Annotated in this window: 113 protein-coding genes, 1 other RNA gene, 1 pseudogene and 3 riboswitches (1 of these 118 running past the window's edge); of the genes and pseudogenes, 99 read left to right on the forward strand and 16 right to left on the reverse strand. The window is 28.3% G+C overall.

The window, feature by feature from the left end; translation table 11 throughout:
• The first annotated feature begins 350 nt into the window (after nt 1-350).
• Nucleotides 351-524, forward strand: a riboswitch (cobalamin riboswitch).
• A 148-nt stretch (nt 525-672) separates the two neighbouring features.
• The 22 genes and pseudogenes from nikB to GOQ29_RS13015 all read left to right on the forward strand — a co-directional run bounded on the left by nikB (nt 673) and on the right by GOQ29_RS13015 (nt 20250).
• Nucleotides 673-1620 (forward strand): nickel ABC transporter permease, encoded by a 948-nt coding sequence (nikB, locus tag GOQ29_RS12910; protein ID WP_203373081.1) that lies wholly within the window; start codon nt 673-675, stop codon nt 1618-1620.
• A complete protein-coding gene (gene nikC, locus GOQ29_RS12915) occupies nt 1621-2439 on the forward strand; it encodes a nickel transporter permease (protein ID WP_203373082.1) in 819 nt (272 codons plus the stop codon).
• Nucleotides 2440-2463: 24 nt separating this feature from the next.
• Nucleotides 2464-4026, forward strand: a complete 1563-nt coding sequence (locus GOQ29_RS12920) for an ABC transporter substrate-binding protein (RefSeq protein WP_203373083.1) — start codon at nt 2464-2466, stop codon at nt 4024-4026.
• Between the two features lie 42 nt (nt 4027-4068).
• Nucleotides 4069-4854 (forward strand): ABC transporter ATP-binding protein, encoded by a 786-nt coding sequence (locus GOQ29_RS12925; protein WP_203373084.1) that lies wholly within the window; start codon nt 4069-4071, stop codon nt 4852-4854.
• Between the two features lie 2 nt (nt 4855-4856).
• Nucleotides 4857-5822 carry an ABC transporter ATP-binding protein gene (locus GOQ29_RS12930; RefSeq protein WP_203373085.1) on the forward strand — a complete coding sequence of 322 codons (966 nt, stop codon included), beginning with the start codon at nt 4857-4859 and terminating at the stop codon, nt 5820-5822.
• Between the two features lie 54 nt (nt 5823-5876).
• Nucleotides 5877-6749 (forward strand): ATP-grasp domain-containing protein, encoded by an 873-nt coding sequence (locus tag GOQ29_RS12935; RefSeq protein ID WP_203373086.1) that lies wholly within the window; start codon nt 5877-5879, stop codon nt 6747-6749.
• A 335-nt stretch (nt 6750-7084) separates the two neighbouring features.
• Nucleotides 7085-7555 (forward strand): 2-amino-4-hydroxy-6-hydroxymethyldihydropteridine diphosphokinase, encoded by a 471-nt coding sequence (folK, locus tag GOQ29_RS12940; protein ID WP_203373087.1) that lies wholly within the window; start codon nt 7085-7087, stop codon nt 7553-7555.
• 98 nt (nt 7556-7653) lie between these two features.
• Nucleotides 7654-7995, forward strand: coding sequence for an ABC-2 family transporter protein (locus GOQ29_RS12945; protein WP_286672884.1), 342 nt, complete (start codon nt 7654-7656; stop codon nt 7993-7995).
• 32 nt (nt 7996-8027) lie between these two features.
• Entirely contained in the window at nt 8028-8837 is an 810-nt protein-coding gene (gene folP, locus GOQ29_RS12950) for a dihydropteroate synthase (protein WP_203373089.1), read from the forward strand.
• Between the two features lie 42 nt (nt 8838-8879).
• On the forward strand, nt 8880-9239 hold the full coding sequence (gene queD, locus GOQ29_RS12955; protein ID WP_203373090.1) for a 6-carboxytetrahydropterin synthase QueD: 360 nt from the start codon (nt 8880-8882) through the stop codon (nt 9237-9239).
• Nucleotides 9239-10000 (forward strand): GTP cyclohydrolase FolE2, encoded by a 762-nt coding sequence (gene folE2, locus GOQ29_RS12960; RefSeq protein WP_203373091.1) that lies wholly within the window; start codon nt 9239-9241, stop codon nt 9998-10000. The genes queD and folE2 overlap by 1 nt, the downstream gene beginning before the upstream one ends.
• 321 nt (nt 10001-10321) lie before the next feature.
• Nucleotides 10322-10663 (forward strand): helix-turn-helix domain-containing protein, encoded by a 342-nt coding sequence (locus tag GOQ29_RS12965; RefSeq protein ID WP_203373092.1) that lies wholly within the window; start codon nt 10322-10324, stop codon nt 10661-10663.
• A 115-nt stretch (nt 10664-10778) separates the two neighbouring features.
• Nucleotides 10779-10973: a hypothetical protein gene (locus tag GOQ29_RS12970; protein WP_203373093.1), complete on the forward strand. Its 195-nt coding sequence runs from the start codon at nt 10779-10781 to the stop codon at nt 10971-10973.
• Between the two features lie 301 nt (nt 10974-11274).
• Nucleotides 11275-11493: a hypothetical protein gene (locus GOQ29_RS12975; protein ID WP_203373094.1), complete on the forward strand. Its 219-nt coding sequence runs from the start codon at nt 11275-11277 to the stop codon at nt 11491-11493.
• Nucleotides 11490-11792 (forward strand): spore coat protein, encoded by a 303-nt coding sequence (locus GOQ29_RS12980; protein ID WP_350446028.1) that lies wholly within the window; start codon nt 11490-11492, stop codon nt 11790-11792. Before GOQ29_RS12975 ends, GOQ29_RS12980 begins: the two co-directional genes overlap by 4 nt.
• Nucleotides 11793-12138: 346 nt before the next feature.
• Nucleotides 12139-12618 (forward strand): annotated as a pseudogene (locus GOQ29_RS12985) (transposase); the annotation flags it as partial.
• A 254-nt stretch (nt 12619-12872) separates the two neighbouring features.
• Nucleotides 12873-13940 carry a helix-turn-helix domain-containing protein gene (locus GOQ29_RS12990; RefSeq protein WP_203373095.1) on the forward strand — a complete coding sequence of 356 codons (1068 nt, stop codon included), beginning with the start codon at nt 12873-12875 and terminating at the stop codon, nt 13938-13940.
• On the forward strand, nt 13933-15183 hold the full coding sequence (locus tag GOQ29_RS12995) for an FAD-dependent oxidoreductase (RefSeq protein ID WP_203373096.1): 1251 nt from the start codon (nt 13933-13935) through the stop codon (nt 15181-15183). The genes GOQ29_RS12990 and GOQ29_RS12995 overlap by 8 nt, the downstream gene beginning before the upstream one ends.
• A 318-nt stretch (nt 15184-15501) precedes the next feature.
• Nucleotides 15502-16161: a hydrogenase nickel incorporation protein HypB gene (hypB, locus tag GOQ29_RS13000; RefSeq protein WP_203373097.1), complete on the forward strand. Its 660-nt coding sequence runs from the start codon at nt 15502-15504 to the stop codon at nt 16159-16161.
• Between the two features lie 46 nt (nt 16162-16207).
• The gene (locus GOQ29_RS13005) at nt 16208-18892 is read left to right on the forward strand and encodes an FAD-dependent oxidoreductase (RefSeq protein WP_203373098.1); all 2685 of its coding nucleotides are present in this window, start codon (nt 16208-16210) and stop codon (nt 18890-18892) included.
• Nucleotides 18893-18931: 39 nt separating this feature from the next.
• Entirely contained in the window at nt 18932-19846 is a 915-nt protein-coding gene (locus GOQ29_RS13010) for a DUF5692 family protein (protein WP_203373099.1), read from the forward strand.
• Between the two features lie 62 nt (nt 19847-19908).
• A complete protein-coding gene (locus GOQ29_RS13015) occupies nt 19909-20250 on the forward strand; it encodes a hydrogenase maturation nickel metallochaperone HypA (RefSeq protein WP_203373100.1) in 342 nt (113 codons plus the stop codon).
• A gap of 126 nt (nt 20251-20376) precedes the next feature.
• On the opposite strand, the gene GOQ29_RS13020 is transcribed toward GOQ29_RS13015, so the two are convergent.
• Genes GOQ29_RS13020 through GOQ29_RS13035 form a run of 4 tightly spaced genes read right to left on the reverse strand, consistent with a single transcriptional unit; the run spans nt 20377 to nt 23427 of the window.
• The gene (locus GOQ29_RS13020; RefSeq protein ID WP_203373101.1) at nt 20377-21126 is read right to left on the reverse strand and encodes an ABC transporter permease; all 750 of its coding nucleotides are present in this window, start codon (nt 21124-21126) and stop codon (nt 20377-20379) included.
• On the reverse strand, nt 21123-22082 hold the full coding sequence (locus GOQ29_RS13025; RefSeq protein WP_203373102.1) for an ABC transporter ATP-binding protein: 960 nt from the start codon (nt 22080-22082) through the stop codon (nt 21123-21125). The genes GOQ29_RS13020 and GOQ29_RS13025 overlap by 4 nt, the downstream gene beginning before the upstream one ends.
• A 1-nt stretch (nt 22083) precedes the next feature.
• Entirely contained in the window at nt 22084-22542 is a 459-nt protein-coding gene (locus GOQ29_RS13030) for a GyrI-like domain-containing protein (RefSeq protein ID WP_203373103.1), read from the reverse strand.
• Entirely contained in the window at nt 22543-23427 is an 885-nt protein-coding gene (locus GOQ29_RS13035) for an AraC family transcriptional regulator (RefSeq protein ID WP_203373104.1), read from the reverse strand.
• Between the two features lie 228 nt (nt 23428-23655).
• Between GOQ29_RS13035 and GOQ29_RS13040 the strand changes: the two genes are divergently transcribed.
• From GOQ29_RS13040 to cooS, 5 genes are all read left to right on the forward strand, one after another.
• On the forward strand, nt 23656-24582 hold the full coding sequence (locus tag GOQ29_RS13040; RefSeq protein ID WP_203373105.1) for an AraC family transcriptional regulator: 927 nt from the start codon (nt 23656-23658) through the stop codon (nt 24580-24582).
• Nucleotides 24583-24596: 14 nt separating this feature from the next.
• Nucleotides 24597-27920: a TrmO family methyltransferase domain-containing protein gene (locus GOQ29_RS13045; RefSeq protein ID WP_203373106.1), complete on the forward strand. Its 3324-nt coding sequence runs from the start codon at nt 24597-24599 to the stop codon at nt 27918-27920.
• Between the two features lie 414 nt (nt 27921-28334).
• On the forward strand, nt 28335-28916 hold the full coding sequence (locus tag GOQ29_RS13050) for a hypothetical protein (protein ID WP_203373107.1): 582 nt from the start codon (nt 28335-28337) through the stop codon (nt 28914-28916).
• A gap of 134 nt (nt 28917-29050) precedes the next feature.
• Complete coding sequence (locus GOQ29_RS13055; RefSeq protein ID WP_203373108.1) at nt 29051-29686, forward strand: manganese efflux pump; 636 nt, start codon at nt 29051-29053, stop codon at nt 29684-29686.
• A gap of 111 nt (nt 29687-29797) precedes the next feature.
• Nucleotides 29798-31711: an anaerobic carbon-monoxide dehydrogenase catalytic subunit gene (gene cooS, locus GOQ29_RS13060; protein ID WP_203373109.1), complete on the forward strand. Its 1914-nt coding sequence runs from the start codon at nt 29798-29800 to the stop codon at nt 31709-31711.
• 43 nt (nt 31712-31754) lie between these two features.
• Here cooS and GOQ29_RS13065 read toward each other — a convergent pair whose 3' ends face one another.
• Entirely contained in the window at nt 31755-33563 is a 1809-nt protein-coding gene (locus GOQ29_RS13065; RefSeq protein ID WP_350446029.1) for a DUF2207 family protein, read from the reverse strand.
• 206 nt (nt 33564-33769) lie between these two features.
• Between GOQ29_RS13065 and GOQ29_RS13070 the strand changes: the two genes are divergently transcribed.
• The 4 genes from GOQ29_RS13070 (at nt 33770) to GOQ29_RS13085 (ending at nt 35851) form a co-directional block, all read left to right on the forward strand.
• Nucleotides 33770-34087 (forward strand): hypothetical protein, encoded by a 318-nt coding sequence (locus tag GOQ29_RS13070; protein ID WP_350446030.1) that lies wholly within the window; start codon nt 33770-33772, stop codon nt 34085-34087.
• Nucleotides 34088-34228: 141 nt separating this feature from the next.
• The gene (locus GOQ29_RS13075) at nt 34229-34906 is read left to right on the forward strand and encodes a metal-dependent hydrolase (RefSeq protein WP_203373110.1); all 678 of its coding nucleotides are present in this window, start codon (nt 34229-34231) and stop codon (nt 34904-34906) included.
• A 155-nt stretch (nt 34907-35061) separates the two neighbouring features.
• On the forward strand, nt 35062-35427 hold the full coding sequence (locus tag GOQ29_RS13080; RefSeq protein WP_203373111.1) for a VOC family protein: 366 nt from the start codon (nt 35062-35064) through the stop codon (nt 35425-35427).
• Nucleotides 35428-35458: 31 nt separating this feature from the next.
• Nucleotides 35459-35851 (forward strand): hypothetical protein, encoded by a 393-nt coding sequence (locus GOQ29_RS13085; RefSeq protein WP_203373112.1) that lies wholly within the window; start codon nt 35459-35461, stop codon nt 35849-35851.
• A gap of 29 nt (nt 35852-35880) precedes the next feature.
• On the opposite strand, the gene GOQ29_RS13090 is transcribed toward GOQ29_RS13085, so the two are convergent.
• On the reverse strand, nt 35881-36612 hold the full coding sequence (locus tag GOQ29_RS13090; RefSeq protein WP_203373113.1) for an MBL fold metallo-hydrolase: 732 nt from the start codon (nt 36610-36612) through the stop codon (nt 35881-35883).
• A 278-nt stretch (nt 36613-36890) separates the two neighbouring features.
• Between GOQ29_RS13090 and GOQ29_RS13095 the strand changes: the two genes are divergently transcribed.
• Both GOQ29_RS13095 and GOQ29_RS13100 read left to right on the forward strand, forming a co-directional pair.
• Nucleotides 36891-37727 carry a CvfB family protein gene (locus tag GOQ29_RS13095; protein WP_203373114.1) on the forward strand — a complete coding sequence of 279 codons (837 nt, stop codon included), beginning with the start codon at nt 36891-36893 and terminating at the stop codon, nt 37725-37727.
• A gap of 331 nt (nt 37728-38058) precedes the next feature.
• Entirely contained in the window at nt 38059-39642 is a 1584-nt protein-coding gene (locus tag GOQ29_RS13100; protein WP_203373115.1) for a DEAD/DEAH box helicase, read from the forward strand.
• 112 nt (nt 39643-39754) lie between these two features.
• Here the strand turns inward: GOQ29_RS13100 and GOQ29_RS13105 are convergent, their stop codons facing one another.
• The gene (locus GOQ29_RS13105) at nt 39755-41299 is read right to left on the reverse strand and encodes a methyl-accepting chemotaxis protein (RefSeq protein ID WP_203373116.1); all 1545 of its coding nucleotides are present in this window, start codon (nt 41297-41299) and stop codon (nt 39755-39757) included.
• A gap of 221 nt (nt 41300-41520) precedes the next feature.
• Here GOQ29_RS13105 and GOQ29_RS13110 point away from each other — a divergent pair, with 221 nt between their 5' ends.
• The 12 genes from GOQ29_RS13110 to GOQ29_RS13165 all read left to right on the forward strand — a co-directional run bounded on the left by GOQ29_RS13110 (nt 41521) and on the right by GOQ29_RS13165 (nt 52093).
• Complete coding sequence (locus GOQ29_RS13110) at nt 41521-41700, forward strand: hypothetical protein (protein WP_203373117.1); 180 nt, start codon at nt 41521-41523, stop codon at nt 41698-41700.
• Nucleotides 41701-42055: 355 nt separating this feature from the next.
• The gene (gene codY, locus GOQ29_RS13115; protein ID WP_203373118.1) at nt 42056-42832 is read left to right on the forward strand and encodes a GTP-sensing pleiotropic transcriptional regulator CodY; all 777 of its coding nucleotides are present in this window, start codon (nt 42056-42058) and stop codon (nt 42830-42832) included.
• A gap of 125 nt (nt 42833-42957) precedes the next feature.
• Nucleotides 42958-43428, forward strand: a complete 471-nt coding sequence (locus tag GOQ29_RS13120; protein ID WP_203373119.1) for a QueT transporter family protein — start codon at nt 42958-42960, stop codon at nt 43426-43428.
• A gap of 164 nt (nt 43429-43592) precedes the next feature.
• A riboswitch (glycine riboswitch) is annotated at nt 43593-43685 on the forward strand.
• Between the two features lie 67 nt (nt 43686-43752).
• Nucleotides 43753-44784, forward strand: a complete 1032-nt coding sequence (locus GOQ29_RS13125) for a PTS sugar transporter subunit IIC (protein ID WP_203373120.1) — start codon at nt 43753-43755, stop codon at nt 44782-44784.
• 177 nt (nt 44785-44961) lie between these two features.
• Entirely contained in the window at nt 44962-45459 is a 498-nt protein-coding gene (locus tag GOQ29_RS13130; RefSeq protein ID WP_203373121.1) for a 4Fe-4S binding protein, read from the forward strand.
• A 235-nt stretch (nt 45460-45694) separates the two neighbouring features.
• Entirely contained in the window at nt 45695-46792 is a 1098-nt protein-coding gene (gene mnmA, locus GOQ29_RS13135; RefSeq protein WP_203373122.1) for a tRNA 2-thiouridine(34) synthase MnmA, read from the forward strand.
• An 83-nt stretch (nt 46793-46875) separates the two neighbouring features.
• A complete protein-coding gene (locus GOQ29_RS13140; RefSeq protein WP_203373123.1) occupies nt 46876-48333 on the forward strand; it encodes an aminoacyl-histidine dipeptidase in 1458 nt (485 codons plus the stop codon).
• Between the two features lie 70 nt (nt 48334-48403).
• On the forward strand, nt 48404-48724 hold the full coding sequence (locus GOQ29_RS13145; protein WP_252187634.1) for a DUF1292 domain-containing protein: 321 nt from the start codon (nt 48404-48406) through the stop codon (nt 48722-48724).
• Nucleotides 48725-48741: 17 nt separating this feature from the next.
• Nucleotides 48742-50043 carry a M18 family aminopeptidase gene (locus GOQ29_RS13150; protein WP_203373124.1) on the forward strand — a complete coding sequence of 434 codons (1302 nt, stop codon included), beginning with the start codon at nt 48742-48744 and terminating at the stop codon, nt 50041-50043.
• 8 nt (nt 50044-50051) lie between these two features.
• Nucleotides 50052-50891: a Cof-type HAD-IIB family hydrolase gene (locus GOQ29_RS13155; RefSeq protein WP_203373125.1), complete on the forward strand. Its 840-nt coding sequence runs from the start codon at nt 50052-50054 to the stop codon at nt 50889-50891.
• A 59-nt stretch (nt 50892-50950) separates the two neighbouring features.
• Entirely contained in the window at nt 50951-51136 is a 186-nt protein-coding gene (locus GOQ29_RS13160) for a DUF378 domain-containing protein (RefSeq protein ID WP_203373126.1), read from the forward strand.
• 213 nt (nt 51137-51349) lie between these two features.
• Entirely contained in the window at nt 51350-52093 is a 744-nt protein-coding gene (locus tag GOQ29_RS13165) for a peptidylprolyl isomerase (protein ID WP_203373127.1), read from the forward strand.
• Between the two features lie 29 nt (nt 52094-52122).
• Here the strand turns inward: GOQ29_RS13165 and GOQ29_RS13170 are convergent, their stop codons facing one another.
• On the reverse strand, nt 52123-52314 hold the full coding sequence (locus GOQ29_RS13170) for an asparagine synthase (RefSeq protein ID WP_203373128.1): 192 nt from the start codon (nt 52312-52314) through the stop codon (nt 52123-52125).
• A 164-nt stretch (nt 52315-52478) separates the two neighbouring features.
• Here GOQ29_RS13170 and GOQ29_RS13175 point away from each other — a divergent pair, with 164 nt between their 5' ends.
• From GOQ29_RS13175 to mnmL, 4 genes are all read left to right on the forward strand, one after another.
• On the forward strand, nt 52479-54173 hold the full coding sequence (locus GOQ29_RS13175; RefSeq protein WP_203373129.1) for a sensor histidine kinase: 1695 nt from the start codon (nt 52479-52481) through the stop codon (nt 54171-54173).
• On the forward strand, nt 54170-54946 hold the full coding sequence (locus tag GOQ29_RS13180) for a LytR/AlgR family response regulator transcription factor (RefSeq protein WP_207750719.1): 777 nt from the start codon (nt 54170-54172) through the stop codon (nt 54944-54946). The genes GOQ29_RS13175 and GOQ29_RS13180 overlap by 4 nt, the downstream gene beginning before the upstream one ends.
• 119 nt (nt 54947-55065) lie before the next feature.
• Nucleotides 55066-56496: a carbon starvation CstA family protein gene (locus tag GOQ29_RS13185; protein ID WP_203373130.1), complete on the forward strand. Its 1431-nt coding sequence runs from the start codon at nt 55066-55068 to the stop codon at nt 56494-56496.
• A 103-nt stretch (nt 56497-56599) separates the two neighbouring features.
• The gene (gene mnmL / locus GOQ29_RS13190) at nt 56600-57553 is read left to right on the forward strand and encodes a tRNA modification radical SAM protein MnmL/YtqA (RefSeq protein ID WP_203373131.1); all 954 of its coding nucleotides are present in this window, start codon (nt 56600-56602) and stop codon (nt 57551-57553) included.
• A 35-nt stretch (nt 57554-57588) separates the two neighbouring features.
• On the opposite strand, the gene GOQ29_RS13195 is transcribed toward mnmL, so the two are convergent.
• Entirely contained in the window at nt 57589-57765 is a 177-nt protein-coding gene (locus GOQ29_RS13195; RefSeq protein ID WP_203373132.1) for a DUF1540 domain-containing protein, read from the reverse strand.
• 456 nt (nt 57766-58221) lie between these two features.
• Between GOQ29_RS13195 and GOQ29_RS13200 the strand changes: the two genes are divergently transcribed.
• Nucleotides 58222-58773 carry a DUF6648 family protein gene (locus GOQ29_RS13200; RefSeq protein ID WP_203373133.1) on the forward strand — a complete coding sequence of 184 codons (552 nt, stop codon included), beginning with the start codon at nt 58222-58224 and terminating at the stop codon, nt 58771-58773.
• Nucleotides 58774-58802: 29 nt separating this feature from the next.
• Here the strand turns inward: GOQ29_RS13200 and GOQ29_RS13205 are convergent, their stop codons facing one another.
• Nucleotides 58803-59321: an MltG/YceG/YrrL family protein gene (locus GOQ29_RS13205; protein WP_203373134.1), complete on the reverse strand. Its 519-nt coding sequence runs from the start codon at nt 59319-59321 to the stop codon at nt 58803-58805.
• A gap of 171 nt (nt 59322-59492) precedes the next feature.
• Between GOQ29_RS13205 and GOQ29_RS13210 the strand changes: the two genes are divergently transcribed.
• From GOQ29_RS13210 to GOQ29_RS13235, 6 genes are all read left to right on the forward strand, one after another.
• Nucleotides 59493-60446: an RluA family pseudouridine synthase gene (locus tag GOQ29_RS13210; RefSeq protein WP_203373135.1), complete on the forward strand. Its 954-nt coding sequence runs from the start codon at nt 59493-59495 to the stop codon at nt 60444-60446.
• A 17-nt stretch (nt 60447-60463) separates the two neighbouring features.
• Entirely contained in the window at nt 60464-60934 is a 471-nt protein-coding gene (locus GOQ29_RS13215; protein WP_203373136.1) for a GNAT family N-acetyltransferase, read from the forward strand.
• 54 nt (nt 60935-60988) lie between these two features.
• Entirely contained in the window at nt 60989-61417 is a 429-nt protein-coding gene (locus GOQ29_RS13220; protein WP_203373137.1) for a CBS domain-containing protein, read from the forward strand.
• 73 nt (nt 61418-61490) lie between these two features.
• Nucleotides 61491-63155 (forward strand): nucleoside kinase, encoded by a 1665-nt coding sequence (locus GOQ29_RS13225; RefSeq protein WP_203373138.1) that lies wholly within the window; start codon nt 61491-61493, stop codon nt 63153-63155.
• A 79-nt stretch (nt 63156-63234) separates the two neighbouring features.
• On the forward strand, nt 63235-64152 hold the full coding sequence (gene glsA / locus GOQ29_RS13230; protein WP_203373139.1) for a glutaminase A: 918 nt from the start codon (nt 63235-63237) through the stop codon (nt 64150-64152).
• 71 nt (nt 64153-64223) lie between these two features.
• Nucleotides 64224-64670: an NUDIX domain-containing protein gene (locus GOQ29_RS13235; protein WP_203373140.1), complete on the forward strand. Its 447-nt coding sequence runs from the start codon at nt 64224-64226 to the stop codon at nt 64668-64670.
• Nucleotides 64671-64683: 13 nt separating this feature from the next.
• Here GOQ29_RS13235 and GOQ29_RS13240 read toward each other — a convergent pair whose 3' ends face one another.
• On the reverse strand, nt 64684-64896 hold the full coding sequence (locus GOQ29_RS13240) for a YgaP family membrane protein (RefSeq protein WP_203373141.1): 213 nt from the start codon (nt 64894-64896) through the stop codon (nt 64684-64686).
• An 84-nt stretch (nt 64897-64980) separates the two neighbouring features.
• Nucleotides 64981-66081 (reverse strand): rod shape-determining protein RodA, encoded by a 1101-nt coding sequence (gene rodA, locus GOQ29_RS13245; RefSeq protein ID WP_203373142.1) that lies wholly within the window; start codon nt 66079-66081, stop codon nt 64981-64983.
• Between the two features lie 317 nt (nt 66082-66398).
• On the opposite strand from rodA, the gene GOQ29_RS13250 reads away from it, so the two are divergent.
• Nucleotides 66399-67907: a DUF1846 domain-containing protein gene (locus GOQ29_RS13250; RefSeq protein ID WP_203373143.1), complete on the forward strand. Its 1509-nt coding sequence runs from the start codon at nt 66399-66401 to the stop codon at nt 67905-67907.
• Nucleotides 67908-67956: 49 nt separating this feature from the next.
• Here GOQ29_RS13250 and GOQ29_RS13255 read toward each other — a convergent pair whose 3' ends face one another.
• Entirely contained in the window at nt 67957-69369 is a 1413-nt protein-coding gene (locus GOQ29_RS13255; RefSeq protein WP_203373144.1) for an aminotransferase class V-fold PLP-dependent enzyme, read from the reverse strand.
• Nucleotides 69370-69604: 235 nt separating this feature from the next.
• Between GOQ29_RS13255 and GOQ29_RS13260 the strand changes: the two genes are divergently transcribed.
• The 41 genes from GOQ29_RS13260 to GOQ29_RS13460 all read left to right on the forward strand — a co-directional run bounded on the left by GOQ29_RS13260 (nt 69605) and on the right by GOQ29_RS13460 (nt 113996).
• Entirely contained in the window at nt 69605-70087 is a 483-nt protein-coding gene (locus GOQ29_RS13260) for a DUF456 domain-containing protein (RefSeq protein WP_203373145.1), read from the forward strand.
• 16 nt (nt 70088-70103) lie between these two features.
• Nucleotides 70104-70931 (forward strand): deoxyribonuclease IV, encoded by an 828-nt coding sequence (locus GOQ29_RS13265; protein ID WP_207750720.1) that lies wholly within the window; start codon nt 70104-70106, stop codon nt 70929-70931.
• A gap of 136 nt (nt 70932-71067) precedes the next feature.
• Nucleotides 71068-72246 (forward strand): glycine C-acetyltransferase, encoded by a 1179-nt coding sequence (locus GOQ29_RS13270; RefSeq protein ID WP_203373146.1) that lies wholly within the window; start codon nt 71068-71070, stop codon nt 72244-72246.
• A 276-nt stretch (nt 72247-72522) separates the two neighbouring features.
• The gene (gene nth / locus GOQ29_RS13275) at nt 72523-73173 is read left to right on the forward strand and encodes an endonuclease III (protein ID WP_203373147.1); all 651 of its coding nucleotides are present in this window, start codon (nt 72523-72525) and stop codon (nt 73171-73173) included.
• Nucleotides 73174-73305: 132 nt separating this feature from the next.
• Nucleotides 73306-73524, forward strand: coding sequence for a hypothetical protein (locus tag GOQ29_RS13280; RefSeq protein ID WP_203373148.1), 219 nt, complete (start codon nt 73306-73308; stop codon nt 73522-73524).
• A gap of 91 nt (nt 73525-73615) precedes the next feature.
• On the forward strand, nt 73616-74287 hold the full coding sequence (locus tag GOQ29_RS13285; RefSeq protein ID WP_203373149.1) for a DUF2225 domain-containing protein: 672 nt from the start codon (nt 73616-73618) through the stop codon (nt 74285-74287).
• A 52-nt stretch (nt 74288-74339) separates the two neighbouring features.
• Nucleotides 74340-75623 (forward strand): esterase/lipase family protein, encoded by a 1284-nt coding sequence (locus GOQ29_RS13290; RefSeq protein ID WP_203373150.1) that lies wholly within the window; start codon nt 74340-74342, stop codon nt 75621-75623.
• 260 nt (nt 75624-75883) lie between these two features.
• Nucleotides 75884-76705: a Cof-type HAD-IIB family hydrolase gene (locus GOQ29_RS13295; protein WP_203373151.1), complete on the forward strand. Its 822-nt coding sequence runs from the start codon at nt 75884-75886 to the stop codon at nt 76703-76705.
• A gap of 18 nt (nt 76706-76723) precedes the next feature.
• Entirely contained in the window at nt 76724-77194 is a 471-nt protein-coding gene (trmL, locus tag GOQ29_RS13300) for a tRNA (uridine(34)/cytosine(34)/5-carboxymethylaminomethyluridine(34)-2'-O)-methyltransferase TrmL (protein WP_203373152.1), read from the forward strand.
• Nucleotides 77195-77303: 109 nt separating this feature from the next.
• Nucleotides 77304-78923, forward strand: coding sequence for a Na/Pi cotransporter family protein (locus GOQ29_RS13305; RefSeq protein ID WP_203373153.1), 1620 nt, complete (start codon nt 77304-77306; stop codon nt 78921-78923).
• Between the two features lie 107 nt (nt 78924-79030).
• Complete coding sequence (locus GOQ29_RS13310; protein WP_203373154.1) at nt 79031-80137, forward strand: DUF362 domain-containing protein; 1107 nt, start codon at nt 79031-79033, stop codon at nt 80135-80137.
• A 115-nt stretch (nt 80138-80252) separates the two neighbouring features.
• A riboswitch (glycine riboswitch) is annotated at nt 80253-80352 on the forward strand.
• A 147-nt stretch (nt 80353-80499) separates the two neighbouring features.
• Nucleotides 80500-80865, forward strand: a complete 366-nt coding sequence (locus GOQ29_RS13315) for a GrdX family protein (RefSeq protein ID WP_203373155.1) — start codon at nt 80500-80502, stop codon at nt 80863-80865.
• 78 nt (nt 80866-80943) lie between these two features.
• Nucleotides 80944-81891 carry a thioredoxin-disulfide reductase gene (trxB, locus tag GOQ29_RS13320; protein WP_203373156.1) on the forward strand — a complete coding sequence of 316 codons (948 nt, stop codon included), beginning with the start codon at nt 80944-80946 and terminating at the stop codon, nt 81889-81891.
• A gap of 39 nt (nt 81892-81930) precedes the next feature.
• Nucleotides 81931-82248 (forward strand): thioredoxin TrxA, encoded by a 318-nt coding sequence (gene trxA / locus GOQ29_RS13325; RefSeq protein WP_203373157.1) that lies wholly within the window; start codon nt 81931-81933, stop codon nt 82246-82248.
• A gap of 53 nt (nt 82249-82301) precedes the next feature.
• Nucleotides 82302-83588 carry a glycine/sarcosine/betaine reductase component B subunit gene (locus tag GOQ29_RS13330; protein WP_203373158.1) on the forward strand — a complete coding sequence of 429 codons (1287 nt, stop codon included), beginning with the start codon at nt 82302-82304 and terminating at the stop codon, nt 83586-83588.
• A 31-nt stretch (nt 83589-83619) separates the two neighbouring features.
• Nucleotides 83620-84096 carry a glycine/sarcosine/betaine reductase complex selenoprotein A gene (gene grdA, locus GOQ29_RS13335; RefSeq protein WP_203373159.1) on the forward strand — a complete coding sequence of 159 codons (477 nt, stop codon included), beginning with the start codon at nt 83620-83622 and terminating at the stop codon, nt 84094-84096.
• Between the two features lie 35 nt (nt 84097-84131).
• Entirely contained in the window at nt 84132-85439 is a 1308-nt protein-coding gene (grdB, locus tag GOQ29_RS13340; protein WP_203373160.1) for a glycine reductase complex selenoprotein B, read from the forward strand.
• Between the two features lie 70 nt (nt 85440-85509).
• The gene (gene grdC, locus GOQ29_RS13345; protein WP_203373161.1) at nt 85510-87045 is read left to right on the forward strand and encodes a glycine/sarcosine/betaine reductase complex component C subunit beta; all 1536 of its coding nucleotides are present in this window, start codon (nt 85510-85512) and stop codon (nt 87043-87045) included.
• Between the two features lie 14 nt (nt 87046-87059).
• The gene (gene grdD / locus GOQ29_RS13350; RefSeq protein ID WP_203373162.1) at nt 87060-88244 is read left to right on the forward strand and encodes a glycine/sarcosine/betaine reductase complex component C subunit alpha; all 1185 of its coding nucleotides are present in this window, start codon (nt 87060-87062) and stop codon (nt 88242-88244) included.
• A 180-nt stretch (nt 88245-88424) separates the two neighbouring features.
• Nucleotides 88425-89489, forward strand: coding sequence for a BMP family lipoprotein (locus GOQ29_RS13355; RefSeq protein ID WP_203373163.1), 1065 nt, complete (start codon nt 88425-88427; stop codon nt 89487-89489).
• A gap of 113 nt (nt 89490-89602) precedes the next feature.
• A complete protein-coding gene (locus GOQ29_RS13360; protein WP_203373189.1) occupies nt 89603-91102 on the forward strand; it encodes an ABC transporter ATP-binding protein in 1500 nt (499 codons plus the stop codon).
• Nucleotides 91092-92234 carry an ABC transporter permease gene (locus tag GOQ29_RS13365; RefSeq protein WP_203373164.1) on the forward strand — a complete coding sequence of 381 codons (1143 nt, stop codon included), beginning with the start codon at nt 91092-91094 and terminating at the stop codon, nt 92232-92234. The genes GOQ29_RS13360 and GOQ29_RS13365 overlap by 11 nt, the downstream gene beginning before the upstream one ends.
• Entirely contained in the window at nt 92224-93156 is a 933-nt protein-coding gene (locus tag GOQ29_RS13370; protein ID WP_203373165.1) for an ABC transporter permease, read from the forward strand. Before GOQ29_RS13365 ends, GOQ29_RS13370 begins: the two co-directional genes overlap by 11 nt.
• 138 nt (nt 93157-93294) lie before the next feature.
• Nucleotides 93295-94677 carry an RNA polymerase factor sigma-54 gene (gene rpoN / locus GOQ29_RS13375; protein WP_203373166.1) on the forward strand — a complete coding sequence of 461 codons (1383 nt, stop codon included), beginning with the start codon at nt 93295-93297 and terminating at the stop codon, nt 94675-94677.
• 207 nt (nt 94678-94884) lie between these two features.
• Entirely contained in the window at nt 94885-95910 is a 1026-nt protein-coding gene (locus GOQ29_RS13380) for a sugar-binding transcriptional regulator (protein WP_203373167.1), read from the forward strand.
• A gap of 41 nt (nt 95911-95951) precedes the next feature.
• Nucleotides 95952-96965 (forward strand): type I glyceraldehyde-3-phosphate dehydrogenase, encoded by a 1014-nt coding sequence (gene gap, locus GOQ29_RS13385; RefSeq protein WP_203373168.1) that lies wholly within the window; start codon nt 95952-95954, stop codon nt 96963-96965.
• 83 nt (nt 96966-97048) lie between these two features.
• The gene (locus GOQ29_RS13390) at nt 97049-98242 is read left to right on the forward strand and encodes a phosphoglycerate kinase (protein ID WP_203373169.1); all 1194 of its coding nucleotides are present in this window, start codon (nt 97049-97051) and stop codon (nt 98240-98242) included.
• A gap of 12 nt (nt 98243-98254) precedes the next feature.
• Complete coding sequence (tpiA, locus tag GOQ29_RS13395) at nt 98255-99001, forward strand: triose-phosphate isomerase (RefSeq protein ID WP_203373170.1); 747 nt, start codon at nt 98255-98257, stop codon at nt 98999-99001.
• Between the two features lie 14 nt (nt 99002-99015).
• Nucleotides 99016-100551, forward strand: coding sequence for a 2,3-bisphosphoglycerate-independent phosphoglycerate mutase (gene gpmI / locus GOQ29_RS13400; RefSeq protein ID WP_203373171.1), 1536 nt, complete (start codon nt 99016-99018; stop codon nt 100549-100551).
• Nucleotides 100552-100576: 25 nt separating this feature from the next.
• Nucleotides 100577-101866, forward strand: a complete 1290-nt coding sequence (eno, locus tag GOQ29_RS13405) for a phosphopyruvate hydratase (RefSeq protein WP_203373172.1) — start codon at nt 100577-100579, stop codon at nt 101864-101866.
• A 175-nt stretch (nt 101867-102041) separates the two neighbouring features.
• Nucleotides 102042-102281: a preprotein translocase subunit SecG gene (gene secG / locus GOQ29_RS13410; RefSeq protein WP_350446031.1), complete on the forward strand. Its 240-nt coding sequence runs from the start codon at nt 102042-102044 to the stop codon at nt 102279-102281.
• Nucleotides 102282-102314: 33 nt separating this feature from the next.
• A complete protein-coding gene (locus tag GOQ29_RS13415; protein ID WP_203373173.1) occupies nt 102315-104324 on the forward strand; it encodes a sodium-translocating pyrophosphatase in 2010 nt (669 codons plus the stop codon).
• A gap of 150 nt (nt 104325-104474) precedes the next feature.
• Nucleotides 104475-106595, forward strand: coding sequence for a ribonuclease R (gene rnr / locus GOQ29_RS13420; RefSeq protein ID WP_203373174.1), 2121 nt, complete (start codon nt 104475-104477; stop codon nt 106593-106595).
• A 166-nt stretch (nt 106596-106761) separates the two neighbouring features.
• On the forward strand, nt 106762-107226 hold the full coding sequence (smpB, locus tag GOQ29_RS13425) for an SsrA-binding protein SmpB (protein WP_203373175.1): 465 nt from the start codon (nt 106762-106764) through the stop codon (nt 107224-107226).
• A gap of 3 nt (nt 107227-107229) precedes the next feature.
• Nucleotides 107230-107580: a transfer-messenger RNA gene (gene ssrA, locus GOQ29_RS13430) on the forward strand.
• A 301-nt stretch (nt 107581-107881) separates the two neighbouring features.
• Entirely contained in the window at nt 107882-108379 is a 498-nt protein-coding gene (locus GOQ29_RS13435) for an RNA polymerase sigma factor (protein ID WP_203373191.1), read from the forward strand.
• 1 nt (nt 108380) lies between these two features.
• Entirely contained in the window at nt 108381-109103 is a 723-nt protein-coding gene (locus tag GOQ29_RS13440; RefSeq protein WP_203373176.1) for a hypothetical protein, read from the forward strand.
• Between the two features lie 22 nt (nt 109104-109125).
• Nucleotides 109126-109926, forward strand: coding sequence for an ABC transporter ATP-binding protein (locus GOQ29_RS13445; RefSeq protein ID WP_203373177.1), 801 nt, complete (start codon nt 109126-109128; stop codon nt 109924-109926).
• A gap of 194 nt (nt 109927-110120) precedes the next feature.
• A complete protein-coding gene (locus GOQ29_RS13450; RefSeq protein ID WP_203373178.1) occupies nt 110121-110858 on the forward strand; it encodes a hypothetical protein in 738 nt (245 codons plus the stop codon).
• Between the two features lie 165 nt (nt 110859-111023).
• A complete protein-coding gene (locus tag GOQ29_RS13455; protein WP_203373179.1) occupies nt 111024-111161 on the forward strand; it encodes a hypothetical protein in 138 nt (45 codons plus the stop codon).
• Between the two features lie 969 nt (nt 111162-112130).
• On the forward strand, nt 112131-113996 hold the full coding sequence (locus GOQ29_RS13460; protein WP_203373180.1) for a YcaO-like family protein: 1866 nt from the start codon (nt 112131-112133) through the stop codon (nt 113994-113996).
• Nucleotides 113997-114077: 81 nt separating this feature from the next.
• Here the strand turns inward: GOQ29_RS13460 and GOQ29_RS13465 are convergent, their stop codons facing one another.
• The gene (locus GOQ29_RS13465; RefSeq protein ID WP_203373181.1) at nt 114078-114260 is read right to left on the reverse strand and encodes a hypothetical protein; all 183 of its coding nucleotides are present in this window, start codon (nt 114258-114260) and stop codon (nt 114078-114080) included.
• A 196-nt stretch (nt 114261-114456) separates the two neighbouring features.
• On the opposite strand from GOQ29_RS13465, the gene GOQ29_RS13470 reads away from it, so the two are divergent.
• A complete protein-coding gene (locus tag GOQ29_RS13470; protein WP_203373182.1) occupies nt 114457-114786 on the forward strand; it encodes a YlbF/YmcA family competence regulator in 330 nt (109 codons plus the stop codon).
• 57 nt (nt 114787-114843) lie between these two features.
• On the opposite strand, the gene GOQ29_RS13475 is transcribed toward GOQ29_RS13470, so the two are convergent.
• Nucleotides 114844-115266 (reverse strand): hypothetical protein, encoded by a 423-nt coding sequence (locus GOQ29_RS13475; RefSeq protein WP_203373183.1) that lies wholly within the window; start codon nt 115264-115266, stop codon nt 114844-114846.
• A gap of 41 nt (nt 115267-115307) precedes the next feature.
• On the reverse strand, nt 115308-115343 hold the 3' end of the coding sequence (locus GOQ29_RS13480; protein WP_286672885.1) for a YmaF family protein. The gene runs 369 nt beyond the window's last position; only the last 36 of its 405 coding nucleotides appear in the window; the start codon falls outside the window, past its right edge — the gene reads right to left on this strand; the stop codon is at nt 115308-115310.

Raw genomic sequence — 115343 nt, forward strand, 5'->3', positions numbered from 1 at the left:
AATGAGAATAAGGCGAAGTTTAGTTAATTCGTAATATTTAGTGTTCATTGGGAAAAGTTTGTAGAGCTATATGGATATAAAATTAGAAAAACTGTTGTTATTTTTCTTTAAACCATCAAATTAATGAACTTATCTATATTGTGTATAATATAATCTTAATGATAGCTTAGAAGATGAGATTTCATTTTTTAGGCTGTCTTTATTTTAGCTAGATTTTAAGTCATTAATATTCTATTTTAGGGTATTACTAATATAGTTCATTAGTAAATTAAATTAGAAAAAATAATATTGACAATTTTTTTGCTAACTGATAAAGTATTTAATTAGGTACATAGTTATTTATCAGATAATTAAATAAAGAAGTGAGAGGTGCTCGAAAGAGATAATAGGGAAAAAGGTGTAAGACCTTTGCAGCCCCCGCTACTGTAAGCATGACGAAATTCACAAACCACTGTTTTGACATGGGAAGGGTGAATAGTAGGATGATTGTGAGCCAGGAGACCTGCCTTTAACTTATCTGCATAGAACTTCGGTGGGAGGTTTAATGGTTTTGATTTCTATATGAATGAAGAACACACTCCATCAAGGGTGTGTTTTTTTAATCCATAATTTTAAAACAGGGGAAAATTAATATAGAAAACTTAAATGTAAAATAGGAGGATTAAATGGTGAATGGAGATTAGGAGAAATTATTTATTAAAGAGAATCTTACAATTAATTAGTGTTATGATTTTAACATCCTTTATAACATTTGTTCTTGTGTATATCAGTCCAAGTGATCCTGCTGAGATGATGCTTACGGCTCATGATGTTGTTCCTACTGAAGAATTATTGGAAAGAACAAGGGAAGATATGGGGTTAAATGATTCATTTATAGTTCAGTATGGAAATTGGATTAAAGGTCTATTGAAGGGGGATTTTGGATATTCTTATTCTACTAGGGAACCAGTGCTTGATATTTTACCTCAAAGGATTTTTATGACTATGAGATTAGCTGTTGTTGCATTATTTTTCTTGATATTTTTTTCATTTATATTTGGTGTGTTATCAGCAGTTAAAAAGAATACAATATTAGATTATTTAATTAGAAGTATTTCTATCATAGGAATATCTATTCCTGCTTTTTGGCTAGGTCTTATGCTAATTTATATATTTGCTGTGAAACTTCGTTGGTTTGAAATAACTAATCAAACATCTTTCAAAAGTGTTATTCTTCCGGCTATAACTTTAGCTATACCATTAATGGGAAGATATATAAGACAAATAAGAGAGGCAATATTAGAACAGTATTCTCAAGATTATGTTATAGGAGCTAGAGCTAAGGGTATAAGGGAGAGTTATATAATGATGAAATATATTTTACCTAATGCTCTTTTAGGAATTATTACGCTTTTGGGATTATCTATAGCTTTAATTTTAGGAGGAAGTGTGATAGTAGAAAATATTTTTTCTTGGCCGGGATTAGGCTCTATGGCTTTAGAGGCTATAACTTATAGGGATTATCCTTTATTGCAATCTTATGTTATTCTTATGACTTTAATTTATGTTACTATCAATTTTATTGTAGATATTATAACTCAAATTCTTAATCCTAAAATTAGATTGAAAGGAGAAAAATAAATGGGGAATATAAAAAAGAAAAAAATGATTTTTTTGATAATGCTATTTATAGCTATTTTTATGATTATATTAGCGATTATATCCCCTTTACTAATATCTCATGATCCTTTAGTTACTGATTTTGAGAATGTATTACAAAAGCCTTGTAGCGAATATCCCTTTGGTACTGATCAGGTAGGAAGATGTATATATTCCAGAGTTATTTATGGTGCTAGGGTTTCTTTGGGAACTACTTTTTTACTTTTAAGTATTGTTTTCATCTCAGGCTTAATTATTGGTACTATTGCTGGCATGTCAGGTGGCATTATAGATACTATAATCATGAGAATAGCAGATGCGGTACTATCCTTTCCAGATATAGTTTTTGCTATTGCTATTGTGGGAATATTAGGTCCTGGTATGAAAAATACTTTATTAGCTTTATCTGTTATTTGGTGGACAAAGTATGCTAGGCTAACAAGGGTTTTGGTTATGGCAGTTAAAGATAAAGAGTATATACACGCAGCAACAATGATTGGGGCAAGTAATATAAAGATTATTACTCATTATATTTTTCCTAATATTATATCACCTTTGATTGTCCAGTTGGCGTTAGATATAGGGGGAATGATGTTAGCTCTTGCTGGCCTATCATTTTTAGGTTTAGGTGTACAACCTCCAACACCTGAATGGGGAAATATGTTGAATGAAGGTAGATCTTATATACAAACGGCTCCTTGGTTATTGATATATCCTGGAGCAGCAATATTTATTGTTGTAGCTGTATTCAATACTTTAGGGGATAGTGTAAGAAATTTACTTGACCCTAAGCATATATAAATAAAATATTTAAGGGGTGTAAAAATGAAAAAGATATTAATTAGTATATTAATTTTATTTATGTGTTTTGTATTCATTGCTTGTAGTCAACAAGATCAATCTCAAGAAGCAAAGGATATTAGTGGAGATGCAATCAAAGACGCAAAGAAGACTTTAAATATGGCTTTGTTTTGGTTAGATAGTAATATAGAGCCTACAGAAGGATGGAATGGATGGACATTGACTCGCTGTGGTATAGGTGAAAATCTTGTGCAATTTGATGAGAATATGAAGTTGAAGCCTGTGATTGCGGAATCTTATGAGCAGATTGATGATAAAACTGTAGTTTTTGATATAAGAAAAGGTGTAAAATTTCATAATGGGAAGCCTGTAGATGCTAAGGCTGTTAAAGATTCTATAGAGAGAGTCTTGGAAATATCTGATAGAGATGATGTAAAATTCTCTGTGGAATCAATAAAAGCAGAAGGTCAAAAATTAACTATTAAAACAGAAGTACCATCTCCTACTTTGCTTAATAAGTTAGCAGATCCTGTATATGTTATAGTAGATGCATCTGTAGCAAATGATGAAAACTTTAAATATAAACCTATTGCTACCGGTGCTTTTAAAGTGGCTGAATTTAATCCAGATTTGGGTTTAACTCTTGAAAAGCATGAAGAACATTGGAGTGGTGATATTGGTGTGGATGTTGTTAATGTAAAATATATACAGGATGCTGACACTAGAAGTATGGCATTACAATCTGGTGAAATTGATTTTGCTACTCAAATAGATAGTAAAGATTTAAGCTTATTTCAGGATAATGATGATTTTATAGTACAGAAGGGACCAAATTTGCGAGTATTTCTATTGAGATTTAATATGGATAAACCATATATGAAGAGTTTAGAATTTAGACAGGCTCTTGCTCATGGTATAGATAAAGAGACATATGCTACACAAATAGTAAATGGAGTAGCCGCAAAAGGACCATTTAATGACAAGCTTTCTTTTGGCTATACGGGGAATGATATTTATCCTTATGATCCTGATAAAGCAAATGAGTTGTTGGATAAGGCAGGGTTTATTGATACTAATGGAGATGGTATTAGAGAAATGGATGGTGAAAATATTGTGTTGAAATTTGTTTCTAGAACTAATCATGGAAATGATGCTAAAGATATAGGTGCATCTATGCAGTCTCAATATAAGGAAATAGGCATAGATGTTGAAGTTATTCAGGTTGAGAATTATGCTAATATGGTGGAAGCAGGAGATTTTGATTTATTATGGGAAAGATGGACTTCTGCACCAACATCAGATCCTCAATATTTTCTTGAATCCAGCTATAAAACAGGAAGTTCAGGAAATGATGGGAATTATAGCAATCCAGAACTTGATAAGGTTTGTGATGAATTAAAGAATACTTTTGATAAAGATGGAAGGGATAAATTAGGAATAAAAGGATCAGAAATTCTTATGGAGGATGTAGCTTCTTTATTCTTATACTATCAAGAGGGTACAGTGGTAACCAGAAATAATGTAGATGGAGTACACAGATTTATATCAGAAATATATTATATTGATGACAGGATTAAGATGAAATAATTATTTTTGAAGTTCACGGTTAGAATGGAGGCTGAAAAATTAATGGAAAAATTACTGGAAGTAAAAGATCTCACTATCCAATATGACAATAAAAATTATGCTGTTAAAAATATAGATATGGATATAAATTATAAAGAGATTATTAGTATAGTAGGTGAAAGTGGAAGTGGAAAAACCACGTTAGTAAGAAGTATTATCAATCTACTTTCTCCTGGTGCTAAGATAATCTCTGGAGAAATGATATTTTGTGGTAAAAATATTCAGAAATATCATAAAGAGCAGTGGAGGAAGCTTCGTGGTAATGAAATATCTATGATTTTTCAAAATCCTGGTTCTTATCTAAATCCTATTAGGAAAATAGGTAAGCAATTTATAGAAAATATTAGAAGTCATAGGGATACATCCAAAATTCAAGCAGTAAAAAAAGCTAATAATATTTTAGGAAAAATGGGGTTTGATGATGGGGATAGGATTATGAATTCCTATCCTTATCAGTTAAGTGGTGGAATGAAACAAAGAGTTGCTATTGCTATGGCTATTGCTATGGAGCCAAAACTTATTTTAGCAGATGAACCAACAAGTGCCCTTGATGTAATAACACAGACTCAGATAGCCAACGAATTGATGGATCTTAGGAATACATTTGATACTAGTATTGTAATTGTTACACATAATATAGGTTTTGCTGCATATATGGCAGATAGAATTATGATTATGCATGATGGTGAAGTAGTAGAATACGATAATAAATCGAAAGTAATTTTAGAACCTAAATCTCTATATACCAAAGGGTTATTACAAACAATACCTGAACTGAAAGGATGGTAGTGATGGAGAAAGAGATAATTCTTCAATTGGAAAATATTCAAAAAATTTTTAAAGATAATAGAGGCAAAAATTTTAAAGCTATCAATAATGTTAATATTAATTTAGCAAAGGGAGAATGTATTGGCATTGTTGGAGAAAGTGGTTGTGGTAAAAGTACTCTTGCTAGAATAATAGCTCATTTAACAAGTTCCTCAGAAGGTAGGATAATTTATAAAGGAGAGGATATAACAGATATTTCTAAACAATCTGTTAAAAAGTATTATAGAAATGTACAGATGATACTTCAAGACCCATTGGCTACATTTAGTCCAAGAATGAAAATAGGTAGATATTTAATTGAACCTTTTATTAATTTTAAAATAATGAACAAAAAGAAAGCATATGGATATGCTGAATTATTGTTAAATAAGGTTGGACTTAGTGAAGATTATATAGAAAAGTATCCGAATGAATTAAGTGGTGGTGAACTTCAAAGAGTAGTTATAGCTAGAGCTATTGGTCTCGAACCGAACATTATTATATCCGATGAATGTACATCTGCTCTTGATGTATCAATTCAAAAGCAAATCATAAATCTTTTCTTAGATTTAAAGAAAAAGATAAATTTTTCATATATATTTATAACTCATGATTTAGCTTTAGCAGAAAGTGTATGTGATAAGATATATGTTATGTATTTAGGAGAAATAGTTGAGGTGCTAGAAGGATGGAATCTTGTTAGAGAAGCAAAACATCCATATACTCAGATGCTTTTAGATTCAGTATTTTCTATTAAAAATTTTAATAAAAGAATTGAAGTGAATAAAAGAATAGGGAAAAAGTCTAAAAAAGCAAAGGGATGTGTGTTTGCGGAGCGTTGCCCGAATAGTACAATAGAATGTTTAGAAAAAAAGCCCCAATTAATAAGAATCAATCGATATGCTAGTGTTGCATGCAAAAAATATGAAAAAATCAGAGAAATTTCTTAGGGAGCATAGGTATATATAAATTTAAGATAGTATATTGATATAAGGAGGTTTAATATGATAGATGTCGCCATCTTAGTGAGTGAAAAATATTGTAAACAATCTAATCCTGATGATATTGCATTAAAAAAAGCATTAATGATGTTAGGGCATACATCGCAAATAGTAGCTTGGGATGATGAAAGCATTGATTTTTCTGCTTTTAAAATAGCTATTATAAGATCTTGTTGGGATTATGATCAAAGATTAGATGAATTTTTAAAACGAATGAATTTTATAGAGAGTAAATGTTTATTATTAAATCCTTATAGGACTATAAAGGAAAATAGTAATAAATTTTATCTGAAGGATTTGCAGAAAAGAGGGGTGTCGGTTGTTCCAACCATATTTATCAATTCTGAATCAGATTTTCATAAGCAATCTATAAATTTTGATTCTCAGCAAGTTATTATTAAGCCAGTTGTCAGTGCAAGTGGTAGAGATACATATAGATATAAGAGTGATGATTTTAAAGGAATTCAAGAAACTATTAAGAAAATTGTTGAAAGCAAGTCAGTAATGATACAGCCTTATATAGAATCAATTGAAACTTCAGGGGAACGATCAACTGTTGTTATTGAAGGTGTACCTGTTTTTACTATGCAAAAAAAACCAGCTGAAGGCGGGTTTTTGGTTCATAAGCATTGGGGAGGTACTTATAATGAAATAACTGCTACAGAAAAAGATTTATTATTTTTACAAAAAGTTTATGATGTATTAGAAGAAAAGCCCCTATATATGCGAGTTGATTATGTTTATGATAATAACAATAAGCCTTTGTTGCTTGAATTAGAGTTAATAGAACCAAATCTTTATTTACAGCGAAATGATAGAGGATTAAAAATACTAAGTGAAAAGTTATCTACTATCTTAAAAAAAGAATTTAAATAAAGTTGAAAAATAGATATTGTTCCCTTAAATTCTAAGTTTAAGGGATTTTTATTTAGATAAATTATTTTAAAGTGAGTTTAAAAACATAGAAGTTGTTTAATTGTGTTAATAAAATTATTAATAATTTTATTAAAATATTTAAAAAATTTATGTTATAATGAGTTTGTAATAATTATACAAAATTCTTAAATTTATGTGAATTCACCAATTCTTTTAGAAATGATATGTTTATTTAATTTGTACATTTGTACATAAAAATATAAAAGACATAATGCTATACATTCTTTTATTTTGATTTATTTTAAGTAAAAATGTTTTTAAAAGGGGATTTAGATATGATAGCATATATTGGATTAGGAAGTAATCTAGGGGAAAGAGAAAAGTTTTTAAAGAAGGCACAACAATTTATGAAAGAGGAAGGCATAACTATATTAAAGTGTTCTAAAATTAGAGAAACATTGCCTTATGGTTATGTCAATCAACCACTCTTTTTAAATCAAGTTGTTGAGGTAGAAACTGACTTGTCTCCATTTGAATTATTAGAACGAATGCAAAAGATTGAAAATATGTTGGGAAGAGAACGTGAAGAGCATTGGGGACCACGAACTATAGATTTAGATATTTTGTTTTATGGTGATGAAATTATAGAATCACCATTATTAATTGTACCTCATAAAGAGATACAAAACCGTTTATTTGTATTAGAGCCAATGGTAGAATTAAATGCTAATTGTATTCATCCTGTTTTTAATGTAACTATGATAACACTTTATGAACAACTTTTAGAAAAATTATCTAAGGATTAATTACATATTTTTATATTTTTAATTGAGATTTAATTCAAAAAATAAATTAATATAATAAATCAGGAAAATTGTGGAGGTACATTCTATGATTTTATGCATTGACTATTACCATGGGTATAGTTTTGTTTTTTACTATTTTTTTATTTTTTGCTGGGTGGAGTTTTTGGACTTTAGGAGAGAGCAAGTTGGCAAGTCTTTTTTCTGATAGTGGTAAAGATATTTTTCAATATCCAGCAGATATATTTCATCAAAAATTTCAGTTATTTTTAACCTATATACTACCATTTGCCTTTTTTAATTATTATCCTATGCAGTATCTTTTTGAAAAGGAAAATTCTATATTTTATGCTCTATCTCCTTTGTTAATTATGCTATGGACAGTGGTTTCTTATATGTTATGGGTGAAAGGGTTAAAACAATATAATTCTACTGGGTCTTGATGAATAGGAAAAATTAAAGGGAGGGAATTAATATGATTAATCGTGAAGGAGAGTTTAATATTTCTTCGAACAAGACTCATTTAGTTGGCATTGTAAATATAACAGATGATTCTTATTATGATGGAGGACGCTATAATACTGTTGAAAAAGCATTAAAAAGATGTGAAGAATTGGAGAAATTAGGTGTAGATATTATTGAATTAGGTGCGCAGTCTTTCTTTCCTGGTAGAAAGGAGAAAACAGTAGAAGAACAATGGCAAATTTTAAAGCCTGTGTTAAAAGAGCTAACTAAACATACAAAATTACTTATATCTATTGATACTGATGAAATAGAACTTATGAAACTTTGTGCAGATGAGGGAGCAAAAATAATGAATATTCTTCAACCTAATGAGTTTCACTTTGAAACTATTAAAGCATTAAAAAATTATCCAATTGGTTTTGTTGTTATGGATTATAAAAATCATAATAAACCTATCATACAAGCGTTACAAGAAAGGGAAAAAGAAATATGGAATTGGTGTTTAGATCATGATATAAGTACTAAAAGAATTATATTTGATCCTGGAATAGGATTGCCATATGGTAAGAATACTGAAGAGACATTGGAAATGTTTCAAAGAATTGATGAATTAAATGAAGGTCCTTTTCCTATTCTGTTATCTTATGCAAGAAAAAGTTTTATGCAAGATTTGTATTCATTAAATGTAGAAGAGAGGTTAAGCCCTACTGTTGCTTTATCATTATATTTTTATGAGAAAAAGGTTTCATTTTTAAGAATTCATGATGTTAAAGATATATTGATAGCTTTAGATATTTGGAAAAAAGTCAAAGGAATATAGTGGATAATAAAATATTTTCTTATTTAAAATAGGAGGTACAATATGATATTAGTCAAAGAATTTGAATTTGATGCAGCTCATAATTTGATTAATTATAAGGGTAAATGTGAAAAATTACATGGTCACACATATAAATTAGTAGTTAAATTAAAAGGTAGAAAAGATAATGAGGATATGATTTATGATTTTGTTGATCTTAAGAAATTGGTTAAAGAAAATATATTGGTAGAATTTGATCATGGGTATATTAATGATTTTATTGAACAACCTACCGCTGAAAACATAGCAGAATATATCTGGAATAAACTAGAAAAATTAATTGAGAGAGAAAATGTGAATTTGCATGAAATTGAAGTTTGGGAAACAAAAAATTCAGGGATAATATATAATGGAGAATACTAATGAAAGATGTACAAGAGCAAAAAGATTATAGAAATGTTTATTTAAATGAAGTAGGTATAAAAAAATTAAATTTTTTTATAGATATCAAGAAAAAAGATGGAACATGGGAAACAACAAAGGCTGTAATTGGTATGTCTGTTGATTTAGATGAAAGTCAAAAAGGGACACATATGTCGAGATTTGTTGATGTGATACAAGATAATAATAGATTAGATTTTAATAATATGGATAATACTCTTAAAATTATACGAGATAGATTAGAAGCTAAGAATAGTTATATAAATCTTAAATTTGATTATTTTATTCAAAAAGAAGCTCCAGTATCTAAAAAGATATCATATTTAGATGTGGGAGTAGACTATAAGGCATGGCTTAAAGATGATAATTTTATATCTGAGATGACTGTAAATATTCCAATTACAACACTTTGTCCATGTTCTAAGGAAATTTCAAATTATAGTGCTCATAATCAAAGGGCAAATGTGGCTTTGACTATTAGAACTGATAAATTTATTTGGATTGAAGATTTAGTGAAAATAGCAGAGGAATCCTCGTCATCTCCTATTTATGCTATGTTAAAAAGACCAGATGAAAAATATGTAACCGAATATGCTTTTGATCATCCTAAATTTGTTGAGGATGTGTGTAGAGATGTAAAACTTAAATTAGATAAATTTAAAAATATAAAAAATTATGAGGTTGAAGTAGAGAGTTATGAAAGTATTCATAATCACTCTGCCTATGCAAAGGTAATTTATTAGTATTTAATGTGTGATTATAAAAAATATAGATATTATTTATTAGAAGGAGCTGAAAAGCTTCTTTTTTAGTATAATTAAGTTTTTATTATGAAAGGATAATTAATAGATTTAATTTCAAAATTGTAATTTAGAAGTAATAATGATGAAATATTATCCTTATTTATTTTATGTTTAATGAGATAATGAAGAATTTAAGAAGTAATTAGTAGACTCCATAAAAGTTACTAATAGTTACTTAAGTTTCTTAAGGATGCTATTAAGGCAAAAGGCAATCATATAATCTTATAGTAACTAATGAAACTATAAGAAACGGGTGATATTATGGAAATTAATAAAGTTATGTTTGGAAAAAGATTGAAGGAAATTAGAAAGTTAAGAAATATGACGTCTAATAAATTAGCTGAAGTATGTAAAATAGAGCCATCATTTGTAAGACAAATTGAAAGTGCAGCTAAATATCCAAGTATTCCAGTATTTGTAAAGTTGTGTAATGCACTTAGGGTTTCTCCTGAGTATTTGCTAAAAGATAGTTTAGATGAAATTGATGAACCAGATAATTTAAAAGCTTTATATAATAAACTTAAAAATTTAACTCCAAATGAAATTGAATTAGTTACAGATATATTAGAAGATATTTTAAAGCATAGACAGCAATATTTATAGAGAGAAATAAATCATAATCATTACACAGTTTGACATATTTCGCATTTAAATGCATATATACTATAAGTAACAAAAGTTACTTATAGTATATATGCAAAGATAAGGAGGAAAGATTGTGGGTAATGATTATGCGGAGATTTTAGGTAAAATAGTTGACATCATAGGTGAAGTAGAATCTAAAATGACTTCTAATGATACTAAGGAAGGTTTTGAAGCGGAAAGATACCTATTGCAAAAAATCTATGAAGATCTGATAAAATTAGTGGTTAAATCAGAAAAAAGATATATTGAATGTCAGATTGATGTTTAATAATTGAATTGTAAATATTAATATAATAAAAAAATAATGAATTGAATATTTTGGAAGCAGTTAAAAACTCATTTTATTGTATAAATATAAAATGAGTTTTTTTAATGAGTAGATTTTTTATTAAATATTTTTAAGTAGAGGTTTTGATAAGAATCAAAGTAAATATATTAACCTTCTATATTTAATAAAAAAATAGGATAATAGCATAAAATAATATAATTAATTATTAATATAAATTAAATGTTTAATATATAAATAAATGCATATAATAATGGTGAAAAAATGATTAGGAGGTAAAAATATGAGAAAACTTTCAGATGCAGAAATGTTATCATTAACAAATTTATTAAAGGCTGAAAAAGATGGATTAGCAGTATCTAGGGTTATGCAAGGAGTAATAAGTGATGAAGACTTAAAGAAACAAGCTGAGGCTGGTATTTTAGCAATGGAAGGTAGAATTAAAGGAATACAGCAGTTTATCAACGAAAATAGAATAACAGAAACAGGGGAGATGAAATGATGACTAACTTTTTAGGAAATAGGGTAAAAAACATGACAGATATTAATGATGAAGTAATAGTAAATAATATGCTTGCATCAGCTAAGGGAGCATCTAATGCATATATGAATGCGACTTTAGCAAGTTCAACGCCTGAGTTAAGAGCAATGTATGGCTCAAGTTTGAATGAAGTAGTTGGAGAACATACAGTCTTAATGAAACTTGCAGTAAAAAAAGGTTGGGAAAATCCTTATAATTCACCTTCACAGCAACTTACAGATACTTATAATAAATCTCAAAACACAGTATCTATAGAATAAATTACTTTATGGTAATAGTAAGAATATATATTAATAATGATTTAGATAAGATTTAATTATATTTATATTTTTGGTTAATTATAATTTTAATATTTAATTAACTCAATTAGTATTTTAGAATCTTATAATTGGATATGAATTTATAAAAAAGAAAGCTGAAAAATTTAAATTAAACAATTTACTTAAGAATGTAGCAGATTTAAAATCAGTTTTTCTTCAAAAGAGTTATATAATGAGTGTATTAGTCTATATCAGGTAGTGTAAATAAATCTGTGCTTAAGTGAAAAATGAGACTCCTTTCTGGCAACAATTAACAATAAAATTGAAACCAGAGAGGAGTTTTATTATGCCAACTTTACCAAAAGAAATATTTAGAGAAATGATTAAAGATGGAAATTTAAAGACAGCAGGGAATCTTCATTCCTATCTAAAAGATATCTTTAAAGATGCCTTACAGGAAATGTTAGAAGTAGAGTTTGATGTGGAACTGGTATATGAAAAAGGTGACAGATTAAATAAAAATACAGACAATAGAAGAAATGGACATACAGAAAAGAAGGTAAAGACTGCATTTGAAGACATGGACATAAAAGTTCCAAGGGATAGAAATAGCGAATTTGAGCCTGAAGTCGTATCTAAAAATGTGCGGAATATATCAGGAATTGAGGAGAAGATTATATCACTTTATGCAAGGGGTATGTCAACCAAAGATATTTGTGATCAACTAAATCATATCTACAGAATAGAAGTATCTGCCGAAATGGTAAGTAAAATAACTGACAAAATAATACCTAGAATTAAAGAATGGCAAAATAGACCTCTTGATTTGTAGATTAGGAGAATAGATAGAGGTATACTAAAAAAATACTTCTATCTATTTTTATTCAAATCATAAATTAAGACTAGATTGCTTTTTAATAATAAGATATTTTAGAAATGGATGTAAATGTGTATAGAGAAAGGCTCGTGGTTAAAAATGGAATTTGTGATATAATAAAATTAACTGGAATTATTTATTTTTTCATAAAAGATTATAGTTCTTTATTAAAAAATAAATGATATTAAAGGGGGAGCTTTATTATGAGATCAGAAGGTTTTAATGCGTATACTAGATATATGATTTTAAAACATGCTTTGAAAGAAAATAACGTTTCCCAAACATGTAAAGTCTGTGGTATTTCGAGAACGACATTTTATAATTGGTATAGAGATTATCAGAAATATGGAATTACTGGATTACAGAATAAAGAACCTAAAAAACCTAAAATGCCAAATAAGGTAAGTAAAACTATTGAGAATGAAATTTTAGCCTATGTTGAGCGATTCCCAGCTGATGGTCCGAAAAGAATTTATTATGAATTGAAATCAGAAGGTTTTGAAATTGGAGAATCTGGAATTTATAATGTTTTAAAACGACATAATTTATCAAGAAAAGCTCAAAGAATTACATATTCTAAAAACAAGTTTTCTAATTTAAATGTGAAAAAAGAGAAAAAACAATCTAAATTACCTTTTGATAAGGATAAAGAACCAATTTATCCATGTCATTTTGTGATTCAGCGTATTGATTTTATTGGAAGATTTGATGGAATTGGAAAAGTTTATCAATATAGTTTGTATGATGTTTATTCTAAATTGGGTGTTGTGAAGTTGTACAATAAAAAGCAAGATATAGATATTTGGTATTTCTTTGAGATTAAGATTATGTATTTACTTAAGATATTTAATTTAAAAATGGATTATTTGATTACTAAAAAAACAAAAGAATTTATTCCTTATTTTGTTAAAGGTAATAAATATAAAGAAATTATTGAGAAATTAAATATTAAACATAGTTTTTTTGAAAGAGAAGAAGGTTCTTTATTGAATTCTATGAATGAATTTAATGAGTTCTTAGTCAAAGAATTTTATAATAAAATAGGAATTAATATAAATATAAATTCTTTTACTAAGTTGGAAAGAACTTTTTATAAGTTTTTAAGGCATTACAATTTTTCTAAAATTATTTCAGAAGGTTGCAATGAAGGAAAAACGCCAGCAGAGATTATTCTTGAAAGAGCTATTGAAAATAATGTAGATTTTGATATGCTGCCTCTTTGGTTTTTAGCTTTGTTTAATCAAAAGAAATGGGTTGATGAAAATGAATAAAGTAGATTGTAGAGTTGCAGTAATTGGTGGTGGAATTTCTGGTCTTGTTATGGCATCAAATTTACAAAAAAAAGGTTATAAAAATGTTACTGTTTTTGAAAGAGAAAACAGAATAGGTGGTAAACTGTATACTATTTGGTATAAGGGTAAATCCTATGAGTTGGGTGCACTTTTTGGTTTGCCTGTTCAAAAGAATTTACAATATCTTATAAAAACATTAAATATAAAGATTGATGGTCCAATTTTGTGTCGAGTAAATTATGATACAAATGGTAATAAAATCATGCAAATTCCGAAGGAGTCATTAGGGGATTTTCTTGAAGAAATTAATCGTTTACCCGATGTTTTGGATGATTATAAATCTTTAGAGAAGATTAATATTAAAAATATTGAGTCACCATTAATGTTACCGTTTTCAAAATGGTGTGATATTCATCAATTTAGTGTTTTAAAGAATATTTATATGCATCATTTTACTAGCTATGGATTGGGAGATATAGATGAAGTCCCAGCGATTTATGTGTTACGTATATTAAGTTATGATACTGTAATGTCTTTTATAGAGTTGCCTGAATTTTTTACACGGAAATATGGAATGACATCTCTAGTTAAGACTTTAGGTCAAAGTATTAAAGATTTAAGATTAGGACAAAATGTAAAAAATATTAATTTGTCAAATCATAATACATTATATGTTTGTACAGAGTTTGAGGAACTTGAATTTGATCGTGTTATCATTACATCTCCCATTGAACAATTTATTGATCTTTTTGATGATAATGAAATGAAAGATTTTTTGGAATGTATTAAATATCAAGATTATACTGTCTATGCTTTTATCGGGAAGAATCTCCCAAAAGGATGTGGATGTGTATTAGAAAATTTATCTAGAGAAAGAAGAGGTCACCTTATTATATGGAATTCTCGTTGGGATTCAGTCAAAGATGAAGGATTATTAACTGTTTATGCTTATAATCATCCTAAACTTTCTAGTTTAGAATCTTTTAAATTATTAGAAAATGATTTGATAAAGTTGGGAATTGAAGATCCGAAGTTATACCAGTTTAAAAATTGGAAACAAGGTCCATATGTTGATTCGTATGTATTACAAAAGGGATTTTATGAAAAAATGGAATCGATGCAGGGTAAAAATAATATTTTTTTAGCAGGTGAAATTATGAGTACGGTTTCAATGGAAAATTGTATTCGATACTCCAATTATTTAATAGATAAATATTTTTAATGAGTATAAGTTGCTTGGATGATTTTTAATCATTTAAAGTAACTTTTTTATTTTTAAGTATAGTTTACACTTTTTTTCTAGATAAGACTTTTTTGTAGGTTATTATACAGATTTAGATTGTCTTAAAATTGTAAACTATACATGAAACATAAAATGGTATAGAGCTTGAAAATTAAACAATTATATTATTTTGACATCAGTAAAATTTTGGAATATACTGAAAACGATAAAAAAATAACAAAGCAACAAAATTATTTATGATGTTAAATTGTATAAAAAAATAAAAGAAAAATTGGAATAAATTAAGGAGGAAAGTATATGGATAAATTTAAAGTTATTGAGATTAAGGAAAGTGTTTTTGAAGATAATGAGCGACAAGCTAATTTACTTAGAGAGAAACTAGAAAAAGAAAACGTTTTTTTACTGAATTTGATGTCATCTCCAGGATCAGGTAAGACTACAACTGTTTTAAGAACAATTGAAGCTTTAAAGGATGAAATGAGGATTGGAGTTTTAGAAGCTGATATTGATTCAGATGTTGATGCTCATGCTGTTGTTCAGACTGGTGTAGAAGTAATTCAATTGCATACAGGTGGAATGTGTCATCTTGATGCAGATATGACTAAGCAGGGATTATTAGAATTGGGAACAAAGGAAATTGATTTTGCTATTTTAGAAAATGTAGGAAATTTAGTATGTCCAGCAGAGTTTGATACTGGAGCATCAAAAAATGCAATGATTTTAAGTGTACCAGAGGGAGACGATAAACCTCTAAAATATCCATTGATGTTTTCAATGGTTAATGTTTTATTAATTAATAAGATAGATACAATTGATTATTTTGATTTTGATTTAGATGCAGTTAAAAAGCGTGCAAAAAAATTGAATCCAAATATTAAAATTATCCCAATATCCGCTAAAACTGGTGAAGGTATTAATGAGTGGGTTGATTGGATACGTACTCAAGTGAAAAAGTAGAAAGAAAAATAGACTGAAGTAAAATTATATTTTAGAGGTGTATATTATGGTAAAAGAAAGGGTATTGGATCTTGCAAATAAGATTAGTAGAACAAAACGTGGTTCAAGATCAGAAATTAAACCAGAAGATCCAGAATATAGAATTTTAGAACCCGTAGTTACAGAGGAAATGGCAGAAGTAGCACTTTGTCTTGAATTACGTAAGCCAAAGAGTTCAGAAGAAATTGCTGATTTATGTGGTAAATCTGTAGAGGAAACAGAGAAACTTTTATGGGAATTGGCAGTCGCTGGTGTTTGTTTTGTTAATGAGATTGATGGTGTCGATAAATATTGGCATGATATTTGGATTCCAGGACATATGGAAATGATGGTTAATAATAAGGAAAATGTTAAAAAGTATCCACAAATTGCTGAAGCATTTGAAGCATATGGAAGAGTAAGGGGGCCAGGGACAGCAGGTAATTTTCCAGTAGGTGTAGGATTAATGCGTGTTATTCCTATAGAAGAATCTATTATGGGAGAGACAAGAAAAGCATCTTATGAAGAAGTTTCTAAATATCTTAATGAGAATGAAATTTTTTCAGTTTCGGATTGTTCTTGTCGTACAGCAAGGGAAGCTATGGGAGAAGGGTGTGGACACTTGAAGGAAGATATGTGTATTCAAATGGGGCATGCTGCTGAATACTATATTCGTACAGATAGAGGGCGAGAAATTACTCGAGAAGAAGCTTTTGAAATTATAAAAAAAGCTGAAGATAATGGTTTAATACATCAGATACCAAATACAGATGGCCCTGGAAAAACTCATGCAATTTGTAATTGTTGTGGTTGTTCATGTTTATCTTTAAGAAGTGCTGAAATGTTTTTGAATTCTGATATGGTTCGTTCAAATTATGCTTCTCAGGTAGATAAAGATAAATGCGTTGCTTGTGGAGAATGTGTTGAAAATTGTCCTGTTAATGCATTGAGATTAGGTCAGAAGATATGTACTAAAATACCTATAGTAGAGGAAGAACGTCCTTTACCCTATGATACAGAATGGGGACCAGATAAGTGGAATCCCGATTATAGAACTAATAGAAAAGTTGTTGTTGATACTGGAACAAGTCCTTGTAAGGCAGAATGTCCTGCTCATATTGGAATTCAGGGTTATATTAAATTAGCTTCTCAAGGAAGATATACTGAAGCTCTTGAGCTTATTAAACAAGAGAATCCATTTCCGGCAGTATGTGGACGTATCTGTCCTAGAAACTGTGAATCTGAATGTACTAGAACAGATATTGATGATCCTATTGCTATTGATGACATTAAGAAATTTATTGCAGAACAAGATTTGAACATCGATCATCGTTATTTACCCAAAATTAAACATGGATATGGAAATAAAATTGCTATTATCGGTGCAGGACCTTGTGGACTTTCTTGTGCTTATTATTTAGCTATTGATGGTTATGATGTAATGGTGTTTGAAAAACAAGAAGTACTTGGAGGTATGTTGACATTAGGAATTCCATCCTACAGATTAGAAAAAGATGTAGTTAATGCAGAAATTGATGTTTTGAAAGAATTAGGCGTTAAGTTTAAGACAGGCGTTGAAGTAGGTAAAGATGTGACTATTAATGATTTAAGAAAGGAGGGATTTGAAGCCTTTTATATAGCAATTGGTGCCCAAACAGGTAGGTATCTTGGTATTGATGGGGAAGAAGCTGAGGGAGCTATTACTGGTGTTGATTTCTTAGGTAAGGTTAATCTTAATAAAGATATAAAAATGGAAGGATCAACTATTGTTATTGGTGGTGGAAATGTTGCTGTTGATGTTGCTCGAACTGCTATACGAATTAGTAAATCAGAAGTAGATATGTATTGTTTGGAAAGTAGGAAAGAAATGCCGGCTCTTGAGGAAGAAATTGAAGAGGCTTTAACAGAAGGAATTGATATTAATAACTCCTGGGGACCTAAGAGAATTCTTACAGAGGATGGACGTGTTACTGGAATAGAATTTAAAAAATGTATTAGTGTGTTTGATGAAAATAAAAGATTTAATCCTAAATTTGATGAAAATGAAAGTATAGTTGTTAAAGCAAATAATATATTGATTTCAGTAGGTCAATCAGTAGAATGGGGTAATCTAATTGCAGATACTAAAATAGAATTAAACTCCAATAAGACTATTAAAGCAGATTCTCTTACCTATCAAACTGATGAGCCTGATATATTTACTGGTGGAGATGTATTAACTGGTCCTAAATTTGCTATTGATGCTATTGCTTTAGGTAAAGAAGGTGCTATTTCTATTCATCGCTATGTTCAGCCTGGTCAAAGTTTAATTCTAGGCCGTACCAGAAGAGAATATACTGGACTTGATAAAGATAATCTTAATCTTGAAGGATATGATCGTCTTCCAAGGCAAAAATTGAGTCATATTGATGGAAACAAATCAAAGGATACCTTTAGAGATTTACGTACTACTTTTACAGAAGAACAAGTAAAAAAGGAAACAGAACGTTGTCTTGGTTGTGGTGCTACAGTTGTAGATGAATATTTATGTGTGGGATGTGGTTCTTGTGTGACTAAATGTAAGTTTGATGCAATTTCACTGGTGAGAAAATATGATGCTTCTAGTGTAGAGTTGAGTGAATTAAAACCTACTATTATGAAATATGCTATAAAACGTAAAGGAAGAATTGCAGTTAAAAAGGTAAAGACATCTTTTCGTAAATTTATTAAGTAAGATTAGTTTCAATAAATAAAATGGAAGGAGTGTTATTTTATGTTCTTTTTCGAAGCAATTCATTGGTATGATGTAGTCATGTGGTTAGCAGTTTTAGGAATTCTTATAGGGTTGAATGAATTTGTACGTTTAGGTAAATGGAAGAGTATTGCTATGTTCATTATTTTACCAGCGATACTTACTCCAATTTGGCTAATGAAGGAAAGTGAGATTACATCTTGGTTTACTTGGGTCAAGGTGTATTCTGCTCTTACAGGTAGTATAATTTTTATGGTTATAAGACTCACAGATTATCATGAAAAGCATAAATGGTATATTTGTCTTGTTCCAGCTATTTTAGCTATAAATATTTTAGAAGCGGCGATACGAGAATTACAGGTTGGTTTATCTGGATTTAATGGAATAGTTGATGATATGTATTATATTTCTGGTGGTTGGAATTATGCAAATGCTATTGCAGGTATAATTAATATGTTATTGATTTGTGGATGGTCTGGTATTTATAGAACTAAAGGTAAACATAAAGATATGATATGGTCAGATCAGACTATTATGTATATTATAGCTTATGCTGTTTGGAATATTGCATATGTATATTCTTGTGCACCAGGTAATGCCTTATATTCAGGTGTAGCATTAAATATAGCACCAATTATTCCTGCTTTATTTTGGGCAAAGGGAACTTGGATGGAAAATCGTGCACATACATTGTCATTTTGGATGATGTGGGTAATGACTTTCCCATACTTTTTTGCAACAGGAAGTACTTTTAATGTTAGTGTAAGTTATAACCCTGCAGCTAATTGGACTATATCTTTAGTATCTTTAGGTCTAAATGTTATTCTTGCAATTTGGCAAGTATATAGAATTATAAAGAATCGTTTTAATCCTTTAAAAGATGAAATTTGGAATGATACAAAACAATATCAAAAGGCTGCTGATATAACAGATTAAATTTTCATATATATAATTAAAAGTATAAGTATTTTAATTTAGATGAGTAGAGGTGAGTTCATTTGCATGAATTAGGAGTTATAATAGAAGTTGTTAAAAAAGTTGAAAGTTTTGCAAAAAAGAATAGAATAGTAGAAATTGATACATTAGTTCTTCAAATTGGTGAACTTTCTTCGATGGTTCCTAAGTATGTTGAAGCATGTTATCCAGCTGCAGTTGATGGCACATTATTGCAGGATACAAAGCTTAAAATAGAGATATTACCATGTAATGCTATATGCAAAAACTGTAACAAAGTATTTAATTTAATTGAAGCTCAAAAGAAATGTCCTGATTGCGAAAGTGAAGAATGGGATTTGTTGGGTGGTAATGAGTTTTTAATTAAGGAAATTATTGCTTGTTAAACTTATTTTAGGTTGAGTTTTAAAGGCGTTTTTGGCTCGATATCAAGCCAAAAACGCCTTTATTATGATAAATTTTGTAGATATAAAATCATTAATTATGTTTTTTGTTTCGTTTTTGTATATTAATTAGTTAGCAGTTTCTTTTTTTAGTTTCCATATTGCTAATGCAAAGCTACCACAACAGAGAATTATAAATAGCCCAATAACAGGTAAAATGTTTTCTAATAAGATTGATTTTTCAAATATTAGACTACGTAAACTGTTAATGATATGTGTAAATGGATTAAGTGTTACGGCTATTGCTAACCCTCCAGATAAGTTTTCTGGAGGAAAAAGAGCTGAGCTTAAAAAAAAGATAGGAAGCACAATTGCAGTCATAATGGTTTCATAGATAACTTCATTAGGTAGAAAAAGACTAATAGTATAGGCAAGACTTGACATGAAAAAAGCTGTTATAAAGATTAATAATACCATGAAGGCAATTCCTGTAGTACCCGATGCTATTGTTACTGAGTAAAAAAGACTTACTAGAAATAAAATTATTACTTCTATGAAGGATATTAATATTGCTTCCAATATTTGTCCTAATACAATTGATGTTCTACTTATAGGTGCAATTAAGATTCTGAAAAAACTACCATTAGATTTCATGATGAAATTAATCATACCACTACTGCAACAGGCACCAAATGTAACGAGTATTATGATGCCTGGCAGAATGAAAGCAGTATAATTAGTGATTCCTGTATCTTGTAATGTTTGGTTTGCAACAGCACTGTACAAAACAAGCCAAATAAGTGGTTGTAATAATGGTATAATAATGGCAATAGGGTTTTGAATACGCCATTTTATGTTACGCCATAAAATATTTATCATTTCCATTCCTCCTCTTCACTTTCTTTTGAAGATGTTAATGTTAAAAAAACGTCTTCAAGACTAGGTTCTATAATTTCAATTGAATCAAATTCTATATTCTGTTCCAAAAGCCATTTATTGATAGATGTAAAAGCTGTTCTACGGTTAATTACATTTGTAAGAATAGAATTATCTTGTATATTGGTAAATTTAGTGAGTCCTATTTTATCAATAGTATATTTGCATTTTTTTGCTTGTTCAATACTAGGAAATGTTATACGAATCATATTGGGATTGATATAGTTCTTTAATTTTTTAGATGTTCCTTGAGTCAATACTTTACCATTTTTCATAATGCAAATACTATCACTTAGTTGTTCAGCTTCTTCAAGATAATGAGTTGTAAGGAAAATGGTTGTTTTATATTCATTTCTAATTTTTAAAAGCATTTTCCACATAGCTTTACGAGAATTAACATCCATTCCAATTGTAGGTTCATCTAAAAATAATATTTTAGGCATTGATATCATATTCATGGCGATGTCTAGTCTGCGTTTTATTCCACCTGAATAGGATGCTGTAGGATATTTTAAATACTTTGAAAGTTCGAAATTATTAATCAAAGAATCTATTCTTTTTTTCGCGATTTCTGGATTTACTTTATATAACTTACTTTGGAAAAGCATATTTTCCATAAGGGATAGATGCTCATCAATAGATATACGTTGTGCAACACAAGCAATTTGTGTGCGAATCCAAGTTGAGTTTTTAGATAAATCTTTTCCTAGTATTGTTACATTTCCAGATGTAGGGTTATAATACGTTGTTAATATATTAATTAAAGAAGATTTTCCTGCACCGTTTGGTCCTAATAAAGAAAAAATCTCTCCTTCATTTACTTTTAGATTTACATTATCTAGTGCTTTAACGCCATTTTTGTATTGTTTAATTAATCTATTGATTTCAATTGCAAGCATTTTATTTCTCCTCTTTTAGTGGGTATAGAATCTCTGTAATATATTTATTTGGGTTACCTTTTAGAATCATTCCTGGACCTTTTATAAATACTTCTCTCCATGGTCTTTTAACAGATAAATTATGTTCCTGTATATAACAGTGCATAGTTTCATAGGCCATTGGTAGAGTATCATAAGGACCAATATGTGTAAGGCATACTACTTTTTTGGGTGACAAATTTTTTAGTGTTATACCATTAGCATTCGGAACTTCAGATGTAGGAACACATAATTCTATTTTACCAATGCCAGTTTTTTCATTAAATTCATGGTAGCAGAAAAAAGGAGCACCATTTGATTTGCCTTTGATTGCTTTAAATATTTTTGGGAAAAATTTAGTTGCCTCGGTTATAGGACCATTATAGCTCATAGTTGCTACAGTAATAGGCTCAGTATTTTTTATTTCAATATTATAATTCATTTACTTTACCTCCATATGTTTAGATTGTTTTACATTTTTAATTGCTATCCAGACTTCTGAATGTCCATCTTTTGATTTTGAGTTGTTCGTAGGATAAACTTCTATATCTGGTAATCCAGCATAATCATAACCAGAAAAAGGAAGCCATTCTGTAAGGAATCGTTTGAATATAGTTTGAATAGAGTTTTGAAATGGCCCATCGCATTCAAAAATGACCCATGTAGCTGCTGGGATCTCATATTCAAAGAAATTTTTTGGAGCAGGTTTATTTGTAGAAGCTGAAATATAGTAGTAGATTTTTTCAAAATTTTCATAGACTGTAATACCTAAAATCCCATGTGGAATTTGATTTGTTAATTTTCTAATTTCTGAAATTAAATTGCTTTTTATTGTTTTATTCCAAAATTTAGGGACTACTTTGAAATTTTGTTCTTGGTCTTCTTGTAATGCAATCCTGACTCCAACAATTCGAATAGGACCTTTTGTTTCTATTCTATATTTCATATTTGTACCTCCAGTGACATTAATAGAAAAACTAATTCGTGGATAAGAATTTAATATACTTCCTTCCATGCGTGCAACAGTTGGAGCAACACCATGTACTTTTTGAAATGCACGATTAAAAGATGTAGGTGAATCATATCCATATTTTGAGCCTATATCCATGATTTTAGAATTACTTGTTTGTAATTCAAAAGCTGCTTTTGTCATTCTTCTACGACGAATATATTCGGATATTGGAACACCAGTTACATAAGAAAACATTCGCTGAAAATAATAGGTTGAACAACAAGCAATTTTTGCAGCTTTATCATAAGAGATATCATTTTCTAGATTTTCTTCTATATAATCGATTGCTTGGCTTAATTGTTTAAGCCATTCCATATCCTCACCTCCTTAAATTAGAGTTTAGCATAATAAAAAATATATATCTTCTCTTTTGATGTCTAGTTTTGTAAAATTATTATTTACTTAAGGTGTATTGTTAAAGATATTGTAAGAATAATATTTTTATGGTATTAATTTTAAACTTTTAGTGTTTGAAGGAATTTTATATATTTATATTGAATGATTAGATAAATGAATACGAAATAGATATGATAGGGAGATATTATGAATTCTAAATGTAATGAATCAAAATTAGTTTATATTTCTAAAATTAATAAAGTACAAGATTATATTGAAAAAAATATAGATGAAGAGTTAAGTATAGAGCAACTTGCTAAAATTGCTAATTTTTCTAAATTTCATTTTCAAAGGATTTATCGGTATATGACTGGTGAGAGTCTTTATAGTTATATTAAGAGATTGCGCCTTGAGAAAGCTACATTTTTGTTACTTGCTAACAATAAAAGATCCATTCAAGATATTGCATTATCCGTTGGTTTTTCTAATCAAGCATCTTTTGCAAAAGCTTTTAGAGAAAAATTTGGTATGAGTGCAAGTAAATATAGAAGTTTAAATCAATTTGAAAATATGCAGATGATTAATAATGTAAAAGAAAAGGATTTTAGCATAAATGGAAAAGTGTATGATTCAAAGATTAGGTATACTAGACCTATAAGGTTATATGTTAAACCAATAAAGGATACAAGAGTGATTTATATAAGACATACTGGTCCTTATGAAGGTAATGGCAAACTTTTTGAAGAATTATTTTTAAAATTATATTCTTTTACTAATTCAAAAAAATATATAAGAAATGATTCAAAATGGTTTGTTGTATATCATGATTTTGATGATTTAACAATGGAAGAACAATTAAGAATAAGTGTTTGTATGTCTATCAATGAAGATATACAAGTAGATGGTGAATTTGGAAGTATGATTTTAGAAGGAGGAAAATATGTAGTAGGAAGATTTCTTTTAAAATCAGATGAGTATAAGCTTGCTTGGAATTATATGTTATCAAAATGGCTTCCACAAAGTGGATATATACCAGATGATCGAATGTGTTTTGAATATTATCCACCTCAAGGATGCTATGAAAATAAAGAGGAGAAGATTGTAGATATATTTATACCAATAACTCCTCTTTAAAATGAGGAGGAATCATGAAAAAAATAGAATTTGAATTTATTGGAGATCATAAAATTATAAGCAAAGTTAGTGAAGAAAGAGAAGATATTATAAAAATCAATTTTAAAAAAGGTTTAGAAAAGGCTATGATAAAACTAGATGATTTTAGTCATTGCCTTGTTTTTACTAAAGATAGTGATGAACTTTTTTGTTATGGAACAAAAATGCATATGGTAGATGAAAAAAATGGTCAAATTTTAATTGAAAAAAATAATATAAAAGGTGAGATTATAGATATAAAGCCATATTTTCCATGTGAAGAAAATATAAAAGATATTTTTAAAAAACAAGAAGCTATTTTGATTCCTTTTAATGGGGATTCTATAGGAGAATATCTATTTATTAATAATGTAGGTGTAATACAGTTTCATGAATCTGAGTTTTTGACAAGTAAGAAAATAGAGTCAGAGTTAGAAAAGATAAAAGCAGGGGATTATATAAGAGTGCTCTGGTGGTTTCATAGATTTGATAAAAAAGAATTTCGAAAGAATTATATGTGTAAACCTCCTTATGAAAATGCACCAAGATGTGGAGTTTTTGCTACAAGATCACCTGTAAGACCAAATCCTATTGCATCTACAGTTGTAAAGGTAGAATTTGTGGATAAGTATAATCATTTTTTAAAGATTTGTGGATTTGATGGATTTGAGAATTCAAGGATACTTCAGATTATGTCTTATAACGTTGTTGATACATTTAATGATGTTAAGGTGCCAAAGTGGGTAGAACATTGGACTGATTATAAAGTATTTAAAGAATCTAAAGGAAATATTGAATCAAATTACAGTGAATCAGAAAATATTATGGATGAAGAAAAAATTTATATACAAGAGCTTGAACCGAAAGATGAATTGGAACTAGAAAAGATGAATGTTAATGAAATTTTAGTAGAGAATGCTTCAATTCATAATTTAAAGAATGTTTCAGTAAAAATACCTAAAGAGAAAATTATAGTGTTTACAGGGGTAAGTGGTAGTGGGAAATCAAGTCTTGCATTTGATACTATATATCGTGAGAGTCAAAAACAATTTATTGATTTGTTTTTTTCAAATTTACCCATAGATAATAACATTAATGATTCAAATGTAGAAAAAATAACTGGTCTACAACCAGCTATTGCTATTGATCAGAAGAACCTAGGGATGAATCCAAGATCAACAGTTGGATCAGTATCTGGAACAGCGGATTATTTAAAATTATTATATGCTACTATTGGTAAAAGAATATGTCCTAATTGTCATGAATTTGTTCCTGATAATAATGTTTGTAGTAAATGCGGTACTATTTATTTTCAATTGACACCATCTTTATTTAGTTATAATAATCCTGATTATATGTGCCCTGTTTGTAAAGGGTTAGGAGAAGAAATGCAGATTGATGTTAATTTAATAGTAAGTAATCCACAAAAATCAATTTTAGATGGGGCTTCAGTTTGGTGGGGAAAATTAAGAAAATATAGGGAGAATCCTAATGCAAATTGGATGAAAGGAGAGGTACTTGCACTAGCTGATGATATGAAAGAGGATTTAGAAGTACCTTTTAAGGAACTTTCTGCTAAATTTAAAGAACAACTTTTTTATGGTACAGGTAATAGAAAAGTTAGTTTAAATTATGAAAATTCTAATGGTAGAAAAGGAACTATAACAAGACCTGTTGAGGGAGTAGTGAATACTATTCATCGTCTTTTAAAAGATAATAATGCAGATAAATCTATAAAGCACCTTGAACGTTTTATTGTAAAAAGGAAATGTAGTCGTTGCAATGGAGAACGTTTGATGGAAGAAGGACGGTTAGTACAAATTGGAATGACAAGATATCCAGAAGTTGCGTCTATGAATATTACAAATTTAAGTGATTGGTGTCATAGAATATACAATTCATTAAGTGATGATGAGAGAAAAAAATCAAAAGCTATTTTCATGAAACTTTTGTATCGATTAAGGAAAATAGAACAAGTTGGGTTAGGATATTTAAGTTTAGATAGAAGTATTCCTTCTCTTTCTGGTGGAGAAGCTCAAAGATTGAAGCTTGCGATTCAATTTGGTTCAGGGTTAACAAATATTCTTTATATAATGGATGAGCCATCTAAAGGACTTCATCCAAGAGATTATAGTTTTCTTATGAAAAGTATTAAAGATTTGAAGAAACTTAAGAATACAGTTATTATGGTAGAACATAAAAAAGAATTTATTGACATGGCAGATTATATAGTGGAGATAGGGCCAAGAGCAGGAAAATATGGTGGTGAATTAATACGAGCTGAAGAAGTGAATATTGATCAAAAATTATCAAAACTAACTGAACAGAAGAAAGGTACTGACAAATTTAATTTTAAGCCTAAGAGTAAAATTATTAATATGGATAGAAAATTAACATTAAAAGGTGCAACTACTAATAATCTAAAAAATATTGATATTACTATACCACTTTCAAAATTAATTTGTGTTATTGGTGTAAGTGGTTCAGGGAAGAGTAGCTTAGTATCTAAAACTTTATATCCCTCTATTTCAAAGGCACTAGGGAAAAGTATTGATACTACCGGGGATTATGAAGAAATCATTGGAATAGAAAATTTAAAAGAGGTTTATTATGTTAGTCAAAATGCAATTGGAAGAACTCCGCGATCTAATCCTGGAACTTACTCAGGAGTGTTTGATTTGATAAGAGATTTTTATGCTAATTTAGACGATTCAAAGAATAAGAAATTGACTAAGGAACATTTTAGCTTCAATAGTAAAAAAGGACAATGTCCAAAATGTAAAGGAACTGGTCACATAGTTGTTCCTATGCACTTTATGTCAGATATTTATACTACATGTTCAAAGTGTAATGGAGAAAGATATAGAGATAAAGTTTTAGAAGTGAAATATAAAGGATATACTATTTCAGATTTATTAAAACTTGAAATTAATGATGTAAAAGAAATATTCAAAGAAGAGAAAAAGATTTTTTCTATACTTGATATGTTGGATAAAGTAGGAGTATCTTATATAAAATTAGGTCAAAATGCAACGACTCTTTCAGGTGGAGAAGCACAAAGAATAAAACTTGCAAAAGAATTATGCCTAGGTAAAACAAAAGATGTATTATATATTTTGGATGAACCTACAATTGGTCTTCATGATGAGGATGTAAAAAATTTAATACATGTATTAAAAGAACTAACTAATAAAGGAGCTACTGTTATAGTAATAGAGCATAATCCGTTTCTTATACAGAAAGCTGAATGGATTATTGAGATGGGACCAGAAGGTGGAGATTTAGGTGGCTATATTATTAATGAAGGTTGGTTGATATAGATTTTTTAAAAATTTGAATTACTAGTTGGTTATTATGAGTTTCATACAGATGAATTACTAAATTTTCAACTTTATAGATTTTATAGTTCTGAACTAATTAAATATGAGACTCTTTATGAAGTGTCTAAAAAAATCAAAAATTCCAAAGGTTTTAATATAATGAGTAAGAAGGATGTGTCTATTTATATGGGTAATATTGATTTTTTGATTTTATAATGATAGAATTAAGTCATTGAATCGGCTGATGAAGATCGCTCGTACACTCGTCACTTTAGTGGTGAGTTAGAGCGACATTTTTATTATATGTAAATCATATCTTTTATCTAATTTAGAGTAATTTTTTAAGAGTTATCGGTCGGTTGACCGTCAAATTATTGAAGTTGTATGATTTATAAATTTATTGGGGTGAAGTAAATGAAAAAAATAGATGTATATGCAAAAATAATTAGAATTCTTACAATTGCACCGATTATGGCATTATGTGCTTTAAGTATTCTTTATAGATTATGTCCGGATATATTTATTGGATATTTTGATTATATTGCATCAATTATATTTCTTACAGTATTACCAATATCGGCTTATCCATTACAACCTTTTATACCTAAGTTTTGTTTTAAAGGTAGAGAAGGACAGCGTAATTTAGCTATTATAATGGGAGTTTTAGGATATTTGTTTAGTATTGTATTTGCTTTATATTTTAATGTATCTAAAGAATTATTAATTATTTATTTAGTATATTTTATATCTGGTATAGGAATTGTATTGTTTAATAGAATATTAAAGATTCGTGCAAGTGGACATGCATGTGGAATAGTAGGTCCTATTTCAATTTTAGTTTATTTTATTGGATTAAAGGCTCTTTTAGGAGTTATTATTGTTTTATTAGTATACTGGGCATCCCTTAAAATCAAGCGTCATACAGTATCTCAATTATTTTGGGGTAGTTTAATTCCTATATGTTCTTTGATTATAGCAGTATTATATGTAAATTAATAGATAAGTAGAGAAAGATATAATATGAAAAATACATATGGTGTTGTAACCTTTATAGTATAGTTTGAATAGAATATATTTATATATCCTTTTAATATTTATGGGTTTTCAAATTTTTAATTAGGAGTATGATTATGATTGAAACTATATTAATTGCATCATCTATATGTATTGATTCTTTTGCTTTAGCTGTTACTTATGGTATTAAAAAGATAAGAATTCCTATATTAATTCTATTTGCTATAGATTTATTTTCTATTATTATATTAGGAATGTCTGTTTTTTTTGGTCATATTGTAAGGCAGTTTATAACAAATTTTACTGCTACTTTATTAAGTAGCATTATTTTGATTATTTTAGGTTCATTACTTATTTTAGAAGGTTATATTAAACATCTAGCTACTACTAAAAATAGAGAGGATTCTGAAAAAAGTCTAGTTAAATTTCAGATACCAAAATTAGGAATAATTGTAGATATTGCTCTTGATGTAACAAAAGCTGATTTAGATGTTTCAGGAGATATTTGTTTAAAAGAATCTCTATATATAGGAATAATATTATCAATTGATTCTTTAGGGGTAGGATTTGGTTATGCTATAGGTGGAGCTAATATAATATATTTTCTAATATTTGTGTTTTTAATAAATTTTATATCACTTTTGGGCGGATCATTATTAGGTGAGAGAATTAAACAATATAAATCACAGCTAAAGACATCTTTTTTAGCCGGAATAATATTGATTACTCTTAGTATATTGAAGTGGGTGTAGACAGAATATGATAAATGTTTATTTAATATAAAGTTTTGAAATCTAGTTGTATTTTACTGTTTTAATTAGGCATACTAACTTAGAGAATAAAAATTTAAATGGAGGTTAGGTATGTCTGAAAATATTTTAGAAAGAACAGAAGGTCGTGTAAGTTATCATGATTCTGTGGAAGAGATGCTTAAAAGGATAAGGGATGATGGACTTTCAAGTGTATTTTCTAGGTGGGACAATCAGGAAAAAATACGTTGTAAGTTTTGTCTTCAAGGATTAAGTTGTCAATTATGTAGTCAAGGACCTTGTAGAATTAGTGATAAGGCAGGAGCAGAAAAAGGAGTTTGCGGTATTGGTCCAGATGCTATGGCTATGAGAAATTTCCTCATGAGAAATATTATGGGAGCAGCTACTTATGGTCATCATGCTTTTGAAGCCTTTAGAACATTAAAGGCTACAGGTGAAGGAAAAACATCTTTTAAGATTACTGATGTGGATAAATTAAAATGGATGTGTGAAAAAACTGGTATTGATACAAATCAAGATATAACTCAATTGGCAATTCAATTAGCAGATCTTTTAGATAGAGAAATGAAAGTAACTCCTGATGAAGAAAGTATTATGGTGAAGGCTTTTGCACCAAAGAAGAGAATAAAGGTTTGGAGAGATTTGAATCTTTATCCTACAGGTATAGAACATGATGTACAAAATTCTATAGCAAGTTGTTTAACAAATGTAGATGGAGACTATGTATCATTAGCGAAGAAAGGTCTTCGTTTAGGATTATCAACTATATATACTGCTCAAATAGGTTTGGAAATGGTTCAAGACATCTTGTTTGGAACACCAATGCCTCATGAAGTTGATGTAGATATGGGTATTATGAATCCTGATTATGTAAATATAGCGTTTAATGGACATCAACCTTGGATAGGGGTTGCAACTTTACAAAAAGCAAAAATGGAAGAATATCAGGAAAGAGCAAGAAAAGCTGGTGCGAAAGGAATACGAATTGTAGGATCAATTGAAACTGGTCAAGAGTTACTTCAAAGATTTGAAACAGATGATGTTTTTGTTGGACTTATGGGAAATTGGCTAGCAATTGAACCTTTTTTAGCGACTGGAACTGTAGATGCTCTTGTTATGGAGGAAAATTGTTCGCCACCAGCAATAGATCAATATGCTGAAAAGTATCAAGTTGCATTAGTAAGTGTTAGTACTATAATTGGAGTACCAGGAACAGAGCATGAGATGCCATATTATCCAGCAAAAGCGGATGAAATGGCAGATAATTGTATTGAAATTGCAATAGAGAATTTTAAAAAGAGACATGGAAAAATAGAGCCTATGGTTCCAAAACATAAAAGAAAGGCTATTGCAGGATTTTCTACTGAAGCTGTTCTTGGAGCTATAGGAAATGACCTTGATGTCTTAGTTGATGTTATTACAAAGGGACAGATTAAAGGAATAGTTGCTTTAGCAAACTGTGCAACTTTAAGAAATGGTCCTCATGATTGGAATACTGTGAATATCACAAAAGAATTAATAAAGAGAGATATATTAGTGGTTGCTGGAGGTTGTGGTAATCATGGTTTAGAGGTGGCTGGATTGTGTAATATTGATGCAATTGATATGGCAGGAAATGGACTAAAAGGAGTATGTAAAGCATTAGGAATACCTCCAGTATTAAGTTTTGGTACATGTACAGATACAGGAAGAATATCTATGCTTGTAACTGCTTTGGCAGATCATTTGAATGTAGATATTCCTGATCTTCCAATTGCTGTTACTGCTCCAGAATGGATGGAACAAAAGGCTACAATTGATGGAATGTTTGCAGTAGCTTATGGAGCATATACACATCTTTCACCAACACCATTCTTATCAGGTGCTCCAGATCTTATAAAGCTTCTTACAGAAGATGTAGAAGGATTAACAGGTGGAAAAGTGGCTATAGGGGATGATCCTGTTGAAGCAGCAAAGGATATAGAATCCCATATAATTAATAAAAGAGAAAAAATGGAGCTTCAATAGGATTAAAAAATAGAGGTATTATAATACCTCTATTTTAATATTATTAGAATCCTCCAGCGCCGCCACCGCCAGCACCTCCACCACCTCCAGCTGAGAAATTTCCTCCTGAAGATGGGTTAATTGTTTCTCCAAAGGAACTATTTATGCTTTTATCAAACATATTATTATTATTAGTATTTAATAGAAAATACCAGTATATCCAACTATTATTATAGGATGAGTTATTCTTAGAGTCTTCTTTATTAATATTAAATTTCTGCAATATTTTTTTGTCAATTCCTAGGCTTAAAGAATATATCAAGGATATATCTAAAGAATATTTATTAAAATCATCTATAGAAGAATAGTTTTTAAATGTTTTCATATATTTTTTAAATTCTTTCCAGTTTTTATATTGATTATATCCATAATCTGAATATCTAAAAAAGAATGAAATTCCATATATTAATAGGATTGTTGATATGATTATACTTGTTAATCCAAACAAACTTCCATATACTATTGTAAATATACCAATTAATAGTAGTATAGTGAATGATAATATTAATAATAATCCATATTTGTTTTTACTTTTGTCAAAATATCCTTTAGATATAGTATTTTCTTTTATTTTTATAACCCATTCACTATAATAGTTCGTAAATTTAGCGTTATTTTTATCACTAAATTCTTTTATTTCCTGAGTAGTTACAGATTCTTTATTACCTATCTTATTTATTAACCAATCGATAAAATGCTTTTCGTGACTTAGTAAGTAATCATCTGGTTCTTTCATTTTTGTAATAATAAAATCTTTTTCAACAGACTTTTTATTTTTCATTTCTTTTCCATCACATACTTTGATATATCCCTTTCTGAAAAGATCAAGTATTGTTGCAATTATAGTGTTTGGATTTATTGTCTTATTAGTCAAATATGTAGCTATAGCTGGTGTACAATCTTCGGGTATGTTATTATATTGTTGATTTTCAAAAAAATCTTTTTTCCTTCTAAATTTAGCAAATAATATGATAAATAATGCTAAACCGAGGATTGATACTATTATAGAAGTATCTTCTAATATATTTCCAATAGCTTTTTTTCGTTCGTTTTTTTTCTCTATATCTTTTTGTAATGAAGCCTCTTCTTCTAATATATTTGAATAATTATTTTTATCAACAATATTGTTTGATAATGGAATAAATTCTTTTGGAAATAATATTCTTCCTTCAATAAAAGTGTCCCTAGGAACATCATTTACATGTAAATTGAATATATCATTTGTTTTTCTACTTATCTTCCCATTTAATGGACCGTGGGCGAAAAGTTTTACTTTATTATCTATGTCTTTTTTAGCAAGTTGAATATCTACTGTAAAACTATCTATAGGAGTTTTATTTTCACTACCTAAAAATTTATAATATAATTCTCCTATATCATTATATTTTATAGCAACATCTTTAACTAAATAGCTTAGTCTAAAGGTTTTTTGTTGGTTTTTTGAAGGAGAGAATATTTGAACTATCTTTTTATTTGAATCATTATCAATTACAAATACTCCTTGATCTCCATTTTCAGCATCATCAACCTGGGTATATTCAGTACTTGTATCTTTTGATATTTCTTTTATGTTTATATCGGTTACACCTGAAGTTTTTTCTAGAATGATCTCTCTAAATACTCCATTAAATTCATCATTAAATTTAAAAGTGATATCTTCAACTATATTTAAATCTCCATTCTTTAAAAGATTTGCCTCAACTTCCCATGTTGTAATAGTTAAATCATCATCTGCTTTTGAATTACTGGGAAAAGAAATAATGAGTATTATTGTAAATAAGAATATTAATATTATATTAAGGTTTTTCTTCACTTAATCACTCCTTAAATTTATTATTTCATTTTATAAAAGAAGACATATTTAATATAATTATATTGTATTAATATTTATAATTCAACTAATATAGATATTAGTTGAATATAATTGTATAAAATAAGGTCAAAGTAATATAAAGATGATATAATGAATATTAATAGAGATATTATAAAATAATGGATGTATTATAAAGGAGAGAAATAATGAATTGGTTAAGAAAATTTATGGAAGCTAGATCAGGAGGAGATCAACTTTCTAGTGGTTTAGTAATATTATCAATAATTTTTATAATAATAAGTCGATTTACTAATTGGACTATATTCGTATTATTTAGTTATATTCCTCTGGCAATATCTATTTATAGAATATTTTCTAAGAATATACAAAAACGTAGAATGGAAAATTATAAGTTTATGATATTATTAAGTCCTGCTTATTTTAAATTTAAGAAATTATCTAACAGATTAAAAGATATGAAAACTCATAAATATTTAAAAATATTTAAAATGTCCAAATTGTAAGACTAAACTAAGGTTACCAAAAAACAAAGGAAAAATTAAGATAAAATGCCCTAAATGTAATATTGAATTTATAAAGAAAACTTAATAATATATATATTAAGTATTTATATTTAAAAAACATGTAAATAGGATGGTGATAAAATGAAAATTAAATATTTGGGGCATTCTGCTTTTATGATTGAAGAGGGTCTGATAAAAGCTTTAATAGATCCATTTATAAGTGGAAATTCAAGTAATGGTATTAATATCGATGAATTGAAGGAAATAACTCATATCTTTGTTACCCATGGACATGATGATCATTTAGGAGACACAGTAGAGATTGCTAAAAATAATAATGCAAAAGTAATTTGTAATGCTGAAATTGGTCAATATTTATCAGATAAAGGATTATATGTACATACTATGCATATAGGTGGTTCTATTAGATTTGATTTTGGAAGGGTAAAGATGACACCAGCTCTACATGGTTCAGGAATTTATAATGGAAAATTTATGATTGATGGGGGTAATCCTTGTGGATTTTTAATAGAATTAGATGATAAAAAATTATATCATGCTGGAGATACTGGCTTAACTATGGATATGAAACTTTTAGAAGAAGAAAATATAGATATAGCATTAATTCCTATAGGTGGTAATTTTACTATGGATATATATGATGCAGTAAGAGCAGTAGAATTTATTAAACCAAAATTAGTAGTTCCTATGCATTATGATACATTCCCCGTGATTAAGGCAGATCCAAATGAGTTTAAGAGGAATATTAAATCTAGAGAAGTAAAGATAATGTCAATAAGAGAAAGTATTAAAATATAGATTATTATAAGAAAATCGTAGATTAATATTAATCTACGGTTTTCTAGTTATATCTTCTCCTTGAAGTTTAACATAAAAGTATAAATATATTTTTATATTTATACTTTTATGTTAAACTATATAATATAATTTAGATATTATAGGAGGTGTATATGATGAAATTTTGTTGGACTACAATAAGGGTAAAAGATTTAGAGGAATCATTAAAATTTTATGAGGAAATTGTTGGATTAACAGTGAATAGAAGATTTCAAACTGCAGAAGGTATGAAAATAGCATTTTTAGGGATTGGAGAAACGCAACTTGAATTAATTTATGATGAAAATAAAGAGGAAGGTATTATTGGAAAAGATATTTCTTTAGGATTTGAAATAGATTCAGTTGAAAGAAAAATGAAATTTGTCAAAGAAAATGGGATAGAAATATATAGTGGACTATTTCAACCTAATCCAAATATTAAATTTTTTTATGTGCAAGATCCAAACGGATTAAAAATTCAATTTATAGAGTCTATTAAATAAAATGTTGGTTATAAGATAAAGGAGGGAAATGATGAATTGGTTAAGAAAATTTATGACAGGTAGATCAGGAGGAGATCAACTTTCTAGTGGGTTAGTAATATTGTCAATAATTTTTATAATAATAAGTAGATTTACTAATTGGACTATATTTTTATTTTTTAGTTATATTCCCCTGGCAATAACTATTTACAGAATGTTTTCTAAGAATATACAAAAACGTAGAATGGAAAATTATAAGTTTATGATGTTATTAAGCCCCGTTTATTTAAAATTCAAGAAATTATCTAACAGATTAGGAGATATGAAAACTCATAAATATTTTAAATGTCCAAATTGTAAGGTTAAATTGAGGTTACCAAAAAATAAAGGGAAAATTAAGATAAAATGCCCCAAATGTAATACTGAATTTATAAAGAAAACTTAATAATAAAAATCTTACAAATTTAAAATATTTTAAGTATATTTTTTTCTAAACAAGTATTCATCTAAAGGTTTATTTATTTCCCATACTGTAGAATTTAAATTTTCTATTTTTTTAGCAAATTTATTGGATATTTCTATTTTGTCCTCAAAATGCATTGGTATAAGAAGTTTAGGTTTAATTGTTTGAGCAAAATATTTTCCTCCTAAATAATAGTTTTCATCTAGTCTTGGATCTACAGGAACGAAAGCTACATCTATATTTTTTTCTTCGATAATATTTATTTCCTTTTTGTAGTCCATTTCTTCTTTTATTTGTGTATTTTTATCATCATTTTTCCAATGCCACCAATTTAAGTCTCCTGAATGGTATATATTTAGATTATCTAAATTGACTAAATAAGATAATCCTCTGTCAGTAGTTCCATAGGTTTTTATTATTATATTATCGAACTTTAAAGAATTATATTTATTTATATAATAAATATTCTTATTATCTATGTTTATAGATATATCGTCACTAATAATGTATTTTATTTTATTATTATATTCAGTCCAAGTTAAGATTATAGGGTCAAAATGGTCTCTATGTCCATGGGTAACAAAAACAAATACTTCTTTTTTATTACCTATAAATAAATTCATTAAACTTATATTATCAATATAACTATTTGTAATATAATCAAATACTAAAATATAATTTTTAGTTTCAACAAAAAAACCGCTGTGATACATATAAGTTATCTTTGTTTCACCTTTCTTCATAAACAGATTATACCTCCTTAATTGGTCATAGTTTATTTATATAGTTATAATTTTATCATAAAGTGACCAAATTAGTCTATTTTTAAAATATTTTAGGTGAATTATCTTCTATACCTGAAAGTGCATTTAGAGAAGATTTAACATTATTAATTTACTCCATTTTTTCAAATGGTAGGAATATACGGGGCAGAAAAATAAAAAATATATGATAAAAGTTTAAATTATATTTTCTGATATAATAATGATAAACAATAAAATAAGTTTCAAAGGAGAATGTGATGATTAAATTAGGAAAGATTCAAGAGTTAATAGTCGATAGACTTGCTCCTCAAGGGGTATATTTAAAGTCTATAAAAGATGAGAATAATGAAACAGTTTTGTTACCTTTAAAGGAAGTAAATAGAGGGGTTGAAATTGGAGATAGAATAGAGGTTTTTGTATATAGAGACTCTAATGATAGAGTTATATCTACAACTAAGAGGCCTAAACTCACGTTAGGGGATATAGGTTTTTTGGAAGTAGTAGATATTACTAAAATAGGTTCTTTTATGGATTGGGGATTAGAAAAGGATTTATTTTTACCATTTAGGGAACAGCGAGGAAGACTTAAAAAAGGTAGAGAATATTTAGTAGGAGTATATATTGATAAGAGTGATAGATTATGTGCTACCATGAATGTATATGATATGTTAGATATAAATTCTACATATAAAGAGAATGATAAAGTAGAGGGTATGGTATATAATATTAATCCAGATATGGGTGTATTTGTAGCTATAGATAAGAAATATCATGGGTTAATACCTAAACAAAAAGTATTTAGATATTTTAAGTTAGGAGAAAAAATAGAAGCTAGAGTTGTTAAAGTTAGATCAGATGGTAAATTAGAATTGAGTATAAGAAAAAAAGCTTATAAACAAATGGATGTTGATGCAGATGAGATTATATCTAAGTTAAAATCAAATGGAGGAGTATTAATGTTGAATGATAAAAGTTCACCTGATCTAATTAAAAAGCAATTACAAATGAGTAAAGGGGCTTTTAAAAGAGCAATAGGAAGATTACTAAAAGAAAATAAAATTGAATTTGTAGAAGGTGGAATTAAATTAATATAGAATTATATGATTAAAGTGAAATGGTTGAAGCAGCTTCTATAATGCCTGATACAAAACTCATATGAAGTAATATTGTATCTTTTATAGTAGAGAAGATATATTAGAGACTTTTATGGCAAGAATAGCACTTATGTATTGTAAATTTATTTCTTACAATAATTAACTTGTTATATTGGTATTAATAGTATATAATTGACTTAATGCATATAATCTTTATAATAGAGACTTCAGATGAAGGGTCTTCATTTGTGGTCTTTTATTTTGTGAAAATATATTATAAAAAAATATATATTGTAAATAATAATGAATAAACGTAAGAAAGGAAAGTTGAATGAAAACAATAAAGTTTAATGAACTAAAAATAAGTAAAGAATTGGAGCAAGCAATTAGTGAAATGGGATTTGAGGAAGCAACTCCAATACAAACAAAAGCTATTCCAGAAATATTAAAGGGAACTGATGTCATTGGTCAAGCACAGACAGGAACGGGGAAAACAGTTGCTTTTGGTATACCAATATTAGAAAAGGTAGATACTACTCAAAAATCAGTACAAGCATTAATTTTATGTCCTACAAGAGAATTAGCTATACAGGTATCTGAAGAAATTAGAAGGTTAGCTAAATATATACCAGGGCTTAAAACATTACCTGTATATGGGGGGCAACCTATTCAAAGACAAATACAAGCATTAAAAAAAGGAGTTCAGGTTGTAATAGGAACTCCAGGTAGGATTATGGATCATATGAGAAGAAAGACACTGAAACTTCAAAGTCTAAATATGGTTGTATTAGATGAAGCTGATGAAATGTTAAATATGGGATTTAGGGAAGATATAGAAGAAATTTTAGATAAAACACCAGAGAAAAGACAAACCTTATTATTTTCTGCTACGATACCTAAACCTATATTGGATATCACTAAAAAATATCAAAAGAACTCTAAAACTATAAAAGTAGTGCATAAAGAGCTTACAGTGCCTAGTATTGAACAATATTATATAGAAGTAAAAAGAAGAAATAAATTAGAAATACTTACTAGACTAATTGATATACATGATCCTAAATTAAGTTTAATATTTTGTAATACTAAAAGAATGGTTGATGAGTTAGTCGTTGATTTACAAGCAAGAGGGTATTTTGTTGATGGCTTGCATGGAGATTTAAAGCAAAATCAAAGAGATAGAGTAATGAACAGTTTTCGTAATGGTAATGTAGAGATATTAGTAGCTACAGACGTTGCAGCAAGAGGAATTGATGTAGATGATGTAGAAATGGTATTTAATTATGATGTACCTCAAGATGAAGAATATTATGTTCATAGAATTGGCAGAACTGGTAGAGCTGGTAGAACTGGTCGTGCCTTTACTTTTGTTGTGGGAAAGGATATATATAAATTAAAGGGGATACAAAAATATACTAAGACAAAGATTAAAAGACAACAGGCTCCTTCAATCAATGAAGTAGAGGAAGCTAAAGCAGATAAAGTATTAAATGAGATTAAAACAATAATTGATAATGAAAAATTATCAAAAGAAAGAAATTATATTGAAAAATTATTAGATGATGAATATACATCGATTGATATAGCAGCAGCATTGCTTAATATGTCAATGGGTAATATTGAAGAAAAAGATAATGAAACAGATGTAGATTTTGGTAATACTGGAGCAGAACCAGGAATGGTAAGATTATTTATAAATATTGGAAAGAAACATAAAGTTAGAGTTAGAGATATATTAGGAGCAATTGCGGGAGAGACAGGACTTCCAGGAGAGATTGTAGGGAAAATTGATATGTATGATAAATTTACTTTCGTAGAAGTACCTGTGGAAAGTGGTCAAAATGTATTAGAAACAATGAAGAATAATAAAATAAAAGGTAAAAAAATAAATATTGAACCTGCAAATAGTAAATAAATAAAAAAATCTTTCATTCTATATAGAATGAAAGATTTTTTTATTAATAATATTATTTTGAATATTTACCTAGATGTAACACTGGTAGGCTAACTAGCCACTTTTATATTTGTTATATTAAGGCAAAGTCTGCCATTAATACTCCATTTGTATTTCCATCATTATTTTTTACTGGTACGGACATGGCAATGCAATAGTTATAGGAATCTGTAGATATATATGGATCTGATAGATATATTTCTCCGTTCATTGCTTTTTTAAAATATTCTCTATGCTTAAAATTGTCATATAATTCTTCTTTATTTCCTAAATCAAGTTCCTTATTATAACTTATTGCAGTTGTATTTCCATCTGAATCAAGTAGAGTTATAATCTCAAAGTTTTTATTATTATCAATGATTTCCTGCATATAGTTTTCAGAAGAGTTTCTATTAAAAGTTGATATTGAAGAGTTTTTAGTTATAGAGATTAATTTGTCTACTCCTTTATCTATTTCATTTTGGGTAGATGGTTTAATTTCATATGATTTAACAAAAAAATTTATCACTTTTTTTATTTCTGATGTTTTAGAACCTAATTCTTTAAGAGCGTTAAACATATCATTTATCATATATGTTTGTTGTTCAATAGCTACAGAGGCTTCTTGAGTAGCACCAGTATTTTGTTGAGAAGTGGCAGCTACTCCTTCCATAAATTCTTTTATATTATTAATAATATCTTCTTCTTCTTTTGCTAGATTATTTATTAAATCAATGAGATTTATAGTTTCGTCGGTAGATACAACTATATTATCGAAATATTTCTTTGCATCATCAGCGATTAAAATATCTTCTTTCATATTATCAGAATCAGATCTAATTTCATTGGCAATTGATGAAATTTCTTTTTTTAAGGTATTAATTAATTCTTTTATATGATTTGAAGCATTTGAGGCTTCGTCAGCTAAAGATTTTACTTCATTAGCAACCACAGCGAATCCTCTACCCATTTCTCCAGCTCTTGCAGCTTCTATACTTGCATTTAGGGCTAATAAATTTGTGTTTTCGCTGATATCATTAACTGATTCTGTAATAACATTTATTTCATTAGCTTTTTCTTCTAGGCGAGTTATTTTATTTACTAAATCAATACTATTATCTGTATTCTTTTTAATAGCATCTAGTAATTTATTAAATATTTCACTATTTTTGTTAATAATATCTTTAGTTGATATAGCTTTTATTTTAGCATCTTCAGTTTTAGAAGTAATAATGTTAAAGTCTTTGATTATCTGTTCAGTATAATCATAAGCTTGTATAATGGAAGAAGATTGCTTTTCTGTACTATTTGCAATTTCTGATATTACTTTAGAACTGTGAATTGCACCATCATTTATGTTTTGAGAATCTTCATTCATATGTTCTATAAATTCTTCTACATGGTCTGTAGATGAATTTACATTTGCTATAAATTTACGAAAATTTTTTAATAAAATATTTAATATAGATCCTAAATTTTTCATAGATCCCATTTTTTTAGGATTAAAAGTTTCTGTAAAATTCCCAGTAGATATTAAACTAACCTTTGATTCTAATTTTTTTAGCTTAAATAAAGACTTAAAATACATTATTAAAGTTATAATTAATAAAATAAATAATACAATTATAATATATATCACTCTACACCCTCCCTATTTTTGGTTAACAATTTAATACTTCTATAAAAATAAATGAATCCCTTTTTATTAAAGATTAAATTTTTGTATAAATAAAAATAGTTGGATAATTTAATCATTTAAACAATTTCGTATTTTTCGTTAAAGGTAATAAATAGTATTTTTATTTATTATGAATAAGAATAAATAATCTGTATAAGTAAAAAATAATTAAGGGTGATAAAATGGATAAAGAGAGAAGATTAAAAGAAAAATTTAATAAAACAACCGATGATAAATATTTCACTGAATTTGCAAAAGAAACTCATAGATTACCGCAACGGAGAGCATTAAGAAATATATTAGATGCTAGTTTAGAAGGTGTTGATATTAATACAGAAGAAAATTTAGAAGAAGATCATTAATTGATCTTCTTTTTTTGGAATTTAATATAATCAACATTATTTTAATATATTGTAATGTAACAAAAAAATAAAAGGTTAAGAAGTAAGCTATTTCATCAAGTTTATTCTAAAAATTTAAAATATTTGGTGTAATTATATTTTATAATTGGTTTTTTTAGGGTATAATTAAATTATGCAGAACACTTGCAAAATTCTACATAATAATATAAAATTTCTAATGTTATGATATTAACATGACGAATATATTATTAATTAATATTTAATATATTTATGAATATTAGATTGTAAATATTTATTAGAATTGATTAGTATACCTAGAAGAAAACAATAATTGTATATATTAAGGAGGATTTAAATGGCAACACTATTAGAAAAAGCAAGAAAATTAAATAAGATATTAGAAGATGCAGGAACTGCACCTGTGAATTTTACAACATTAAGTGAGAGTCTTAGGGAGGTATTAGATTCAAATACTTATGTAATAAGTGCAAAAGGAAAAGTTATAGGAGTAAGTTTAAAGGATGATTTAGAAAATCCAATCATTATTGATCCTAAAACAGGAGATAAGAATTTTCCGATAGAGTATAATGAAAAATTATTAAATATTGATGTTGTAAATCATAATGTTACTGGAGATGGATTATTAGATATATTCAGTAAAGATATCAAAAGTTATGACAAGTATGCTACTATAGTGCCTCTTAAAAGAAATGGAGAAAGATTAGGTACATTAGTTTTAGCAAGAGCAGAAGAAAAATTTACTGAGGATGATTTGGTTTTAGTTGAGTATAGTGCTACTATTGTAGCTACAGAAATACTTAGATCAAAGAGTGAAGTAGTAAAGGAAAAAGCTCGTAAAAAGTCTATAGTACAAATGGGGATTAAGACATTATCCTATTCTGAATTAGAAGCTTTAACTCATATCTTTGAAGAATTAGATGGGGAGGAAGGCTTATTGGTGGCAAGTAAGGTGGCAGATAGAGTAGGTATAACTAGATCAGTTATTGTAAATGCTCTAAGAAAATTAGAGAGTGCTGGTATTATAGAATCTAGATCTCTTGGAATGAAAGGGACATACATTAAAATACTTAATGACAAATTGTTAGAAGAATTAGATAAAATAAAAAGATAATAGTAATGTCAAATAAAAATGACCTATATAGGTCATTTTTATTTGACATTTTTTAATTTTATGATAGTATATATGAGTCCGTAAGTGTTTCCTTGGCCCCACTAAAAAAACAAGGAGTGATAAAAATGAAAAAAATTAATGGAAGGACAATAGCGAAGATAGGAATAGTAGCAGCAATATATGTTATATTAACAGTAGCTTTTCCATTACTAAGTTATGGCCAGGTTCAATTTAGGATATCAGAGGTATTAACTCTCTTGGCATTTTTCAATCCTATATATGTATGGGCTGTAACTATAGGAACCTTTTTTGCAAATATAGCAAGCACATTAGGACCTGTTGATATGGTGGTAGGAACATTGGCAACCTTTTTGGCTGTGTATCCTATGACAAAAGTAAAAAATATTTGGGTTGCATCATTATTACCAGCATTATCAAATGGTATAATAATAGGATTGCAATTAAATATATTATTTGGTTTGCCGTTACTTCCTAGTATGCTTTATGTGGCTATTGGAGAAATTACTGTTGTAACAATAATAGGTGTTCCATTGATGAAAGTTTTGAATAAAAAATTAAATTTTAATATAACTTAATAATATTGATGTTGATTTATGTTTAGTAAGTATTTATAATGAAATTAATTAAATAACATATGTGAGAGATGAATATTGGAGATATCTACAGAGATAACCGTAGAAGCAAGGAATTGATTATGCCAAAAATTAATTCTGAAACTTTCAGGTTTAATACAATGTTTTGACACACCCCTGGAGAGACCCATTTTGGGCGCCGAAGAAGAAACTTATGAAATTAAGAGGAAACTTTCAGGTAAAAAGTACAGGGTGCAAAGGAGCATGATTTTTTATGCTCTTTTGCACCCTGTTTTATTGTCTAAATATATATTAAGGAGGGATAATATGTTCAGTGTGGTAAAAGGTTTAAGTTTATTAGTACTCACATTATTAGTATTTTCAATATTTAGTTTAAAAGCAAAAAAAGGTGATAAAGCTATGTCAGGATTAGCTGGAGCCGCAGTTGCAACATTTTTAGTTGAAGCAGTGCATAAATATATTAGTGGTGATTTCTTGGGATTAGATTTTTTAGGAGAAGTAGGATTATCCTCTGGTAGTATGGGAGGAGTTATTGCTATAATATTAGTTAGTCTCAATATGGGAGTTAATCCAATATATTCAGCAGTAGCAGGTGCTGCTATGTCAGGACTAGACATATTACCAGGATTTATAGCTGGATATATAATAGGTATATTAGCCCCATATTTAGAAAAAATATTACCAAAAGGATTAGATATTATATTAGGTGCATTATTAATAGCACCTATAGCACGAATAATAGGAACATTATCCACTCCTGTGGTAGATAGTACATTACATTCTATAGGAGAAATGATACAAATGTCTGCAACTCAATCACCAATATTAATGGGATTTTTCCTAGGTGGAATTATGAAAATAATGTGTACATCTCCATTAAGTTCTATGGCATTAACTGCAATGTTAGGTTTAGAAGGTTTGGCTATGGGAATAGCATCTATTGCTAGTTTTGCAGGAGCATTTACTAATTTTATTGTATTTAGGAGATTAAAACTTGGGGAGAAAGGAAGTACATTGGCAGTTATGTTAGAGCCTTTAACTCAAGCAGATATAATTACTAAAAATCCGTTACCCATATATATATCTGATTTTATTGGTGGTGGTTTAGGAGGTATAATAGCTGCATATTTAGGAATAGTAAATAATGCACCAGGAACAGCTTCACCAATTCCTGGGATGTTAGCACCATTTGGATTTAATGAACCTTCAATAGTTTTATTAGCCTTAGGAGTATCAGCAATAGGTGGAATAATAGGTGGATATATAGGTACGTATATATATATAAGTTATAAAAAATTAAGAGCAAATAATAGAAAAAGAAAATTAGTGTTAGATTAGACTCGTTAAGAGTCTTTTTCTATAGTTTAATATGAATTCCTTTAATATGAATAAAAAACTAGAAAATCGAAGACAAATAAAGATTATGAATATTATGGATATTAGGAATATCATTGAACTATATATCTACATATTATAATATATGGATATAACAATATATAGTGGAGGTGTGAAATCATGAAAAGGAAATCACATATGAATTGGTCATGGATAATAATTGTTAGTTTTTTCTTATTATCTATAATTGATTTTAGATTTGGAATATTTGGATTTGTATGTATGGGAACGCCTATATATCATGCATTAAGAGGAAGAGGAAAGATTCATTGTTCTCATTATTGTCCTAGAGGATCATTTTTAGGCAGGTTTCTTGGGAAAATAAGTTTAAATAATAACATGCCTAAATGGATGCGAAGTAAATTTGCAAAACATTTATTATTAGGTATTATGATTATATTATTAACTATATCGTTAATACATGCTAAAGGAGATTTTAATAAAATTGCATTTGCCTTATTTAGATTCATGGGAGTATCTTTTGTAGTTGGAATTATGATGGGAGTAATTTTTAAGAAGAGAAGTTGGTGTACAATATGTCCTATGGGTCATGCTACAAGTTTAATTAAGAAACATCAAGATTCAAAAAAGAAAAGTGAACTCGTTCATTTAAAATAGTTTAATTTAAAGTATTTACACAGATCAAAAATATAATCTTTATAAGTTTGGGCAAAAGAGAATATATTTTTGGTCTATTTTTATTTTAAAAGTTCTATGAGTTTGTTGAAACAAATGGCCTATTGATATAATATTAGTATATATAAGAATAATTAGATTAATGAGTAATTTGAAATAGAATAATTAATAGATTAAAACTTATAATATAATTAGGTTATGATTGAGGAGAGATAATATGAGAAAATCTAATGAAGGTATACGAGTAGTTATTGGTATGTCTGGAGGTGTAGATTCTTCTGTGGCTGCTTTAGTATTAAAAGAGCAAGGATACGATGTTGTAGGTATATTTATGAAAAATTGGAATGAAGAAGATGAACAATATTGTACAGCTACAGAAGATTATGAAGATGTAAGACGAGTTTGTCAACAGATTGATATACCATATTATACAGTAAACTTTGAAAAAGAATATTGGAATAAAGTATTTACTTATTTTTTAGATGAATATCGTAATGGAAGAACACCAAATCCTGATATTTTATGTAATAAGGAAATAAAATTTAAAGCTTTTTTAGAACATGCATTAAAGTTAGGTGCAGATTATATAGCTACAGGACACTATGCAAATATTAGATATGAAGATGATGAATACAAGTTAATTAGAGGAAAAGATAATAATAAAGATCAATCATATTTTTTATGTCAATTAAATCAGTACCAATTATCTAAATCTATGTTTCCTATTGGAGATATTGAAAAACCACAAGTAAGAGAAATTGCTAGGAAACATAATTTAGAAACTGCAAATAAAAAAGACAGTACAGGTATATGTTTTATTGGTGAAAGAGACTTTGATGAATTCTTAAATAATTATTTACCAGCTAAGCCTGGAGAGATTAGAAGCATTGATGGAGAAGTATTAGGTAAACATAATGGACTTATGTATTATACAAAGGGTCAGAGAAAAGGTTTAGGAATAGGTGGCATTGGAAGTGGTGAGCCATGGTTTGTTGCTTATAAAGATTTAAAAAACAATATATTATATGTAGCTCAAGGTTCTAATCATCCTACTCTTTATTCAGAAGCATTAGAAGCTATTGACATTAATTGGGTAAGTAATGATAAGCCTAAAGAAGAATTTAAATGTACTGCTAAATTTAGATATAGACAAAAAGATCAAGGTGTAAGAGTAATTCCTACAGGAGAAAATACAGCAAAAGTTATATTTGATGAGGAACAAAAGGCTATAACTGAGGGGCAAGGTGTTGTATTTTATAATAAAGAAATTTGTTTAGGTGGTGGTACTATAGATAAAGTTATAGATAAATTATAATAAAATTATTATAATTCGGGTGATAATATAATTTAATATATAATATAATAAAGACAAGTATAAATTATGAAAGGATGTTGAATATGAGTGGAGTACTAAGGGACATAAAGCCATCATCAGTTTTTTATTATTTTGAGGAATTATCAAGGATTCCTAGATGTTCTGGAAATGAAAAAAATGTAAGTAATTATTTGGTATCTTTTGCTAAAGAAAATGCGCTAGAAGTAATTCAAGACGAAGCATATAATGTTATAATTAAAAAACCTGGAACTGAAGGGTATGAAGGTGCACCTACAGTAATTCTTCAAGGTCATATGGATATGGTATGTGAAAAAAATAAAGATACAAAACATGACTTTTCAGCGGATCCGTTAAAACTAAAAATCGAAGGAGATTTTATTAAGGCTAGTGGGACTACATTAGGAGCAGATAATGGTATAGCTGTTGCATATACTATGGCAATATTAGCATCTAATGATATACCTCATCCACCATTAGAAGTATTAATTACCACAGAGGAAGAAACAGGAATGGGAGGAGCAAAAGGATTACATAAAGATAATATTTCTGGAAAAATTCTTATTAATATAGATTCGGAAGAAGAAGGAGTATTGTTAGTTAGTTGTGCTGGAGGAGTTAGAGATAAGGTTATATTACCTATAAATTGGATACAAGTGAATTCAGAAAATTCTTCATATCTATTAACTATAAGAGATCTTAAAGGTGGACATTCTGGTATGGAGATAAATAAAGAAAGAGGTAATTCAAATATAATTTTAGGAAGAGTTTTAGAAGATTTAAATCAGAATTTTGAGCTATCAGTATATGAAATTAATGGTGGAGCAAAAATGAATGCTATTCCTAGAGAAGCAGATGCTAAATTTGTTTTAGATAGTAATAGTTATGATAGTTTAAAAGATAGAATTAAGGAATGGAATAATAAGCTTCAAAATGAGTTTAAAGTTTCTGATCCAGATGTTAAAGTAGATGTAATTGAGATAGATGAAAGACCTAAAAAAGTTTTTAATAAAGAAACATTAAACAAGTTAATAGCATTATATAGATTAATGCCTAATGGGATTCAAAGTATGAGTGTGGAAATTGAAGGATTAGTACAAAGCTCTACAAATTTAGGTGTTGTGACTACAGATAATAAAGAAGTTATATTTGAAAGTGCAATAAGAAGTTCTATAAAAACATTAAAGGAAGAAATATTTAATAGAAAGAAAGTATTAGCAGATTCTATAGGTGCTAAAGTAGTTGCTGAAAATGAGTATCCTGAATGGCAATATAATCCAAATTCTTATATAAGAGAAGTATTTATTGAGGCTTATAAAGATATGTTTAACTCTGAGCCAGAAATAGATGCAATCCATGCAGGTTTAGAATGTGGATTATTTAAGGAAAAATTAGGAGATATAGATATGATATCTTTTGGTCCCAATATGTATGATGTTCATACTCCTGAGGAAGCCTTAAGTATTAGTTCTACTGAGAGAATGTGGGATTACTTGCTTTCTATTTTAAGAAGAATTAAATAAAGTTTTATTAATATCTTTTTTAGTGGGTAAAATAGTTAGTAATTAACTTAAAAGTAAAGGATGAGATAAGATGGATAAGGATAATTGTTGTAATGGGAATCATGGGGATCATAATTGTGAATGTGAAGAACATAACCATGAACATGAAGAACTAGAGATGATGCAAATTACATTAGATAATGATATGGTTTTAGATTGTCATGTGTTGGGATTATTTGAAGTGGAAGATACAGAGTATATAGCATTAGTTCCTGAAGAGGATGATAGTGTATTATTATATGAATATATAGAAAGTGATGGAGAAGTTGAACTTAAAAATATAGAAGATGATGAGGAATTTAATATTGTAGCCGAAGCATATTATGAATTGTTTAATGATGAAGAGGAATAGATTTAAGGGGGGATTTTATGACTAAGGAGCTAAATTTTGCTAAAAATTTATTAGATTTTATTTATGATAGTCCTACTCAATTTCATACAGTTGAAAAAGTTAAAAGTATTTTGTTAGAAAAAGGATTTAGTGAATTAAAATTAAATGAAAGATGGAATATTGAAAAAGGTAAGAAGTATTTTACTACTAAAAATGATTCAGCATTAGTAGCCTTTAAAGCAGGAAGTGGAGATATTGAAGCAGAAGGTTTTAAAATAATAGGAGCTCATACGGATGCTCCTACCTTTAGAATAAAGCCGAATCCAGAAATGATTGAAGGGAATGCTTATTTAAGACTTAATACTGAAGTTTATGGTGGACCTATATTAAATACATGGCTAGATAGACCTCTTTCAATAGCAGGAAGAGTTACAATAAAAAGTGATAATATATTAAAACCTAAATCTAAGCTATTAAATATTAATAGGCCAGTATTAGTAATTCCCAATTTGGCAATACACATGAATAAAGAAGTAAATAAAGGAATTGAGTTAAATAAGCAAAAACATACGTTACCTTTAGTTTCTTTGATAAATGAAGAGTTCGAGAAAGATAATTATTTAATAAATATTATTGCTGATGAGTTGAATATAAATTCAGAAAATATTATAGATTTTGACTTGTTTTTATATGAATATAATAAAGGTAATATAATAGGTATGAATGATGAATTTATATCTACCGGAAAATTAGATGATTTAGCTATGGTACATGCTGGTATAAATGCATTGATTGAATCTCCTATAACAAAGGGAACTAATGTAATGGTATGTTTTGATAATGAAGAAATAGGAAGTAGAACTAAACAAGGTGCTGCTTCACCTATGTTGAAAGACATCCTAGAAAGAATTGTATTGGCTTATAATAAAGATAGAGAGTCATTTATGATGTCCTTATATAATTCTTTTATCATCTCAGCAGATATGGCGCATGCATTACATCCTAATTATTTAGAAAAACATGATCCTACAAATAAGCCAGTTTTAGACGGTGGACCTGTTATAAAAATAAATGCTAATCAATCTTATACAACTGATTGTGATTCTGGTGCTGTGTATGAGATAATATGTAAAAATGCAGGAATTCCATATCAAAAATTTGTAAATAGATCTGATGAAAGAGGTGGATCAACTATAGGACCTATATCTTCTAGTCAGTTAGATATAAGATCTATAGATATTGGTGGTCCTATGCTAGGAATGCATTCTATTAGAGAGTTATGTAGTGTAAAAGATCACTATTATATGAAAAAGTCATTTGATGAATTTTATAAACTATAGGTGTAATTATGAATTATAAGATTGTTGCAATTGATTTGGATGGGACTTTGTTAACGGACGATAAAAAAATAAGTGAGGATAATTTATATATCCTTAAAAGGCTAATGAATAAGGGTATAGAGATAGTTATTGCTACAGGAAGAAGATATTGGTCAGCAAAAGAATTTATAAATAGTCTTAATAGAAATGTAATAATTATTTCAAATAATGGAAATATAGTCCGAAGTATAAATGATGATAGAATTCTTATAGAAAAATATTTAAATATAAAAGACTTTAAAAATATTGTTATTGAAGGGAAAAAACAATGTCTTCATCCTATAGTACATATTAATGATTATGAAAATGAAAAGGATATTTTAGTAGAATATGATATTAATGATAAAAAATATAGAAATTATCTGAACCCTGATGAAAAAAGATATAAAATGATTGATAATCTTTTAAATTATAAAGAAAATAAAGTATTAGTAGTTTGTTATTTAGATGAATATAAAAAATTAGAAAATTTTATGAAAACAATTGAAAAGAAATATCCAGAGAGATTTTCTCATTATATATTAACTAATCTTAAAAGAACTGATTCTATTCTTGAAATTATGACCCCATTGGGTTCAAAATGGAAAAGTTTAATAGAATATGCTTATAGTAAGGGAATATCTGCTAAGGAGATAGTTACAATTGGTGATGATAACAATGATATAGAGATGATAAAAAAATCTGGATTAGGTATTGCTATGAGAAATGCTTCTGATAAAGCGAAAGAGTATGCAGATATTATATCAAATAAAGATAATAATAATTCTGGAGTTGCCTTTGAATTAAAAAAAATATTTAATATATCTTAGTCATATTATAATAATTTATTAAATATATTCTATTAAGAAGGCTTTAAGGGGGAGTTCCTATGAGTATAATAAATCTTTTATCAGTTATATTAATTTTAATAGGAGCCATTAATTGGGGACTAATTGGTCTATTAAATTTAAACTTAGTAGAATTTATATTCAAAAAAGATTCAATAATATCGAAGGTAATCTATATTTTAATCGGCATAGCAGGGGTATATACAATTTTATATTTAATAATTTAAGGGGCAAAAAATTGCCTCTTAAATTATTGAAGAAAATATTATAATAATATATAATCAAGGTTAAAATGGAAAAAGAAAATGAGTATTTACCTATTACTATGGAAAAATTAAGAAGTTAAATAAGAATAGAAGCATGAATCAATAATAAAATTAGACATAAGTCATCTTATCTGATATCATTGTCAGTGAATCTAAAATAAAGGAGAGTTTTAAATGGAGAATAAAGTATTAGCAGTAGTTGAAGGAAGAGAAATAACAGAACAAGACTTGCAATTATTATTACAAAGTTTAGGACAGCAGCAAGCTATGCAATTTAATTCTGAAGAAGGAAGAGAAAAATTATTAGAAGAATTAATAAATCAAGAGTTATTTTATCTTGATGCAAAGGAAAGAAAATTAGACGAAGAAGATGAATTTAAAGCAGAATTAGAAAAAGCAAAAGATAATTTATTAAAGCAATATTCTATGAGAGCTTTATTAAATAAAATAGATGTAACAGATGAAGAGGTTACAGAATATTATAATAGTAATAAAGATATGTTTAAACAAGGAGAACAAGCTCAAGCTAAACATATTCTTGTTGATAATGAAGAAAAAGCTAATAAAATTATAAAAGAAATAAATGACGGACTTTCTTTTGAAGAAGGAGCTAAAAAATATTCAACATGTCCATCGAAAGAAAAGGGTGGAGATTTAGGATTCTTTACTAAAGGTAGAATGGTACCTGAGTTTGAAGAAGCAGCGTTTGATATGAATGTTGGAGAGATTAGTGAACCTGTAAAAACTCAATTTGGATATCATATAATAAAATTAGAAGATAAAAAAGATGAAAAGCAATTGAGCTTAGATGAAGTATCAGTGCAGCTTAAACAACAATTAATTGGAATGAAACAAAATAAGCTTTATTTAGATAAAACTAATAAATTAAAAGAAAAATATAGTGTAGATAAAAAATAAGTGAAATGGATTATCCATTTCACTTATTTTTATTTATCTCCTAATATATCTCCATCATTTCTATGTTGAATTAAGTCCATTCCACCTAAAATAATATGAGCAATACCAAAGCCTACAATACCCCAGGCTAGATTTTTTCTAGTACTTCTTTTAGATATTAAACCAGCTATAGTAACCATAGTTCCTAATATGGTAGGAATAGTACCCTCTTTAATTGTCATGTGATTAGCCTCCCTTTTGAAGAGTATAGTGATATTATATCCAATAAATTATAAATAATAATAGGTTAAATTTACCTTGAAAATATATAATACTTTATAAAAGTTTTATTTTTAAAAATATTATATTAAAATATATATTATAGAATTGAAAAGAAGGTGTAATTTTGATTATATATATTTTAGGAAATTTAGTTAATAGTGTGAGTATAATAGCTATATTATCATTTATTTTATCTAAATTGACCATAGTTAGACAACTTATATCTAAAGAAAGAATAAAAACTATAGATAAAATTATGTTTGCTTTATTTTTTGGATTTTTAGGAATTATAGGCACATATTCAGGCATACCAATAAATGGAGCATTAGCTAATTCAAGGGTGATAGGAGTATTTGTAGGAGGACTTTTAGGAGGTCCATTTGTTGGATTTTTATCAGGTTTAATAGCAGGGATTCATAGATGGGGAATAGATGTTGGGGGTTTTACGACTCTTGCTTGTGCAGTATCTACTACAATTGAAGGGCTTATGGCAGGATTATTAAATAGAAGATTTACTGAATTTAAAAATAAAGGGTTATTTGCTTTGATATTTGGTGCTTTAGCAGAAGCTATACAAATGATTCTTATAATTTTAATTACTAGACCTATTGATAAAGCTATAAATCTTGTTAGTATTATAAGTATACCAATGATAGTAGCTAATTCTATAGGAATTTCTATTACTATAGCAATAATACTTAGTATTTTAAAAGATAAGGAAAGGGAAGCTGCATTTCAGGCACAGAGAGCTTTAAAAATTGCTAATGAAACATTACCTTATTTTAGACGGGGGTTTAATACTGATACTTCTAAGAAAGTGTCAGAGATAATTTATAAGAGTACTTCATTTAAAGCTGTATCAATAACTGATTCAAGTATTATATTAGCTCATACAGGAATAGGAGAAGATCATCATAAAGTAGCAGATAAAATTAAAACAGGATTAACTAAAGAAGTATTATTATCAGGAAATTATAAAGTGGCAAATTCTTATAAAGAAATTGCTTGTCATCAAGATGATTGTAAACTTAAATCGGCAATTATTGTGCCATTAAAGGAAAAAAATAAAGTAATAGGAACACTTAAATTATATAAAATAAGAAAAAATGCTATATCACCAATTGATATTCAATTAGCTTTAGGATTGGGGTCTTTATTTTCGACACAAATAGAATTAAGAAAGATAGAAATTAATAAAGAATTAGCTACTAAGGCAGAATTGACAGCACTACAAGCTCAAATTAATCCTCATTTTCTTTTTAATGCGATAAATACTATAGTTTCTCTAATTAGAACACAACCTGATAAAGCTCGAGAACTTCTTTTACATTTAGGTTTTTATTTTAGAAAGAATCTTTATAAATCAGAAGATTTAGTTGATTTAGAAACAGAGTTAGAACATTTAAAGTCTTATTTAGAGATAGAAAAGGCTAGATTTGGAGATAAATTAGATATTAAATTTAATATAGAGAATTGTTTGCAAATCAAGGTACCACCATTAATAATTCAGCCTATTGTTGAAAATTCAATTAAGCATGGAATTATGGAAAAATTAGATGGTGGAGTAATAGAGATAGATGTTTATGGTAAAGAGAAAAATATAGAAATATGTATAAAAGATAATGGAGAAGGAATTGAAAAGCAAAAAATAGAGAAATTATTAGAAGATAATAATAAAATAGAATCCATGGGATTAAAAAATGTTCATAAGAGGATTCAGCTGATATATGGAGATAATTATGGATTGAATATACAAAGTAAGAGAAATAAAGGAACTATAGTGATTATTACAATTCCAAAAGAAGGAGAATTATTATGATAATCAGAAGTATGATTGTTGACGATGAGCTTCCAGCAAGAGAAGAATTGAAGTATCTTTTAGGGAAATATAGTGAGATTGAAATTGTAAAGGAAGAAAAAAACGGTCTTGATGTTCTTAATAACATAGGAAATATAATGCCAGATGTAATATTTCTAGATATAAATATGCCTAAAATTCCTGGTATAGAAGTAGCATCAAAAATAATTGAATATAGGCTTGATAAATTACCTTTAATAGTGTTTATTACAGCTTATGATGAATATGCTATAAAAGCTTTTGAATTAAATGCTATTGATTATTTATTAAAGCCTATAGACGATAGAAGATTAAGCAAAACAGTAGATAAATTAATAAAAAGGTTAAAAGATAAGAGAGCAGAGTATGAAGAGAAATTAAATGCTCTTATTAATGATATACAGAATAAAAATGAATATAAATATAATAAAATAACTTTATATAGGGAAGGAGCATTTTATCCAATAGAAATAGATAATATTGTATTAGCTACAGTAGAAGATAAAAATACAACTATTTTTACTATTAAAGATAAATTTATATATCATGGTACATTGACTCATTTAGAGAAAAAAATAAATAGAGATGATTTTTATAGAAGTCATAGAAGCTATTTAGTAAATATAAATTATGTAGAAAAGATAGAACCATGGTTTAATAATACTTATCATATAAAGATGAAAAAATATTCTGACAATGTACCGGTTAGTAGAGGACAAGTGAAAGAATTCAAATCAATAATGAATCTCATTTAAAAACATCTTGATTTCATATAATGCAATTCATTAGGATATTTATACCTTTTATCTAAAAATCAAGAGAAAAATAATTCTTTATAATATAATATGTCCAAAAGAATTTTGGGGAGGATACTATGGTATCATTTTTAACTTCAATTGTAATCTTAATATTAGGTTATTTTATTTATGGTGTGTTTGTGGAAAAGGTTTTTGGTGTAGATGAAAATAGAAAGACACCAGCTATAGCCATGGAGGATGGCGTTGATTTTGTTCCATTAAGTTGGCCTAAAATATTTCTTATTCAGTTCTTGAATATTGCAGGATTAGGTCCAATATTTGGAGCAATATTGGGAGCTTTATATGGTCCAGCAGCTTTTATATGGATTGTTTTAGGGAGTATTTTTGCAGGAGGAGTTCATGATTATTTTAGTGGAATGTTATCGGTTAGACATGAAGGAAAAAGTGTAGCAGAGATTGTAGGTATATACCTTGGAGAAAATGCTAGAAAGATAATGAGATTTTTTTCTGTAATATTATTAGTATTAGTAGGTACAGTATTTATGACTGGCCCTGCTCAATTATTGGCTGATTTAAAATTTGCAGGTTTAAGTAGTTTAAGTGTTTGGATAGGAATTATTATAGTATATTATTTTATGGCTACTATCTTACCTGTAGATAAGATAATAGCCAAGATCTATCCATTATTTGGTGCTGCTTTATTAATCATGGCGGTTGGTATTGGTTCTATGCTTATTATAAAGGGATATGATATTCCTGAAGTAAGGTTTGCTAGTATTCATCCAGAAAATTTATCTTTATGGCCAATGTTATTTGTTACAATAGCTTGTGGAGCGATAAGTGGATTTCATGCTACTCAATCGCCAATGATGGCAAGGTGTCTACCAAATGAAAAGTATGGTAGAAGAGTATTTTATGGGTCGATGATTGCAGAAGGTATTATAGCATTGATATGGGCAGCTGCGGCTATGGCATTTTTCAATGGTGGGGTAGTTGGATTAAATAATGCTTTAACTAACAGCGGAGGTACTGCAGGAGTTGTAAATATTATATCTAAATCATTGTTAGGAAAAGTTGGTGGAATATTGGCCATGTTAGGAGTTATAGCAGCACCTATAACATCGGGAGATACAGCATTTAGAAGTGCTAGATTAGTCATAGCTGATGCTATAGGATATAAACAAAAGGAAACTAAAAATAGATTAATAGTAGCAGTTCCATTATTTATTATAGGATATTTGTTAACAAGAATTGATTTTACTATCATATGGAGATATTTCTCTTGGTCAAATCAAACATTAGCAATGATTGTATTATGGGCAACAGCAGCATATTTAATAACTAATAATAAACTTCATTGGATTGCTACAGTACCAGCAACATTTATGACTGCTGTAAGTATCACTTATATATTACAGGCTCCAGAAGGTTTTAAATTACCACAGACTATTTCATATCCAGTAGGAATTATTGCTGCTATAATAGCTATAGTGTTATTTCTACATAAATTTAAATTGAGAAATAAACCAGTAGCAGATAGGATATAATTTAATAAAGGGTAGACAAAAAATGTCTATCCTTTATTTTTATTGTATTAAAAGAATGATATAATCTAGAATAATATTAAGAATTAATAAAAGGGTGAATAAAATGGATGAAAATAAATATTATAGAAAATATTCTAGTTATTTAAAAAATAAATATGGAGAAAAAGTATATAAATTACCTATTCATATTCCAACTACTTGTCCTAATAGAGATGGATGCGTTGGGACAGGAGGATGTATATTTTGTGGAGAAGAAGGAGGAGGATTTGAGTCATTATCTAATGAAATGTCTGTAAAAGCTCAAATACAAAAAAATAAAGATTATATTAAAAAGAGATATAAAGCTAAGAAATTCATAGCTTATTTTCAAAATTTCACTAATACCTATATGGAATTTGAAAGATTTAAAGATATAATTAATGATGCAATAATAGATGATGTTGTAGAAATAGCTATTTCTACAAGACCAGATTCAATATCTGATAAATATCTTAAATTTTTAAAGGATATTAGTTTGGAATATAATATAGAGATTACAATAGAATTAGGATTACAAACTGTAAATTATCATACATTGAAGAAAATTAATAGAGGACATACTTTAGCAGAGTTAATTGATAGTGTAATAAGGATAAAAAAATATAATTTTGAAGTCTGTGTACATCTTATTTTAAATCTTCCATGGGATAATATTGATGATGTTGTAGAAAATGCAAAGATAATATCTGCTTTGGGGATTGAACAAGTAAAACTTCATTCTCTTTATATTATTGAAGGTACAATATTAGGAGAGATGTATAAGGACGGAAAAATTAATATTATTTCTAAAGAAGAATATATTGATAGAGTAGTTAAGTTTATTAGATATTTAGATAAAGATATAGTTATACAAAGATTAATAGGAAGAGCACCTGAAGAGAATACATTATTTGTAAATTGGAGTACTAGTTGGTGGAAAATTAAAGATGAAATTTTAAACGAAATGGAAGTAAGAAATATAATTCAGGGTCAAAAGTGTGATTATCTTAATGGTAAAGCTTTAAGAAAATTTGATTAAATATTAATAGATAAGGGGAATATTCCCCTTATCTATTAATGCATGTCTTTGTGTTCAAAGGTTGCACAATCTGTTTCTTCAATAGTTCTAGCATTCATTGGATTTACTTCTATTTTTTCTGCATTACAGTGATTTCCAGTGTCATTATAATAACAAGTGTTTACAGTACATTTAACTCCTGGAAGATGATGTTGTGTTTTTTTTATATCCATAATAAACCTCCTTATGATTTTTTAGGATATTTTTAGTATGCGTTAAAATTAAAAATGTATTCTTAAGAATTAATTTGAATTTTTCACAAATAACTAATAAAATATAAACTATAGTTGTATAGGAGGATTCATAATGTCAAAAAAGGAAAGACTTGATAAAATACTATCAAACTTAGGTATGGAAGTAGAAAAGAAATAAAAAAACAAAATTAAATAAACCTCTGGAGTTATTTCTATAACGGAAGATGATTTTAATAAAACTGTTATAGACTTAATTGATGAAAAATATAAAGCTTTTAGACCTTTTCTTGTAGGACGACTTGATAAGGATATTGAAATAAATTCCTCAAGCAAAATATCCAAAGGATATGTTACAATAAAAGAAGATAAATTTCATCAAATTAAAAGAATGTTTAAAGCTTTAAATAAATAGATTTATTAGTTAGGGTGTAAAGTTTGAATTATATAAAAAAAGAGAGTATATTTGACAAATTTTTTAGTCATAGAGATTTATTAATAATGAGATTTGCGGATGGGGATATTTCTAAGAAGGAATATATTATTGAAAATATGGAATTCATAAAAAATTTAGACGTAAAACCGTTTAAGAATATTGATAGTTTTGAAAAGGGAATATATAATTATCAATATTTTAATATGTTAGCAAAATACTATTATATGGAGGCAAAAGAATTAAAAGATCAAGGAGAACCTGAAAAATATTATCAATCTTTTCATGAGGAAGGATATTATTATTATCAACAAAAGGATAAGTGTACGTTGGAATTACTTAAATTCTTGAAATTTAGTAATATGGAAGCTTATTATATAGATGTAGAATCTGATAGTTTACATGGTAAACTATATGAGATAAATTTAAAAGATTTTGATAAAGCTATATTACATTCTAAAAATTATAAAATACTTGATATTTTAAGAAAAAAAGGAGTATTTGTAGATAATATGCAAAAATCTCTTATAGATCGATATGTTAATGTGAAATATTAAAATAAAAAATTCCTCCTAGGAGGAATTTTTTATTTTATATTAGCTAATGTTTTTATTATATTATCAAGATCAGAGCCTTTATTAAATGTAAATTCACCTGATCTTAGTTTAGTTTCAAGCTTTAAAGCTTCAGCTCTATCTATAAATTTATCAACATCATCTATTAAATCATTGTCTAATAATATTTGAGCGGTATCAGAAGGTAATGATCCTTGAGGAATTTCAATTGCTATTTCTTCATCATTCTTACTAGATTTATCATCTTTAGAGGATGAACTTTTTTCATCATTATCTTTATTTTCTTCAGAGTCATTTTTTTCTTCTTTATTAGCATTAGAATCTTCTTTTTCTTTTTTAGAAGAATTTTCATCAACATCTTTTTCTATTGAGTCTATATTACTAGTAATTGCTTCTGTTTCGTTATCATTAAATAATATTTCTAATCTCCATCCAATAATCCCACCAATTATAACTACTACTAAAATAATTAAAACATAATCTATGTAGTCATATAAGAGATCTTTTATTTTTTCAAATTTATTTTTCATATTAATCCTCCTTAAATTACTTAAGCGTAATATTATATTATGCCTACATATTAAATGATATCATAATTATATGCTAATAATCAATAAATATAAAATACAAAATATACCTTGTATTAATATACCTATAAGTATTATTATAATAAGTATATTAAAGATTAAGGATTGATATTTATGAAAAAAATAAAAATAGAGAGAAATGATGAAAATCAACGATTAGATAGATTTTTATCTAAATATATGGATCAAGCCTCTAAAGGATTTATACAAAAAATACTTAGAAAAAAAAGAATTAAATTAAATAGTAGTCGTGGATATCCAGAAGATATAGTGAAATATGGTGATGAAATAAAATTATATTTAGCTGAAGATACAATAAATAAATTTCAAACTAAAACAGAAAATATAGAAACAAATATTGATTTAGACATAATATATGAGGATAAAAATATTATATTAATTAATAAAAAATCTGGACAATTATCTCATTCTAATAATGAAAATAGTGATAGTATAGTAAAAGGAGTAAAAAAGTATCTTATTGATAAAGGGGAATATCATCCACAGAATGAAAAAACTTTTAGTCCATCTATTTGTAATAGATTAGATTTTAACACTTCAGGTATAATTATTGCTACAAAAAATTATAATTCATTAAAGATGATAAATAGAGCAATAAGGGAACATAAAATTGAAAAATACTATAAGGCTTTAGTAAGTGGAAAAATAGATAAAGAAATATTATTACAAGGATATTTAACTAAGAACAGAATCAATAATAAGGTTCAGATACATAAAAAATGGATGAATAATAGTAAAGAAATACATACAAGGATAATGCCTTTAAAATTTAATGAAGAATATACTTTATTAGATATACAATTAATTACCGGAAGAACTCATCAAATTAGAGCACATTTAGCTTCAATAAATCATCCAATAGTAGGAGATAGAAAATATGGAAACAATAAAATAAATAAAAAGTTCAATTTAGATTCACAATTTTTAGTAGCATATAAAATAATATTTTCTGGATTAAAAGATGATTTAGAGTATTTAAATGATAAAATTTTTCAAGTTGAAGATAATAAAGCATATAAGATTGTGGAGGAGAAAATTTTAAAATGATTTGTTAGGGGGATATTATGAAAATTAGGAGAGCACGAAAAGAAGATATTGATGATATTTCAAAATTATGGAAGAAATTATCTGATTGTCATGCTGAATTTATTGATTACATGAGTTTGTCTGCTGAATGGCAAAAGAATCTTTTGGAAATGTTTTATAATGATATAAATTCAAAAAACAGTATTATATTTGTAGGAGAAATTAATAATAAAATTATTGGTTTTATAAGAGGAGAGATAAAAGAAATAAATGGAATATTTGCTAGTAATAAAATTGTTTTTATTACAGATATTTTCATGGAAGAGTTATTTAGAGGTAAAGGATTAACGAAAAATTTAATAGAAAAAATAGAAGAGTATTGTAGAGAAAAAGAAATATTTAATATTAAATTAAACGTGAACACACAAAATAAAAGAGCAATAGGGTTCTATAAAAAGAAAGGTTTTATAGAGGTTAATAGAACTTATAAGAAAGATTTGAATGTTTAAAATTTTATAAATTACATATCCTAATTATATATTTGAATATAAGGAGGATAAAAAGTGAAAGTAAGAGAAGTTATGACTGATAATGTAAGGGCTATGCTTAATAGTGCATCTATTAGGGACATTGCTAAAGAAATGAATGTTCTTGGTGTGGGATCAATACCAATTACATCTAGAGATAATAGAGCAGTTGGCATTGTGACAGATAGAGATATAGTAGTAAGAGCATTAACGTCAGAAAAGAATATTAATGATCCTATAAGTAGTATCATGACAAAAGATTTAATCTCAATATCTCCAGATACTGATATACATGAGGCTGCTAGGTTGATGGCAGAAAAACAAATTAGAAGACTTCCAGTAGTAGAAAATGGTAAATTAGTTGGAATAGTTTCTCTTGGAGACTTAGCGGTTAGAGATGTATATGCAAATGAAGCAGGAGATGCTCTGTCTAATATTTCATTACCAGATAAAAGTATGAGGTAATAATAAAACCCTATATATAGGGTTTTATTATTATAAATTATGTATAGGGTATAAAAAAATAGGGGGAGATTTGATGGAAAAATTAGATATAAAAATATCTGAGATTGGAAATTTTAGCGTTGATAAAGGAATTAAAATAGAAGATTTTATAAAATCATCAAAAGATTTAGAGAACAGTAAATATCTATGTGCTCGTATAAATAACGAAATTATACATCTTGATTATACTATAGAGAAATCTGGAAGTATAGAATTATTAGATATAACTGATGAAGATGGATCTAGGGTTTATATTAGAACTCTAACATTTATATTATTAAAGGCATTGAATGAATTGTTTCCCAAGGCATCAGTTTCTATAGAACATTCTTTAAGTGAAGGATTATATATTGAAATACATAAAGAGAGACCTTTACAATGTACAGAAATTAATACTATAAGGGAAAAAATGCAGGATATAATTAATAAAAAATTACCAATAAATAGAATACTTATGTCTACTAATGAAGCTGATAATATATTTAGGAAACAAAGAATGAAAGATAAATTAAGATTATCAAAATATAGGCTTAAAGAGTATGTTCATGTATATGAACTTGATGGATTTTATGATAAATTTTATGGGTATTTAGCTACATCTACAGAATATATTGATAAGTTTGATTTAAAATATTATCATCCAGGCATAATACTTCAATATCCGAGAAAGGAAAGTAATTATAAAGTTCCTAAATTTCAAAAACAAAATAAATTGGCTCAAATATTTAAGGAAGCAGAAGATTGGGGAAAAATTTTAGATGTAGAAGATGTCGGATCATTGAATGATAAAATAGCAGAAGGTTCTATTGAAGAAATTGTACGAATAAATGAAGCATTACATGAGAAAAAAATAGCATATATAGCTGATAGAATAAGTAATGATAATAATACAAAAATAATTTTAATTGCAGGACCTTCTTCATCAGGAAAGACTACATTTGCTCAAAGATTATATACTCAATTAAGAGTAAATGGAAAGAGGCCAATTTCTTTATCTTTAGATGATTATTTTGTAAATAGAGAAGATACTCCATTAGATGAAATGGGAAATTATGATTTTGAATCTATTGACGCAATAGATATAAAAAAATTTAATGAAGACTTAACTATTCTTTTAAATGGTGGGCAAATAGATGTACCTAAGTTTAATTTTTTAACAGGTAAAAGAGAAATAAAGATTATGGGATTTTCTATAACTGATGATCAACCGATAATAATTGAAGGAATTCATGGACTTAATGAAAAGCTTACTAATAAAATTTCTCATAAATATAAATTTAAGATATATGTTAGTGCATTGACTCAACTTAATATAGATAAACATAATAGAATACCTACTACCGATAATAGACTGATAAGGAGAATTGTTAGGGATAGTAAATATAGAGGAAGATCTGCAGAAGGGACTTTGGAGTTGTGGAGTTCAGTTAGAAGAGGGGAAGAAAGAAGTATATTTCCTTTTCAAGAAAGTGCTGATGTAATGTTTAATTCAGAATTAGTATATGAATTGGCTATATTAAGAAAATATGCTGAGCCGTTATTAAAAGAAGTTAAAAGAACAAGTATACACTACGCAGAAGCAAAACGATTATCAAAGTTTTTAAAATATTTTAATTTTATTAGAAATGATGATATTATACCTAGTACATCTATTTTAAAGGAATTTATAGGTGGCAGTTGTTATAGAGAAGAAGAGTAGTTAATAACTTAGTTATTGACTATTTTTTCTTTTTGATTTATTTTAGATATAGTGTAATTCATTAAGGAGGGGATTGATTATGGAGGATATATTAAGAAAGTTAATAGATAAAAATAGAAATGTTACTCAAGAGGGCAAAGTTGCAACTTACATACCTGGTTTAGGAAAAATAGATCCTTGGGATTTAGGGATATGTGTAGCAGATATGGAAGGAAATATATATAAATCAGGAAATTATGATAAAAAATTTACCATTCAAAGTATATCAAAGACTATTTCATTAATGTTGGCATTGATAGATAATGGAGAGGAACTTGTATTTGAAAAAGTTGGCATGGAGCCTACAGGCGATGCTTTTAATTCTATAATAAAATTAGAGACAATTATGCCTTCTAGGCCTCTTAATCCTATGATTAATGCAGGAGCTATAGTAATATCTTCCTTAATAAAAGGTAGAGATGAGAAAGAAAAATTTCGAAGACTATTAGATTTTATCAGAAAAATATCAGGAAATGATAAATTAAATATAAATGAGGAAATATATTTATCAGAAAAAAATACTGGAGATAGAAATAGAGCTATGGCTTATTTCATGAAAGATGTAGGAATTATAGAGGGAAATATTGAGGAAATTTTAGATATGTATTTTAAACAGTGCTCAATTGAAGTGGACTGTATAGATATTGCTAAAATCGGTTTATTTTTAGCGAATAGGGGAGTATTACCTGAAACCGGTGAAAGAGTAATATCAGAGCGAATCGCTAGGACAATAAAAACTTTTATGATTACTTGTGGAATGTATAATGGATCAGGAGAGTTTGCTATTAAGGTAGGAATACCTGCTAAAAGTGGAGTAGGAGGAGGTATAATGGCGTCGATACCTCATAGAATGGGAATAGGTACTTATGGACCTTCATTGGATGATAAAGGGAATTCTATTGGAGGATATAAGATTTTAGAAGATTTATCAAATTATCTTAATTTAAGTATTTTTTAAAAACAATTAAATCAAAATCACTTGCTGTTAAATAATATAATAGTAGAAATATTATAATTGCAGGTGATAATATGAAAAAAGCTTATACTAATAATAAAGAAATAGAAATAGTTTTTATAGATGATTTGTTAAATGAAGAGGAATATACTAGTGCTATTGTTATACCTATATTTCAAGATAAATTTGTTATGACATTTAACTCTACAAATAAGTGTTGGGAATTTCCTCAATGTAAAAAAGAGGATAAAGAAAACTTATTACAGTGTGTAATTAGAGAAACTTTTGAAGAAACAGGAGCTATTTTATCTGAAATAAATCCTATTGGTTATTATAAAAAGTTAAAGGCTGAAGACTATATTAAAACTTTAGTATATATAGGCAAGATAGCTATTTTTGAACCAAAACCAATATGGAGTCATACAGACTTAGTTAAACTATTTGATGTTTTACCAGAAGATTTGGAAACAAATGATGGTGCATATAAGTTAATAATTGATTATATAAAAGTAAAGGGATAGAATCCCTTTACTTTTATTGTTGTTTTAATTTAAATTTCATTTTATTATTATCAGTACTCATACCCATAATATATAACATTGGGCAAAATCTAGTAATTCCTTCTGCAACCTTCATGCTGCCAAGAAACATTGATGATTTTGAATTTTTTAAAATTCCACATCCAAAAAGAGTTAATCCAGCAGTAATTCTTATATATGCATCTAGATTTCCAACATTCTTTTTCATGACAAACCTCCTTTAATACTTTAAATTTATTTTGTCATAAAAAACGAAAAAGTATTAATAAAAAAAGAATACTTAAAGTATTCTTTAAAAATTTATTTGACTTTTTCTCATTGCAATACTGAATACGATGCCTAATGATACCATATTTACTAGCATAAAAGTACCTCCATAACTTATAAATGGTAGCGGAATACCAGTAACAGGCATAAGACCAATTGTCATACCTATATTTTCTATTACATGAAATGTTATCATTGCCGTGATTCCTACTACAGTTAAAGATCCAAAAGAATCCTTTGCATTTTTTGCTATTATTACTAGTCTATATATTAAAAGCAAGAATAAAAGTATTAATATAGCTCCACCAATTAGCCCAAAGGCTTCTCCTATAACTGCAAAAATAAAATCAGTATGTTGTTCCGGTAACCATTCTAATTTAGCAAAGCTTGCTTCTCCAGAAAAATATCTACCAAAAAGTTGCCCCGAGCCTATTGCAATTTTAGATTGAGTTACATGATAACCTATGTCCATTGTATCTAAAGAAGGGTCAAAGAACACTAATACTCGGTTTTTTTGATAAGAGGTTAGAATTTTAAACCATAGTATAGGTAAACTTATTACTCCTGTTATAGCTGAATAAATTATATATCTATAACTCATTCCTGCAACAAAAAGCATAATAAATGTAAAAAATATAAATACTAATCCAGTACCAAAATCATTTTCTACAACTAGTAAAATTGGTATAATTGCAAATGTTAGAATTTTTATTAAAGTAAAAACGTTATTAATATCATTTTTATTTTTTTCTATAAATTTGGCTAAAGATAAAATTATTCCTATTTTAGCTATTTCTGAAGGTTGAAGATTGAAACCACCTATGACAAGCCAACTATCGGCACCCCATTCCTTTCCACCAGTACCAGCAAATATAACTACCAAAAGTAAAGCATTAGACAATACATATATTGGGATATAAAGTTTACCAAAGGTATCATAACCAATAAAACAAATGATTATAATAGCAATTAATCCTAATATAAAAGATACTATTTGACTTTTTAGAGATGATATTTCTCCTGTTGCAACATATATAGAAAAAAATCCATATATGGTTAAGATCAATATAATAGATAATAAGAAATAATCAAATTTTTTAAATTTATTTCTACTTAATTTCATCATTTTTAAACTCTCCATCCTAAAAAACTTAATAATGAAATTATAACATAAAATAGGCGAGTATATAAATAAATAAAATATAATTTATAAGTTTTTATAAATACTGGACAATAGGGTATGAAATAATTTAAAATAATATAGTGTGTTAAAGTTACATAATAATTATATTTATTGTTTATCTGTTGAATAACTATAAAAAACAGGTAATTGAATATAACTATTTTTATAGGCTATAATGCTATAGTCTTTTTCTATGTGGAGTATTTTTAATTAATTATTAAATTTAACCAAAAATATATTATATAAAGTGAGGAGTAAATATGAAGATTGGTTTTGATCATGAAAAGTATATAGAAGAACAATCAGAGTATATTTTAGAAAGAGTGAATCATTATGATAAATTGTATTTAGAATTTGGTGGTAAATTATTATATGATTTACATGCAAAAAGAGTTTTACCAGGGTTTGATGAAAATGCAAAAGTTAAATTATTACACAAATTAAAAGAAAAAGTTGAAGTTATTATTTGTGTATATGCAGGTGATATTGAAAGAAATAAAATTAGAGAAGATTTTGGTATTACTTATGATATGGATACACTAAGATTAATTGATGATTTAAGAGAATATAAATTGGATATAAATAGTGTGGTGATAACAAGATATGATGAACAACCAGCAACAAATGTTTTTATAAATAAACTTGAGCGTAGTGGTATTAAAGTTTATAAACATAGATCTACTAAAGGTTACCCAACGGATGTAGATACTATTGTAAGTGATGAAGGTTATGGGAAAAATCCATATATTGAAACTACAAAGCCTATTGTTGTTGTAACTGCTCCTGGTCCAGGCAGTGGTAAGCAGGGTACTTGTTTTAGTCAACTTTATCATGAACACAAGCAAGGTAACATGGTGGGATATTCAAAATTTGAGACATTTCCTGTTTGGAATATTCCACTGAAACATCCTTTGAATATAGCTTATGAAGCTGCAACAGTAGATCTTAAAGATGTAAATATGATTGATTCATTCCATTTTGATGCTTATAATGAAATTGCTGTAAATTATAATAGAGATATTGAAACATTTCCTTTATTGAAAAAAACTATAGAGAAAATAACAGGAGAAGAATCAATATATAAATCTCCTACAGATATGGGAGTTAATAGAGTAGGTTTTGGTATAGTTGATGATGAACTTGTTAAAGAAGCATCTAGGCAAGAAATAATTAGAAGATATTTTAAAACTGAATGTGAATATAAAAAAGGATATGTTGATAAAGATACTTTGGAAAGAATAAAATTGATCATGGAAGAACTTAATTTAAAGCAAGAAGATAGAAGAGTTGTTATTCCAGCAAGGAGTCGTGCAGCTAAATTAAAGGAAATCTGTTCTAAAGATGAAGTATGTTCTGCTGTAGCAATAGAGCTTAATGATAATACAATATTAACTGGTAAGAGTTCTGACATAATGGATTCAACCGCTGCAGTAATTCTAAATGCTATTAAGTGTCTTGCAAACATATCTGATGAAATTCATCTTATTTCACCGGTGATTTTAGAACCAATTAGGAAGTTGAAATCTGAAACATTAGATAGTAAAAATTTAGCACTTAATTGTGAGGAGATTTTGATTGCCCTTAGTATATGTGCAGCAACTAATCCAACAGCCCAAGTGGCTATGGAAAGGTTATCAGAATTGAAAGGATCTCAGGCTCATTCTACCACGATTTTAAGTATAAGTGATGAACAAGTTTTTAGAAAGTTGGGGATAGATATTACAAGTGACCCTCAATTTTCTACAGAAAACTTATTTTATAATAATTAATTTTTAATTTAATATATTAAAATAATGACTTCTATTTAAATAGAAGTCATTATTTTAAGTGTTTAAGTAAATCTTCTTTTTTTAAGTTACTTGGGAAATAACAGTTATATTCTTGATTGTATTTATATTTTATTTTATATTCATCTATATTATTAATAATTAGATTTAAAAATTTAATGAAATTATCAATTTCTTTTTCGGTATTATACATACCGAAACTAATTCTTACTAATCCTGGGACATCTTTAATTTGACCAAATATCATTTTTTGTTGCATTTTTCTTATGTCAGTTGAAGATAAGTTTAATAATCTATGTACATATGGGTGAGCACAAAAACATCCGTTTCTAACCCCTATATTACCTTCAAAGGAAAGTAATGATGCTAAAAAATTGTGAGGTATGTTTTTAATATTAAAAGAAATTACTCCTAAATGATTATTAGGATTTATATTATCAAAAGATATATATAGTTTGATATTTTGTATTGTTTTTAAATTAGAAATCAATTTTTTAGTTAATATAGTTTCATGTTTTTTTATATTTTCCATATTTATTTCTTCTAATATATTTATAGATTTCATTAATGCTAATGAACCTATAACATTAGGAGTACCAGCTTCTTCTTTTTCGGGAGGATGAGTCCAAAATTGATTATTTTCAGTTACACTTATAATATTACCTCCACCGGTATATTCAGGAACACCTTTATTAAATGTATCTTTTGGACCAATTAAAACTCCTGTTCCGAAGGGAGCATACATTTTATGTGCTGAAAAAGCTATAAAGTCTAAATAGTCATTTTTACCTGTTCCTGACATGTTTATTTTTCTATGGGGAATGAGTTGAGCACAATCTACTAAAATTTGTGTATTATATTTATGACATAATTCTGCAATCTTATGTATTTCATTAATATAACCTGTAACATTTGATGCTCCAGCAATAGATACTAATTTAATCTTATTCTTATAATGATTTAATTTATATTCTAAATCATTTAAATCTAGTCTATTATTTTTAAGTAATTTTATATATATTCTTTTACATTTATTTCGCCAAGGTAAATCGTTAGAGTGGTGCTCCATTAAAGAAATTAGAACTACATCTTCCTTAGATAAATTTAATCTATAGGATAATTTGTTAATTGCTTCAGTAGTATTTTTTACAAATATACATGTGTTTTTTTTAGTATCACTATTTACAAATTGTAAAACTTTTTTTCGAGTTTCTTCATATATTTCTGTGGAAATAATAGATTTAATTCCTATTCCTCTGTGAATACTTGAGTAGTGTTTAGAAAAATCTTCTATTTCTTTTATTACTGGTAGTAATGGTGGAGTACTAGCAGCATTATCAAAATTAATATATTCTTTTTGAGGAAATGATTTTATTTTTATATTTTCATTAATTCCAGCCATATGTTTTCTAATATTATTAATAGAGTATTTAGTTTTAAACATATTATCCTCCTCATAGTTGACATATTTAATATTATGATATGTAACTAATTTTAAAATGTCACAATGAAAAAGTTCTATTGGGCTTTAATTGAAGTTATCATTATTTTCTACCATAAGAATATAGATTAGTTAATATTTAGAATGCATTTGTAGGGTATAATAATTATTGTAAATAAGAATTGATTTAATGATATTATATATATTAACTGAAATCATAATAAAGAGGAGATAATTTATGGATATAATTTTAATAATAATAGCATTGGTATTAATGTTTATTGGATTTTTAGGAGTATTTATTCCAATAGTACCTGGTTCGGGATTGATTTTTTTTACTGCTTTAATATATGGAATAATAACAGGTTTTGAAACAACATCTATAATTAGCTTAGTAATCTTAGGTATTTTGGGTATCTTAACGATTATATTAGAGAATTTAGCTTCTTTGATAACTACAAAAAAAGTAGGGGCATCAAAATATGGTATAATAGGTGCTGTGATTGGGGGAATTGTAGGTTTTTTATCTTTTTCTTTAATTGGACTTGTAATAGGTCAATTTATAGGTGCAGTATTAGGAGAATTATTTATCAAAACTAAATTTAAAGATTCTGTTAAAATAGGTGTAGCTACTTTTGTAGGATATTTATTGGGAATAGTATTAAATAGTACAATTGCTATTATAATGATAATTGTTTTTATATTTGATGTAATAATATGATTAGGAGTGATAAATAATGATAGTAGGTAGTCATTTGTCAATATCAAAAGGATTTGAATATGCAGCTAAAGAAGCTGTTAAAATAGGAGGAAATACATTTCAATTTTTCACAAGAAATCCTAGAGGAGGTAAGGCTAAGAAACTAGATTTAGAGGATATAAAAAAGCTTCAAAAAATAATGAAAAAAAATAAATTTGGTCAATTATTAGCTCATGCTCCATATACAATGAACCCTGCATCCTATAAAGAAAAAGTATGGGAATTTGCAAAAATGGCTTTTAAAGATGATTTAGATAGACTTGAAATTATACCCTGTGATTTATACAATTTTCATCCTGGGAATCATACTGGCAAAGGAGTAGAGTATGGGATTAATAGAATAGCTGAATTATTGAATGATGTATTAACTGGAAAAGAAAGTACATGGATTTTATTGGAAACTATGTCTGGTAAGGGAACAGAGATAGGAAGAAACTTTGAAGAATTAAAGTCTATAATAGATAAGGTTAATTATTCTGATAAAATAGGAGTATGCATTGATACTTGTCATATATATTCTGCTGGTTATGATATAGTAAATAATTTAGATGGAGTAATACAAGAATTTGATGATAGCATAGGATTAGATAGATTAAAGGCTATTCATTTAAATGATAGTAAAATGGATTTTGATAGTAATAAGGATAGGCATGAAAAATTAGGAGAAGGAACTTTAGGAATGGAAGCTATAATTAATATAATAAATCATCCTAAATTAAAAGATTTACCATTTTTCTTAGAAACTCCTAATGAATTAGAAGGTTATAAGAAAGAGATTGAAATATTAATTAGAAATAGGGAATAATATTTTTTATTTACTAAAAAATAAGATATTATAATATTTAATGAAATATAAGCAGGAAAACCATTTTTTATATTGAATATATAGATATAAAGTGGAAAAGTTCAGTTTATATATGAAGAATTAAGGAGGTTTTATAATGGCAAAAAACGAATTTTTGGAGAAAAAAATTGAAGGATTAAAAGAAGAAGGAGTATATAGAAAATTACCAGTGTTAGAAGGTCCTAACGAAGCTGAAGTTGTATTAAACGGAGAAAAAGTGATAAATTTATCTTCAAATAACTATTTAGGATTTGCAAATCATCCAAGATTAAAGAAGGCAGCCATTGAGGCAGTAGAAAAATATGGCGTAGGTTCTGGAGCCGTTAGAACTATTATAGGAAATATGGATATACATGAAGAATTAGAAAAAGTATTAGCTAAATTTAAAAGAGAAGAAGCAGTTATGGTATTTCAATCAGGATTTAACTGTAATGCTGGTACTATTCAAGCTGTTACTGAAAAAGGTGATTTGATTATATCAGATGAATTAAATCATGCTAGTATAATAGATGGGGTCAAATTAAGTAAAGCAGATAAGGCTATATTTAAGCATTCAGATATGGAGGATTTAGAAAGAGTATTAAAAGAAAAAAGAGATAATTATAATAATGTACTTATAATTACTGATGGAGTATTTAGTATGGATGGAGATATAGCAAAACTTCCTGAAATAGTTGAATTGGCTGAGAAGTATAATGCTATGACATATGTTGATGATGCTCATGGTTCAGGAGTATTAGGAGAAAGTGGTAGAGGTACTGTAGACCATTTTGGACTTCATGGTAGAGTAGATTTTAGTATTGGTACACTATCAAAGGCTATAGGTGTGATAGGAGGATATGTTGCAACTAGTAAAGCTGCCCAAGAATGGTTAAATCATAGAGGTAGACCAATATTATTCTCAACATCTTTACCACCAGCAGCAGTTGGAGCTATTATTGAAGCAGTTAATATGCTAATGGAAACCACGGAGTATACCGATAAATTATGGGATAATGCAAAATATTTCAAAGAAAAGTTAGGTAAATTAGGATTTGATACAGGGCATAGTGAGACTCCTATAACTCCAGTTATAATAGGAAATGAAGCTAAATCTATGGAATTTAGTAAAAAACTTAAGGAAAACGGAGTATTTGTATCTGCTATTGTATTTCCAACAGTTCCAAAGGGAACTGGTAGAGTAAGATGTATGGTCACTGCAGGACATACTAAAGAGCAATTAGATAGAGCAGTAGCAGCATTTGAAAAAGTAGGAAAAGAAATGGGAATTATATAATGAATGGGAGCACTCTTAGGAGTGTTCTTTTTTCTTTATAATATTTTTATATAATATATAATATACTAGTGATATGTAAAATAAAGTTTAAATACAGTAACAGGGGGTAATTTATGATTGTTGGGATATATGTAGTAGATCTTATGGCTTTTCTTGTGCTACGAATGAAATTCAACATGTCAATAGTATGATATAAAATGTATTGAATTTTATAGAAAGAGATAATAGAGTTGAGATGATTAATCATTCAATTGAAATACTTTAAGGAGGAAGAAAATGAAAGGAAAATTAGATAGGAATGAAATCGATAAAGTTTTGGATATACTTAAGGATTTATATCCAGATGCTCAATCAGAGTTAAATTTTACAAATCCTTTTGAATTACTTATAGCTACAATTTTATCAGCTCAATCTACAGATAAAAGAGTAAATCTTGTAACTTCTGATTTATTTAAAAAATATAAAACACCTAAGGATTTTTTATCTCTTAATCAAGAAGAATTAGGAGCAAAAATAAAGAGTATTGGATTTTATAGAAATAAAAGTAAAAATATATTAAATACATGTAGAATATTAGTTGAAGAATATGATTCTCAAGTACCTAATAATAGAGAAGATTTAATGAAACTTCCAGGTGTTGGTAGAAAAACAGCTAATGTTGTGATGAGTAACGCATTTGGGGAAGATGCAATTGCAGTAGATACTCATGTTTTTAGAGTATCTAATAGAATAGGAATTGCTGATAGTGATAATGTTAAAGATACAGAAATAGATTTAATGAATAATATAAATAAAGAATTATGGTCTGATGCTCATCATTGGTTAATATTTCATGGTAGGAGAATATGTAAAGCAAGAAAACCTAGATGTGAAGAGTGCCCATTGATAAAGTATTGTTTATATTATAAGAATGTTATTAGTAAATAATATACAAAATATGCTAATATATCTTTCATAAAATTAAGATTATTGGAATATTATTATATAACATTTAAAAGGGGCGATTATGAAGAAAAACAAACAAATAGATATAAAAATAGATAAATAAAAGTATCAGTTATGATACTTTTATTTATTATTCTATTTATTTTATGTTTTGGATTAAAATATTTAAATAAAGATATTATTTATGGAAATGTTAAGATTAATGATGTTCACGCAAGTGGATTAGAAAAAAATGAAGCTATAGACTTATTAAAAAAAGAGCTAAAAAATGATATATTGAATAAGGAAGAAGTAAAATTAAAGTATGAAGAATATGGGAAAAGTTTTACTTAAAAGAAATTGGGGCTAATGATTATTATAAACCAAAAGATAAGATAGTTAGAGTAGGACCTAAAGAATGAAATTAAGCTAGGAGAGTTGTAATATGGTTGAAAAAAATATAATAGAATTATATGATAAGAATTTGATTTGTCCAGTATGTGGAAATAAATATACTACTAAAAAAGTAAAATCATCAAAATTAAGAGCAGTAAAAAGAGATTCAGATTTAATGACTTATTATAGAGGGGAAAATCCAATAATTTATGCAGTAGTTGTATGTAATAAATGTGGATTTGCATATTTAGATTCTGAATTAGAAGATATTAAAGATAAATATAAAGAAATAATATTAGATGGTATAACTAAGAAAATAAGTAATAAAAATTATACTAATGAAAGAACGATTGAACAGTCTGAAAAAACTTATAAATTAGCTCTTTATTGTGGAGAATTAATTAATAGTAAAAAAATATATTTGGCTTCTTTAGTTTTAAGATTAGCTTGGTTATATCGTTTTAAGGAAGATATTTACAATGAGAATAGATTTTTGAAAAATGCTATGGAATCATTTAAATATGCTTATGAAAGAGAAAGCTTAAAGAAATCATCTTTTGATAAGAAAACAGTAGAATATTTGATAGGAGAAATTAATAGAAGGATTGGAAATAAGAAGGATGCAATTAAATGGTTTAATATAGTAATATCAGATAACCCTGGGACTAGCATGAGAATAGAAAATTTAGCTAGAGAGCAATGGCAAAAAACTAAGGAATAATATAACACCTCTTCTACTATTATCATATGATAATAGTAGAAGAGGTGAAGATATGAAATATATACATTATTCGGGTAAGTATCCTATTATAGTAATTCCTGGTTTGTTTGGATCTTGGGGAGAAGGTATTATTAGAGATAATAATACCTTGGGTTTTGGTCCTTCGAGGGATATTTATAGTCCTTTATTAGAATTTTTAATAGAAAATGGTTATGAACTTAATAAAAATTTATTTATATCTTTTTATAATTGGAGACTTGATAATGATATAAGTGCTAAAAAATATTTGATTCCTATGATAAATAAGGCTAAAGCAATCACAAATATGAACAAGGTGATTTTAATATGTCATAGTATGGGAGGTTTAGTTGCAAGGACATATATTCAAGGAGATAAATATAAAAATGATGTAGATACTCTTATTATGTTAGGAACACCTAATAGTGGTGCATCCATTTCTTATTTGTTTTGGGAAGGAGGAGAAGTATATTATGAGAAATTGCACAATAACTTCTTATTCAAAACATTTTGGAACTCATATTTATGGTATTTAAAAAAGATTTATAAAGAAAATGGGATGAAACCATTACAAGGGAGCTTTCCATCTATAAAGCAATTATTACCTACTAAATTGTTTTATGGAGATTATATCTATAAAAAAGATAGATATGGAAGAAAAAGATATATTGATATTGGAAATATGAAGGAACAAAATTATTTTCTTGAAAAATTAAATAGAGAAGTCTACAAACTTAAATATAGAGTTGCTAATATTCATCAAATTATTGGATATGGATTTCTAACAAATGATTCTATAGAAGTTAAAAGAAATAATAGTGATAAATGGATAGATGGAAAACCTGTTAAAATAAATGAAACTATAAATGGAGATGGAACTGTAATTGTAGATAGTAGTCAGTTGCCACATATAGATAAGCATTATTTAAAAAAAGATCATTCTGATTTAGTTAAATATAGTACTAAAATATTAAAAGATATCCTAAATTTAAAATATGATAAAAAAATACTAAAATATGATAAAAAGTATATAAGTTTATTATTTAAAAATATAAATGATATGAGTATAAAGATAGATAATGTTAAAATAAAAATTAATGAAATTTATAAGTACGACTATGTAAGTTCTACAGTTTTAGATAAGAATACATTATGGATAATAATAAAAATAAAAGATATTAGGGATATAGAATTAGAAATTGAACCTAAAAAACATAGAAAAGCAGAATTTGTAGCTATTTCTGATGAAGAATTACTAGGTGGATATAATTTAATAGAAGAAAAATTATATAAAAAAACTAAATTAAAATTGATATAAATGAAATTCTTGATTGCATTAATCAAGAATTTCATTTTTGTATATGAAAAATTCAGTTTTTATTATTTCAAATATTTTATAAATTCAAGCATATGATATATAATCTTAGTAAAGGAAGATAATTCTGAAAATGAGATGAGTCTATGAATAATAAAGTTGAATTAGTAATTGACAATATAAATAAAGTTATGAATTTTGAAATTAATACTATATAAATATATAATAGGTAAGGGTAAAATAAAATAGAGGAGTGAATAGATTTGAAATATAAATTGATAGCAATAGATATGGATGGAACATTATTGGATAAGGAAGAAAAAGTGTCAGAGAAAAATAAAGAAGCTATAAAAAGAGCAACAGAAAAAGGAGTTAAAGTTGTAATATCTACAGGAAGAATATTTACATCGGCAATATATTATGCAAAATTAATTGGAATTATGACTCCTATAATTGCATGTAATGGAGCATATATAAGTGAATATGATAGAGAAAATGTATTATTACAACATCCAATAAATCAAGAGGATATGGAAAAATTGATAGAAATTTTTGAAAAAAATAATTTATATTATCATTTCTATGATAATGAAAATTTTTATACTACAGATTTAGATTATAATTCATTAAAGTATTATGAATGGAATAAAAAACAAAAAGAAGAAAATAAAATCAATATAAATGTATTAAAAAATCCAGTAGAATATATCAAAAAGAATAATGTTAAAGTATATAAAGTTGTGATAATGGATGAAGACATTGAAAAAATTACTAATATCAGAGAAGAATTATCATTATATGAAAATATAGAAGTGGTAAGTTCATGGCATGGGAGTTTAGATATAATGTATAAAGGTGTGTCTAAAGGAAAAGCATTAAAGGAACTTTGTAAGATTTATGGTATAAGTAGGGAAGAAGTGATTGCTATTGGAGATAATGAAAATGATTTATCCATGTTAGAATTTGCAGGGACTTCTGTTGCTATGGAAAATGGTATTGATTTAGTAAAAGAATATGCTGATATTGTAACAGAAACTAATGATAATAATGGAGTGGCAAAGGCTATTGAAAAGTTAATTTTATGATAAATTGGAGGTAAGATTATGGCTATAAATATTGTATTAATGGAACCAGAAATCCCGCAAAATACTGGTAATATTGCAAGGACTTGTGCAGCAACAGGATCATCATTGCATTTAATAAAACCTCTTGGGTTTTCATTAGATAATAAACATTTAAAAAGAGCTGGTTTAGATTATTGGAATTTATTAGATATATATTATTATGATAATTATGAGGAACTAGTTGAAAAAGTAGGAGCGGATAAATTTTTTTATGCCACAACTAAAGGACATAATTTGTACACTGATATGAAATATCATGATGATTGTTATATTATTTTTGGGAAGGAAACTAAAGGAATTCCAGAAAAAATATTAAATCAAAATAAAGAAAGATGTATTAAAATACCTATGATTAATAATAAGAATGCTAGGTCTCTTAATTTAGCTAATTCGGTTAATATTGTTGTTTATGAGGCTTTAAGACAAATTGGATTTCCAAATATGGGCTAATATAAATAAAATGAAGTTAACAAATTTAACATTGATTTAACAAAAGGCGAAAAGTTTTAGTGTATGATAATAATTGTGCTTATAAATACTTAGTAGTGGGAGGATCATTATGGAAATGTTATTTGGAGTCTTAGGTGGACTTGCTCTCTTTTTATATGGAATGAATTTAATGGGGTCAGGTTTGCAAAAGGTAGCTGGTGAAAGACTAAAGAAATTAATAGAAGTTCTGACTAATAATAGGTTTATGGGGGTTGTTGTCGGAGCTATAGTTACTGCATTAGTTCAAAGTAGTAGTGCTACTACAGTAATGGTGGTTGGATTTGTTAACGCTGGATTAATGAAATTAACACAAGCCATAGGTGTTATTATGGGTGCCAATATAGGTACAACTATAACATCTCAATTGATTGCTTTTAAACTAACAGATGTAGCACCAATAGTAATAGCAATTGGTGTGGCTATATGGCTTTTTACTTCTAAAAGAAAGAACAAAGAAGTAGCTGAAGTTTTAATCGGATTTGGTATATTATTTTTAGGTATGTCAATGATGAGTTCTTCATTAAAACCTCTAGGTGATTCCCAAGTGTTTAAGGATATTATGATTAGTTTAGAAAGTCCATTACTTGGCATATTAGTAGGATTTGCTATGACTGTGGCAATACAAAGTAGTAGTGCATCTATGGGTTTATTATTAGCCGTTACTTCATCAGGATTAGTAACACTTGATATAGCTTTTCCAATATTATTTGGAGATAATATAGGTACTTGTGTAACAGCATTACTTTCTAGTATAGGAGCCAATAAAACTGCAAAAAGAGCTGCAATAATGCATCTTTTATTTAATATTTTTGGTACAGGATTATTTATGTTTTTAATATATTTAACACCTATGAAATCTTTTATAGTAAGTATAAGTGGTGATAGTATAAATAGACAAATTGCCAATGCTCATACTATATTTAATATAGTAAATGTAGTTGTTCAATTCCCATTTGCTGGACTTATTGTATTAACTGCTAAGAAGATTGTTCCTGGTGAGGATGAAGATGTAATAGGACTTAAATACTTAGATTCAAGAATAATTGAAACCCCATCAATTGCCGTAGGAATGGCATCTAAAGAAGTACTGAGAATGGGAAGAATAGTTAAAGAAAATTTAGAATTATCAAAAGTTGCATTTTATAATGATGATGAGAAGTTGAATATGAAAGTATTTAAAGAAGAAAAGAGGATTAATCAATTAGAAAAAGATATAACTGAATATCTAATAGAATTAACTAGAGCACCATTAACAGATGAACAATATGGTACAGTAACAACATTATTTAATACTATTAATGATTTAGAAAGAGTAGGAGATCATGCAGATAATATAGCAGAACTTGCTCAGTATAAGATTGATAATAAAATTAAACTTTCTGATAGTGCTATATCTGAAATTAGTAATATGTTTGAAAGTGTAGAAGAAGCTTTTGCATTATCATTAACAGCTTTTAAAACTGCAGAAATAGATACTACTAGAAGAGTTATAGAATATGAAGGTATGATAGATAAGTTAGAGAAAGATTATAGAGCTAATCATATAGATAGATTAAATAAATTAGCTTGTAATCCAAGTTCAGGAATAGTCTTTTTAGATATTATAAGCAATTTAGAAAGAGTAGCAGACCATTCCTCTAATATTGCTCTATATATTTTAGATGTTTTAGAAGATAGGCACAAAAATTAAACCAAATAAAAAGATAAGGTATAAAATACCTTATCTTTTTATTTTTTAAATTTATATAATATAATATATTATATTATATTATTTATAAAAGATAGGGAGGTTTTTGTATGAAAGATAATGTATATTTTATAAATTTCAGGTCTGATAGTGAGAGAAATAACATACATAATAAGATAAAAAGGTTGTTTGAAAAATCGGGAATGAAAAATGTATTGACTGAAGGAGATTTAACTGCAATAAAAGTACATTTTGGAGAAAAAGGTAGACATGCTTATTTACATCCAACTTTTGTAAGACAAATTGTGGATAAGGTTAAGGAATATGGAGCCAATCCATTCTTAACAGATACTAATACTCTTTATACAGGTAGTAGAACGAATAGTGTAATACATATGAATACAGCAATAGAAAATGGATTTGCATATTCGGTAGTAAATGCCCCAATAATTATAGCAGATGGAGTGTATAGTAAGAATTCTATAGATGTTGAAATTAATAAAAAGCATTGTAAAACAGCTAAAATAGCAGGGGATATATATAATTCTAATTCTATGATTGTATTAAGTCATGTGAAAGGACATGGTATGGCTGGATTTGGTGGAACAATAAAGAATTTAGCGATGGGATGTGCCTCAGCTAGTGGGAAACAAATACAGCATTCTGATGCAAAGCCAAGAGTTACTGAAGAAAAGTGTATCTCTTGTGGAATTTGTATAAAAAATTGCCCTGTGAATGCAATAGAAATGAAGAAAAAAGCATTTATAAATCATGATATTTGTATAGGATGTGGAGAATGTACTACTGTATGCCCTAAAAGAGCAATAGATGTTCAATGGGAGACAGATGATAATGTATTTTTAGAAAAAATGGCTGAATATGCATATGGAGCAGTAAAAGATAAGAAAGGTAAGATAGGATATATTAATTTTATTATGAATGTTACACCATTGTGTGATTGTGTTCCTTGGAATGATACACCTATAGTTAATGATATTGGTATACTAGCTTCTTTTGATCCAGTAGCTATTGATAAAGCTAGTATAGATTTAATTGATCAGGCTTTAGGAAATAAAAATAGTAAGTTATCCAATGATTATGAAATAGGCACCGATAAGTTTAGATCAATACATAATATTGATGGAAAAAAAATATTAGATTACTGTGAAGAGATAGGATTAGGGAATAAGAAATATGAGTTGATAGAAATAAAATAAGAGAAATTTTAATTATAGATAAAAATTTAACAAAAAAATGCTTTTTTTATGAAAAAGTAATTGTATTAAAGATATCAATATATTATAATGTGAGTATAGAAATTAATATTGCTGTATGAAGAAAACGGAAGAGACCATGTATTGGCGCCGAAGGGGTAAGTTATAATAAGCCATATTATAATGAAACTTTCAGGCAAAAGGACCGTTTTTGGACAGAACTCTGAAGAGCGAAAGCACCGAAGGAGCAATTCCTAGATTAGGAAGAATCTCTCAGGTTTGTAACAGAGCATAGGCGTCTAGGGTGTCTATGTTCTTTTTTAGTTGAGAAAATAAACCTTTTCCTAAATAGGAGGGAGGTAATTATGAAAAAAATAATAACTAATAATATTTTAGTAAATAATAAGTATTCAAAATATTATGAAGTAGAATATTTTGATATAGATTACATTGAGGTTTTGAAAAAGGTGAGAGATTGTATACATATGGGTCATAAATTATTATCTCATCCATTATCTGGAAGTGTGAAACCTAATGAAACTCCTTATAAATCAGTTATAATTTCTAAGGAAAAGGAAGAACTAGATATCAATTCATTGATGGTAATTGAAGAAAGTATTCAAACTGCTGATAAATTTATAAATAAAATTGGTAGAGTTAATTTTAAGGATAAAGTAGATGAAGATTTTCAAATTGTTGATTTATCATTGATTGATGGATGTTTTAAATAATAATTGGATTATATTTTAAAATATCTTGAATGGGTATAATATATTATGGTAATCAAATATAAAAAGGAGTTGAGTTTAATGGAAAAAACGTATGATGTTGTAATAATAGGATCTGGTCCAGCTGGACTTTCTGCTGGATTATATGCAGGAAGAGCAAGATTAAATACTTTGATATTGGAAAAAGAAAAAGCTGGGGGACAGATAGTTACTACAGAGGAAATAGAAAACTATCCAGGATCAATAGAAGATCCTACAGGACCTAAATTAATTGCAAGAATGGTTGAGCAAGTAGATAGCTTTGGAGTGGAAAGAAAAACTGATGAGATAAAAGAGATAAATCTAGAAGATAAGATAAAAGTTGTTAAGGGAGATAAAGGTGAATATAAAGCCAAATCTGTAATAGTAGCTACAGGAGCAAAACCTAGACTGCTAGGAGCAAAAGGAGAAAAAGAACTTACTGGAAAAGGAGTATCTTATTGTGCTACTTGTGATGCAGCATTCTTCCAAGATTTTGATGTGTATGTGATTGGTGGAGGAGATACAGCAGTTGAAGAATCTTTATTCATATCAAAATTTGCTAGAAAAGTTACTATTGTTCATAGAAGAGATGAATTAAGAGCAGCTAAATCAATTCAAGAAAAAGCATTTAAAAATGATAAAATAGATTTTATTTGGAATACAGAAGTAAAAGAAATCAAAGGTGACGGTATTGTTGAATCAATGATATTAAGAAATAGAGAAACTGGAGAAGAAAAAGAAATTGTAGCAAATGAAGAAGATGGTATGTTTGGAATATTTGTAATGGTTGGATATATTCCACAAACTGAATTATTTAAAGGAACAATAGATATGGATGATAGAGGTTATATAATTGGTGATGAGAATATGAATACTAATATATCAGGAGTTTTTGTTGCTGGAGACTGTAGAAAGAAAAGCTTAAGACAGGTTGTAACTGCAACATCAGATGGTGCTATTTCTGCAATTCAAGCAGAAAAATATATTGAAAATAATTTTGGAGAATAATTATTTTCCTATTTTATAATAAATTAAGGAGGTTATGAGATGTTAGATGTAGATAAAAAGACATTTGAAGAAGAAGTTTTACAAGCTGAAGGGTATGTGCTTGTAGATTTTTGGGGGAAAAGCTGTGAACCATGTAAAGCTTTAATGCCTCATGTAGAAGAATTAGAGAATAAATATGGTGAAGATGTGAAATTTGTTAAACTCGATACTTCATCAGCAAGAAGATTAGCAATAAAGCAAAAGGTATTAGGACTCCCTACGATTACAATATATAAAGGTGGAGAAAAAGTTGACGAATTAACTAAGGATGATGCTAAACCAGAAAAAATTGAAGAAATGATTAAAAAATATATATAAATTTTCTAAGACTATATATAGTCTTAGTCAAACAAAAAGAGGAGGTGAAATGTATGCGCCTGGAATTAGGCAATATCCTTATAAAGGATATACAATTTGGAAAAGGAACAAAGATTGTTGATGGCGTACTTTATGTGAACAAAGAAGAACTCACTAATTTATTATTAGAAGATGAGAATATCGTAGATGTGAGCATAGAGATGGCTAGACCAGGTGAAAGCATTAGAATTACACCTGTAAAGGATGTAATTGAACCTAGAGTTAAGGTAGAAGGTCCAGGGAGTATTTTCCCGGGAGTATTATCAAAGGTGGAAACAGTAGGGACTGGTAGGACTCACGTTCTTAAAGGAGCTGCAGTTGTTACAACAGGTAAAATTGTTGCATTCCAAGAGGGAATCGTGGATATGACTGGTCCGGGAGCTGATTACACACCATTTTCTAAATTAAATAATGTTGTTATTTCTTGTGATGTGAAGGAAGGATTAAAACAACATGAACACGAAAAAACATTAAGGATGGTAGGATTAAAGTCTTCTAAATATTTAGGTGAAGTTGGTAGAAATGTTGAGCCAGATGAAGTAAATACTTATGAGACATTACCATTAATAAAAAGTATAGAAAAATATCCAGAGCTTCCAAAGGTTGCATATGTACAAATGCTTCAGAGTCAAGGTTTGATGCATGATACGTATATATATGGAGTAGATGCAAAGAAAACATTATCTACATTAATTAATCCAACCGAAATAATGGATGGTGCAATAATTAGTGGAAATTGTGTTTCTGCATGTGATAAGAACACAACTTATCATCATTTAAACAATCCAGTAATTCATGATTTATTTGAAAAACATGGTAAAGAAATAAATTTTGTTGGTATGATTATCACTAATGAAAATGTATATCTTGCTGATAAAGAAAGATCTTCTAACTGGACAGCTAAATTAGCTGAATATCTTGGGGTAGATGGAGTTATAATATCTCAAGAAGGGTTTGGTAATCCAGATACTGATTTAATCATGAATTGTAAAAAGATTGAAGAGAAAGGCATAGATACTGTAATAATTACAGATGAATATGCTGGAAGAGATGGTGGAAGTCAATCTCTCGCAGATGCTGATCCTAAAGCTGATGCAGTTGTAACTGGTGGAAATGCTAATGAAGTTATTAAATTACCACCAATGAATAAGATTATAGGAGATATTAGTGTTGTGGATAAAATTGCAGGAGGCTTTGATGGAAGTCTTGAGGATGATGGTAGTATAGTTGTAGAGATACAGGCTATAACTGGAGCTACTAATGAATTAGGTTTCAATGAGTTAACAGCTAAAGGATTTTAATTTAAAATTAGAAAAAGAAAGGATGTTATAGATGAGCTTATATGATGGTAAAAAAGTAGTCATCATAGGGGACAGAGATGGCATACCAGGTCCTGCTATGGAAGAATGCTTAAAGTCAACAGGAGCAGAAATAGTATTTTCATCAACTGAGTGTTTTGTCTGAACTGCCGCAGGAGCAATGGACTTAGAAAATCAAAAAAGGGTTAAAGAAATAACTGAAAAACATGGTGCAGAAAATGTAATCGTTGTTTTAGGTGCTGCTGAAGCAGAAGCTGCAGGATTAGCTGCAGAAACTGTAACAGCTGGAGACCCAACTTTTGCAGGTCCATTAGCAGGAGTCCAGTTAGGACTTAGAGTATATCATGCCGTTGAACCACAATTTAAAGATGAAGTAGATTCTGATGTATATGAAGATCAAATCGGAATGATGGAGATGGTTCTTGAAGTAGACGAAATCATTGAAGAAATGACAGATATTAGAGAAGAGTTTTGTAAATTTGATGATTAATAAATATACCCGAAAATTTTGAGAGGGGGGAAATAATGAGTAAAATAAAAATAGTACATTATATTAATCAGTTTTTCGCTGGTATTGGTGGTGAAGAAAAAGCAGATTATAAGCCAGAGGTGAGAGAGTCAATTGTAGGTCCTGGTATGGAGTTTAATAAAAGATTTGGTGATGAAGCTGAAATAGTAGCTACCATAATATGTGGAGATTCATATTTTAATGAAAATATTGATAAAGCGAAATCTGAAATTATTGACATGGTAAGAAAGTATAGGCCTGACTTATTTATTGCAGGTCCTGCCTTCAATGCTGGAAGATATGGTGTAGCATGTGGAACTATAGCTAATGCAGTAAAAGAAGAGCTTAGTATACCGGTATTAAGCGGTATGTACGAGGAAAATCCTGGTGCTGATATGTTTAAGAAGGATATTTATATAATGCATACAAAAAATAGTGCTGCAGGAATGAGAAAAGCTATTAAAACTATGGCTCCTTTTGCAATTAAACTTGCTAAGGGAGAAGATATTGGTTCCCCAAATGAAGAAGGATATATGGCTAGAGGAAATAGGAAAAATTATTTTGCTGATAAGAGAGGGTCTACTAGAGCTGTAGATATGCTTATCAAAAAGCTAAATAAAGAAAAGTATGAAACTGAATTTCCAATGCCAAATTTTGATAGAGTAGATCCAAATCCTGCTATCAAAGATATATCTAAATCAAAGGTTGCTTTAGTGACTTCAGGCGGTATTGTTCCTAAAGGAAATCCTGATCATATAGAATCATCTAGTGCCTCTAAATATGGTAAGTATGATATTCAAGGAATTAGTGATTTAACTAGTGAAACTTATGAAACAGCTCATGGAGGGTATGACCCAGTTTATGCAAATGAAGATGCAGATAGAGTACTTCCTGTAGATGTATTAAGAGATTTAGAAAATGAAGGTAAAATAGGAGAACTTCATAGATATTTCTATACTACTACTGGAAATGGAACTGCTGTTGCTAGTGCTAAGGCATTTGCAGAAGAATTTGCTAAGGAGCTTATAGCTGATGGAGTAAATGCAGTTATATTAACTTCTACCTGAGGCACCTGTACACGTTGCGGTGCGACAATGGTTAAAGAAATTGAAAGAGCAGGTTTGCCAGTAGTTCATATGTGTACTGTAGTACCTATATCATTAACAGTTGGTGCTAATAGAATTGTTCCAACTATTGCAATTCCTCATCCCTTAGGAGATCCAAACTTAGATAAAGATGAAGAAAAAGCTTTAAGAAAAAGTTTGGTTGAAAGAGCATTAAAAGCTCTTGAAATTGAAGTTGATGGTCAAAAAGTATTTGAATAAAATTATAAGGGTGATAGAAATATCACCCTTTTTTAAAACATCTAATTAATAATTTTCGGAGGTGAATATCATGTCATATTCAGTAATAAAAGGGTCATCTTATGTATTAGTGCATACACCAGATATGGTAATGCATAATGGTACTACTCAAACTATAGAAAGACATGTAAATCCAGAATCAGAATATCTAAAAAAAATTGATAAACATTTAAGAAGTTATGATGAAGTCATTAGTTATCCTGCAAATCAAACTTATATAGGTAATATGACACCAGAAGAATTAAGAGATTATAATCTTCCATGGTATGATAAGAAAATTGAAGGAGCAGACAGATATGGTAAATTTGGTGAAATAATGCCTCAAGATGAATTCATAGGTCTAATGAAGATAGTCGATGTATTTGATCTTGTAGTATTAGAAAGTTCTTTTATAAATACTATAAAAGATAAGTTGACTAAACATCCTATATTTACGAATGAGCTTATAGAGAAATTAAAAGATGGTGAAGAAATATCAATTATAGAAAAAGAAATAAAAGAGAATCATGCAGAAGCTCTATACAATGATGGAAATGTAGTAGGATGTATTAAAAGAGCTCATGACATTGATCCAAATCTTAATGCTCATGTAATATTTGAAAATTTAGTTGTTAAAGCTTCAGGAGTATTATCTATGCTTAATTTATTAGAAAAAAATAGTATTAATCCAGAAGATATTGACTATGTTATAGAATGTTCAGAAGAAGCATGTGGAGATATGAATCAGAGAGGTGGAGGGAATTTTGCTAAATCGATAGCAGAGATATCAGGTTGTATAAATGCTACAGGTTCAGATACAAGAGGTTTTTGTGCAGCTCCTACTCATTCATTAATAGAAGCAGCTGCATTAGTTCAATCGGAAATTTATGAAAATGTAGTTATTGTTGCTGGTGGTGCTACTGCTAAATTAGGTATGAATGGTAAAGATCATATAAAGAAAGATATGCCTATATTAGAGGATGTATTAGGAGGTTTTGCTATATTAGTAAGCAAGAATGATGGAGTTAATCCTATTATAAGAACTGATTTAGTAGGAAGACATACAGTAGGGACTGGTTCTTCACCTCAAGCTGTTATTACATCTTTAATAACAACTCCATTAGATAAAGGAGATTTGAAAATTACAGATATAGATAAATATTCAGTGGAAATGCAAAATCCAGATATTACGAAACCGGCAGGAGCTGGTGATGTTCCTACATCAAATTATAAAATGATAGGTGCATTAGGAGTTAAGAGAAAAGAAATTGATAGAAAAGAATTAATGAATTTTGTAACTGGTCATGGTTTACCTGGATGGGCACCAACTCAAGGGCATATTCCATCAGGAGTTCCTTATGTAGGCTTTGCTAGGAAGGATATGCTTGATGGAAATATAAATAGAGCAATGATAGTAGGTAAAGGTAGTTTATTCTTAGGTAGAATGACTAATCTATTTGATGGAGTATCTGTAGTAATTGAAAAAAATAATGGTGTATTAGATGAAGCTACAGGAGTATCTGAAGAAAAAATCAGATCAATGGTGGCAGAAGCTATGAGAGATTTTGCATCACACCTATTAAAATAGTAGGGGGTGAAATTATGAATGAAGATAAAGTAAAAGGATTAATAGGAAAGATATTTAACGATATTGCTACTGGAATAGAAACTGGTAAATTTGCTGAGAAGATAAAAGTAGGTATAACATTATTAGGAAGTGAACATGGCATAGAAAATATTGTGAAAGGTGCAGAATTAGCTTCAGGAAGAAGTGGTTCTTATGAAGTTATTCTTATTGGTCCAAAAGTGGATACAAAATTGAAAATAGTAGAAGCTGAAACAGAAGAAGAACAACATAAAAAAATGGAGGAATTATTAGACTCTAAAGAAATAGATGCAGCTGTAACTATGCATTATAATTTTCCAATAGGTGTATCAACTGTAGGTAGAGTTATAACACCTGGGATAGGAAAGGAAATGTATATTGCTACAACTACCGGGACATCGTCTCCTCATAGGGTAGAAGCTATGGTAAAAAATGGTTTGTATGGTATTATTACAGCTAAATCAATGGGTATAAAAGAACCTTTAGTGGGAATTCTTAATGTAGATGGAGCAAGACAGGTTGAAAGAGCATTAAAAGAATTATCTGATAATGGATATGAAATTAATTTCTCTGAATCGATGAGGAAAGACGGTGGCTCCATAATGAGAGGAAATGATTTGCTTACTGGAACACCAGATGTGATGATTACTGATAGTTTGACAGGAAACCTTCTTATGAAGATATTTTCTTCTTTTAATACAGGAGGAAGTTATGAAGCTTTAGGATATGGATATGGTCCTGGAATAGGAGATGGATATAAGAAAAATATTCTTATACTTTCAAGGGCTTCAGGGATTCCTGTGGTAGCAAATGCTATTGAATATGCTGCTAAACTTGCTAAAGGTAATATTTTGGAAATATCTAAGGATGAACACAAGAAAGCAAAAGATGCAAAATATGAAGGTATTTTAAAAGCTTTAACTAAAGAAAAAAATAAATCTAGTAATTCTGATGAAGATATTGTAGCTCCTAAAAAAGAAATTGTAACTGGGTCCATATCAGGTATAGATATCATGGAGTTAGAAGATGCTGTTAAGGAATTGTGGAAAAATGGTATATATGCTGAGAGTGGTATGGGATGTACTGGACCTATAGTTATGGTTAATGAAGATAAATTATCAAAGGCTATTGAAGTGCTTAGAAAAGCAGAGTATACAACTCAAGAATCAGATCCATGTTAATTTTAAAGCATTAACGTAATGTATTATACAATTTTTAAAATCTATGCTATAATTTTTGTTAAGAGAATAAATAATTTTAATTATTTATTCTCTTAATTAATGGTTTAAAAGAACTTTTATTAGGATATAAATAATTCTAGATTAAAGTTCTAAATTTTTAAAAATTAAGGAGGGTATTAGATGTTGAAGAAATGTTTAGCATTATTATTAGTATTGGTATTAGCATTTTCTGTTGTAGCATGTAGTACACCAGATACAGATAATGATACTGATGATAATGGTTCTGATGCTGGTAATGATAATGAAGAAACAATGAGTATGGCAATGGTTACTGATACTGGAGGAATATCTGACCAATCTTTTAATCAGTCAGCTTGGGAAGGTCATCAAAAAGTAGAAAAGGAAATAGGATTTGATACTTCTTATAAGGAGTCAAGTAAGGATTCTGATTATGCTCCAAATTTAGAGGAACTTTTAGATCAAGGAAATGATTTAATTTGGGGTATAGGTTATAAAATGGCAGAAGATATTAAAGAGGCTGCTGAAATGAATGTAGACCAAAATTATGCAATTATTGATTTTGACTATGAAGATGAAACTCCAGATAATGTAGTTGGTGTATTATTTAGAGACGAGCAAAGTTCTTTTTTAGTAGGATACATAGCTGGAAAGATGACTGAAACTAATAAAGTAGGTTTTGTTGGAGGTCAAGCAGGAGCCGTAATTGATAGATTTGATTATGGATTCCATGCAGGAGTACAATATGCAAATTCAGATGTAGAAATACTTAGACAATATGCTGAATCATTTACAGATGCAGCTAAAGGAAAATCAATAGCTAACTCTATGTATCAAGATGGTGTAGATGTAGTATTCCATGCGGCTGGTGGAGTAGGTGATGGTGTTATAGAAGCAGCTAAAGAGCAAGATAAATGGGTAATTGGAGTAGATAGAGACCAAAATGATTTAGCTCCTGATAATGTATTAACATCAGCAATGAAGCGTATAGATTCTGCAGTATATAATATGGCTAAGGAATTACAAAATGGTGAATTCCCTGGTGGAGAAACTATTTATTATGGATTAGAAGATGGTGGAGTTGGTATTGCACCTACTTCTGATAAGCATGTTCCAGAGGATATTTTAGCTGAAGTTGAAGATATAAAACAAATGATTATAGATGGTGAAATTGAAGTACCATTTAATGAAGAAACTTATGAAGAATGGCAAGAGAATAACAAATAAGCTTTAATCTGATAAATACTAGACAGCTCAGGTTATGCCTGAGCTGTTTAGGCATTTTAGAATAGGAGGTTAATATATTGAGCAACATAGACTTTAATCATAAAGTTGTAGAAATGAAAAATATAACTAAAAAGTTTGGAGACTTTACAGCTAATGACAATATAAACCTTACAGTACACAAAGGAGAAGTTCATGCACTATTAGGTGAAAATGGTGCAGGTAAAACTACTCTTATGAATGTGCTTTATGGTCTGTATCAACCTACATCAGGAGAAATCTATATTAGAGAAGAAAAAACTAGTATAGAAGATCCAAATGTAGCCATTAAAAAAGGAATAGGTATGGTACATCAGCATTTCATGTTAGTTCAACCTTTTACTGTAGCGGAAAACATTATCTTAGGTATGGAAACAACAAGAGGAATAAGTTTAGACATGAAAAAAGCTGTGGAAGATGTAAAAAAATTATCAGATAAATATGGACTTTATGTAGACCCTAATGCTAAGATACAAGATATAAGCGTGGGTATGCAGCAAAGAGTTGAGATTCTTAAGGCTTTATATAGAGGTGCAGAAATACTTATATTAGATGAGCCTACTGCAGTATTAACACCTCAGGAGATTGAAGATTTAATAGAAATAATAAGAAGTTTAACAGAACAGGGAAAAACAATAATAATAATCACTCATAAGTTAAAGGAAATAAAAATGACTTCTAATTATTGTACAATAATTAGAAGAGGAAAACGTATAGATACTGTTAAAGTGTCTGAGACAAGCGAAGATGATTTAGCATCTAAAATGGTGGGAAGAGAAGTTAATTTTAAAGTAGTAAAAAAGGAAAGAGAAAAGGGGAACACAAGTATTAAGATAGATAATTTAGTAGTAAAAGATAATAGGGGAATTAATGCGGTAGATGGATTGTCCTTAGAGATAAATTCTGGAGAAATATTAGGTTTGGCGGGAATAGACGGAAACGGGCAATCAGAATTAATAGAAGCTTTAAATGGTTTAAGATATGTAGACTCAGGTAAAATTTTTATGAATGGAAAGGATATAACAAATAAATCACCAAAAGAAGTTTTAGATAATAATGTAGCAGTAATTCCTGAGGATAGGCAAAAAAGAGGATTAGTATTAGATTTTAGTATGGCAGAGAATATGATTTTAGAAAATTATCATAAGGAACCTTTTTCTAAAAGGGGAATCCTTAGTTATAATAATATAGAAAATTTTGCAAAAGATTTAATTAAGAGATTTGATGTTAGACCAGAGAATGAGAAAATAAAAGCTAAAGCATTATCTGGAGGAAATCAACAAAAAGTAATAATTGCAAGGGAAGTTACTAATGATCCTGATTTATTGATAGCATCACAACCAACTAGAGGGTTAGATGTGGGAGCTATAGAATATGTTCATAATGCATTGGTAGAACAAAGAGATAAAGGGAAGGCCGTTTTTTTAGTATCATTAGAGCTTGATGAGATAATGAATGTTTCAGATAGGATTGCAGTTATATATGAGGGAAAAATTGTTGGAATAATAGATGCTAAAGATGCAGACGAAAAAACCTTAGGCTTGATGATGGCAGGAGGTGGAAAAGATGGAGAATAATAGAGGGAATAAATATAGTATTAGACAGAGAATTTTATCTAGTAAATTAACATTTACAATACTTTCAATAATAATGGGTTTATTAGTTGGGGCAATAGTTCTTTTAATTGCTGGTTTTAATCCTGTCCAAGCTTATAGAATCATGATAGATGGAGTGTTTAGTAGGACTAAATATATATCTTATGCAATTATATATGCAACACCATTAATAATAACAGGACTTTCAGTTACTTTTGCTTTCAGAACAGGATTATTTAATATTGGAGCCGAGGGACAATATATTATAGGTGCTTTAGTTGCAACATTAATTGGTTACTTTTTAGAATTACCTTTAGTTATACATGTTATAGTGGTGTTTTTATTTGCTGCTATTGCAGCAGGCCTTTGGGGTGGAATAGCAGGGTTTCTAAAAGCAAAGTTTGGTGTTCATGAGGTTATAGCAACTATAATGCTTAATTGGATAGCATTATATTTAAATAATTATTTAGTAATGAGACCATTTTTAAGAAGACCAGAAAGTGAATCTTCTTATGATATTCTAGACAGTGCAAGTATAACTATATTAGAAAAGTGGAAATATAGTGAAACAGGAAGAGAATGGCTTAGTGCACATCCATATATAAAGGATTTTTTATCGGCACCTGCTAATTTAGGATTTATTATAGCTATATTATTAGCTATATTAGTATGGTATATATTAAATAGAACTACTTTAGGATATGAATTAAGAGCAGTAGGATTTAATAAAGATGCTGCTGAATATGGTGGTATTAAAGTAGAAAAAAGTATTATAACTTCTATGATGATTGCAGGTGCGTTAGCAGGTAGTGCTGGTGCATTACAAGTAATGGGAGTAACTAAAAATGTAATAATGCTTCCTGTAATGGAAGGATATGGCTTTGATGGTATAGCAGTTGCACTTATAGGTGGAACTACAGCTATTGGCAATATATTCTCCGGGTTGTTGTTTGGAGCATTGCAATATGGTGGACCTAAGATTCAACCTCCTTTAGGAGCTCCTTCAGAGGTAGTAGATATTATGATAGGAACTATAGTACTGTTTATAGCAATACCAAAATTATTTAAGATAATTATGAATGCTAGAAAACGAGGTGAAAAAAATGCTAAATGATATAGGTTTTATAATAGGAACCTCATTGATGTATGCAGCTCCTTTATTATTTACGGCATTGGGAGGAGTTATATCTGAAAATTCCGGAGTTGTTAATATTGGATTAGAAGGCATGATGACTATAGGAGCTTTTATAGGTGCAGCTGTAGGCTATTATGTAGGAAATCCTTGGATAGCGTTTATAGCAGCAGGATTAGCAGGAGGTATATTTGCATTATTACATGCTATAGCTTCTGTAACATTTCATGCAGACCAAGTAGTATCTGGTATAGCAATTAATTTTTTAGGGCCTGGTGTAGCATTATTTATTAGTCGTCTTTTATTTAATGGTTCTACAATGACTAAATCATTGAGTTTTTCAGCCAAGATGCCTAGACCATTAAACGGTCTATTCAGATCAAATTCATTTTCTGATATAATTTTTAATCAGTATGCTACTGTATATTTAGCTTTTATATTAGTCTTTGTTATGTGGTATACATTATATAAAACTAAATTAGGATTGAGAATTAGAGCAGTAGGAGAACATCCAGCTTCAGCAGATACATTAGGTGTAAGTGTAACAAAAATTAGATATTTTGGAGTTATATTATCAGGTATTTTAGCAGGTTTTGGTGGTGCTGCTATGAGTATAGCTGTTGTTTCCAATTTTAGACCTACTTTGATATCTGGACAAGGATTTATAGCTCTTGCAGCAGTAATATTTGGTAAATGGAAACCACAAGGAGCTATGTGGGCTTGTTTATTATTTGGTGCAGCTCAAGGATTAACAGTATATCTTGGGGGTGCTGGTGTAATAAACATATCATCACAATTGTTAGCAATGTTACCTTATGTGTTAACATTAGTAGTGCTTGTAGGTTTTGTAGGTAAATCCGTTGCTCCTGCAGCTAGTGGTGAAGCATATGAGAAAGGTGAATAAAAAGTCAAGGTGATCATTAATGATCGCCTTAATTTTTTATTTTTCTATCATTGTTATTTGAGAAAGCTTGGTCTTTTGGTATAATAGAAGTAGGATAACATATATATACTATATATAGAATAGTTTGAGGTGAATTATATGAGATTGGGATTTGATTTATCTTTACAACAGACCCAAAAATTAGTAATGACTCCTGAATTAAGACAGGCTATTAAGCTATTACAATTTAATAGTATTGAGCTTAGGGAATATTTAGATGCTGAGATGGAGATTAATCCTTTAATAGAAATGGAAATAAAGAATAATAAAGAGAATATAGATATTGATAAGATTTCTGATAAAATGGAAAATGATATTGATTGGAAAGAATATGCAAATCAATATGATGATATTAGTTATAGAAGTAGTTATATAAAATCTAAAGAATATAACTATGAAAATTTTATTTCTAAGGAAAGATCTTTGAAGAAGCATTTATTATTTCAGTTAGATTTAACAATATTTAATAAGAATGATAAAAGTATAGGAAAACAAATAATTGAAAATATAAATAATAATGGATATCTATCTATAAGTATTGAAGACATAGCTTCTGAGATAAATGTAAGCAAAGATAAAGTTCAGAATATATTAGAAATTATACAAACTTTTGATCCTTTAGGAATAGGAGCAAGGGATTTGAAAGAGTGTTTAAAGATACAATTAAGGGCTAAAAATTATGATAGCTCAGATATATTGTCAATAATAGATAATTATTTAGAGGATGTAGCTAGTAATAGATTAAATAAGATAGCTAAAGATTTAAATCTAGGCATTAAAAGGGTACAGGGAATATGTGATATTATAAAGACATTAGAACCTAAACCTGGAAGAGGTTTTCCTAGTGATGATGAAGAGACTAAATATGTTACTCCTGATGTTATTTTAGAAAAGATTGATGGGGAATATGTAATAATTATAAACGATATAACGGCTCCTAGATTATCTATAAATAGTTTCTATAAAAACATGTTAAGTACTCAAGTAAATAATGATATATCTAAATTTATAAACAATAAATTAAATTCAGCAATGTGGTTAATAAAAAGTATAGAACAAAGAAGAATGACTATATATAAAGTAGTAAATGCAATCGTGAAATTTCAGAGTGATTTTTTTGAAAAAGGTCATAAATTTTTAAAACCTTTAACATTAAAGGAAATAGCAGATGATATTGATATGCATGAATCAACAGTAAGTAGAGCTACAAATGGTAAATATATTCAAACTGCTAGAGGAATGTTTGAATTAAAGTATTTTTTCTCTAGTGGAATAAATACAGAAGAAGGAGGAGTAGCTTCAACTGGCATAAAGAGTATGATAAAGGATCTTATAGATAAAGAACATTCAAAAAAACCATTAAGTGATCAAAAAATTGCAGATATATTAAAGAAAAAAAATATAAAAATTTCAAGAAGAACTGTAGCTAAATATAGAGATGAATTGAATATTCCATCATCATCAAAACGTAGGAGATATTAAAAGATTTAGTTTTAACTAAATCTTTTTCTTTATTACCTTGAAATTTTTAAAGCATTAAATTATAATTAATTGTAAAGGGGTAGTTGTAAAAATATTTTTTTGTGATATATGGGACAGAGACAAATCACACGGGACATATATAGACCCATCAATATAGTGAAAATAAATTTAAATGGATATTTAAATTTATTGTCAGGAGTGTAAATTATGAATGACATCATTAATTTTCAGAAAAAGATTATACCTGAAATGATAGAATTATTAGATAAGAGATATAATATTTTAAGAATTATATATCATAACAGACCAATTGGTAGAAGAACATTAGCTAATTATTTGAATCTAGGTGAAAGAGTTGTTAGAAGCGAAGTTAATATTCTTAAGAAACAAAAATTGTTAGAAGTTAAGTCTATGGGTATGAATATTACTGAAGATGGAGTTAAAATCATTGAAGATTTAAAGGAGTTTATGTACCAATTAAAAGGTTTATCAAATTTAGAAGATCAATTAAAGGAAATTCTTGATTTGAAAGATATATTTGTAGTACAAGGAGATTTTGACAAAGACCAATATGTTTTATCTGATATCGGAAATGAAGCATCACGACACATATTTAATGTAATAGATGATAATAATATATTAGGTATAACTGGTGGTACTACAATGGCTAAAATAGCTGAAGAGATGCCAGATAATAATTCTGTTAAGGACATATTAGTATTACCTGCAAGGGGTGGGATTGGTAGAAATTTAGAAACTCAGTCTAACAATATTTCTGCAAAAATTGCAGAGAAATTAGGAGGTAATTATAAATTATTACATATACCAGATAATATAGGTAGAGAAGCTTTAGATACTTTGATGAAATTTGATGAGATAAAATCTTTGATTGATTCTATAAAAAAAATAGATGTTTTAGTGTTTGGAATAGGAAGATCAGATACGATGGCTCAAAGAAGAAATTTGTCTAAAGATGTTATAGAATCATTAGAGAATAAAGGTTCAGTAGCTGAGGCTTTTGGTTATTATTTCAATATCAAAGGAGAAATAATAATGGAATCCAATACGGTAGGACTTAATTTAGAGGATTTTAAAAATATTAAAAATGTAATAGGTGTTGCTGCAGGAAGTAGAAAAGCTGAATCTATAATTGCCATTGCAGCATTAAGAAATGATATAACTTTGATAATTGATGAAGGTGCTGCAAGAGAAATATTAGAGATAGTTAAATAAGCTTTAAGCTTAATAATATAAAAAATAAGGAGGAATTATTAATGACTATGAAAGTAGCAATTAATGGTTTTGGAAGAATAGGTAGAAATGTATTAAGAGTTGTTATGGAGGAGAATGTTAAAGATTTTGAAGTTGTAGCAGTTAATAATCCTGGGAAAGTAGAAGATTTAGCTCATTTATTTAAATATGATTCATGCTTCGGTAAATTTGACGGAGATGTATCTGTAGAAAGTGATACTATAACAATAAATGGAAATAAAATTAAAATTTTTGGTGAAAGAGATCCTGAAAAATTACCTTGGAAAGAGCTTGGAGTAGATTTAGTTATAGAATCAACAGGTGTATTTAGAGATAGGGAAGGTGCTTCTAAACATATTAAAGCAGGAGCAAAGAAAGTAGTTATATCAGCACCAGCTAAAGATGAAGATGTAACAATTGTTATGGGAGTAAATGAACAAGATTATGATAAAGATAGTCATAATATAATTTCAAATGCATCTTGCACTACTAACTGTTTAGCACCATTTGCGAAAGTTGTGTTAGATAAATTTGGTATTAAAAAAGGTCTTATGACTACAGTACATTCTTATACTAATGATCAAAAGATATTAGATGGAGGACATAAAGATTTAAGAAGAGCAAGAGCAGCAGCGGAATCAATTATACCTACTACTACAGGGGCTGCTAAAGCTGTAGGTCTTGTAATTCCTGAACTTAAAGGAATAGTGAATGGAATGGCTATGAGAGTACCTACACCAACTGTTTCAGTGGTTGATATAGTATTCGAATTGGAAAAATCAGCAACAGCTGAAGAAGTAAATAAGGCATTGAAAGAAGCGGCAGAAGGAGAATTAAAAGGTATATTAGGATATTCAGAAGAACCTTTAGTATCAGTAGATTATAGAGGAGATTCTAATTCATCAATTATTGATGCATTATCAACAATGACTGTAGGAGATAATATGGTAAAAATAGTATCATGGTATGATAATGAGTGGGGATATTCTTCAAGAGTTGTAGATTTAGCGAAATACATTGCTCAAAAAGGACTTTAATAATAAATTTTGACCGGTTATATAAATACTATATAACCGGTTTCACTAATAAGAATATTGATTAATTTAAAGGAGTGTAATTAATGCTTAATAAAAAATCTATAGAAGATTTAAATGTTTCAGGTAAAAGAGTATTAGTTAGATGTGATTTTAATGTTCCGATGGATAAAGATCAGAATATTACTGATGATAGAAGAATTAGAAGCGCATTGCCTACAATAGAGTACATAATTAAAAATGGTGGAAAAATTATATTAATGTCTCATTTAGGAAGACCTAAAGGTGAGGTTAAAAAAGAATTTAGTTTAGAACCTGTAGCAAAAAGATTAGCTAATTTATTGGGTAAAGAAGTTATGTTTGCCGATGATGATGAAGTGGTTGGAGAGAGTGCTAGAAAAGCTGTTTCGGAAATGAAAGATGGAGAGATAGTATTACTTCAAAATACTAGATTTAGAAAAGAAGAGAAGAAAAATGAAGAAAGCTTTGCTAAGGATTTAGCTTCTTTAGCGGATTTATTTGTTAACGATGCTTTTGGAACAGCTCATAGAGCTCATGCATCTAATGTAGGGGTAACGAAATTTTTACCTTCTGCAATGGGATATCTAGTAAAAAAAGAAATGGATATAATGGGGAAGGCTATTTCCAATCCTGAAAAACCATTTTTAGCTATATTAGGTGGAGCAAAAGTATCAGATAAAATTGGTGTTATTGAAAATCTATTAGAAAAAGTAGACAGTTTAATAATTGGAGGAGGTATGGCTTATACCTTTTATAAGGCAAAGGGATATGATGTAGGAACATCTTTATTAGAAGAAGATAAAGTAGATTTAGCTAAAGAATTAATGCAGAAAGCTGAAAATAAAGAAGTTAACCTATTATTACCTGTAGATAATGTTGTAGCGAAAGAGTTTAAGAATGATTCAGAGTATGAAACTGTTGACTCAAATAAAATTCCAGAAGACATGATGGGATTAGATATTGGAAATGGAACAATAGAATTATTTTCAAATGAGATTGAAAATGCAAAAACTATTGTATGGAATGGACCAATGGGTGTATTTGAAATGTCAAACTTTGCTAAAGGAACAAATGCAATAGCTAAAGCTTTAGCAAATTCAGATGCTATCACAATAATCGGTGGTGGAGATAGTGCTGCTGCTGTAGAAAAAACAGGGTTGAATGATAAAATGACTCATATATCTACTGGTGGTGGAGCTTCATTAGAATTATTTGAAGGTAAGGATTTACCAGGTATAGTAGCAATAGAAAATAAATAAGGGGGTTAGATTATGAGAAAACCAATTATTGCAGGAAACTGGAAAATGAATAAAACTATATCAGAAGGTATAGATTTTGTTAACAAGATTAAAGATTTAGGAGATAATACTGATGTTGAAGTATTAGTTTGTGTTCCATTTGTAGCTTTAGATAGTGTAAAAAAAGAATTAGGAATAAGTAATATTAAGCTAGGATCACAAAATATACATTGGGAAGAAAGTGGAGCTTATACTGGTGAAATATCTCCATTAATGCTTAAAGAAATAGGAATAGATTATGCTATTATAGGTCATTCTGAGAGAAGACAGTATTTTAATGAAACTGATGAAACAGTTAATAAAAGAGTAAAAGCTGCTTTGAAATATAATATTAAACCTATAATTTGTGTTGGAGAAACATTAGAAGAGAGAGAAGAAAACAAAGCTGAAGAAAAAGTAAAAACACAAGTGATAAATTCATTAGAAGGAATAAATGAAAATGAAATGAAAGATATAGTATTTGCTTATGAACCTATATGGGCTATAGGAACAGGGAGAACTGCTTCCAGTGAAGATGCAAATGAGATGATATCCTTTATTAGAAATATAATAGAAGAAAAATATAATGAAAAAATAGCAGAGGGAATAAGAATTCAGTATGGAGGCAGTGTTAAGCCAGGTAATGTAAGAGAAATTATGAATCAACCAGATATAGATGGAGCCCTAGTTGGAGGAGCAAGTCTTAAAAAGGATGATTTTACTGACATTGTAAGGTTTTAACAAGGAGGTTAAGTATGTCAAAAAAATTAGCTGCAATAATTATATTAGATGGATGGGGAATAGGTAAAGATTATGAAGGAAATGCCACTAAATTAGCTAATACTCCAAATTTTGATTCGTTTATAAAAAAGTATCCTAACACTAAATTAACAGCTAGTGGTGAAGCAGTGGGATTACCAAAAGGACAAATGGGTAATTCTGAAGTTGGTCATTTAAATATTGGTGCAGGAAGAATTGTATATCAGGAATTGACAAGAATAAATAAATCAATAGAAGATAATTCTTTTTATGATATATCTGAATTCAACAATGCTATAGATAAAGCGAAAAAAAATAATAAAAAATTACATTTATTAGGTTTATTTTCTCATGGAGGAGTTCATAGTCATAGTTCTCATCTTTATGCATTATTGAAGTTAGCAAAGAAAAAAGACTTTTTTAATGTATATATTCATTGTTTTCTAGATGGAAGAGATGTACCTCCTAAGAGTGCATTAAAAGATATAGAAGAATTAGAGGAAAAAATTCAGGAGATAGGAGTAGGGAAAATAGCTACTATTTCAGGAAGATATTATGCAATGGATAGAGATAAAAGATGGGAAAGAACTGAAAAAGCATATAATGCTATGTTATTAGGTGAAGGTTTGGAAGCAAAATCAGCAGAATTGGCTATAAAAAGTTCTTATGAGAATGATTTATCAGATGAATTTGTATTACCTACAGTTATAAAAGAAAATGATAAACCTATTACAATGATAGATGACAATGATTCAATTATTTTTTATAATTTTCGTCCAGATAGAGCAAGACAGATAACTAGAGCAATAGTAGATGAAGAATTTGAAGGATTTAATAGAAGGAAGAAAGTAAAGACAGAATATATAACAATGACTCAATATGATAAAACTATTGAAAATATTAAGATTGCATTTAAACCACAATCATATAAAAATACATTAGGTGAGTATATAAGTAGTAAAGGTATGAGACAATTAAGAATTGCTGAAACAGAAAAATATGCTCATGTAACGTTTTTTTTCAATGGTGGTGTAGAACAAGCTAATCCAGGAGAAGATAGAGTATTAATACCATCTCCTAAGGTAGCAACTTATGATCTTCAGCCTGAAATGAGTGTATATGAAGTTAAAGATAAAGTTATTAAAAAATTAAAGGAAGAAAATTATAATCTTTTAATCTTAAATTTTGCTAATCCTGATATGGTAGGACATACAGGAGATATAGAAGCAACTATAAAGGCTTTAGAATCTGTGGATGAGTGTCTAGGAGAAGTTGTAGATGAAATTGAAAGACAGAATGGAAAGGTTCTTATAACAGCAGATCATGGAAATTCAGAGGAAATGAGAAATCTTGAAACTGGAGATAAATTGACAGCTCATACAACAAATGAAGTTCCATGTATAGTTATCGGAGAAGAAAATGTTGAATTAAGAAAAGGAATTTTGGCTGATATTTCTCCTACAATATTAGATATGATGGGAGAGAGTATTCCCCAGGAAATGACAGGGAAATCACTTATATTAAAAAAATAAATTAAATTTTGAGGAGGAAAATAATATGGACATGATTATTGATATTTATGGAAGAGAAATTCTTGATTCAAGAGGGAATCCAACAGTAGAAGTAGAAGTTAGGACTGAAAATGGAGCTTTTGGTAGGGCAGCTGTACCTTCAGGTGCATCAACAGGAGCTTTTGAAGCAGTAGAATTAAGAGATGGAGAAAAGGATAGATATTTAGGTAAAGGAGTTAGTCAAGCGGTTGAAAATGTGAATGAAATTATAGCTCCTGAGCTTATTGGATTTGATATTACAGATCAAGTTGGAATAGATATGACAATGATAGAGTTAGATGGTACCGATAATAAAGGAAAATTAGGAGCTAATGCAATATTAGGTGTTTCTATGGCAGTTGCAAGAGCGGCGGCAGATACATTAGGGTTAGAATTATATCAATATCTTGGTGGAGTTAATGGTAAAACTTTACCAGTACCTATGATGAATATATTAAATGGTGGAGAACATGCAGATAATAATGTAGACATTCAAGAATTTATGGTAATGCCAGTAGGGGCTGAATCTTTTAAAGAAGGATTAAGAATGGGTTCTGAGATATTCCATAGTCTTAAAAAAGTATTAAAGGAAAAAGGACTTAATACTGCGGTAGGAGATGAAGGTGGATTTGCACCAAATTTATCATCAAATGAAGAAGCACTATCTACTATAGTTGAAGCTATAGAGAAAGCAGGATATAAACCCTATGAAGAAGTACGTTTAGCATTAGATGTGGCTGCTACGGAAATATATGATAAGGAAAGTAAAACATATAATTTAGCAGCAGAGGGTAAGAAATTAACTTCTGAAGAAATGATTAATTTTTATAGTGAATTAGTAGATAAATATCCAATAATCTCAATTGAAGATGGCCTTGATGAAGAAGATTGGGAAGGCTGGAAAATTATGACTGAAAAATTAGGTAACAAAATTCAGATAGTTGGTGATGATTTATTTGTTACTAATACCGAAAGATTATCAAAGGGTATAGAAAAAGGAGCAGCTAACTCAATATTAATTAAATTAAATCAAATAGGTACTATTACAGAAACATTAGATGCTATAGAAATGGCAAAAAGAGCAGGATATACTGCTGTGATTTCTCATAGATCAGGAGAGACGTCAGATAATACCATTGCAGATTTAGTGGTTGCTACTAATGCAGGACAAATTAAGACTGGTGCACCTTCTAGATCAGATAGAGTATCTAAATATAATCAGCTATTAAGATTAGAAGATTATTTATCTTCAACTGCAAGATATGATGGAATTGAAGTATTTTATAATTTAAAATAGATTTATTTAATTAGTTTAATAATATGAACCTTAGGATAAAATATTAATATTCTAAATTTGATAAATAATAAGGACATATGTCCTTATTATTTATTTTACCTGTGAATATCTTATTGATTTTATGCTATGCTTGTGTTAAAATAGGTTTGTTAATCGTATAGTAGGAGGTGGGAATGTGAGTACAGTAGCAATCGTATTTACAGTATTATTGATAATAGCAAGTATAATGTTAATAGTAAGTATCTTATTGCAATCAGGAAAAAGTGCAGGTTTATCAGGTAGTATAGCAGGTGGCGCAGAAAATGTTTGGGGGAAAAAGAAAGGTAGAGGTTATGAAGCTATACTTAGTAGAATAACTACTATTTCAGCTATTACTTTTATACTATCATCATTAATATTGGTTGCAGTACAATAGATAAAAAATTGAATAAAAAAGGAGGCTGTTAAATTGAATCTAATATACTTAGCACCAATAGTTGGTATATTGGCCTTATTATTTGCTCTATATAAAACAAATACAATAAATAGAGTAGATGTAGGTAACGAAAGAATGAAGGAAATTGCTTCTCATATACAAGAAGGAGCTATGGCATTTCTTTCAAGAGAGTACAAATCTTTGTCGATATTTGTAATAGTACTTTTCATAATTTTAACGATAGCTATAGATATACAAACAGCTATATCATTTATAGTAGGAGCTATATTCTCAGCATTAGCTGGTTTTTTTGGTATGAGAGTTGCTACTAAAGCTAATGTTAGAACAGCGAATGCAGCAAAAGAAAATGGAATGAATAAAGCCTTAAGTGTAGCATTCTCAGGAGGAGCAGTAATGGGAATGTCAGTGGTAGGATTAGGATTATTAGGAGTAGGAACATTATATTACTTATTTTCCAATAATGCAGAAGGATTAGAGCAAGCTCAACAAGCAGCTAGTTATATAACTGGATTTGGGCTAGGAGCATCATCAATAGCTTTATTTGGACGTGTAGGCGGAGGTATATATACTAAAGCAGCTGATGTAGGTGCTGACCTTGTAGGTAAAGTTGAAGCGGGAATACCAGAAGATGATCCAAGAAATCCAGCTGTTATAGCAGATAATGTTGGAGATAATGTTGGAGACGTAGCTGGTATGGGAGCTGACTTATTTGAATCATATGTTGGGTCAATCATATCAGCAATTACATTAGGACTTGTAGCTTATGCTGATAATTTTGATATGGCATTAAATGCAGCAGTTTTTCCACTTGTTTTAGCAGCAACAGGTATCATTGCCTCTATTATAGGAACATTTTTTGTAAGAGCGAATGAAAATTCAGATCCACAAAAGTCATTAAATATGGGTACTGCTATAAGTAGTGTTATAACAGTAGTAGTTGCATTTTTCTTAAGTAGAACATTATTAGACTCACTGTCACCTTTTAAAGCAATAGTAATAGGATTATTAGTTGGGCTTATAGTAGCTAAAATTACTGAGTATTATACATCTACAGAACATGGTCCAGTAAAAAGAATAGCTGATGAATCTGAAACAGGATCATCTACTAATATAATTAGTGGATTATCTGTAGGTATGCAATCTACTGCATTTCCTATATTAGTTATTGCTATAGGTATATTATTAGCATACAATGTAGCAGGATTATATGGTATTGCTTTAGCGGCTGTAGGTATGCTTTCTACTGCTGGTATGACTGTAGCTGTAGATGCTTATGGACCTATTGCTGATAATGCAGGAGGTATTGCAGAAATGTGTGAACTTCCTAGTGGAGTTAGAGAAATAACTGATAAGTTAGATGCTGTGGGAAATACTACAGCAGCTATTGGTAAAGGATTTGCCATTGGGTCAGCTGCATTGACATCATTAGCACTATTTGCATCTTATACAAAAGCAGTTGATTTAGAATTAATAAATCTTACTGAGCCTACAGTAATAGTAGGACTTCTTATAGGTGGTATGTTACCATTCTTGTTCTCTGCTATAACAATGAAGGCAGTAGGGAAAGCAGCATTTAGTATGATAGAAGAAGTTAGAAGACAATTTAAAGCAATTCCTGGACTTATGGAAGGAAAAGCTAAACCAGAATATAGAAAATGTGTTGATATAAGTACATCAGCAGCTCTTAAGGAAATGATTATTCCTGGTGTTTTAGCAGTTTTAGCACCATTAGCTACTGGTATTATTCTTGGTAAAGAAGCATTAGGAGGATTATTGGCAGGAGCCTTAGTTACTGGAGTTCTTATGGCAATATTCATGGCTAATTCTGGTGGTGCATGGGATAATGCTAAAAAGTATATTGAAGAAGGAAATCATGGAGGAAAAGGTAGTGAAGCTCATAAAGCAGCTGTTGTTGGAGATACAGTAGGAGATCCATTTAAAGATACTTCTGGACCTTCAATTAATATACTTATAAAACTTATGACTATTGTTGCATTAGTATTCGCACCATTATTTATATAGATATCAAATTTTTAAAGGGACGATCAGAATATGATGGTTCCTTTAATATTTAGTTTGATATATTTATAATTATACTTAATATAAAATAGTAAATAAAATATCGAAGAAAGGGTAAATATATTAATAGAGTAAGTAATTTGGAGGGATACAATGAATAGTAAGGAAAAATTAGTAGAATTTATGAAAGAACAAGCATATAAACCAATGAATAAAAATGAATTGGCAGATATATTTGATATTGATAAAGGTCAGTTGAAAGATTTCTATAAAGTGTTAGATGAAATGGAAAAGGAAGGACATATAGTTAGAACACGAGAAGAAAATTATGGTGTACCAGAAAAAATGAATCTAGTACTTGGAAAAATACAAGGTAATGCTAAAGGTTTTGGGTTTCTTATACCAGAAAATAATGAATTTAGAGATGTATTTATTTCTCCTAATGATATGAATGGGGCTTTGCATAATGATAAGGTTTTAGTTAGATTAAATAAAATAGGATCTGATAATAAGAAACCTGAAGGAGAAGTAATTAGAATAATTGAACGGGGAAATAAAAAGATTGTAGGTACATATGAAAAAAGTAAGAATTTTGGATTTGTTGTTCCTGATGATGAAAAGATGAGTATGGATATATTTGTTCCAAAAAGTCAAAGTAATGGTGCGAAGCATGATGATAAAGTAGTAGTAGAAATAAGTAAATGGCCAGAAAAGCGTAGGAGTCCTGAGGGAACTATTATAGAAATATTAGGTAATGTACACGATGTGGGAACAGATATATTATCCATAGTTAGAAAATATAATTTAAATGAAAGTTTTCCAAAGGAAGTTATTCAAGAAGCAGAAAATATTAGAGAAGAAATACCTGAATCAGAAATTAATAGAAGATTGGATTTAAGAGAAGAAACTATTATCACAATAGATGGAGCAGATGCAAAAGATTTAGACGATGGAGTATCTATTGAGAAATTAAGTAATGGAAATTATAAGTTAGGGGTACATATAGCAGATGTTACTCATTATGTAAAGGAAAATTTAGAATTAGATAAGGAAGCTTTAAAAAGAGGAAATAGTGTATATTTAGTAGATCGAGTAATACCAATGTTACCTAAAAGATTATCTAATGGAATGTGTAGTTTAAATCCACATGTACCGAGATTGACTTTAAGTGTATTGATGATAATTGATAACAATGGAAACGTAAAGGAAAGTAAAATACGTGAATCAGTTATAGAGAGTAAGGCTCGTATGACATATAAGGATGTATCAGATATATTAGAGAATGAAAATAAAGAATTGATGGAAAAATATAGTGAATTTATAGATGATTTTAAGATAATGTCTGAATTAAGTAAGATTCTTAGAGATAGACGAGAAAGAAGAGGGAGTATTGATTTTGATTTTGATGAAGCTAAAGTAATATTAAATGAGGAAGGTAAAGCTATAGATGTAAAAAAATATGAAAGAAGAATTTCTAATAGATTGATAGAAGAATTTATGTTAGTATGTAATGAAACTGTAGCCGAATATATGTATCATACTGAGACACCATTTATATATAGAACCCATGAAGATCCTGATGACGAGAAAATAGAGGAATTCAAGAAGTTTATATATAATTTTGGTTATGAGCTTAAAACAGAAGATGATTTACACCCAAAAGAGCTTCAAAGTCTTTTAGAAAAAATAGAAGGTAAAAAAGAAGAGACTATAATAAATACGATAATGTTAAGATCATTAAAGAAAGCTGAATATAGTACACATAAGAAAGGACATTTTGGATTAGCAGCTAAATATTATACTCATTTTACTTCACCGATTAGAAGATATTCTGATTTGATGATTCATCGAATAATAAAATGGTTTATAAATAATGAGATAAATGATACCAAGTTAGTAAAATTAGAGAAGAAACTTCCTAAAATAGCTGAACAAACATCAGCAACAGAAAGAATTGCAGATGGAGCTGAAAGAGAAACAAATGAATTGAAAATGGTTGAATATATGAGTGAAAGATTAGGAGAAGTATATGAAGGAATAATATCAGGAGTAACTTCATTTGGATTATTTGTAGAATTAGATAATACCATAGAAGGATTAGTACATGTAAGTACATTAACTGATGGATATTATATTTATGATGAATTAAATTATAGTCTTGTAGAAGAGAGAACTAAGAAAACTTATAGGATAGGTGATGTAGTAAAAATTAAAGTAGCAAATACGAATATAGCTAAAAGAGAGATAGATTTTTTATTAGTTAATAATGATTAGTAATTAGCATATGTTAAAGGGGGAATTTAATGGGTGGGATAATTGAAGGAATTAAGATAAGTTTTCATGCGATTATCGTGGGAAACTCTAAAAATATTATTGACAAATTTAATAAATTCTGATATCATGTAATGTGGACTTTTAAAAAAGCTTTGTAGGTGAGTTTATGGCAAAAGAAAATGTAAAAATTATTGCAAAAAATAGAAAAGCAAGACATGAATACTTTATTGAAGAAGTATATGAAGCAGGTATTGCCTTGACTGGTACTGAAGTTAAATCAATCAGACAAGGAAAAGTGAATATTAAAGAAAGTTTTGCATCTATTGATAATGGTGAAGCATATATTAATGGTATGCATATAAGTCCCTATGAGCAAGGTAATATTTATAATAAAGATCCATTAAGAAAGAGAAAACTTCTTTTGCATAAAAGAGAAATAAGGAAGCTTATTGGTTATACTTCTCAACAAGGTTATTCTCTTGTACCTTTAAATGTTTATTTAAAGAATGGATTAGTGAAATTGGAAATAGCTATATCAAAAGGTAAGAAATTATATGACAAGAGACAAGATATTGCTAAGAGAGATGCCCAGAGAAGAATGCAAAAGCATATGAGTCCTAAGAATTATTAATATGGGGGCGAAATGGCTTCGACGGAGGTACGGAGTATGGAGTAGCCGGAGGTTGTCGCCAAACAACCTAAAAAGTGGCAACTTAAAGTAAACGCAAACGATAATTACGCATTAGCTGCCTAATAAAAGCAGCTCGCTTACTCTAATAGTCCCGCATATTAGAGAATAAGCGCCATTTTAAGCGGGGCCCTGCTTGAGGGTTTCTTCGACCTTAAGTTAGTATAATTGAAGATAGTTTATTATGTATCTTGTTGTTGGGAGATATAATAAACGAATACAAATCAACAACTGTTTCGGGAGAAGCTCCATATGAAGTGCTTTCGGACGTGGGTTCGATTCCCACCGCCTCCACCATAATATAAAAGCCTTGATTTTATAAATGTGAACTGAAGCATAAGATGGCCATTTGGTCAACTTATGCTTTTTTTATTGTTTAGTAAAGTTTATTTAGTAGAAGATTTAAATTATTTATAAATACTGAGGTTTAGCCAGTTTAAACCAATTTTGATAACATGGATTTTTAAATTATAGAAATAAATATAAATAAATTAAAACTATTTATGTACTTTTTACGAATATAATAATAGATATATATAATATTAAGACATGAATATAGATGGTGAAATATGGATAGGGATAAAAAACTAATAAAAAAATTAAAAAGAATTCAGATAAGAATGCTGCTAATGAACTTGTTTCTATATATTATAAAGAAGTATATGCCTATGTATATAAGCAGACTATGAATAAAGGATTATCTATGGATTTAACTCATGAAATCTTTATAAGTATATTAAAATCCATAGATAACTATGATGAAAAGAAAGCTTCTTTCAGAACTTGGCTATACAGAATATCCACTCATCGTTTAGTAGATTACTATCGTTCTGAAAATTATAAATATAATAGAGGAAAAGTTCCTATTGATGATGTTGTCATATATGCTAAGGAAGATTTTGAGGTTGCAGTAGAAAATATAATTCGTATAGTAAATAATCTGAATTTTTCATCACAGCAAATATTTAGATTAAAGATTTTTGCAGACTATACCTTTTTCGAGATATCAAAAGTATTAGAAATACCAGAGTCTACAGTTAAGACAAGGTATTATTCAATGATTAGAAAGATAAGAGAGTATTTTAAGGAGGGATAACATGAAAGTGGATATGCCAAATGAAGAGGAGATAAAGATTGAAATAGAAAATATTATAAAATTTGGTGTAAGAGAAAGTGAATCATTTTATTATTATTTAAAAAATATGTACATGCAAATAGGAATTAGATATTTATTTCGTGACGGTGTAGAAATTATTTTTACTATATTATTAGTATCATCTATTCTACTCTCAGCAATTAAAGGTAATAGTATATATTTTATGAAAAATATTGAAGCTATATATGTTTATTTGTTTACAGTTTCACCCATATTATATCTAACAATGTGTATTTTAAACTTCATCAATGCAAAACAGAATAAAACTTATGAGATAGAAATGACATGTAAATATAATATTTATCAAATATCAGCTTTCAGAATGCTTGTATTTAGTATTATGTGTATTTTCTTTAATTTTTTCTTTGTATATATAGTTGTCTATTTCTATGAAAATGTAAATTATCTAAATGCTTTCATAATTTCAATAGCATCATTGTTTCTGTTTTCTACAATCTTTTTATTTACAATGACTAGAATTAAATCTAGATTAATAAAGCATTTTATTATCTTAGGCTGGATAGTGTTCAATTTAACCCTATATATTTTAAAAATAGATTTTTATATTCAATTACTAAATAGTATCTCCATTTACATATCGCTTATAGTAGCTATTGGTTCTATATGTATATATAAAAAGACTTCAAAGACTTATTATATTTAGAAATAGAGAGGGGATGATTTAAATGTTGATAATGAATAATGTAAGTAAAAGCTATGGTAGGTTTTTAGTTCTAGAAAATATAAATATTGAATTTACAAATGGTATATATGGTTTATTGGCACCAAATGGAGCAGGTAAGACTACTTTAATTAAGATGTTGACTACCTTGATTTTCCCAAATGAAGGAGAAATACTCTATAATGGCACAGATATTTTTGCCGAGGGAGATGAATACAGAGATATATTAGGTTATTTGCCTCAAGAATTTGGATATTATAAAAATTATAGTCCTAGAAAATTCCTTCATTATATATCCGTATTGAAAGGGATAGATAGAAATAAGACAAAAAAGAAAATAGAGGGACTTTTAAAGTTAGTTGGTCTAGAAGATGTAGCTAATAAAAAGATGAGGAAATTCTCAGGAGGAATGATTCAGAGAGTTGGTATAGCTCAAGCTATGCTCAATGACCCTAAAATTCTCATATTAGACGAACCTACAGCTGGATTAGACCCAAAGGAAAGAGTACGCTTTAGAAATCTATTGACACAATTATCTAGAGAGAGGATAGTTATTCTTTCTACACATATTGTCTCGGATATAGAGTCAATAGCCAATGAGATAATTATGATAAAAGATAAAAAAATCCTACACAAAGATAATTTGAAAAATATATGTAAAATACTTGACGGGAAGGTCTATGAAACCAAACTTGATTTTGACCAAGTTTTAAATTTTAGAAATGAGTATTTCTTTCTATCAGAAAAACAAGAAGATGGTAGCATGAAAATCAAATTTATATCTGAAAGGAAGATGAATTTGTAGATTTTAAAGGGAAATATCAAGAAGTTAAGAAAGAAGCAGATAAGTATATTAAATCTAGAGAGGATCTTAAAAAAGCAGGTATAACAAATTATGATGAATTTGATAGTATAGATATAGAAAATAAGGAACTTCGTAGGATTTGTGATGATGTATTATTTGAAAAAAATATAGATGCTTTTTGGGAATTGCAAAGTATGGAAGATCTTATACGAGATTATGAAAATAAAGAAGAATGCATGATGATTGTGGCATCAAATAAAAAGCAAGAACTAAGAATCAAAGGAATATTGGAAAAGAGTTTAGAGACCTCTGTCTTTAGTAGCGTAATATTTGACAATTACAATACACTAATAAAATCTGTAGTCGCAACTATATTGTTATGTTTAATGTTTATGATAACTCCAATATATTTAATAGATAATAAGGATAAGATAAGTTATATTCAGTATACGTCTAAAATAGGAAGAAAAATATTTGAAAAGAAGATAATTGCAGGAATTTTGGCATCTTTTATAGTAGTAACTTTACAGCTCATATCTTTCTTTATTATATATTCTTTAAATAATACATCTATGTTTTTAAATTCCAATATAAATTCAATATATAGTACTATTATCTCTTGGTATGATTTGACATTTATTCAATATATATTTCTGACAGTAGTAGGGATTTATATATTAGCTTTTGTTCTAGCTTTGATATCCATGTTGGTTTCTAGTATAGGTAAAAGCTATATAACTGTAATAGGTATTCAATTGCCTATAGCGTTATTTAGTTTCACAATATTTTTAGGATATTTGATACATTTTATGACAGATATTAGGTATCCAAAGTATTTTCTAGGCTTATCTTATATTACATTAATACTTATTAATACTATATCTATGAAAATAAGATGGAAAAGAGAGAGAAAAGCGGATATCTTATATTAGAAATATACATGGAGCTAAAACTTCTAATTCATAAATAACACTGTGAACCATTTTCTTTTGAAGCTCCCACTTCTATAAGTGGTGACTGATTCACCTTCCTAGGATTTACATTTTACTGTAATGAAGATAGTAAGAAACAATTTTAAATTGGTATGAAGAATAATTTTGCTTAAGTTAACAAAAACGATTTGGTCATCCAGTAAAAAAACAGATCAAGAACAATTATCATTTTTAAATGAGGCAGAAAAAGAGTTACGTTATGAAAAGGAAGAGCCTAGCGTTGAAGAAATTACCTATAAGTGAAGAAAGTCAAAAGGATTGAACAAAAAATCTTTGATGAGCTTTCAGTAGATACAATAGAAATATACTATACCAGAGAAAGAAAAGATCTCTTCTGCTTGCGATAATGAACTTCATGAAAGGTGTGGTTTATTTGGCGCTTATAAATAAAAAGATTGAGAATAGAATGTATGGACTCTTATATTGGTTTTGGGAATTATGTTTGCTATTGGTATTTTTATTATATCGTTTAAAGTTTCATGGAAAATCTTGTTTTTAATCTCTGTTGTATTGAGTTTGATTTGTATGGGGTTATTATAAAAAGTAGAAACTAAGATAATTTTTATTGAACTAATTAGAAGCAGAAAAACCACTTATTCAAATATTATCATCTGATTATGACATTATAAATACTTATGATTTTATAATAGATGAAAGTAATTACAAGATTAAACTTGAGAAAGATAATATATTAGAAGTTAATAAATGTTTATTTTTTGAATCAGATAGTATAACTATTACTTTGAAACCTCTTAATTAAAAAACTAAATACAATCTAAATATTTACAGGAATCAAATATGAACATTTAAATTCATTAATGCATATATTGGTATTAGGCTTACACTAGATAAGCTAATATATAAAATTAAAAGGAGGCACATATATGTCTGGTAGAAGAGGTATTGGAGGAATATTTGATGGATGTAATTCTGAATTGTTATTCTTCTTTTTATTACTTGTAGTATTATTTAGTTATGGTTATGGAGGACATTGTGGATATTAATATCCTATAAAAAAGAATCCAAGAAGTACTAGTGTTACATTAAAGAAGTTATTATAGGTTGACATGGAAAAATTTATACAATGAAAAAAGGACCAACTTTGATTCAATGGTAGTATCCCAATATACCATTACAAAGGAGGTCTTTTTTTTATTTCACCTTTTTATTGCTATATGAATAATAATAAATAGTATAGTTAAATTATGTGAGGTGATTACTATTAATTCTTTCAAGAGTAGAAAGTTCAAAGATGACATACCTTCCAACACAATCAATAAAATACGTGGGCTATTAAATGATACAGGAATTTTTACGATAGAAGAAAACTGGAAAAACTCAGCTAAAGGATTTCATTCAGTTACAATTAAAATACCCAATACTAATTTACAAACTAATGGAAAGGGAACTAGCTATGAATATGCTCTTGCTAGTGGATATGCAGAACTACTAGAACGACTACAGAATCAGGCACAGTTCAGACTTTCAGTAGATATTAGTCCTGAAGCTTTGAAGTATAGGGATTTTTATTATGCTCCAGATGAAGAATATGTAGATATAGACGAGATATTGGCAAGTGATGAAGATTGGATAGTTTATCAGATAGATAAATTAGACACATATTCAGGTAAAAAAGATCTATTAAATCATTGGAAGATGATGTCTGATGAAGATTCAGATAAAGATTTTGTCACTCTACCATACATGAATATTAATAATGATAAAATATCTCATATACCAGTAAAGATGATTTCTAAGCTTTATATGTCTAATGGTATGTGTGCTGGAAATTCAATGGAAGAGGCTTTAGTTCAGGGGATATCTGAAATATTTGAAAGAGCAGTTAATAAAGAGATAATTAATAATAGAATAACCCCTCCTACTATTCCTAGATATGAAATAAACAAGTATCCAAGACTTGATAATATGATTTCTGAAATAGAATCAAGTGGAAATTTTAAAGTGATTATTAAGGATTGCTCCTTAGATAAAGGGTATCCTGTTACAGGTGTCATACTTATAAATAAAGATAATAATTCATATTTTGTAAAATTTGGTTCTCATCCTAAATTTGAAATTTCTTTAGAAAGAACATTGACTGAGCTATTACAAGGTCAAGATGTGAAAAACATGATGGGAATTACTGAGTTCTCTTATATGAATCATATAGATGATGCAGATAATTTGATGGGAATATTAGTTAATGGTTCTGGGCGCTATCCAAAAGAATTTTTTGAAACAGAACCAAGTTATACATTTGAAAGTATACAAGATGTAGGTGAGGCTACTAATAGAGATATGTTAGAATATTTGGTTAACATATTATATAAAGAAAACTATGAAGTATTCATCAGAGATGTATCTTATTTGGGATTTCCTAGTTATCATGTTATTGTACCAGGATTTAGTGAAGTGGAAGAAGTAGTAGATACATTATCCTTAGATAAATATTTAGAATTTAGAAAAGTAAAGAGTCTAATACGAAAACATAATAATTTAGAATTTGAGGATATCGAGAATATAATAAAACATTTGAAAAAGTATAATGGTAACGGATTAGTAGTGCAATTTTTAAATTTACCTACTTCAAATATTTTCCCATGGTACTATACTAGTTTAGATCTTTTTGTGGGAGCGTTATATTATAAAATAAGAGATTATAATAATGCTTATTTGCATTTTGATAACTACGTGAAGAAGCTAAGATATATACCTATAAATCAACAGTACAATAATATGATGCAAAACTATTACAAATGTGCTAGAGACTATATAGGATGTCGTATAGATAATAAGAAAAGGGAAGAAATTATAGAATTCCTAAGTAATTTCTATCCTAATAATATTATAGCAGGTGTCATAGGTGATATAGAAAATAATGATGAGATTTTGAAAAAGTATGGAGAACTAGAATGTTGGAACTGTAATAAATGTAGACTAAAAAATAATTGCTCTTATCAAGAGGTTGAGAAAATATATAGATTATTGAAAGATAAGTATAATGAATCAAATATAGATCAGTGCCAATTGAAAGGGTTATTAAAAAAAAGTAATATAAATTATAAGAGGAGGCAATAATTTTATGGTCTGCTTGTATATGTGTAGGGTTCATATTATATACATCATAACATGAACCTCATATTTAGATTTTGTGAGTTATTATCTCATTGGACACATAGCATTCATTGAGTACATAGAATGCATAGGGTTCATAGAGTGCATAGGGTTCATAGCCATCATAGCATTTATAGCATGCATTGATTGAGTTGGTTGCATTACACATGTCTGCATTGGAATCATAGCATATCGTGGATATTCTTTACAATTGTAATCCTTTTCCACTATTGGCACCTCCTTATTTTATCTACTAACATTTTATGTAGAATACATTCTATTGACACTTAATTAACTATATTTATACAAAAAAATACAAGATAGAGTGCTTTTGTAAAAAGTATGTATTCTAAAATCACGTCTTCTTCTAGAAAGAATATAATATTGTGAGTGAATAAAAGGAAAAATTACAAGGAGGAGTATAATGTCAATAAATAAAGCTATTAATATGTTGGTTTATGAAATTAAGTCAACTAGAGAATTCCAGGAATTAAAAAGAGCTAAGGATAAATTAAGTAACTATGAAAGTTTGAGTAGAGAAATTCAATCTCTTCAAGATAAACAAATAGAAATAGTAAATTCAAAGAGATCATCGAAAGAAAAGGAAAGAAAAATGATGGAATTAAATAGAAAATTTGAAGAGTTATCAAGTAATCCCGAGGTAAGTGAAATGATCAAAGCAGGAAATAAATTTAATAAGATGATGAGTAATGTATATAAAGATTTAGGTAAGATGTTAGATTCTGAGTTTTGATTATATAATTAATAATGATAAAAGTCCTAAGGTATTACCTTAGGACTTTTATCATTATTAATAGTAAGGATATCTACCGAAACCACGTTTTCTTCTAAATCCCCTTCTACCGAAAGGTCTTCTCCAAAGTGCTACCACTAATAAAAACCATAATAATAAGCTTGAACCACTCACATATTGACTTCTACTTATAGATGATGGATAAGAATTACTTTCATCTATTTCTACTAAATTTCTTAGGTGAGAAATATCAGAAGAATGACTCCCTTCTGAAAACATATTCATTTGAGATAGTGATTCTAAGTTTTTCATGTGTTGAGCTTTAATTTCATTTGGAACTTCTTTTTGAACTCTTTCTATTTCTACATAAAGTTCGCTATCAGATATATTTTCATATTGTGATGAATATTTTTCTAATTCATTTAATACAGATTCATCGTAAAATAGTCTGTTAAACATATATCCAAAGTTATTGGACATTAAATAAACCTCCTTTCATAGTGAATGCTATACTGATTAGATTAGAAATTATGATTAGGAAATTCGTAAAATTTTTT

It is taken from the genome of Anaeromonas gelatinilytica (assembly GCF_016820635.1).
GTDB classification, from domain to species: Bacteria; Bacillota; Clostridia; order Tissierellales; family SIT17; genus Anaeromonas; species Anaeromonas gelatinilytica.

Bases quoted from the DNA above. Each gene is read 5' to 3' on its own strand.
- gpmI (WP_203373171.1), top strand. From the start codon at position 99,016: ATGTCAAAAAAATTAGCTGCAATAATTATATTAGATGGATGGGGAATA.
- GOQ29_RS13145 (WP_252187634.1), top strand. From the start codon at position 48,404: ATGGATAAGGATAATTGTTGTAATGGGAATCATGGGGATCATAATTGT.
- GOQ29_RS13210 (WP_203373135.1), top strand. From the start codon at position 59,493: ATGAAAAAAATAAAAATAGAGAGAAATGATGAAAATCAACGATTAGAT.
- mnmL (WP_203373131.1), top strand. From the start codon at position 56,600: ATGGATGAAAATAAATATTATAGAAAATATTCTAGTTATTTAAAAAAT.
- GOQ29_RS13270 (WP_203373146.1), top strand. From the start codon at position 71,068: ATGGCAAAAAACGAATTTTTGGAGAAAAAAATTGAAGGATTAAAAGAA.
- GOQ29_RS13290 (WP_203373150.1), top strand. From the start codon at position 74,340: ATGAAATATATACATTATTCGGGTAAGTATCCTATTATAGTAATTCCT.
- GOQ29_RS13160 (WP_203373126.1), top strand. From the start codon at position 50,951: ATGAGTATAATAAATCTTTTATCAGTTATATTAATTTTAATAGGAGCC.
- mnmA (WP_203373122.1), top strand. From the start codon at position 45,695: ATGAGAAAATCTAATGAAGGTATACGAGTAGTTATTGGTATGTCTGGA.
- GOQ29_RS13255 (WP_203373144.1), bottom strand. From the start codon at position 69,369: ATGTTTAAAACTAAATACTCTATTAATAATATTAGAAAACATATGGCT.
- GOQ29_RS13445 (WP_203373177.1), top strand. From the start codon at position 109,126: ATGTTGATAATGAATAATGTAAGTAAAAGCTATGGTAGGTTTTTAGTT.
- GOQ29_RS13305 (WP_203373153.1), top strand. From the start codon at position 77,304: ATGGAAATGTTATTTGGAGTCTTAGGTGGACTTGCTCTCTTTTTATAT.
- GOQ29_RS13070 (WP_350446030.1), top strand. From the start codon at position 33,770: ATGAATTGGTTAAGAAAATTTATGGAAGCTAGATCAGGAGGAGATCAA.
- GOQ29_RS13355 (WP_203373163.1), top strand. From the start codon at position 88,425: ATGTTGAAGAAATGTTTAGCATTATTATTAGTATTGGTATTAGCATTT.
- GOQ29_RS12965 (WP_203373092.1), top strand. From the start codon at position 10,322: ATGGAAATTAATAAAGTTATGTTTGGAAAAAGATTGAAGGAAATTAGA.
- GOQ29_RS13080 (WP_203373111.1), top strand. From the start codon at position 35,062: ATGAAATTTTGTTGGACTACAATAAGGGTAAAAGATTTAGAGGAATCA.
- nikB (WP_203373081.1), top strand. From the start codon at position 673: ATGGAGATTAGGAGAAATTATTTATTAAAGAGAATCTTACAATTAATT.
- GOQ29_RS13090 (WP_203373113.1), bottom strand. From the start codon at position 36,612: ATGAAGAAAGGTGAAACAAAGATAACTTATATGTATCACAGCGGTTTT.
- GOQ29_RS13020 (WP_203373101.1), bottom strand. From the start codon at position 21,126: ATGATAAATATTTTATGGCGTAACATAAAATGGCGTATTCAAAACCCT.
- GOQ29_RS13390 (WP_203373169.1), top strand. From the start codon at position 97,049: ATGCTTAATAAAAAATCTATAGAAGATTTAAATGTTTCAGGTAAAAGA.
- GOQ29_RS13010 (WP_203373099.1), top strand. From the start codon at position 18,932: ATGTTCTTTTTCGAAGCAATTCATTGGTATGATGTAGTCATGTGGTTA.
- eno (WP_203373172.1), top strand. From the start codon at position 100,577: ATGGACATGATTATTGATATTTATGGAAGAGAAATTCTTGATTCAAGA.
- GOQ29_RS12995 (WP_203373096.1), top strand. From the start codon at position 13,933: ATGAATAAAGTAGATTGTAGAGTTGCAGTAATTGGTGGTGGAATTTCT.
- GOQ29_RS13440 (WP_203373176.1), top strand. From the start codon at position 108,381: ATGAAAGTGGATATGCCAAATGAAGAGGAGATAAAGATTGAAATAGAA.
- GOQ29_RS13360 (WP_203373189.1), top strand. From the start codon at position 89,603: ATGAAAAATATAACTAAAAAGTTTGGAGACTTTACAGCTAATGACAAT.
- codY (WP_203373118.1), top strand. From the start codon at position 42,056: ATGGCAACACTATTAGAAAAAGCAAGAAAATTAAATAAGATATTAGAA.
- GOQ29_RS12975 (WP_203373094.1), top strand. From the start codon at position 11,275: ATGAGAAAACTTTCAGATGCAGAAATGTTATCATTAACAAATTTATTA.
- GOQ29_RS13195 (WP_203373132.1), bottom strand. From the start codon at position 57,765: ATGGATATAAAAAAAACACAACATCATCTTCCAGGAGTTAAATGTACT.
- GOQ29_RS12980 (WP_350446028.1), top strand. From the start codon at position 11,490: ATGATGACTAACTTTTTAGGAAATAGGGTAAAAAACATGACAGATATT.
- GOQ29_RS13165 (WP_203373127.1), top strand. From the start codon at position 51,350: ATGGAGAATAAAGTATTAGCAGTAGTTGAAGGAAGAGAAATAACAGAA.
- GOQ29_RS13045 (WP_203373106.1), top strand. From the start codon at position 24,597: ATGAAAAAAATAGAATTTGAATTTATTGGAGATCATAAAATTATAAGC.
- GOQ29_RS13330 (WP_203373158.1), top strand. From the start codon at position 82,302: ATGCGCCTGGAATTAGGCAATATCCTTATAAAGGATATACAATTTGGA.
- GOQ29_RS13125 (WP_203373120.1), top strand. From the start codon at position 43,753: ATGTTCAGTGTGGTAAAAGGTTTAAGTTTATTAGTACTCACATTATTA.
- GOQ29_RS12935 (WP_203373086.1), top strand. From the start codon at position 5,877: ATGATAGATGTCGCCATCTTAGTGAGTGAAAAATATTGTAAACAATCT.
- GOQ29_RS13205 (WP_203373134.1), bottom strand. From the start codon at position 59,321: ATGAAAAATAAATTTGAAAAAATAAAAGATCTCTTATATGACTACATA.
- GOQ29_RS13170 (WP_203373128.1), bottom strand. From the start codon at position 52,314: ATGACAATTAAAGAGGGTACTATTCCTACCATATTAGGAACTATGGTT.
- smpB (WP_203373175.1), top strand. From the start codon at position 106,762: ATGGCAAAAGAAAATGTAAAAATTATTGCAAAAAATAGAAAAGCAAGA.
- GOQ29_RS12925 (WP_203373084.1), top strand. From the start codon at position 4,069: ATGGAAAAATTACTGGAAGTAAAAGATCTCACTATCCAATATGACAAT.
- GOQ29_RS13285 (WP_203373149.1), top strand. From the start codon at position 73,616: ATGGTTGAAAAAAATATAATAGAATTATATGATAAGAATTTGATTTGT.
- GOQ29_RS13055 (WP_203373108.1), top strand. From the start codon at position 29,051: ATGATTGAAACTATATTAATTGCATCATCTATATGTATTGATTCTTTT.
- folP (WP_203373089.1), top strand. From the start codon at position 8,028: ATGATTAATCGTGAAGGAGAGTTTAATATTTCTTCGAACAAGACTCAT.
- GOQ29_RS13470 (WP_203373182.1), top strand. From the start codon at position 114,457: ATGTCAATAAATAAAGCTATTAATATGTTGGTTTATGAAATTAAGTCA.
- GOQ29_RS13185 (WP_203373130.1), top strand. From the start codon at position 55,066: ATGGTATCATTTTTAACTTCAATTGTAATCTTAATATTAGGTTATTTT.
- grdC (WP_203373161.1), top strand. From the start codon at position 85,510: ATGTCATATTCAGTAATAAAAGGGTCATCTTATGTATTAGTGCATACA.
- GOQ29_RS13380 (WP_203373167.1), top strand. From the start codon at position 94,885: ATGAATGACATCATTAATTTTCAGAAAAAGATTATACCTGAAATGATA.
- GOQ29_RS13310 (WP_203373154.1), top strand. From the start codon at position 79,031: ATGAAAGATAATGTATATTTTATAAATTTCAGGTCTGATAGTGAGAGA.
- rodA (WP_203373142.1), bottom strand. From the start codon at position 66,081: ATGATGAAATTAAGTAGAAATAAATTTAAAAAATTTGATTATTTCTTA.
- GOQ29_RS13225 (WP_203373138.1), top strand. From the start codon at position 61,491: ATGGAAAAATTAGATATAAAAATATCTGAGATTGGAAATTTTAGCGTT.
- GOQ29_RS13120 (WP_203373119.1), top strand. From the start codon at position 42,958: ATGAAAAAAATTAATGGAAGGACAATAGCGAAGATAGGAATAGTAGCA.
- folK (WP_203373087.1), top strand. From the start codon at position 7,085: ATGATAGCATATATTGGATTAGGAAGTAATCTAGGGGAAAGAGAAAAG.
- rpoN (WP_203373166.1), top strand. From the start codon at position 93,295: ATGAGATTGGGATTTGATTTATCTTTACAACAGACCCAAAAATTAGTA.
- hypB (WP_203373097.1), top strand. From the start codon at position 15,502: ATGGATAAATTTAAAGTTATTGAGATTAAGGAAAGTGTTTTTGAAGAT.
- GOQ29_RS13025 (WP_203373102.1), bottom strand. From the start codon at position 22,082: ATGCTTGCAATTGAAATCAATAGATTAATTAAACAATACAAAAATGGC.
- GOQ29_RS13130 (WP_203373121.1), top strand. From the start codon at position 44,962: ATGAAAAGGAAATCACATATGAATTGGTCATGGATAATAATTGTTAGT.
- GOQ29_RS13180 (WP_207750719.1), top strand. From the start codon at position 54,170: ATGATAATCAGAAGTATGATTGTTGACGATGAGCTTCCAGCAAGAGAA.
- cooS (WP_203373109.1), top strand. From the start codon at position 29,798: ATGTCTGAAAATATTTTAGAAAGAACAGAAGGTCGTGTAAGTTATCAT.
- GOQ29_RS13110 (WP_203373117.1), top strand. From the start codon at position 41,521: ATGGATAAAGAGAGAAGATTAAAAGAAAAATTTAATAAAACAACCGAT.
- GOQ29_RS13280 (WP_203373148.1), top strand. From the start codon at position 73,306: ATGATACTTTTATTTATTATTCTATTTATTTTATGTTTTGGATTAAAA.
- GOQ29_RS13370 (WP_203373165.1), top strand. From the start codon at position 92,224: ATGCTAAATGATATAGGTTTTATAATAGGAACCTCATTGATGTATGCA.
- GOQ29_RS13040 (WP_203373105.1), top strand. From the start codon at position 23,656: ATGAATTCTAAATGTAATGAATCAAAATTAGTTTATATTTCTAAAATT.
- folE2 (WP_203373091.1), top strand. From the start codon at position 9,239: ATGAAAGATGTACAAGAGCAAAAAGATTATAGAAATGTTTATTTAAAT.
- trxA (WP_203373157.1), top strand. From the start codon at position 81,931: ATGTTAGATGTAGATAAAAAGACATTTGAAGAAGAAGTTTTACAAGCT.
- GOQ29_RS13095 (WP_203373114.1), top strand. From the start codon at position 36,891: ATGATTAAATTAGGAAAGATTCAAGAGTTAATAGTCGATAGACTTGCT.
- GOQ29_RS13030 (WP_203373103.1), bottom strand. From the start codon at position 22,542: ATGAATTATAATATTGAAATAAAAAATACTGAGCCTATTACTGTAGCA.
- GOQ29_RS13100 (WP_203373115.1), top strand. From the start codon at position 38,059: ATGAAAACAATAAAGTTTAATGAACTAAAAATAAGTAAAGAATTGGAG.
- GOQ29_RS13265 (WP_207750720.1), top strand. From the start codon at position 70,104: ATGATAGTAGGTAGTCATTTGTCAATATCAAAAGGATTTGAATATGCA.
- GOQ29_RS13085 (WP_203373112.1), top strand. From the start codon at position 35,459: ATGAATTGGTTAAGAAAATTTATGACAGGTAGATCAGGAGGAGATCAA.
- GOQ29_RS13075 (WP_203373110.1), top strand. From the start codon at position 34,229: ATGAAAATTAAATATTTGGGGCATTCTGCTTTTATGATTGAAGAGGGT.
- GOQ29_RS13450 (WP_203373178.1), top strand. From the start codon at position 110,121: ATGGAAGATCTTATACGAGATTATGAAAATAAAGAAGAATGCATGATG.
- GOQ29_RS13005 (WP_203373098.1), top strand. From the start codon at position 16,208: ATGGTAAAAGAAAGGGTATTGGATCTTGCAAATAAGATTAGTAGAACA.
- nikC (WP_203373082.1), top strand. From the start codon at position 1,621: ATGGGGAATATAAAAAAGAAAAAAATGATTTTTTTGATAATGCTATTT.
- GOQ29_RS13035 (WP_203373104.1), bottom strand. From the start codon at position 23,427: ATGGAATGGCTTAAACAATTAAGCCAAGCAATCGATTATATAGAAGAA.
- GOQ29_RS13240 (WP_203373141.1), bottom strand. From the start codon at position 64,896: ATGAAAAAGAATGTTGGAAATCTAGATGCATATATAAGAATTACTGCT.
- GOQ29_RS13050 (WP_203373107.1), top strand. From the start codon at position 28,335: ATGAAAAAAATAGATGTATATGCAAAAATAATTAGAATTCTTACAATT.
- gap (WP_203373168.1), top strand. From the start codon at position 95,952: ATGACTATGAAAGTAGCAATTAATGGTTTTGGAAGAATAGGTAGAAAT.
- nth (WP_203373147.1), top strand. From the start codon at position 72,523: ATGAAAGGAAAATTAGATAGGAATGAAATCGATAAAGTTTTGGATATA.
- GOQ29_RS12990 (WP_203373095.1), top strand. From the start codon at position 12,873: ATGAGATCAGAAGGTTTTAATGCGTATACTAGATATATGATTTTAAAA.
- GOQ29_RS12930 (WP_203373085.1), top strand. From the start codon at position 4,857: ATGGAGAAAGAGATAATTCTTCAATTGGAAAATATTCAAAAAATTTTT.
- GOQ29_RS13315 (WP_203373155.1), top strand. From the start codon at position 80,500: ATGAAAAAAATAATAACTAATAATATTTTAGTAAATAATAAGTATTCA.
- GOQ29_RS13140 (WP_203373123.1), top strand. From the start codon at position 46,876: ATGAGTGGAGTACTAAGGGACATAAAGCCATCATCAGTTTTTTATTAT.
- GOQ29_RS13215 (WP_203373136.1), top strand. From the start codon at position 60,464: ATGAAAATTAGGAGAGCACGAAAAGAAGATATTGATGATATTTCAAAA.
- trmL (WP_203373152.1), top strand. From the start codon at position 76,724: ATGGCTATAAATATTGTATTAATGGAACCAGAAATCCCGCAAAATACT.
- GOQ29_RS13155 (WP_203373125.1), top strand. From the start codon at position 50,052: ATGAATTATAAGATTGTTGCAATTGATTTGGATGGGACTTTGTTAACG.
- GOQ29_RS12920 (WP_203373083.1), top strand. From the start codon at position 2,464: ATGAAAAAGATATTAATTAGTATATTAATTTTATTTATGTGTTTTGTA.
- queD (WP_203373090.1), top strand. From the start codon at position 8,880: ATGATATTAGTCAAAGAATTTGAATTTGATGCAGCTCATAATTTGATT.
- rnr (WP_203373174.1), top strand. From the start codon at position 104,475: ATGAATAGTAAGGAAAAATTAGTAGAATTTATGAAAGAACAAGCATAT.
- tpiA (WP_203373170.1), top strand. From the start codon at position 98,255: ATGAGAAAACCAATTATTGCAGGAAACTGGAAAATGAATAAAACTATA.
- GOQ29_RS13260 (WP_203373145.1), top strand. From the start codon at position 69,605: ATGGATATAATTTTAATAATAATAGCATTGGTATTAATGTTTATTGGA.
- grdD (WP_203373162.1), top strand. From the start codon at position 87,060: ATGAATGAAGATAAAGTAAAAGGATTAATAGGAAAGATATTTAACGAT.
- GOQ29_RS13475 (WP_203373183.1), bottom strand. From the start codon at position 115,266: ATGTCCAATAACTTTGGATATATGTTTAACAGACTATTTTACGATGAA.
- GOQ29_RS13150 (WP_203373124.1), top strand. From the start codon at position 48,742: ATGACTAAGGAGCTAAATTTTGCTAAAAATTTATTAGATTTTATTTAT.
- GOQ29_RS13235 (WP_203373140.1), top strand. From the start codon at position 64,224: ATGAAAAAAGCTTATACTAATAATAAAGAAATAGAAATAGTTTTTATA.
- glsA (WP_203373139.1), top strand. From the start codon at position 63,235: ATGGAGGATATATTAAGAAAGTTAATAGATAAAAATAGAAATGTTACT.
- GOQ29_RS13365 (WP_203373164.1), top strand. From the start codon at position 91,092: ATGGAGAATAATAGAGGGAATAAATATAGTATTAGACAGAGAATTTTA.
- GOQ29_RS13250 (WP_203373143.1), top strand. From the start codon at position 66,399: ATGAAGATTGGTTTTGATCATGAAAAGTATATAGAAGAACAATCAGAG.
- trxB (WP_203373156.1), top strand. From the start codon at position 80,944: ATGGAAAAAACGTATGATGTTGTAATAATAGGATCTGGTCCAGCTGGA.